This is a genomic window from Burkholderia sp. JP2-270 (assembly GCF_003233675.1).
GTDB classification, from domain to species: Bacteria; Pseudomonadota; Gammaproteobacteria; order Burkholderiales; family Burkholderiaceae; genus Burkholderia; species Burkholderia pyrrocinia_C.
Map to the genome: position 1 here is coordinate 115,343 of NZ_CP029825.1, position 113,804 is coordinate 229,146.

Consider the following 113,804-nt stretch of genomic DNA (forward strand, 5'->3'; position numbering starts at 1 on the left):
TGCTTCGATTTGAGCGCCGTGCGCATGATCATGTGCAAGCGCCCCAACGAAATAAACGTCCGTGCGTTTGGAAATGAAGTAATCCGCCCCGATGGTCACCTGATTCGCGCTGCCGACCCCGTTGTTGCGCTCTTGGAACTGGAACCCTGCTCCGAGCGAAATGTCGGGCCTGACAAAATAAGTCATGCCACCGTCATAGGTCAGCGCCCGAGCTTTGGTGCCGCTGCTCAACTGAACATCGGTCACTACACCAAATATCTGCGCTTTCCCCAGGCTGTAAGTTGCACCGCCGGCGTATTCCGTCAAATTCGCCGAATTTGTCGCGTTATGCTGTTTGAAATACGACAGCGATGCGGCGAGCCCACCTTGGGTGTAGTTCAGCAGAAAATTCATCGAGCTGTTGGTTCCCAATGAGCCGGCGACATTGCCGAAACCGTACATTGCACCGACACTGAAACCCGAAATCGTTGGCGAAAGATACTTCACCGAGTTATTGACGTTATCGCCCCACAGTCGGTTATCAAGCGTATACCCGCCAGCAGCATACGCCGGAATTCCCCACCCGAGGATACCCGCTGCCGTGTTTCCTGCGATCGAGTATGCCGGGAAAATATCGCCGATGAAGTCGTATTGCCGCCCGAGCGTCAGCGTCCCGAACCGCCCATCAAGGCCGACGAAGGCTGCGCGATTGAACAACAGTCCACTCTGCGCCAAGGCCCCGTTGGAAAGTTGAAAGCCACTTTCGAGCGTAAAGATCGCCTTGAGCCCGCCACCCAGGTCCTCTTTACCCGTCAGCCCCCAACGATCTCCCTGCGAAGACCCGGACGCAAACTGTACGAGCGCGCCATGTCCGGCGCTCGATGTCGCATTGTTCGTGTACGTAATGCCCGCATCCACCAGCCCGTACAGCGTCACTGACGACTGCGCATGTGCCACGCCGCACCCAACCGCGGCGCACACCACCATGCTTCGCTTGATGACCATATTCATATCGCTTTCCTAATTTTATAGAGTAGTTTTCGTTGACGAAAATGACTGAGGAAAACGTCCCGCTGGAAATGCATCGGAATCGTTTGGTCAATGGGCAGGCGTCTCCGGGTAATCCTCCAGCTTGCCTCGCTACAACGAACAGTCTCAGCACGTCCGCTTCCCACTGCGCGTCTACTCTATGAGCGGCGTTTTTTGAGCCCCATCGTTAGAAATGTCGACACGAACACCCTCGCCCGATCGCTCGCTCACGAAATTCGTGGGCCCCGGCGAGCGTCCCTTTTTGATCGTCAGGCATGCCACGGATCCAACTGCGGCATGAATACAACGAACAGGTAAAGGAAGCGAAGTTCGTTGCCGATCGGGATTTTTGCCCTGCTATGCTTGATGTGTAATGCGAACCGGTCTTTCCGGGCAGCCGCATATACCGTCTCCCGATTCCTCCTACCGCTGAGGCATCCTTGAAGCCACCCGTTCACGACCTCACGCTCGACGAACTCCGACTTTTCGGGGACATCATCGGACGGCTCGAAGAGCTCGGACCGATGGTGGATGTAAGGCGCGTCGTTTTGTCAGACTTGACCCGGCTGCTGCGATCCGACTTCTGCGTCTCGTACAACTGGGATGCCGGAAAAGGGACATACACCGACCCGATTGCGGTCAATGTCGACTCGGATCACGTGCGTCGCTATACAAGCTGGTACCAGCACAATGACCCGATGACGGCGCAGCTCTGCAGGATGCGCAGGGCCACGTTGGTGGAAGAAGTGATGGATCGGCCTGCACTAGAGAAAAGTGAGTTCTATAACGAGTTTCTCGCGCAGGATGGTATGCATCACGGGATCAACGTGTTTGTTTTCGACGGCGAACGCCAGCTCAGCGATCTGAGAATCTGGCGGACAAAGAATCGACCTGAATTCGAGATGCGCGACAAACTCGTGCTTGACGCGCTCGAGCCGTTCCTTTGCCGTGCCATCAAACGTCGCGCAGGTAGCGCAACCGGTCTCACGGATCGTGAGAGCGAGATCGCCCAACTTGTCGCGAAGGGTTGTACCGATCAGGATATCGGCCGTCTTCTCTGCATCAGCTTGTCGACCGTGCGTACCCATTTGCGGCGGATCATGGACAAGAAGGGATTCTCCAATCGCGCGGAGCTTGCGGCTTCCATCGCCGCGACCAGAACGACCGCGCCGTCATGAGTATTGAACGGCACGGTCGACGGTCGGGCGCGCGCGACGCGACGCGACGAATCGTTTGATACGAGAGACTAAACCGCCAATACGGCTTCGAGCTGGTCGCGCGACATATCGATCGAATCGCCCGACAGCACGATCTCTCCATGATCCAAGCCGATGAAATTGTCGGTGATCGAAGTCAGAAACGTCAGATTCTGTTCGACGACCACAAACGCCGCCCCTTCGGCGGTTCGAGACCGGATAACGGATGCCATCCGCTCCAGGTTCTCCTGCTGAACACCTTCCGATGGCTCGTCGATCAGCGTGAGGGGCGAACGCTCCGCGATGATTCTGGCGAAGGAAAGCAACTTCTTTTCACCACCGCTCAACTTCCCGGCCGGCTGCGACAACCGCTCTTTCAGACGCGGGAAAATCCGGAACAAGTCGTCGTATGCTTCCAGACTTCTGGTCTTGAATCCGAGTGTCAGGTTGTCTGCGACGCTCAAATTGTCAAAGACAACGCGCTCCTGCGGCGCGTAGCTCATCCCTAAACGTCTTCGCTGGTGCGGCGGCACTTTGCCGACGTCACCGCCGTTGACGATTACCGCACCGGACGTGGGCTGGATGACGCCCGTCAACGCGCGCATCAGCGTCGACTTGCCCACACCGTTGCGGCCGAATACACCGAGGACGTTACCCGCGGCCACCTCGCCACTGATCCCTTTGAGCACCATCGTGTCACCATAGCCGGCGACGATCGATGAAAACCTCAACATTGCTTCTCGCTGCAGTTCGCTCATTTTCTTCCTCCCGAGTAGACCGCCTTCACCTCCGCCGACATCTTGATCTGCGACAGGGATCCGACCGCGAGGCTTCTTCCCTGATGGAGGACCACCACGTTGCTGGCGATCTTTTCGAGCGCGCTCATGTCATGCTCGATCACGATGGCGGACGCCTCCAGTTCGCCGACGGTCGACGTGATCGCGTCCATCATGTGACGGGTTTCGTGTGCCGAGAGGCCGGCGCACGGCTCGTCAAGGAGCAAAAGACGCGGCTCCGTGATTGCCACCATCGCGAACTCCAGCATCTGGCGCATCCCTTGAGAAAGATCTCCCGCACGGACAGCCATGTTCGATTCGAGAAACCCGAATTTTCCCAGCGTGCGAGCTCGTTGAACTGAATTCCAATGCAGGGGCGCCGCAGTCAGCATCTCTCGAGGACGTATCCGATTCGCCCACAGGGCGATCTGAAGATTCTCGTTGACGGACAACTGGGCAAAAACAGTGGGAATCTGAAACTTGCGGCCGACTCCCAGTCGGGCGACCTGCCAGGCCTGAGAGGACGAAATCTCGGCCCCGCGAAAGTGGATTTCACCTGAACGGACTGGCAAGCGGCCCGTCATTGCATTGAATGTCGACGTCTTCCCGGCGCCGTTGGGGCCAATGAAACAATTGATGACCCCGGCTCCCACCTCAAGATCGAGCCCGTTGAGAATGTTGACGCTACCCTGGCTTACTTCCACCTTCCTGAAACTAAGCAGCATGGATTGAGCCGGTCGTATGTCAATCGTCGCGATGTCGGGCGCATCCATCCGTTTCTCAGGAATTGTGTTCGCGACGCGTAGACCCGCAACGCGGGCAAGCGCCGTGGCCGCGCCGGCCAGGCCATCGGGAAATAGCCGCACCACACCGATGAAAATCAGCGCAACCAGCACTTCCCAATAGGTGAACAGATCACGCCAGGTCGCTGCGAGCAGTCCGATCACGACGGCACCGAGTTGCGCGCCCAGCGGACTGCGCTTCCCCCCGACGGCCGCCCAGATGACAAACTGCGCCGACAACGCCACACCGACCGCCTGAGGACCGACAAGACCCTCATGAGGCGCATACAGGGCGCCACCCAAACCCGCGATTGCGCCCGAGAGGCCAAAAGCGGCAGCCTTCAGTTTGTGCGTCGCGAATCCAAAAAACTGGAGGCGATCTTCATTCTCTGAAGTGGCGGCCCAGAGCGTCCCGATCGGTCTGCGGTTCAACCAGGTGATCAGTGCCGTGACGACAACCGAAGCCGTCGCGATCACGTAATACAGATTTCCATACCTGTCGGTCATCGGCAGGTCGGGGATATCGGTTAGCCCATTGAAGCCGCCGGTTACGCTGCTCCATTGATTGGCGACCAGAAACCCCAACATGCATAACGCAAGAGTAATCAACGAAAAGAACGGCCCACTGTCGATCCGGCGCGCAAAGACGATAAGTCCGATTGCATAGGCCAGGGCCGCCGGCACGGCGATTGCAAGCGGCAGCAGAATAATCTGCCATTCGCCGCCGGATGCGGCTGCGGAGCGCAATACAAAGGCGCTGACATACGCGCCCAGGCCGAAGAACAGGCTTTGGCCCAGCGGCAAAAAACCCGAATTGCCCCAGCACAAAGCAACGCTTTGCGTTGCCATTCCATACAGCAACAGAAGCCCGATCTGGTTTGCGCTGTAGTCACCTGCCCACAGCGGCAAGCTGAGAAGAATCGCCGCCGTGACAATCTGGAGGGACGTTTCAACGGCGCGCGACGAGGCCATTTGGGCGACTCCACAAGAAATAGATGGACAGGATCAGAACCGCGGTATAGCCCGACGTTTGATCGATGAAACTCGACACGGCGACCTGCGTTCCTCCGATGACGAACGTGCCTACCGCGAGACCGAGCAGGCTGCCCAGCCCGCCGACGACGAGCACGAAAAACGAATTGAGCAGATAGTCGAGGCCCATGTACGGCTCGACCCGTACGATCGGTGCGAGAAGCACTCCCGCCAACCCGGCCAGGACTACACCCGTTATGAAAGTGCCGCTGGCCAGGCGGGTCGTATTGATGCCGGCCGCCTTGGCGAGAAGGGGATTCGCGACCATGCCTCGAATCCGTGCGCCCGTCTGGCTACGGCTGTACCATGCCGCGAGCCCGGCGAATGCCAGGCCCACCGCGAGCATCATCGCAAGCCGGAACGCCGGATACTGGGTGCAAAGGACATTTATCGATGCACCATCCGCACCCGTCACGTCCTGGTAACCCTTTCCGAACAATGCCACCACGCCTTCGCGCAGAAGGATCGAAACGCCCCAGGTTGCGAGCAAGGTATCGAATGGCCGCTGATACAAAGGACGTACCAGCAGGCGCTCGACGATCCATCCGATAGCAGCGCATACAACGATCGCCAAAGGTATCGCAAGCAAAGCGGGCAACTCGAGACGCTGCACGACGACCACCGAGTACGCACCCAGCATGATGAACTCGCCATGCGCCATGTTCAGCACGCCCAGCAGCCCGAACACGATTGCCAGACCGATCGTCGTGAGCGCGAGGGCCGCACATGCGTACCCGAGATTGAGGAGATAGGAAAGAAGCATGACTTCAACCCGCGGCCGCTCCGCTCGCACAGGTTTCGGCCGAGCCAAGTTGTGAGAACGTCTTGGCGATGTCGTATCGGACGCCTGATGCCTTGGCGAGGAAGATGTCGGCCGTCACATTGCGGGACTTCATCGTGACCACGCCGCGCGGGCCTTTGTAACTTGCCCCGTCGGAAGCCTTCGTCAGATCGCCAATCGACGCAGAGTTCGCCTTCCTGGTCATGGCGTCATACATCAGGATGCCTTCGTACGTCGACTCGCCGATGCTGCTCAAAACCGCCGAAGCACCGAACTGCTTGTGATAGCGCTCCAGAAACTGTCCGGACGTCGCGGTCGGCGTCGCGAAAAAGCCGGAAGCCGAGTAGAGGTTCTTGGAATTGGACGCACCGATGCCGATCAATGTATTTTCTTCGATCATCGTGCCGAAACGGATCATCTTGTCGCTGAGACCGAAGCTCGCGAAACTTCTGTTGAACGTGACGGCCGACCCGCCCACCAGCGTGATGAAGACCGCATCCGCCTTGCTGTCCCGGATTTTTCCGAGTACCGCGTCGAAGTTGTCGACGTCGAACGGAACGTACTCTTCGCCGACCACAGTCGCGCCGGAACCCGGAATCGCCTTTTTCGCCATCTCGTTCGATTTGCGTGGCCAGATATAGTCGTTGCCGATCAGGAACCAGCGCTTGACCTGGTGTTTGGCGGTCAGCCACGGAATGACCGGCGTCAGTTGCTGCGCGGGCGTCTCGCCAACGAAGAACGTGCCCTTCGCGCAATCGCCGCCCTCGTACATCGGGGTATAGAAGTAAGGCACCTGGCCTCGAAACAGACTTTCCAGCGCCGTGCGCACTGCACTATCGTGCGATCCGACAAAGACCTCCGCCTTGTCGCGCTTCCAGAGACGGAGTGCCGTCTGCGCCGACTCGGAAGGTGCAGCGCCGGCGTCTCCCACCAGCAACTCGAGGGGACGCCCCAAAACGCCCCCGCGCGCATTGATCTCGTCGATCGCCATTGCCGCACAGTTTTTGCAGGCTTGGCCGAAAAATGCGGCCGGCCCACTCATCGGCGCCATCAGCGCCAACTTCAGCGGCTGGTTTGCCGCACGTACCGATGCCGGAACGAGCCCCCCGACGCCCACCGCGGCACTTGCAGCACCGAGCGCAATACTTTTCAGGATATTTCGACGATTCATTTGCTTGCCTTTTTCGTTAAGCCGTTGCCGGATGGATTAAACGTGTGGGTAGAGACGCGGAAACGTCGCGGCGCACAGAACGCGCTCCATTTCCTTGCCGATCTGCAGGATTCGCTGATCCGAATACGGCGCACCGTCCAGCGCCAACCCAACCGGGAGGCCATCCTGGGTCAGACCTGCGGGAACAGTGATGCCGGGTACCCCTGCGTTGCTGCCTGGTTCGGTATTTCGTGTGTACGCGGCAAAGACATCGAGCGTTTCGGACCCGACCGCCACGGTTTCAGAACCGATGTTGCAAGCCGGAATCAGGACGGTGGGAAATAGCAGTGCGTCTGCCTCCACTTCGCGAAGACACGCCACGTAAGACGTACGTGACCGCTCTCGCGCGAGAAGCGCTTCGGCATATTCGGTCGCGGAAATCGCACCGGCCCCCAGGATGTCGCCGACGATCCGGATCACATCCGGACTTTTGATCCGGGCAACGATCTCCGGGAGCGTCACGGCCACGCCACCGGTTTCCAGATAGCGACTCACGGCACCGCCGAACTCGAAAAAAGGGATGATTGCGCTCTTCGGCGCACGGAAAAACGGATAACGTCGCAGGTCTACGTCGACCAGTTCGAAGCCTGCATCCTCGAGCTTCTGCAGGGCGCCTTCGAGTACCGGCCGGGCATCGGATGACAGCCCCTCCCACAACGTCGAGTACGGGACCGCCAGGCGAAAGTCACGTGCGCCGTCGACAACGGGAAGCGCCGAACCACTTCCAGACAGGATCTCGTCCAGCAACATCACGTCGGAGACCGTGCGGGCGATCGGGCCGACCGTATCACGCGTGGGCGATATCGGTACGACTCCCTCGGACGGATAGCGGCCATGCGTAGGACGAAAGCCGACCAATCCACACAGCGCCGCCGGAATGCGTACCGATCCGCCCGTGTCAGTGCCGAGCGCCGCCGGCACCGCACCACTTGCCACCAGTACGGCAGACCCGCCGCTGCTTCCTCCGGGAATTCTGGACGGGTCATGGGGGTTGCGGGCCGGGCCAAAAAATCCGTTGTCGTTCGTGCAGCCGAACGCAAGTTCGTGCATGTTGGCTTTGCCGGCGGCCAACGCACCCGATTCGATCACACGTGCCACGACTGGAGCGTTCGCTCGAGGTACAGCGTCGCGGAGCGCTGCCGTTCCAGCGGCTGTCGGCATGCCCGCGCAGTCAATGTTGTCCTTGATTGCCAATGGAATGCCTGCAAGTGACATCCGGCCTGTCCGGGCGGCCAGCGATTCGTCATGCGCCCGCGCCGATTGCAACAATTCCTTCGGGTCGAAATACACGAACCCGTTCAGCGACTCGGTTTTGACCTGTTGATCCACCAGCGCCTGAACGTATTCCAGACAGGAGATCTCGCGTCGATCGATCGCACCTTTTGCGTCGACGACTGAAAGCTGCGGCAGGGTTGGCATCTACGTCTCTCTTACATTTCGGTCTTCGTAGATTGCGCCTCGGCGTTTTTGTAGTGCATCGTCAGAAATGACGACGACGCAGTCAGCCCTGGCAGCGTCGCATCACCGCCCCCGATTCAGCCCCACGACCGACGTCAGCGGCCTTGATCTCGCGAGTCCGCGCAACGGATCTGAAATCCGCCTGCTCTTTGCCGGACGTTCAGGCCGCGTCGATGTTCGAGATGGAATGCTTCGACGTCACCGCGGGCACCGTTTCATCGAGAAACATCCCCACGAGAGCGCTCACCAACGACACCCCCCCGACGATCAGCATTGGATAACCCAGACCGAACGTGTCGGCGAGCCCACCTGCCACCACAGGCATCAGGACCCCACCAATGAGTTCACTGACAGCGGTTGGAACGCCTACGGCTGAGCCGGTCAGCGTCGACGGTACGGATTCGCAGGGAATCACGGCAAGAAAGAGCGGCGCGATGCCGAAGCCACAAATCCCGGCAGCAAAGAGGTTGGCGAACATGACGATCGGAGAAGCGTGACAAAGAACAAACGCCAACATCAGCACTCCATAGCAAGCCGCAGAAACGACGAGCACGATACGCCGTCCAAGACGGTCAGAGATCGCCGGAACAGCGATCATCCCGATAAACCCGCCGAAACCCCATCCGGATATGATCAGGCCAACCGTGCCAAGGCTGAGGCCTACTACTTTGGTCAGATAGAGCGCGACAAACGTCGAGAAAACGAACAGGCCAGTCTGGAAAAGCGATCCGATGACCGTGGTCAGCCAGATGTTCTTGTATCTCAACACGGTCAAGGGGCCGCCCGATGCCGATCGGGCCTGCTTATCGCGACTAGCCTCCGACTTTCGCATGGTCCTGCCGATCAGGAACGTCAGCAAAAGCCCCGGGATGCCGAGAACGAAAAACACCCACTCCCAGCGCATATGCATCACGAGTTGGGTAGCAATGATCGGTCCAAGGCCGATACCCAGAAGAGGGAAAAACGACTGATGAATGCCCAGATTCAAGCCGCGCCGGCTCGGCGTCGATATTTCGTCGATGGTCGCGACGCTGGCGCTGAAGACGCCCCCCTCTCCCACGCCAAGGAGGCCTCGCACGAGCAGCATGCTGTGGAACGACTTGGCGACGCCGGTAAAGGAAGTCATCACCGAGAAGAAGATTGAAGACCCGAGCAGAATCTTGCGACGCCCATGGCGGTCGGACAGGCTCCCGAGCAACCATGTCGAAATTGCCCACGTCAACGCTAGAACCGAGGCGATGGCGCCTGCCTGCGTGTTGTTCAGTTTGAGTTCCGGCAGAAGAACCGGAAACAGATAAACGATGACCAGGCGGTCGAGACCCACGATGCCGAACAGCACCGCAAGAAAGATGACCATCTTCCATTCGTAGCTTCTATTTTCTTTGTAGCTCATATCGATATCCTAAGTATATCGTCGTTACTGGATGACCGTTGCTTAGAAGAAAAGCCATCCAGTTTCAATCGGTATCAAGCCAACACGGCAGCGACACGAAAACCTCCGACCGGCTCGCCATGGAACGATATGGCGAGCTCGATGGTCCCGCTACCGATTTCCGCCGCTTCCCGCAAGCTCGGACGGGCAGCCGCCGTCTGATGAGGTTTGATCATCGGTGACCGTCTCCACCGGCGCTCTACCGAGAATCTCGGCGACAGCGGGGCGCGGTCGCCGGTCGATCAGCAATCGCAGAACGTCAGGCCGGGAGTAATGCCCCGCTGGATCGAAAACGCACTTCGAAAGCGATTGCATGCCGAGATCGATATTGGCGTAGAGCAGGCCTTCCGCGGTTTCGTCGATCTTGTCGAACAGCTCCGCCCCGTCGGGCCCGTATCCAACGCTATGGCCACCGCCTGCCCGCAACAGCTGACGTTTGTCCTCAGTGTCGCAAAGACTCTCGACCATCTCCTCGGTGACGACTGTCGAAGGCGCGAGGACGAAGCAACCTCCTTCGACGGCATAGGTCCGCGAAACCGCGTTGTTCACCTGGTGGCTCAATGCGCTGGCAAATTCATAGAGGGAAAAGCTCGGCCAGGCGGCAACGTGGACCTGTTCGCCTTGCGCATACATTGCGGCTTTGGTCAAAGGCTGCACGTGTTCGGCACAACAAAGCGCGCCAAGCTTTCCCAACGGACTGTCGATCACGGTCAAGCCGCTGCCCTCCCCGTCACCGAAAACCGTCCGCTCGAGGTGGGTGGGTTTGAGTTTCTGTCGTTGCAGGAGGGTTTCCCCGTCGGGGCCGATCATCCATTGGGAGATATACAACGAGTGGCCCTTGCGCTCCGAGAGACCCATCACGACCGTGATACGGTTTTTCCTCGACGCGTCCCTCAGTGCATCGGCTTCCGGACTGTCGTAGCTCAGCGAGTTGTCGAAGTAACGCTGAACATAGCCTTTACTCATATACCAGGCTGGTGTACCGAGCCAGACGTAGAACGGATAGCCCGGCAGCCACACTTCAGGGAATGCGATCAGGGCGGCGCCGGCCTGCGCCGCCTCTTCAATCAAGCGTATGGACTTTTCGATTCCGGCCTGAAGATCGAGGAACGCCGGGGCGGCCTGTACAACAGCCGCTTTATATTGGGGATGGTTGAGAGCCAAGATACTCCTCCACGACTCGCGGGACGGGACGCCCGCAACGTTGTAGACGAAGTGTCCGGGGCCAATATGGCGGACGCTTGACTCTGACAGAACAGGATTTTTGCTTATGCTGCCAGCAGGCTGGATCGCCGCGCAGCCAGCTCAGGGGCGATTCAAATAGCGTCGCGATGCTTCGCACGGTAGTCGCGCGCAGACATTCCAAAGTGACGTCGAAACGTGCGACTGAAATGCGATGCATTATTGAAACCCCATGCCATCGCAATATCGGTAATCGAGCGGTTTGCGTAGGCGCGTTGCTGAAGCCACTCGCCGCACCCGTTGAGTCTGGCTGTACAGATGATCTCGCCGATCGACTCTCCGACCTCGGCGAACAGTCGGTAAAGATAACGGCTGGAAACCCCCAGTTCATCGGCGATCTGTTCGGGTCCCAGTTCCGGTTCGTGAATACGGTCCTTGATCAATGCACGTGCCCGGAGCAGATGCATCTCTTTCACGTTGGATTTGGGCAGCGGAACCGTGTTGAAATAATCTGCCAACGCCAGTGCGACCAGGTTGGCGGACACATCGCCAAGCCTCTCACAACCGGTCATGGCGCCTTCGTCGGACGAAAGCGCTCTGTGCAGGGACGCGATATGGTCCGCGGCGATTCGGCGTATCCCGGTGGCCGCAGGAATCCTCACTGCGGTGTGCTGCCGGCCACACGGCACCAATTTCTCCAGTGCTTTGCGGGGAAAGCGGATCGTGTAATGCTGCCCGGAGAAATGCCAGACGAAATTGCGCGACGAGTCGAACAGCACCATGTCGGTAGGGGCGACGAACGCGGTGCGGGCATCCTGCTCGATCGCACCTCGTCCCTCGGTCTGTATCGACACAAGCAGGTAGTCGTCCGCCGTGCGCCGCACTTCGTCCCAGTCATGAGCCGCGACGTGATCGACCGCCGAGATCCGCGACACACACAGTCCGTCGGCGTTCACGCTGGAAATCTCGCCATGAAATCCCTGATCGGACTCGGTCCTGAAAACCATGGGGACGCAGCTGGCCCGAACCTGATCTGCCCATGCCAAAAGCCTGTCGTCGCGATGGTAATGATCCGTAGTATTCACTTTATTCATGGCACAAGGTTCCGGCGGCAAATACGCGGGATAGCTATCCCGAACAATTGCGCATCCAGAATCCGGCGTCAATGCGCAGTTGCCTATGACGGTCGCTTCGAAACATAGCTGCGATCGAGCTCACCCACCGAGCGACAACCGATGAGGGCGAGCGTCCGGTCTGTTTCCCGTTTGATCATCTCGATGACGTCGCTCACGCCGATTTCCCCTCTGGCAGCCAACCCGTATAAGGTGGCGCGCCCCAGCATCACGGCATTTGCCCCCAACGCGATCGCCTTGACGACATCAGCCCCCGTCCGTATGCCGCTGTCGAGAATGACCGTCGTTCCCGATGTGCGCTCGACAATATCCGGCAGCACGTCGGCTGTCGCGGGCAGGTCGGCGAGTTGCCTGCCGCCGTGGTTCGAAACGATGACGCCGTCCGCGCCGAGCTCGACGCACCGAACGGCATCATCGGCCGTCACGATGCCCTTGACAAGGAGTTTGCCGGGCCATTCGTCCCGCAAACGGCGCAGGTCATCCCAACTGAAGCTCGCATCCATCTGCCGGCGAAGAATCGCGGCCTGGGAGGCCGTGTCCGATGCATCGTCCGTAGCGAAATTCTTCAACTCCGGCATGCCGTTCATCAGATAAGACCAAAGCCAACGCGGGTGCGATAGTCCGTCGACAGCCGCACGTGCACTTGCCTTGAACGGCATGGCAAAGCCATTGCGAAGATCGCGTCGGCGAAAGCCGTTGACCGCGACATCGGTGGTGAGGATCAAGGTCGAATAGCGAGCCGAGCGGGCACGATTAACCAGGCTCTTCGCGAGGTTGCGATGAACGACGTACAGTTGAAACCACAGTTCTCCGTCCGCCCCTTTTGCCACCTCCTCGATGGACATGTTGGAAGCCGTCGACAGCGCAAACGGAATACCGGCCTTGCCCGCCGCACGCGCAAGTGCGAGGTCGCCCTTCGGCCAGAATGCGCCATTGAGACCCGTTGGCGCGATCACCAGCGGTAACGGGATCCGCCGGCCTAAAAGCGCCACGGACTGCTCTCGTGTGCTGACATCCGACAATCGGCGTGGCAACAACTGCAATTTGTCGAACGCCGAACGGTTATGCCTCGGTCCCGATTCATCGTCCGCCGCGCCTTCCAGATAGTCGAACACCATTCGTGGCAGCCGCCGTCTGGCTTCGTCACGATAGTCGCTGACGGAGAAAATGCCGGGAAATCCTGTTGTCATGATTTGGGTACTGTCAGAGTAAATCGTGATGCGAAAAGCACGGGACGCGCTGTACTCCAGTTTCGCGCGTCTCTCTCGATCGTTCGAACCGGAAGACGACCAAGCAACGTCGCACATGTCGAAAGCTAGACGACAACGCTCCCGACATAGTTTTCCGCCAGGGACCTCGCCGCCGTCTCGGACGTGGTCACATGTTCGAGTTCGGCAACCTGCAACTGCTGCTCGAACGGCGATGCGTCGTCGAGGCGATGCATCATACGGGTCATCCAGTAGGAGAAATGCTCCGCGCGCCAGATCCGTTTGAGCGCGAGCTGACTGTACGAAGCGAGTTGCGCTTCATCGCCGGTGCGGTAGTACGCGTCGAGTCCCCGGCTCAGGATCCGTACGTCGGAGACTGCCAGGTTGAGACCTTTTGCTCCGGTAGGAGGAACGATATGAGCGGCATCGCCGGCAAGAAACAGCCGGCCATGCTGCATCGTCGTCGAGACGAAGTTCCTCATGCCGACGATATTCTTCTGAAAGATCTTCCCGTCGACAACGCACTGACCATCGGCGGAGTCGACGCGTGCGTGCATTTCGGCCCAGATCCGGTCGTCGGACCACTTATCGACGGAATCTTTCGGGTCGCACTGGAAATACATGCGCTGAACCGTCGGCGAACGGGTACTGACCAATGCAAAGCCACGATCATGACGTGCATAGATCAGTTCGTCGGCGGAGGGCGCGCCTTCGACCAGAATGCCGAACCAGCCGAACGGATAGACGCGCTCGAAATCGCGGCGAACGCTCTCGGGAATCGCCGAACGGGACACCCCTTGCGAACCGTCGCATCCGATAACGAAATCACAGTCCAGCGTGTGCGACTGCCCTTGATGCACGAACTGTATCGACGGGGCGGATGTGTCGATGTTGCGAATCGAGACATCCGAGACACCAAACAGGATAGCGCCGCCTGCAGCAACGCGAGCCGCCACCAGATCCTTGATGACTTCGTGCTGCGCGTAGACGGTGATGGACCGACCGGTCAACGCCTTGAGGTCGATGCGTCGCCGCTTTCCGTCGAACGCAAGTTCAAAGCCGTGATGCAAGGCACCTTCCGCCTTCATCCGTTCACCGACACCCGACGCTTCAAGCAGATCCATCGTCCCCTGCTCGAGTACACCCGCCCTGATCGTCGATTCGATTTGCTCGCGCCCGCGGGTTTCGAGCACGACGGACTCGATACCCTTCAGATGCAAAAGATGAGAAAGAAGGAGGCCGGCAGGACCGGCGCCAATAATGCCTACTTGAGTGCGCATAAGATCTCCAACTAAAGGGTCTGACAGCTGCTTTCCATCATTCAATTCAACATGAGCGACGCCGTTACCTGCTCTGCGCAGAGCCCGTAGCAAACATCACGCTCGACACTGACGTCAGGCGCCATTGATGGGCGGAATATGGCGACGCACGATCATCAGGCAGATGAAAACCATCGACATCGCGGCGCCCAGCATGCCCAGGTACGCAGACGCTCCACCCTGCGTGATCACGAATGCCCCCGCGAACGCGCTGAGAATCGCGCCAAGCCGCCCAAACGCGAGCGCGGATGCGGTCCCGGTCGCGCGAATCTCGGTTGGATAGACGTACGCGCAAAGGGCATACATCGTCGACTGGACTGCGTTCACAAAGAGGCCGTGCAAACCGATTCCGAACACCAGCAACGTCGTGTGGGCAGAGACGTCAAGACCGCGCAGGAAAAGCGCGCTCGCGGATGCCATCAAGCAACATACGAGCAAAGGCCAGCGCGACCCGAACCGACCGATTGCCACCGCGCAGCCCATTGCGCCGAATACGCCGCCGAGGTTGTACGCGGTAAGACCTGAACCGGCCACCGAAGGGCTGAGCCCCTCGCCTGCAAGCATCGTCGGCAGCCAGCTGAATGCGCTGTAGACCGCGACCAGGTTCATGAAGAAAGCGACCCAGATTGCAACCGTGTCACGGCCTTGATGGTCTGCGAACAGCGCACGAAAGCCCGGACGCTGTCCCGCCTTCTGCTCCTTCTGATCGGCGAACACAGCGTCCGGCTGAATCGAGCGGGACATGCGGGTCAGCAAGTGACGCAGTTCATCCCAACGTTCGTGATGGCGGGCAAGATAACGTGGCGATTCCGGCATGACGAAATACAGCAGGAGCGCCAGTGCTACGGGAAGCGTGCCTCCAATAAGAAAGAGTCCCCGCCAGCCAAAATGAGGAAGCACAACGCTGGCGAACAGCCCGGCAAGCATGCCCCCCAGCGGTACGCAAACGATGGTTGCGGTCACTGCGAGCGTCCGCCGGCGGGCAGGTGTAAATTCCGCCGTCATGGTCGTCGCGCTCGGCAGTGCGCCACCGATACCCAGTCCCGCGAAGAAGCGCAGGATTGCAATGGTCATGACGTCCGGCGATAACGCAATCGAACTCGTCGCCAAGCCAAATACCAGCACGCTCCCGATGATTGCCCAGCGCCGACCGAACCTGTCCGCGAAAAGCCCGGCGAACGCGCTGCCTATACCCATGCCGACGAGGCCGGCAGCAACGGCGGGCGCAAATGCGTTGCGCGTGATGCCCCACTCCTTGATCAAGCTGGGAATGGCGAACCCGATGAGTTGCCCATCGAATCCATCCATCACGATGGCAAGCGCGGCGAGCAAGACGACCGTTCTCTGGAACGCCGAGAACGGTCCATCATCGAGGGTGCGGCCTATGTCTACGGTCGGCAGACGTGGATTACGATCGTTCATTTCGCTCCCCAAGCCAGACCGGTCGAGTCTGAATCGCACCCCTGGGTAATCCGTTTTCCGACGTGACGGTCAAACTCGAACCGGGTGCGATCGAGCGACAACTCGAAATTGACGACAGGCATTGCAGTCTCCTTAGGCCGATCGCTCGTCGTTCCACGAGCGAAGGCTTTCTCACCGGTTTATCGTTTTGTTTTGTTCGCGCCCACGATCCAGAGGCCCGTCTCTTCCTCCGTGAGAAAGACGCGCCTTGACCGTGGCAAGGATCAGAACGGATAGTGACGAGGCGTTGTTTGCACGGTGATCCAGCGCAAATCGGTAAATTCCGCGATCCCGGCTTTGCCACCGAAATGCCCAAAACCACTGGACTTCATCCCGCCAAACGGCATTTGCGCCTCGTCGTGAACCGTCGGCCCATTGACGTGGCAAAGCCCGGACTCGATACGCTTCGCTACCGTCAAGGCACGCGCAACATCACGGCTGAAGACTGCCGCCGACAGACCATATTCATTGTCGTTTGCGCATGCGATGGCCGCTTCGTCTCCATTGACGCGAACGATCGCCTTGACGGGCCCGAACGACTCCTCCCGGTAGATATGCATGTCCGCCGTCACGTGATCGAGCAACGTGGCCGGCATGAGCGTGGTATCGGATTTCCCTCCGCATACCAAAGTCGCACCTTTCGCCAGCGCGTCGTCGATCAGGTCGTTGCACTTCCTGACGGTCGCCATGTCTACGACGGAGCCGAGGACGGCCGGGCCCTTTCTCGGATCGCCAAGCGGCAGGCTCTTTGCCTTTTCGGCCAGTCGCGAGACGAATTCATCGGCGATCTTCATGTCGACGACGATGCGTTCGGTGGACATGCAGATCTGGCCGGAATTGGCGAACGCCCCGAATGCTGCGCCTTGAACTGCAGCGTCGAGATCGGCATCGTGAAGAACCAGAAACGGAGCCTTTCCGCCGAGTTCAAGTACCGAAGGCTTCAGATACTTCGCGCACTGGGTAGCGATGATGCGGCCGACGCGAGTCGAACCCGTGAAGTTCACACGTCTGACCGCGGGCTCGGCAATAAGCGCTTCGACAATCTCGCCTGCATTCGCCGGCGCATTCGTGACGAAGTTCACGACGCCACGCGGTAGTCCTGCGTCCTGCAATGCCTCGATGATGAGGCCGTGGGTCGCGGGGCAAATTTCGGAACCTTTGAGCACGACGGTATTGCCGCAAGCCAGCGGCAACGCGATGGCACGCACGCCAAGGATGACGGGAGCATTCCACGGTGCGATCCCGAGCACGACGCCGGCAGCCTGCCGAACCCCCAGCGCGAGACTGCCGGGCACGTCCGACGGAATCACTTCGCCCGAAATCTGCGTGATCATCGCAGCCGCTTCGCGCAACCCGTCGGCCGCAAGCTTGACGTTGAAATCTGCCCACAGGCGGGAGGCGCCCGTTTCGGTTGCCATTGCCAGCGCGAAACGGTCGCCCTTTTCTTCGAGTGCCTCTGCCGCTCGGTTCAGCAATGCGCGTCGCTCGCCTGGCCCCATCGCCGACCATGCGGGAAACGCGGCGGCCGCAGCGTGCACCGCGGCTTGTGCCTCGACGACGGTCGCGGCTGGCGCCGTCGATGCAACCGTGTTATCGAGCGGGTTACGGCGCTCGAATGTCGCCCCGTCGCGAGCCATCGTACGATCGCCATTGATTAGCATCGCTACCTGATTCATTTCCGTCTCCTCGAAATTGTTTGAAATGCCAGCCTGCCGAACCACCGACTCACGGTCAGGCCACGACGATTTCTACAAGGCGCGTTTTGCCCGAAGACAACGCGTCTTCCAGCGCGGACTTGAGCGACAGCGCGTCGCTCACTCGAACCCCTTTGCAACCCATGCTGTTGGCCAGAGAAACGAAATCCAGCCCCGGGAGGTCGGTGCCCTGTACCGGATCCGACGCGGAGAAGCCAAATACGGGCGCAAATTCCTGCAAGGCGGCGTAGCGGGCGTTATTCAGAATGACAAACGTGATCGGGAGATCGAGTTGGACCGCGCTATAGATCGCTTGCGGCGAATACATCGTCGAGCCGTCACCGATGAGGCCGATCACGCGACTGCCGGGTTTGCCCAAAGCCACGCCCACCGCGGCGGGCATGCCGTAGCCCAGACCGCCGCTTGCCATCGTGTAAAACGTTTGACTGCGCGTGAACGGCAGATAACGTTGCATGACGGGGCGCGAACTGGGCGCCTCCTCGACCACGATATCCGCTGCGTTGCGGACCTCGGACAGCGTCTGCAACGCATATGCGACTGACATGACTGCCGCGGGCTCGGCTCGCTCGACGACCTCGCGAGGAGCCGGTAGAGGCCGGCCCCGCGGCGCCGGACGGGCGAGCAGGTCCACAAGCCCCAGCCGAATGTTCGCCACCACCGACGTGCCGACCGGCGTCCACGCCGCGGTAGCCGGATCGTCGATGAGCTGGTACAACGCGGCACCGTCAGGCACATGCGGCCCACTCCCTTCGACGTGATACGCAAAAGCCGGGGCCCCGACGGCGAAGATCAGGTCATGCCCATTCAGAATCCGAACGATTTTTTCGCGCATCGCCGGAAGGAATCCGGCGAAAAGTCGATGATCTTCAGGGAAGCTGCAGCGCGACGACATCGGCGCAACATAAACCCGCGCATTGTGGCGCTCGGCCAGCTGGATTGCCTCGCTCCAGGCATCGGCACGATCGAGTTCCGCGCCGACGACGATGGCCGGCCGTTTGCAGTTGTCCAGCGCGTCACCGATCTCCGCAATCCGTACCGGATCGGGGCGGGACCGGGTGCTGACCCGTGTCACCTCGACGAAGTCGGCCGGCTGATCCCAGTCGTCGACCGGAATGGAAACGAACACCGGGCCACGCGGCTCCTGCATCGCCACGTGGTATGCACGCGCGAGCGCCAGCGGAACATCCGCGGCACGAGCCGGTTCAATGCTCCACTTCACATAGGGGCGCGGCAACTCGGTTGCTTGCGATGCCGACAGAAACGGATCGAACGGCAGAATTGAGCGGGCCTGCTGGCCGGCAGTCACGATCAGAGGCGTCCGGTTCTTGAAAGCCGTGAAGATGTTGCCCATCGCGTTGCCGACACCGGCCGCCGAATGCAGATTGACCAGCGCGGCATTGCCGGTCGCCTGGGCATACCCATCTGCCATACCGACAACGACCGCTTCCTGCAATCCCAGCACGTACCGGAAGTCTTCCGGGAAGTCGCGGAACATGGGTAGCTCGGTCGAGCCGGGATTGGCAAACACGGACGTCATTCCGAGGCGCCGCATCAAGTCCACGACGGCATCGCGAACGGTCGGCTGCCCACTTGTGTTTCGTTGCATCTCGAATCCTCTGCGGTTCGCCACTCAGGCTGGCGGTGATTGGATGAGCCGCAGTATGGGATTCGATGCCTTGTTTGAAAATTGCCAAAATGGCTCAAAGTCATTACATTCAGGCATGATCTCGCCTGGTGGCCGGACGGGCCTATTCCGCCCGGAAGCCTTACCAGTCAAGGCTGTAAGTCGTCATCACCGGTTTTCCGGCAGCCGCAGTGAGCGTACACGGTGGTCCCTTTCAGGGAAGACACCTAGCGCCGTGCAGCTCGGGATCTTGTTCGATCCCTTTAACCCCTTTCAATCTGGTTCGCCGCGATGAGTTTCAATCTGCAGCAGTTGATGATGTTCACCACGATCGTTTCCGCGGGTAGCCTGGGACGAGCCGCGACCATGCTCGACATGACCCAGCCAGCGCTGAGCAGATCGATCAAGCGACTTGAGGAGTCCGTAGGGGCGCCGCTTTTCGAGCGCCACACGAAAGGGATGCAGCTGACCGCACTTGGTGAAGCATTGATGCCGCATGCCATGTTGCTGCAAAGGGAAGCCGAACAGGCGCGGGAGGAACTGGACGCGATGCGCGGCCTCGCGAAAGGCGTCATCAAGGTTGGCGCGGTGGGCAGCATAGCGAGCCTCGTCTTGCCGATGGCCATTGCGTGCGTGCTCGAGAAATGGCCCAATCTGCGCGTCGAGGTGATCGAAGGCGTGTGGGACCGTCTCGTCGAGGGCTTGCTCGCTTACGAAATCGACCTGGCGCTTTGCACATCGGGAATCGAAACCGAGGATGTCGCTGCGCTCTCCGATTGTTCATGGACCGACAGGAGTTTCGTGGTCGCGGCGACCGATCATCCTTTACGCTCGAAGCGCAGTCTTCGACTCGATGACACGTTGACACAACGGTGGGCACTCACGCCGAAGGGAACCGGACCTTATGCCCATATGCAAGAAACCTTCGAAGCCCGAGGTCTCCCAATGCCGGCCATTGCAGTCGAGACCCGTTCGGTAACCGTGCTCAAAAGCCTTGTAGCACGATGTGGCTTTGTCTCATGGATGGCCGAACCGATGTACGACACTGAAAGCAAAGCTGGTGTCATTGACGCTCTGGATATTGAAGGCCTGGATGCGCAACGCACGTTAACCGCGTTTCGGCGCCGGCGAGGCACGCTACCCGCGCCCGCCGTCAAACTGCTGGACGAATTGCGTCAACTGACAGGGTCGTTGCGCAAAGAAAGGCAAAGCCTGTCTTGACAGCCTTGAATCACACATGTCGACGCCGACGGATCGACATCGGCCGCCGCCTACCCGAGCGGCACCACGCTCCCGAGCAGGATCCGCACGAGCGTCGCCTGGCGCGTGACGCCCGTCTTCGAGAAGATCGCTCGCAGGTGTGTGCGCGCGGTGTTCTTGCTGATCCCCGATTCCTCCGCCGCTTCCTCGAGCGTCAGCCCGTTCGTCAGCAACAGCGCGAGCGACGTCTCGGCAGGCGTCAGGTCGAACAGCTTGCGGATGATTTCCTGCGCACCCTGCGGCTTGCGATCGGGGTCGCGCAGGAACAGCGTGACGGCCGGCCGCCGCTTGTTGTCCTCCGACCAGTCGGACAGCAGCACCGTGCGCACCAGCAGCCCGAGGCGCGGCTTGTCGAAGCTGCGCGTGATCGGCATCGCCTCGACGGTCGCCGCGGCCGTGCCGTGGTGCCCCATCACCGCGTGGCGGATCAGCCGCTTCAGCGTGCGGTTCTCCTGCGCGTCGGTCGCCTCGATCGTGCCGCGCGCAATCGTCAGACCGTTGTTCTGCTTGAGGATCTCGTCGGCGACGCTGTTCAGGTCGATGATCGTGCCGTTCTCGTCGAGCGTGATCGTGCCGATCTGCATTCGGCTGATCGCGTTCGCGTAGATCGAGCGTTCGACCTCGGCCGTGTCGAGCCGAGAGTGCAGTTCGACCGCGCGCTTCAGGTGAGGCAGCAGCAGCGCGCAGATCGCCTTGTCGCGCGCGGAGAACTGCTTCGACGCATGGTTGCGGCACACGCGGAACCGGCACTCGACGCCCGACGGCGTGCGCAGGTCGGCGCCGAGGATATAGCGCACATCCTGCGGTTTCAGGAACTGCTTGTACAGCTCGCTCGACAACCAGCCCGTGTCGCCGAACACGTCGTCGACCGTGACTACGCGATCGGCCGGCAGGCCGACGAACGGGTCGAGCGAATAGTAGTAGTTGTTGTACGAAGCCTCGCCGTCGCCCGGGACGACCGGGCCGAATTCCGATGCGTGCACCGACAGCGGCGCACGACGGTCGCTCGCGGCCGCGCGCAGGATCAGCGTCACGTAGTTCGCCTGCAGCCAGCGGCGGACCAGTTCGAGCGCACCGGCCCACGGCGGTGTCTCCAGCGGCCCCTGATAGATACGGGCCATCAGCTCGCTGAAATCCGCGACGCCGATATCGGCCTCGTCGCTTGTTGCCCGGCTCTCTTGCGGAGCCCATCTCGTCTCCATCAGCACGCTCCATCCTCCATACGACATGTTTCCGGTGCGACCGAGCCGCGCCGCCATGATTAAGACGCGTCTAAATTCCGGCGTCATCGGGAGATTCACTGAATGGTGAGAATTGGCCATCCGGGTGTGCGAACCATCGTCCAATCGGATGATGTGGCGCCCTGTCCGCTGCGCTGGAATGCCCGTCAGGCCGTGCCGGCAAGCGTCCGGCCCGGACTCAGGGAAAACCGCGACACGGGTTTACCTGATCCAGACGAATCCGATTCAGACAGGAGTTCCCATGCCGCTCGACCCCCAGGCGCAGGCGCTGCTTGCCGCGTTCGCCCACGCACCCGCGATCGATTTCGCCCGGCTCACCGTTCCCGCGTACCGCGCGAGCCTCGCCGCGGGCGGTGCGTTCGCGCCCGGCGACGCCGTCGCCGCCGAAGAGGACTGGCAGATCCCCGCGTCGGGCCGTCAGTTGTCCGCGCGGTTGTATCGGCCCGATACCGACAGACCGCTGCCGCTGACGGTGTTCTTCCACGGCGGCGGCTTCGTGTCGTGCGGCATCGATTCGCACGCGAACCTGTGCCGCAGCCTCGCGAAACGCGCGGGCACGCTCGTGCTGTCGGTCGACTACCGGCTCGCGCCCGAGACGCGTTTCCCGGCGGCCGCGCACGACGCGTGCGATGCCGTGCGCTGGGCTGCCGCCAGCGCGCGCGATCTCGGCGCGCGTGCCGGCGCGGTGGCCGTGGCCGGCGACAGCGCGGGCGGCAATCTCGCGGCGGTCGCCGCGCTGCAGTTGCGCGGCTCGGGCATCGGCATCGCGCATCAGTTGCTGCTGTATCCGGTCGTCGATTGCGCGACCGAGCATCCGTCGTACGAATCGTTCCGCGACGGCTATTTCCTGACGGCGGACATGATGCGCTGGTTCAAGCACCACTATTTCGACGACGGCGCCGATCGCGCATCGCCGCTTGCGAGCCCGCTCGCCGCGCCGGACGTTGCGGGCGCGGCGCCGGCGACGATCGTCAGCGCCGAATTCGATCCGCTGCGCGACGAGGCCGAAGCGTACGCGCTGCGTCTCGCGCAGGCCGGCACGCCGGTGACGCTCGTGCGCTGGCCCGGCCAGTTGCACGGTTTCGCGAGCATGCTCGGCGCCGTCGATGCGGCCGACCGCGTGCTGACGTTCGGCGCCGACGCGCTGCGCCGCGCATTCGACGCGACGGAGGAGCAATGACGCTCGCCGGCACGCTGGAGATCGTCGACGAGCTTCGTGCGGGCCGCATGGTCCTGCTCGTCGACGAAGAGGATCGCGAGAACGAAGGCGATCTCGTGATCGCGGCCGATCACGTGACGCCCGAAGCGATCAATTTCATGGCGCGCTTCGGGCGCGGGCTGATCTGCCTGACGCTGACCGCCGAGCGCTGCGAGCAATTGCGGCTGCCGCCGATGGCCGATCGCAACGGCACGCCGTTCGGCACCGCGTTCACCGTCAGCATCGAGGCGGCCGAAGGCGTGACGACCGGCATATCGGCGGCCGATCGCGCGCATACGATCCGCGCGGCGGTCCGTGCGGGCGCGCGCCCCGACGATCTCGTGCAGCCCGGCCACGTGTTCCCGATCGCCGCGCGCCCGGGCGGCGTGCTGGTGCGCGCGGGGCACACAGAGGCTGGCTGCGATCTCGCGGCGCTCGCCGGGCTCACGCCCGCGTCGGTGATCTGCGAGGTGATGAACGACGACGGCACGATGGCGCGGCTGCCGGAGCTGAAGGCGTTCGCCGCGCATCACGGGCTGAAGATCGGCACGATCGCCGACCTGATCCACTACCGCCGCGAGCACGAATCGCTCGTCGAACGCGTCGGCGAGCGGCCGCTGCATACGCCGTGGGGACGGTTCCGCGCGATCGAGTATCGCGACGGCGTGCACGGCGCGCCGCATCTCGCGCTCGTGCGCGGCGAACCCGATCCGGCGACGCCCGTGCTGACGCGCGTGCACGAATGCCATTCGCTGCTCGACCTGCTCGACGCTGAGCCGTCCGCGCATTCGTGGCCGCTGCACGCCGCGCTGCAGCGCATCGAGGCGGCCGGCTGCGGTGTCGCGGTGCTGCTCGACTGCGACATGCGCGGCGACGCAATGCGGATACCGGCCGGCAATGCGAGGCGCGATGGGCGCGTGACGGGAATCGGGTCGCAAATCCTGCGCGACGTCGGCGTGCGGCGGCTGAACGTGCTGTCGAGCCCGTTCCGGCTGCCGGCGTTGTCCGGGCACGATCTGGAGATCATGGCGTTCATTCCGCTCGGGGACGACGATCCGGAAAGTGCGCGGGGCGCATACGCGAATCCGCTTCGGGCGGCGTGATGCGGGAAGATGCGCGGGCGTCGCGCGCGGCGCCGACCGGTAGGAGGGTTGGTCGGGTTTTCGCATAACAGGCTATCGTTTGTTTTTGCGAAATACAGTCTGGGGTTTGTATTTTTACAATACATGCCATAGACTGTATTTTCCGATTACAACCGATCGCCTGTCATCCCGCGGAGCGCCCGATGGCCTTTCCTGTTCAGACCCTGACCCAGTTGCGCCCGATACTCGTCGGCTTCAGGAAATCCGCGGGGCTCACGCAGGCACAATTGGCCGCCCGCCTGGGCGTCACGCAGCAATCCTACGCGCAGCTCGAAGCCAATCCGTCGGCGGTGAGCATCGAACGGCTTTTCAAGGTGCTGAACACGCTCGGCGTTCGTATGACGCTCGACCTGGGCGCGCGGGATGATCCGGCGGAATCCGCCCAGCCCGATGCCGATGCCCCTGCCCCTGCCGATGCCGGGCCGGCGGCTCGCAAGCCGGCCGCGAAAAAAACGCATGCCGGACCCGGCGCGCGGCGCAACGGCAGCAAAAGCCCTAACCAAAGCCACGACCGGCGCCGCGCGCAAGCGGCCGGCGACGGCAGCACCGGGCAAGCCACGGATCTCGAAACGGGAGGACTGGTGACGATGGCGCCGCGCGTGCGCCACGACCGGCTCGACCTGTGGATGAACGGCATTCCGGTCGGCTACTGGGAAATTCGGCGCGGCGTCGAGCGTCTCGTCTACCTGCCGGGCTGGCTCGATGATCCCCAAGGGCGGCCGCTGTCGCTGTCGCTGCCCTTCACGCCCGGCAACCAGCCGCACCAGGGCGCGATCGTCGCCGACTACTTCGACAACCTGCTGCCGGACAGCGAGCCGATCCGCCGCCGCATCGCGCAGCGCTACCGGCTCGGATCGACGGCGCCGTTCGAACTGCTGACGTCGATCGGCCGCGATTGCGTCGGCGCGATCCAGATGCTGCCGCCCGGCGAAATGCCCGTTGACCTCGAGGCGATCGACGGCGTGACGCTCGACGACGCAGCCGTTGCCGACGCGCTGCGCCACGCGACCGCCGCTCCGCTGCCCGGCCGCGCGGAGCCGGACGGCGACCTGCGCCTGTCGATCGCCGGCGCGCAGGAAAAGACCGCATTGCTGCGTCAGGGAAACCGCTGGCTGCGGCCGTCGGGCAGCACGCCGACGACGCACATCTTCAAGCTGCCGCTCGGGCGCGTCGGGAACATGCAGGCCGACATGCGGACGTCCGTCGAGAACGAATGGCTGTGCTCGAAGCTCGTCGCCGCTTACGGCCTGCCGGTCGCGCCGTGCGAGATCGGCCGGTTCGACGACCAGAAGGCGTTGATCGTCGAGCGCTTCGACCGGCGTCCTTCGCGCGAAGGCACATGGATCCTGCGGCTGCCGCAGGAGGACATGTGCCAGGCGACCGGCACGCCGTCCAGCGCGAAATACGAATCCGACGGCGGCCCCGGCATCGAGACGATCATGGGCATCCTCGCGAATTCGACCGACGCCGCGCACGACAGGCAGAACTTCTTCGTCGCTCAGCTCGTGTTCTGGGTGCTTGCGGCGATCGACGGCCATGCGAAGAACTTCAGCATCGCGCACCTGCCCGGCAACACGTATCGCAGCACGCCGCTGTACGACGTGCTGTCCGCGCATCCGATCATCGGCACACGCCGCAACCAGTTGCCGCCGCGCCGCGCGCGGCTCGCGATGGCCGTGTGCGGGAAGAACCGGCACTACGTGATCGGCGAGATCCAGCCGCGTCACTGGATCGCGCAGGGCAGGCGCGTCGGCCTGACCGAAGACGACGTGCACACGGCGATGGCGGCTGTCGCCGCGCGCACGGAACCCGCGATTGCCGAAGTCGCCGCGCAGATCCCGGTGGACTTTCCCGCGGATGTGGCGGACGCGATCTTCGACGGCATGCGTCGCCAGAGCCGCAAGCTTGCGGGTGGGTGATCACGCGCTATGTTTCTCCGCGGTGTGTCGGGCTTGGGGCGTGATGTGGCGCTTCAACGCGTCGAATCGATGGTTCGTTGATTCGCGCGAATTCGCGCGATTGCGCGACACGGTGCTCGCCGCTTTCGACGACGGCGAACCGCCGCATGACGATGGCGCGGACGGCAAGCGCATCGACACGTCGCACGCGCACCGGATCGGACAGTGTCGACGATTCATCCCGGCGGGCGGTGAAGCTTGCAGGCATTTCAAGCCGGTCAGATCGGCAAACTCATCCACCCGGACGATGCGCGCCCGCACCGCCGCCGCACAATGGCCGCCATGCCCATTGCCGACGCCCCCGCCCTCATGGAATCCGCCGACTTCACGACCGCGTTCAGCCCGCTGCAGATCGGCCCGCTTACGCTGCGCAACCGCCTGATCAAGTCCGCCACCAACGAAGGCATGACGCCGAACGGCGTGCCGTCGCGCGCACTCGTCGGCTTCCACGAGCGCATTGCCGAAGGCGGCGCCGCGCTGACGACCGTCGCGTACTGCGCGGTCAGCGACGACGGCCGCACGTTCGTCGACCAGGCGCGGCTCGACGCGCCGACGGTCCGGCAATTCCGCGCGCTGACCGATGCCGTCCATCGCCACGGCGCGGCCGCATCCGCGCAGATCACGCACGGCGGCTGCTTCACGTTCCTGCCGTCGCTGTCGACGAAACGCCCGTTGAGCGCGTCGGGCGGTTTCAACAAGGTCGGCGTGATGAGCGGCCGCTTCCTGAAGCAGGCGATAACGCGCGACCAGATGTCGGCAATCGCCGACGAATTCGCACAGGCGGCGCGGCATGCGCGCGACGCCGGCTTCGATGCGGTCGAGATCCACATGGGCCACGGCTATCTGCTGAGCCAGTTCCTGTCGCCGCTGTACAACCGCCGCCGGGATGCATACGGCGGCGACGCGGCGCGCCGCGCGGCGTTCCCGGTCGAGGTGCTGCGCCGCGTGCTCGATGCGGTGGGCCGCGATCTCGCTGTCGTCTGCAAGATCGGCGTGACCGAAGGCGTGCGCGGCGGCGGCACCGCCGACGACGCATGCGAGATCGCGCGGCGGCTGCAAGCCGAAGGCGCGCACCTGCTGGTGCTGAGCGGCGGGATGAACGTCGAATCGGTGTGGCAGCTGTTCGGCAGCCCGCTGCCCGGCGACGCGCGCGCGAACGCTGACAACGCGATCGTGCGTGCCGCGATGACGCTGCAGAAACTCGCCGAGCCGAAGATGGGCGCGTTTCGCGAGATGTATTTCCTCGAGCATTCGACCAAGGTGCGCGCGGCTGTCAAAATGCCGCTCGCCTATCTCGGCGGCGTGCGTTCGCGCGAGAACGTCGAACTGGCGATGCGTGAAGGGTTCGATGCGGTCGCGCTCGCCCGGGCGCTCGTGTTCGAACCGGGTTTCGTCAACGGGCTGCGCGACGGCCGACTCGCGCAGTCGGGCTGCACGTCGTGCAACCGCTGCGTCGTGTCGATGTACACGCCGGGCGGCACCGCGTGCGTGCTGCGCGAGCCGAACGCCCCCGCGCCGAACCGTGTGCCGGCAGCCGGCGCGTGAAACCTGACGCGTGACGCGGATGCGGAGGCCGCTCAGCCCGCGTCGCGCGCACGGGCGAGTGCCGCGAGGTTCCCTTCCCCGAACCCGTGGTGCCCCTTGCGCTGCACGATCTCGAAGAAGATCTCGCCGGGCCGGCGCTTGACGAAGGTCTGGAAGAACAGGCGCGGCACGCCGTCGCTGCCGATCTCGCCGTCGACCAGCACCGCGCGGCTGCGCAGCGCGTCGAGATCGACGCCGTGCCCGGGCAGCCGCGCATCGACGTCGTCGTAATAGCGTGCGGGCGGCTCGATGAATTCGACGCCGTTCGCGCGCAGCGCATCGACGCATGACAGGATGTCGTCAGTGGCCAGCGCGACGTGCTGGACGCCCTCGCCCGGATGGTCGGGCAGATACGCGTGCATCAGCTCGGTACGCCGCGTGCCTTCCTCGTAGACCGGAATCCGCACCGCGCCGCACGGCGACACCATCACGCGCGATTCCTCCGACACGTGCCAGTGCGCGTCGATTTCGTGGATCTCGCGAAAGTGCAGCAGGTCGTGGTAGAAATCCAGCCACTCCCGCATGCGCCCCGCGCCGACGGTCTGCGTGAAATGGTCGACCTGCAGCAGGCCGACACCCGCGCAATCGAGATCGGTATGCGCGGTCGCGATGTCGATCGGGCGGAAATCGATGTCGAAGATCGAGATATCGCCGACCCCGCCGCGCTGGCCGTCCCGCCCGCGCCAACGGTCGACGAAATACAGGTGCGAATCGCCGATGCCCTGGATCGCCGGGATCTTCAGCTCGCCGACGCCGACCCGCTCGCCCTCGAACGCCCACGCGCCGAGTTCGATCGCACGCTCGAACGCGCGCCGTGCACTGGCCACGCGCAGCCCGATCGCGCAGACACCCATCCCGTATTCCTCCGCATAGCGCGCGGCGAACGAATCGGGCTCGGCGTTGATCAGGAAATGCATCTGCCCTTGCCGGTACAGCGTGACGTTCTTGCTGACATGCCGCGCGATCGCCTTGAACCCGAGCTGCTCGAAGCGTTGCGCGAGCGCTTCCGGCACGGGCGCCGCGAATTCGACGAATTCGAGGCCGGCCATCCCGAGCGGATTGGCGGCCGGATCGACGACGGGCGGCGTATCGCTGGACAGGGGGTGGGAATTGCCGGGCATTCCAGTCTCCGGGGGCATGCGGTCGATGGGGATGGCGCCCGGCGCGCGCGGCATGCGCGGCCGATGTGGCGACCGGGCATCCGCCCCGAGCGGGCGAGTTTTCATGCTGCAGATTTTAACCAGATCGTTCACGGCGGCACACCCTGGCCTAACGGGATATCGTCGCGCCGCCTAGTGCAAACCCGAAAATCGTTCGATAATCGCACGATATTGAACGATAATCGCGCACTTTGTCCGATTGGCCAATTGCCGCCGTGCGGCGCGCGCCCTATTCTCCGTTCACCCATCGACTTCAATGCAGCATCGGACGCGGCGCCGCCACGATTAACGATGCGCCGTACCAGGAGACACCGCCATGACCCCAACCTTCGACACCCTCGACGTCGCCGCCGGCGCCCGCGCGCGCAACCAGGCTCGCAAGGCCGCGATCGGCAGCTTCGTCGGCGCCGTCGTCGACTGGTACGACTTCCTGCTGTACGGGATCGTCGCCGCACTGGTATTCAATTCCGAGTTCTTCCCGAAAGTCAGCCCGACGATGGGCACGCTCGCGGCGTTCGCGACGTTCGGCGTCGGCTTCCTGTTCCGGCCGCTCGGCGGCGTCGTGTTCGGCCACTACGGCGACCGGCTCGGCCGCAAGCGGATGCTCGTGCTGACGGTGATGCTGATGGGGTTGTCGACGGTCGCGATCGGCCTGCTGCCGACCTTCGCAACCATCGGCTGGTGGGCGCCGGTGCTGCTGGTGCTGATGCGTGCGATCCAGGGTTTCGCGGTCGGCGGCGAATGGGGCGGCGCGGCGCTGATGGCCGTCGAGAGCGCGCCGAAGCAAAAGAAGGCGTTCTACAGCAGCGGCGTGCAGGTCGGTTACGGCGTCGGGCTCGTGCTGGCCACGGGCATCGTGTCGATCCTGAGCCACACGCTCGGCGAGGCCGCGTTCAAGTCGTGGGGCTGGCGCCTGCCGTTCGTGTTCAGCATCGTGCTCGTGCTGGTCGGGCTGTGGGTGCGCAAGAGCATGGACGAATCGCAGGAGTTCGTCGAGAAGGTCGAGCACGGCAACCGCAAGCTGCGCCTGCCGGTGCTGGAAGCGCTGACGCGTCATCCGAAGGCGTTCCTGCTGATCATCGCGCTGCGGCTCGCCGAACTGTTCACGATGTATATCGTCACCGCGTTCGCGCTCAGCTATTCGACGACGAACCTCGGCATGTCGCGCGACCTGTTCCTGAACGTCGGCCTGCTGGTCGGCGCGGTGAGCTGCGTGACGATCCCGTGCTTCGCGTGGCTGGCCGACCGCTACGGCCTGCGCCGCATCTACCTGATCGGCGCGCTGATCGGTCTCGCGGCCGCGGTGCCGTTCTTCATCGCGCTGGAGGCGCGGTCGATCGCGTGGATCGTGATCTTCTCGATCCTGCTCGCGAACGCCGCGCACGACATGGTCGTGAGCGTCCAGCAGCCGCTGTTCACCGAGCTGTTCGGCGCCGAATACCGCTATAGCGGCGCGGGCGTCGGCTACCAGTTCGCGAGCGTCGTCGGCGGCGGGTTCACGCCGTTCATCGCGGTCGGCCTGGTCACCCTGGCCGGCGGCTCGTGGCACCTCGTCGCCGGTTATCTGGCGGTGGGCTGCCTGATCTCGCTGGTGGTTGCCGCGCGGATGCGCGCGGTGCAGTGACGAAGCGAGCGCGCGGCCGGCCCGATCCGCGGCCGGCCATTTCCCTGCGTCGGCCGCCAACCGAACGGCGGTCCCCCACCCAACGTCAAACACCGTCAATCACGCGCGCCGATCCCCCTTTTCCCTTCCGAACATTCCACGCCGCCCACCGACCAATGGCATCATATGGGCCTACGTCAGTCACCGATACGCCCCCATATCATGTCGAATCTCATCGTCCACGGCGGCACTCCGCTGCGCGGGGACATCAAGCCGTCCGCGAACAAGAACGCCGTCCTGCCGATCCTGTGCGCCACCCTGTTGACCGATCAGCCGCTGCGCCTGGTCGGCGTGCCGGACATCACCGACGTGCGCAAGATCCTCGACATCTTCCGCACGCTCGGCAGCGACGTGTCTGTCGACTTCACGACGGGCCTGCTCGAACTCCACCATCGCAACACGCAGTTCGATCCGGCCGTCCATCGGCTGCCCGAAGCGATGCGCTCGTCGATCATGCTGATTCCGCCGCTGCTCGCGCGCTTCGGCGTCGCGCGCCTCGAGAATGACGTGAAAGGCTGCACGCTCGGCGTGCGCGAGATCGATCCGCACGTCGAGGTGTTCGAGCGCTTCGGCGCGCACATCGAGCGCACGCCCGATTCGCTGATCGTTCGCACCGATGGCCCGCTGACGGCCAACGATCACTGGTTCGACTACGCGTCGGTGACGACCACCGAGAACTTCGCGCTGTGCGCGACGGCCGCGAACGGCACGTCGACACTGATGAACGCGGCGTCCGAGCCGCACGTGCAGGAGTTCTGCCAGTTCCTCGCGATGATCGGCGTCACGATCGAAGGCATCGGCACGTCGCGGCTCTGCGTGACGGGCGGCGGCAAGCTCGGCGGCGGCGAATTCCGCTTCGCCGAGGATTTCCACGAGATCGCGACGTTCCTCGCGCTCGGCGCGATCACGGGCGGCGACATCACCGTGCGCAACTCGTCGCCCGAGCATTTCCCGCTGATCGACCGCACGTTCGCGAAGTTCGGCGTCAACGTCACGCACCGCGACGGCTGGTCGCGCGCGGAACGCGACGGCCCGCTGCGCGTGCGCCGGCCGTTCACGCAGAACATCCTGACCAAGGTCGAAGCCGCGCCGTGGCCGTACCTGCCGGTCGACCTGCTGCCGATCTTCATCGCGCTCGGCGTGCGTGCGGAAGGCAGCGCGATGTTCTGGAACAAGGTCTACGACGGTGCGCTCGGCTGGTCCGGCGAACTGTCGAAGTTCGGCGCGCACGTGCTGCTGTCGGATCCGCACCGGCTGATCACGTTCGGCGGGCTGCAACTGACGCCGGCGCGCGTCGAGAGCCCGTACATCATCCGCGTCGCGATCGCGCTGCTGATGGTGGCCGCGAGCATCGAAGGCCGCTCGGAAATCATGAACGCGCTGCCGATCCGCCGCGCGCATCCGCATTTCGTCGAGAACCTGCGCTCGGTCGGCGCGAACGTCGAGTGGACGAGCAGCGAATAATGCCGCTCCGGCGGGTGCGGCTCGCGTGAAGTCCGCGCCGCATCCGTCTTCCCTCCTTCCCTGGCCGGCGTCGGCAGACTGCCCGGCAAGCGGCGCGCGTTGAAGGATCGCCGCTTCGCTTCCAGGCGTTACTCTCCCTCCCCGCACTCGACGTCGCCCGCTCCCATGTGGTCGAAGCCGTAAAGCATCACGGCGGTCGCCCCGTGCGCGGGATCGCTCGGCCGCCTGCCGAGGCTGTCGTCGGTCGGGCTCGACGGATACTGGATGCTCGTGTCCGTCAGGTTGTCCGGCTGCTTGCGCAGTTCCGCTTCGGTCAGCTTGAGCCCCTCCGCGCGCGGCAACCCGAACGCCTTGCGTACGTCCGCTTCGTTCCACGTTCCCTTCAGCGTGATGGTGACCATCTGCAGAGCGCCATGCTCCCAGTCCAGGTCGACTTTCATCGCGAGCGGATGTACGCGGGCTGCGAGCCGGCCGGGGAACGCGGGGCCCTCGTAATACGCGGTCGTGTTCTTGCACGCGTCGCCAGTATTCCTGTACTTCTTCAGCGCGCAGTTGAAGCGCTTGTCGCGGTAGCCGAATGTCGTTTCGACGTAGCAGCCGAATTTCGGCGACGTCATGCGTGGCCATGCACGCACGTCGACGGTTGGTCGAGCCAACCCCGCATCGCTTGAGGGACTGGCGCTGGCGAGCGTCGGCACGGCCGCAACGAACAAGGCTACCGAGAGTGCACGAAATTTCATGTTGGGTTCCAAAGAACGATGATCGCGTCTTCGATTTTGTGGAGCCGTGGTGCGTCTACGACGCACGATGGCGGATTGCGGCGCTGTGCTACGAGCACAAGGAAATCGACGCGCGTCGCCCGGCCTGATCGCAGCGCTCCATCAACGTGCATGTCGACATGCACGCCCGGAATTCTCGACGTTCAGGCGAACGGATTGCGCAGCACCGGACCGCCGTCCACGCGCAGGCCGTCGTGCATGTCCTCGGTGTACAGGTACTCGCAGCCCTCGAGCGACGCGGCGGCGACGATGCACGCGTCATGGAAGGACAGGCCATGCCGCTCCGCGAGCCTTCGCGCCAGGTCATGCGTATCGATCGTGACCGGTACGACATGGCACAAGCTCCTGATCGGTTCCAGAAACTGCGCCACATCGCTCCACGGCATCCGCAATTTTCGGCTGCAGACGCCGGCGACCTCGTTCAGTACCTGGACACTGACGGTAGGCCGCCGAAGGAACAGTGCCTCCGCCCGATTCGCCTTGGTTTCGTCCGCGGACAGCAGATAAAGCACGACATTGCTGTCGACGAACGATTTCGCCGGCTCAATCCCGCTCATTCGCATCGTCCCGGCTGAACTTGAAATCGGCGGGCAGCTTGCCCCTGAAACGCCGCAACCGTTGCAGAAGTTCGTCGGGTCTCGGCTTGCGGCGGACGGCAAACACGCGCGGGCTATCGACCACGATCTCGATATCGTCCCCTTCGCGGAGCTCCAGTGCATCGACCACACTGGCGGGAAGGCGGACGGCCAGGCTATTGCCCCACTTTGCGACCTGCATACGTACCTCCCTGGATATACATCGATGATTGTATATCTCTCGTATCTCGCCCGCAAAGACGACGCATAACGCATAGATATAGGAAGCCGCCGCCGTTGGAATCGCGCGATAATCGCCCGATTCCGCGCGATCACCGCGCGTCCTGATGCTCCCGACAATGAAAAAGCCCGAACTCGACCGACGCGACTGGATTGCCGGCCTCGAAAAAGGCCTGATGATCCTGGAAGCATTCGACAGCCAGCACGCGCGCATGACGCCCACGCAGGCCGCCGCGCGCACCGGCCTCACGCGCACGGCCGCACGGCGCTACCTGCTGACGCTCGAATCGCTCGGCTACGTGTACACCGACGGCAAGCTATACGGCCTGACGCCGCGCGTGCTGCGGGTCGGCTGGTCGTACTTCGATTCGGCGCGGCTGCCGCGCACGGTTCAGCCGTACCTGCAGCAACTGAGCGCGTCGTTGAACGAATCGGCTTACGTAAGCGTGCTCGACGGCTGGGAACTCGTGTTCATCGCACGCAACGGCGTGTCGCGCGTGATGACGACCGGCTTCGTGCTCGGCGCGCGCGTGCCGGCGCCGCTGACGTCGCCGGGCGTCGTGCTGCTTGCGCACCATCCCGATCGCGAGGCCGTGCGCGCGTGGCTCGACGATACCGAACTGCCGCCGTTCACGCCGCATACGATCACCAACAAGGCGCGCCTGCTCGAACAGGTCGACCACGCGCGCGACGCCGGTTTTGCGGCGATCGAGCAGCAATTGCAGGTCGGCGTGCGCGGGATCGCAGTGCCGCTGAAGAATCGTCACGGCGAAGTCGTCGCCGCGCTGAGCACGAACATGCCGATCGGCACGGAGACGACCGACGCCGCCGTGCGGCGCGTGCTGCCGCACCTGCAGGAAGCCGCGCTCGCGATGCTGAACGTGCTGTAGCGCGCCCGGGCCCTGAGTGACGCCTGCTGCACCGGTACGCGACGGATAGCGCCCCTGCGCCGCAACCGGCAGTCTGCCGGCCGGGCATCTTCCCCTTCACCCGATCCGCCACCACCGCGGCAGCAGATCGCGCACCTCCCGCCGCCGATAACGATCGTCGATCAGATGCACGACGCCTTCGTCGTGCTCGGTGCGGATCACGCGCCCGGCCGCCTGCACGACCTTCTGCAAGCCCGGATACAGGTACATGTAGTCGTAGCCGTTGCCGAAGCGCGCGTCCATCGCGCGCCGCATCTGCTCGTTGACATCGTTGACCTGCGGCAACCCGAGCGTCGCGATGAACGCACCGATCAGCCGTTCGCCGACCAGGTCCACGCCTTCCGAGAACGCACCGCCCAGCACCGCGAAGCCGACGCCGCGCCCGCCCGCGTCGAAGCGCGCGAGAAACGCGTCGCGCTCGCTTTCAGCCATGCCGGGCGCCTGAGCCCAGACCGGCACGTCCGGATGGCGCGTCTGCATCAGCGCGACCACGCGCCCCAGGTAGTCGAAGCTGCTCAGGAAGCCGAGGTAGTTGCCGGGCCTGGTCGCGTATTGCGCGGCGATCAGGTCGGCGATCGGTTCGAGCGATCGGTCGCGGTCGCGCCAGCGCGTCGACACGTGGCTCGCGACGCGCACCGTCAGTTGCTCGGCGCGGAACGGCCCGTCGACGTCGAGCCAGCCCGTATCGCCGGGCAGCCCGAGCGTGTCGCGATAGAAATGGAACGGGCTCAGCGTGCCCGAGAACAGCACGGTCGCGCGCGCGGCTTCGTAGCGCGGCGCGAGAAATCCGGCCGGGATCACGTTGCGCACGCACAGCGTCGACTGGACGCGGCGCCGGCGGCCGGCCGACGCGACGCCGTCGAGCGCCGGCTGGCGCGGCATCGGCTCGCCGTGCAGCGTCGCGTCGAAGATCGACGCGCTGTCGAAGGCTTCGGCGAGCACGCCGAACTGGATCGCCTCGAAATGAAAGCGCAGCAGCGCGTCGCCGTTCGCGCGCGGCGCGTCGGTCAGGTGTTCGCCGATCGCCGCGACGAGGTTCTGCACGGCCGATACGATCGGGCCTGGAATGTCCGGATACGCCGCATAGCGTTCGGCCTGCGCGCGATTGACCGTGCCCCATGCGCGGGCGAGCCGGTCGAACGCCTTGCGCAGCGCCGCGGGCGCGGCGTCGCGCGCGGCCGCGAACGCGAACGGATCGAGCGACGCGCTGTACATCTTGCGCGCGCGGTCGAGCAGGTTGTGCGCCTCGTCGACGAGCACGCCGACGCGCCACTGGTTCTGCTGCGCGAGCGTGTGCAGCATCGCGCTGCCGTCGTAGTAGTAGTTGTAGTCGCCGATCATCATGTCCGACCAGCGCGCGAGCTCCTGCGCGAGGTAGTACGGGCAGACGTCGCGCGCAAGCGCGGCCGCGCGCACGGTATCGCGATCGAGCAGCCCGGCGCCGATCGCCGCGTCGCGCGCGGCCGGCAGCCGGTCGTAGAAGCCTTGCGCGAGCGGGCACGACTCGCCGTGGCACGCTTTGTCCGGATGCTCGCACGCCTTGTCGCGGGCAACGAGCTCCAGCACGCGCAGCGGCAGCGTGGGCGTGCCGGCGCCGAGCGCCGCCGCCGCTTCGAGCGCGAGCGCGCGTCCGGGCGTTTTCGCGGTGAGGAAGAACACATGGTCGAGCTCGCCCTCGCCGCAGGCCTTCAGCAGCGGGAACACGGTGCCGAGCGTCTTGCCGATGCCGGTCGGCGCCTGCGCCATCAGGCAGCGCTCGTCGCGCGCTGCGCGATAGACGGCGACCGCCAGCTCGCGCTGGCCGCTGCGGAACCGCCCGTGCGGAAACGCGAGCGCGCGCAGCGCCGCATCGCGCGCCGCGCGATGGGCCGTCTCGCGCTCCGCCCAGCCGACGAAGCACGCGCACTGCTCGGCAAAGAACGCCGCTAGCGTGTGCGCGTCCAGCGTTTCCGTCAGGACGGTCTCGCGCTCGGACACGATGTCGAAATACACGAGCGCGACGTCGATCTCCGCGAGGCCGCGCGCGTCGCACATCAGGTGCGCATAGACCTTCGCCTGCGCCCAGTGCAGCGCGCGGTGGTTCGCCGGCATCGCGTCGAGACTGCCGCGATAGGTCTTGATTTCCTCGACGCGGTTCGCCACGGGATCGTAGCCGTCCGCGCGGCCGCGCACAGTAAGCGTGCCCCATGTGCCCGTCAGCGCGATCTCGGTTTCATAACGCGCGCCGCGGTTCGACGTGACCGCGCCGTGGCCGGCGATGCCTTCGAGCGCGGTCGGCGCAGGCGTGAAGCGCAGGTCGAGATCGCCGCGCCGCGCGGTGAATTCGCACATTGCCCGCACCGCGACGACGTAACTCACGCGGACAGCCTCGCCGCTTCGGCGTGCGCGCCGCCCGCGCCGGCCCATTCGACATCGACGACGCGCACCGGCATGCCGTGCGCAACGCAGTACGCGAGCCAGCGTGTCTGGTTGTCCTGCAGCCGGTCTCCCGGGCCCTTCACCTCGATCAGTTCGTAGCGGCGCTCGCCGGGCCAGAAGCGGACGAGATCGGGCAGCCCCGAGCGGTTGCTGCGGATATCCGCGAGCAGGCGCGTGAACCACAGCCGCAGGTGCTCGGGAGGCAGGCACGCGAGCGCCTCGTCGAGCAGTTCGTCCGTCAGCACGCCCCAGAACACGAATGGCGACTGCAGCCCCGCCTTCGTCGCGTAATGCCGGCGGATGGTGTCGCGATACGCGCCCGAATCGAGCTGCGCGAAACAGGCGGCGAACGCGTCCGCGCGGCGCGCGGTGAAATCGGGCGCGTGCAAGTCGGCCGGGCCGCGCTGGAACGGGTGGAAGAACGCGCCGGGCACCGCCGCGAACACAGGCTCCCAGCACAGCAGCCCGAACAGCGAATTGATCAGCGTGTTTTCGACGTAATGAACCGGCGACACCGGCTCAGCGAGATGGTCGCGCACCGCGAATTCGACGCTGACGAACGCGTCGGGGCGCGCCAGCACTAGCGTCTCGCGCGGCACGTCCGGCGCGGCGGCCGCGCGTTCGACGCGCTGGCCGACACGGCGCTGCAGGCGCGGCAGCATGCGCTCGACGCGCTGGCGCTCCTCGTCGCTCTCGAAACCGCCGCGCGCATCGAGCGCCAGTGCGAGCGCGTCGTCGTCGCGCCCGCTGCGCTCGAGCACGCGGATGCGCCGATGACGGCTGCCGGGCCATGCGCTGCGCGTGTAAGCGTCGAGCGCGGCGGCCCAGTCGGCGCGACGCTCGCAGGTCTGCCCGAGCGCGAACAGCAGCTTCGCGCGACGCGTCGCGAGCCACGGCTGCGCACAGCCCACCGCGTCGATCGCGCGCAGCAGGTCGTCGAACGGCAGATCGTCAGGCCAGGCATCGAGCGCGTCGCGGCACATCTGCAGCGCGAGATACGCGTCGACGTCGTCGCGCTGCTGGAACGCGCGCGACGACGGTGCGATCGGCACGCTTTCGTACTGCAACACGCCGAGATCGGCGAGGACGAATTCGCTCCAGTCCTGATGCAGATTGCCGAAGAACATCAGGCGCAGCCGGTCGCACAGCGCGCCGACCGTCACGCGCAGCACGCGGTCGCCGGCCTGTGCACACCACGCGTCGAGCGGCTGCGCGGCGTCGTGCGCGGGCCGCAGCCGTTCGAGCCATTCGGGCTTGCGCTCGGCAGCATGCGCGGCGAGCGACGGGAAGATGCGCAGCAGGTCGGCCTTGGTCGACAGCGCGAACAGCTCGTCGAGCGTCAGCGCGGGCGCCGGATCGACCCAGCCGAGCTCGACGAGCGGCGCGGCCGCGTCGAGCGTGCAGCCGATTTCGTCGTATACGAGCTTGCTTGCGCGGAAGTCGGACCCGCTGCGCATCAGCATCCGCACGAGCAGCGCGCGCGACGCCTGCGGCAGCGACGCGAAATCGCGAACGAACGCCTGCTCCCGATGGTCGAGCAGGTCGTCGTACCGCTCGCCGAGCCAGGCCAGCGCGCGTTCGAAATTGGTCAGGTAGTAAAACGCCGGGGGCGTCGGCGAAGCAGGCGTCACGGGAATCGATCACTGTACGTTTGTACAGGTCGGAATCATATCAAATGTGACGGGAATTGCCGCACGCCGCCGCCCGGCCAGGACGCCGGGATCAGAACTGGTAGTTCACCGACATGTCGAACACGCCGTTGGTCGACTGCTGCGTGATCGGGCTGCGCGCCGCGCGGCCGACGAGCTGCTCGATGGCGCCGTCCATCGTCACGAACCAGTGCTTGTTCACGAACCAGACCATCGTCACGCCCAGGCCAGCCGACTTGATCCCCGCGCCCGACGAATAGGCCGGCAGCCCCGAGCGCGCTGCGGCACCCTGGTTCACGCCGAACCAGCTGTTCATGTAGCGCGAGTCGGCAAACGATACGGTCGGCCCCGCGAACCAGAAGAAGTTTTCGTTGCTGCCCGGCATCGGCATGTACGCGGAGAAATCGCCGGTCCAGCCGTTCGAGCCGCCGATGCTGCGGCGGACATCCGCGCGCAGCACGAGCGGGAATTCCTTCGAGATCACGTAATCGGCCGCCAGCTTCATCACGGGCGCCGCGTTGATGTTGTCGAGGCCGTTCAGGTGGCCGAGATCGTCGGCCGAGCGCCGCCCGAGGTCATAGCCGACCGACAGGCTCACGCGCCAGTTCGGCCCGCGCAACACGTTCGCGCCAAGGCCCTCGCCCGTCGACAGGAAGAACAGGTCGCGATAGCGGATGTCGAGATTCGGGCCGCCCATCACGCGATAGCGGTCGGAGCCCGCATAGCGCGGCTGCAGCGTCATCGCGGCGCCGACGCTGACCTGCCAGGTGGAGACGGTCGGATCGAACAGTTTCTCGAGCGGCACGCCTGCCGAGTATTGCCACTCGCCGAGCGGCGAAGGTGTCTGGGCCGACGCGTCGCGGGCGCCGGCCGCGGCGAGCGCCGCGCATGCCGACAGGCCGGATACGAACCGGCGTGCGCCGGGTGACAGTAACGGGCGAGCAACGGTCATCAAGGCGGTCTCCGTCGGTTGCGCGAAACGAACCTGAGGAAAAGCGCATCGCAGCCTGTTCCGCTGCAGCGGCTGGCAGGGCAGCCTGCGGCGCGAACGTAGCGTGCGCTGAATTAACGGACATCCTACGCGACGCGCGGGCAGACGCAAAGCGCCCGCTGCGCGCGGGCACTTTGCCGCCTTCCGGAATGGATGGGCAGCGTTGCCGGATCAGAAACGCTCGACGTGATAGTCGCCGGCCAGCGCGGCCGGGCTGCGCGTCGACATCATCCGCGAGAAGCCGTCCGCGAGCCGCCCGAGGGCAAGCTGTTTCTGGCTGGCATCCCAGTGCGTATAGGTGTCGTATGCGGCATCGTCGAACGATACGGTGACGGCGACCGGGTGGCCGCTGGCGCGAAAGCCGATATGCAGTACGCCGCCGGGCAACTCCTCGATGTGATAACGCAACGAGCGCGATTCGAAATAGCGGCCCAGCACCTGAGCGATCGCGCGCTTGTCCGGCGATTGCACGTGAATGTCCATGATGGTCCTCCTTTCAGTGGTCGTGCGGCCGGTTGCGGCGCACCGCGCCCGCCCGGCATCCGCATCGGCGGCGGGTGCGACGGCGGATCGCCGTGCGGCAGTCCGTCGGGCACGGGCGGATCGACGGGATCGTCGTGTCGGGGCTGCGTCGGATCGGGGTCGACGTCGGGTGTCGGTTCGGGGCGGTGCAGCGTGAATGGCGTCTTCATGTCACTCCTGCGCGACGGCACGCATCTCGATGGCGCTGCGGCCGTGCGCAAGCGGCGTGCCCGCTCCCGCGCCGTGCACGTTGCCCGATCCGGCCGGACGCTGCCGTGCCGTCAGTCGTCGTGGGCCGCCATCACCAGCCACATCGTGCGCCCGTCCGCGATCAGCCGCACCGCGAGCGCGAACGGATCGGACGGCGAGCATTGCGCGACGAGCGCCCGCTGCGCGCGCTCGGGACCGTCGTAGACGATGTCGTTCAGCTCGCGCACTTCGTCCTTGCCGTCGAACATGCGCCGTTCGGGCCGACAGACCAGCGATTCGCGCTTCCACGCGTCGAACCGCTCGCGTACGTGGCCGAAATCGCCGCCGCATACGTTCGCGTCGTAACGTATCCTTTCCTTGGTTGCCTTCATCACGATGTCCTCTCGTCCACGCCGACGGCGCGCGGGTCATGCCCGTCGCACCGGCCGGCTTCCGCCGGCGTGCAAGCGTCGTGCCGCCGACGCCCCGCGCGGGCACGGCGCTTGCGCCTGCGTCAACGAACAAGGAGGTTCGACCATGAACGTTCACGCCCCCGGCCGCCGCGATGCCGTGTCACCGGCTGCCGGCCTGCTCAGGCTCGCCACGTCCCGCCCGCCGCCCGAAGACAAGACGGAGGAGCGCATCGACGAAGGGCTCGAGGAGACGTTCCCGGCCAGCGACCCGCCCGCCGTCGGCGGTGCGACGCGTATCGACCCCGCCAAGCCGTCCGGCAAGCACGAACGTCGTGCGCCGCACGTCCCTTCCCCGCCCCGCGATCACGGCTGACGGCGGCACCCGGCTCCGCGATGCGCTGCGGCGCATCGGCGGGCCGGCGAAATCCGGAGCGATCTGATGAAGATCCTTGAACGCCGATGGCATGAAATCAGCGGCGCCGCCGGCATCGCGACGCTGGCGGCGATCGAAAGCGCCGTGGTGCTCGCGATCGTCGTGATGACCGGCATCGGCCACTGACATCGCTTGCCGCCCGTTCGCGACTGCCGCCGTGGAAGATGTACAAGCGGGCTGGCAAATTTCTCCGTCGTCCGGCCGGCAAGGGCCGGCGTGCGCGGCGCGCGCGCGGCACGGTATCTGCTCCCGAATCGATTCGCTCACGAAGGAGGCTTCATGTATCGCGTCAACGAGATCATGTCGCGCGACGTGGTATGCGTCGCGCCGACCGATACGATTCGCCATGCGGCCGAACTGATGCAGCGCTTCGATATCGGCGTCCTGCCCGTTTGCGACGGCACCGAACTCGTCGCGATCGTGACCGATCGCGACCTCGCGGTGCGGGCGCTGTCGCACGGCCATTCGTCCGATACGCCCGTGCTGGCGGTCGCATCCGCACCCGTGCAGTGGTGCGTAGAGGACGACGGTGTCGGCGATGTCCAGCAGCGGATGGCCGACGTGCAGCTGCATCGGCTGCCGGTGCTCGACCGGAGCCTGCGGCTCGTCGGCATCGTGTCGCTCGGCGACATTGCGACGCGCGCGGGCGGCCCTGAGCGCGACGAGCTCGCCAATACGCTCGAGGACGTGTCGCTGCCGCGTCGGCGCTGACACGCACGCGCTCCCTCGTTCCGCACGACGGCCCGCTGCCCGGGTGCGACGCGCACACGCACGCGTTTCGCGCGTGCGCAAGGTTGCCGTTCCGACCAGGAGGTTTTCGATGACAACGGACAAACCGTCGCGCGACGCCGCGCGCATTGCGTCGCGCGACGCCGCGCGCATTGTCGGCGCCGGCCGCCGCCCGTCCGCGGGCGGGCCGGGGCCCGACGTGATGGCTGCCCGCACGCTCGAAGGCGATCGCGTGCTGACGGTGGACGGCGACGACATCGGCAAGGTCACCGACATCATGCTCGACGTGCGTTCCGGCCGGATCGCGTATGCGGTCGTCGCGTCGCGCGGCGTGCGCGGGAGCGGCGACAAGCTGCTCGCGGTGCCGTGGAACGCGCTGATACTCGACGTCGAGCGCAAATGCTTCGTGCTGCCCGTTGCCGCCGAGCAGGTGCGCGAAGCACCCGGCTTCGACAGGAACCGCTGGCCGGCAATGGCCGATCCGGACTGGGCCGAGGCGCTGCATGCGTACTACGGCAGCGCGCCGTACTGGCTGATCGAGGAAGGCGAAACGGCGCTCGACTCGCCGCCGTACGAAGCTTCGCCGGGCGGCCCCGAAGACGACGGCCGGCGCAAGCGTTGAAACCGGCCGGCTGCCACGCGATTCAGTGCGCGGCCGCCACCGTTTGCGCGAGCTTCCGCGCGGCGGCCAGATGCGCGTTCAGCGTCGGCAGCGCGCGGGCCGCGAATGCGCGAAGCTGCGGGTCGCGGCCGTTGCGCGCCTCGGCTTCGTAGAGCCGGATCGCCGCCTCGTGCGTGCGCGGGCCTGCCAGCGCGACATAGGCCGTGTCGAACGCGTGGCCATCCTTCGTTCGCAATGCCGTCACCGCCGGATCGACCAGCATCCGCGTCTGGACCGGTACGCCCTTTTGCGCGCCAAGGTGCCGCAATTCGCCGTCGATGCGCGTGAGATCGTCGATCATCCGGCGCGCGAATGCCTTCACGTCCGGGTTCGACGAGCGGTCGAGCGCGACCTGGCTGGCCTGCCGTTCGACCTTGCCGAGCATCGCGGCCTTGTCGACGAATTCGGCATCGATGCCGGTCGGCCGCTGCGTCATGGCGGCCTCGTCGGCGGTCGGGCCGGGGCTGACGACGCCCGGCGCGACCTGCACCGACGAAGCAGGCGGCGCCTGCGCGTGCGAAAGCGCGAACGCCAGTGCGCCGGCGGCGCCTGCCAGCGCGCGTGCCGCCGGCCGGCGTTCGTCCCGGTTCATCCGATTCGTTTTCATTCGGGGACCTCCGTATGCGAGACGGAGCGGGCCGATCGCGCGGTTTCCCGTCACACGGGACGCTCGGCCGACGCAAGGAAATCGGTCCGTGCGCCATTGCTCCACGCGCCCACTGCGTCCGCTGCTACCGGTCGCGCGCTTTCCCGTCGCAAGGATCGTCCGGCGCGACGTCGACGATCACGCTCGCCAGCGTCGGCATGTCGACCGGCTTGCACAGATACGCGTCGAAGCCGGCGGCCAGCACGCGGTGGCGGTCGGCCTTGCCGGCGTGCGCGGTGACCGCGACGACCGGCAAGTGTCCGCCGCCGCCCGGCAGATGCCGGATTCGGTCGAGCAGCCAGAAGCCGTCGCCGTCGGGCATCGCGAGATCCGACAACACGACGCTCGGCGGATGCCGTTCCACCGCGTCGAGCGCATCGTGCCCCGACTGTGCGGTCGATACCTGCGCGCCCATCGTTTCGAGTGCCGCGGCGAGGCTGGCGCGCGACGTCGCGTCGTCGTCGACCACGAGCACGCGCCGGCCGTCGAGCGCGGCCGCGGCCGGCCGGCCGGTCGTGCGCGCCGGTTGTGCGGCCGGATCGTCTGCGTCCCAGCCGGCCGGCAGCGTGACCGTCACGGTCGTCCCTTGTCCGGTGCCCGCACTCGTTGCGACGACGTCGCCGCCGTGCAGTTGCGCGATGTTGCGCACGATCGACAGGCCGAGCCCGAGGCCTCGTTTCGGCGACGCGAGCGAGCCTTCGGGCCGGTTGAACGTCTCGAACAGGTGCGGCAGGTATTCCGCCGCAATGCCTTGCCCCGTATCCGCGACCGACAGCAGCACGCGCTCGCCCGCTCGCGCCAGCGACACGGTGATGCGCCCGCCCGGCGGCGTGAACTTGATCGCGTTCGACAGCAGGTTCGACAGGATCTGGCGCACGCGCTCGCCGTCCGCCGAAATCACGCAGGTCGCCATCGTGTACTCCGTCGACAGCACGAGCCCGTTCGCCCGTGCCGTCGCGTCGAGTTCGCGCGCGGCGTCGCGCACGACCCGCACGAGATCGACCGGCACGTGTTCGAGGCGCAGCCGTCCCGTCGCGAGCGACGATGCGTCGAGCAGGTCGCCGACCATGTGCGACAGCGATCGCGCGCTGCGATCGATCGCATCGATCGCCTGTGGCGCGAAGCCCTGCCCGTCGACGTTGCGCAGCACCTCGACCCAGCCGTAGATCACGTTCACCGGAGTGCGCAGCTCGTGCGACACCGTAGCCAGCAGTTCGTCCTTCAGCCGGTTCGCCGAGTCGGCCTGCGCACGCGCGTCGCGCGCGCCGCGCAGCGAACGCAGATCGCGCCGCTCGTCGCGGCGGCGTTCGCGCGCTTCGCGCAGCGTCATCGACAGGCCCGTGCAGTTGCCCTGCGCATCGACGATCGGCGACGCGGCAAAGGTCGCACGAAAGCGGCCGCCGTCGCGGCGCACGCACAGCACGTCGAGCGGCCCGACAGGCGCATGCAGGTTCGTGAACGATGCGGGCACCGGATGCCGCCGCAACCAGCGCGGCGCGATCATCGAAGCGATGTCGCACCCGGTCGCCTGCGCCGCGTCGATCCCGAAGATTCGCCACGCGGCCGGATTCCAGCTGGTGATCCGCCGCGCGGCATCGACCCCGACGATCGCGTCGGGCGAAGCGTCGACCACACGGCGCAATTGGCTGTCGTCAGGCGCGCGCGCGGCGGGCGCGGGCTCGCGGTGCGGCGCGCGGGCATTGCCGTTGCCGTCGTCATCGATTTCGCGCAAGCGATGGTTCGCGAGCAATGGCTTCACGGCCATCACGAGCACGCACTCGACGAAGCCGATCGCGACGAACGTGCCGGCCTGCGCGAGCAACGCGGCCAGCTGCGCATCGCGCCACCACAGCATGCCGATCACGGCCACGCTTGCAACGGTCGCGGCAAGGCCGCCACCGAACGACGTCAGCCACGCGGCAGCCGCAACGGCCGCATAGAAAGGCAGCGGCGCAATTGGCGCGTGCTCGCCGGCGACGCGAATCGCCCACGCCTGCAGCGCGGACGCCAGCCCGACGGCCAGCACGACCCATGCACCCTGCCGTAACAGCTCACGGTTCAGGGTCCTCATTGCATCCTTGCATCGCGCCGGCTCCCGTCGCGCGGCATCGTGCCGCTTGTCGGCCATCCGGCATTGTCGTCGAGCGTGCCGAGCGAGCTTGGTGATATGAGCAAGCAACATGCCTGATGCGGGCCTGGGCACTGTCCGGACCGCGAATGATCGGACGGGACGTCATGCCGGCAGTCTGTTGACCTCAGCCGGTCCGGCACCGGCCGATGTCGCGGTCCGCCCGGGACGAATACGATCGCAACCGGCTTTTTCATCGGGTTTCTGTAAAAAAGCGCCGATGGACCGATCCACGGGTTCGCGGAAAGACCGATGGACGATTTCTTCCACTCATGCCGCGCGCATTGGAAATTCCTATTCAGCGGCACCTTCGCGGCCGTTTCGCTGTCGATGATAAATATTGCAATGAAGGAAACGCGTGATGCCGATTTTCAAAACTGCCCGCTAACGCCGATGGCTGAAACCGCAAACCGGTCGAAGCAGCGCGCTGACGGCCGCCGGCTGTCCGGCCGGTCCTCCGCGATGCGCACGCTGCTCGGCCGCATCGAGAAGATCGCACCGACCCGCGCTAGCGTGATGATTGCCGGCGAAAGCGGGGTCGGCAAGGATATCGTCGCGCGCCGGCTGCACGATCTCAGCGCGCAGCGGGACGGCCCGTTCGTGCCCGTGAACTGCGGCGCGATTCCGCCCGATATTGCCGAGTCGCAATTGTTCGGGCACGAGAAAGGCAGTTTTACCGGCGCGATCGCGCAGCGGGAAGGTTTTTTCGAAGCCGCACGCGGCGGCACGCTGCTGCTCGACGAGATCGCGGAAATGCCCGCGGCGCTGCAGGTGAAGCTGTTGCGGGCAATCGAGTCGAACACGATCGTGCGGGTGGGCGGCACCGAGCCGATTCCGCTCGACGTGCGGATCGTGTCGGCCACCCGCCACAATCCTGCCGATGCCGTGCGCGACGGCCGGCTGCGCGAGGACCTGTTCTACCGCCTCGCCGCGTTCGCACTGTACGTGCCGCCGCTGCGCCAGCGCGACGGCGACATCGAGACCATCGCGCTGGAATTCGTCGATACGCTGAACGCGCGGCACCGCTCGCACAAGCGGCTGACCGACGCGGCGATTGCGGCGCTGCGCGCGTATTCGTGGCCCGGCAACGTGCGCGAACTGCACAACACGCTCGAGCGCGCGTACATCCTGGCGGACGACGGCATCGACGTCGCGCTGCCGAAGCAGGCGATGCCGCCCGACCGCACGTCGGAGAGCGCAATGGCGCTACCGCTCGGCGCGACGCTGCACCACGCGCAGCAGCGCTTCATCGCGGCGACGCTGCGTCATTTCGACGGCAACAAGCCGCGCGCGGCGAAAGCGCTCGGGATCAGCCTGAAGACGCTCTACAACCGGCTCGCGCTGATGCGCGACCGAGGCAGCTCCTGAGCGGCATGGCCGCGCATCCGGCATGCCGCATCACGCGACCTTGAACTGCCCGACCGTCGTCGCCAGCGCGTTCGCCTGCGACTGCAGCGCGGTTGCGGCCGCCGTCGACTGTTCGACGAGCGCCGCGTTCTGCTGCACCATTTCGTCGAGTTGCGTGACCGCGCGATTCACTTCCTGGATGCCGCGCGTCTGCTCGTTCGCCGCGTGCGTGATCTCGGAAATGATCGTCGTCACGTTCGACACGTTGGACACGATCTCGCGCATCGTGTCGCCGGCCTGGCGCACCTGTCCGGCCCCGGCAGACACGCTCGCGACCGTCGATTCGACCAGCACCTTCACTTCGCGCGCGGCCTGTGCGCTGCGTTGCGCGAGGCTGCGCACTTCCTGCGCGACGACCGCGAAGCCGCGGCCCTGCTCGCCCGCGCGCGCCGCTTCGACGGCCGCATTCAGCGCGAGGATGTTGGTCTGGAATGCGATCCCGTCGATCACGCCGATGATGTCGCCGATCCGGCCCGACGCTTCCTCGATCTTCCCCATCGTCGCGACGACGTCCGACACGACCACGCCGCCGTGCGACGCGATCCGCGACGCGGCCGCCGCGCGTTCGTCGGCCTGGCCGGCGGCTGCCGCCGACTGGCCGACGGTGGCCGTGATTTCTTCCATCGAAGCGGCCGTTTCCTCGAGGCTCGCCGCCGCCGATTCGGTGCGCGACGACAGGTCCTGGTTGCCCGCCGCGATTTCGTTCGCAGCCGTGCGCACCGATTCGCTCGCGTCGCGGATCTGGCGCATGACGTCGTTCAGCTTGTCGATGAAGCTGTTGAACGAGCGCGCAATGTCGGCGACTTCGTCGCGGCCGTCGGCCGGCAGGCGCTGCGTCAGGTCGCCCGCGCCCGAGCCGATCGCTGCCATTGCCTGACGCACCAGCGACAGGCGGCGGAACGCGGTCGCAGTGATCGCGCCGATGATCAGCGACGCGACGCCGACGATCACGATCAGCGTGATCAGCGACGCGGTCAGCAGCGAGCGCATCCCGGCCGTCGCCTCGGTCTTGTCGAGCAGCACCAGCGCGTACCAGTCGGTGCCCGGCACGGGCCGCGCGCGCACCAGCTTCGTATCGCCGCCGACACCGACCTCGACGGGCGCGGTCGCGGCCGCGATCGACGCGGCGCTCGTCGCGCCGAGCTCGGGCGACACGTCGGCGACCGGCTTCAGCGTGAGCTTCGGGTCCGGGTGCGCGACGACGTGGCCGCTGCTGTCGATCAACATCCCGAAGCTCGCGGGCGTCGGGTGGATCGACTTCACGTTCGCGATCACGCTGTCCATTGCGACGTCCGCGGCGACCACGCCCTTCAGCGCGCCGTCGCGCAGGATCGGCACCGCGAACGTGACGACCAGGTTGCCGGTGCCGGCGTCGACGTAAGGCGGCGTGACGACCGGCTTGCCGGCCTGCGCGGCCTGCTTGTACCACGGTCGGCCGGTCGGATCGTAGTCGGGCGGGATGCCGGTCGGGTCGGAGAAGCGGAACGCCTTGTCCGCATAACCCGCGTAGACGTTCGTGAAGCCGCCGGCCGCGGCCATCTGCTTGAACACCGGCAGCGGATCGGGCGCCAGCGCGGCATCCTGCAGCGACGCGATCATCCGGCTCCGGGTGGCGACCCAGTCGGCGATCCCGACCACGTGGCCGCTCGCGACGGAGGTCAGGTTGCGGTCGATCGCGTCGTCGTTGTACGAGCGTGCGATGAAATAGTTGATCAGCGTGGTGGCGACGAGCGCGAATACGACGATGGCGACGCACGCGGCAAGGATGCGGGCGCGGATGGACGAGAACATGGCAACGACTCGGTAAGGGAGCGCAAACGCGCGGTGGACCTGTTCACCGGGTAAACGGCAATCGCGCCGCTTACTTGAGGCCGTTGTGACGATTCAGTGGAATGTACGACGAAAGATGCCGCCGGCTGTCGGTTGATTGTCAGGATGGCCGCGCCCGAAAGACGCCCCGCGCGCGGGTCACCGGTCGCGACGACGGTGCCGACAGCCTCGTGCGCGGAAATCCCCGGGCGTTTCGGGTTGGCCGGCTCGCCGTCGACTGCATGCGTGAAGGTCGAGCGGGATTTCGCCACGGCCCGGCGACGGATCGGGTAACGCCCGCGGCGTCAGCCGCCGCGAGCGCCCGTCATAGACGATGGCTTGGGCGCGGATCGGATTCAGTGGGCGGCGTATCGGCCCGTGTGTCGCTGTCGAGTTCGTCCTGCTGGCGCATCCGTTCGCGCAGGTGCCGGATCGCGAACACGTGGATGTAGTCGTGCACACGTGCGCCGGACGACAGCACGCGCACTTCGTCGTCGAGCATCGCGCGCAACTGATCTGCCCCGATCGCACGCTGTTGGGCGGCTTCCTTGAGTGAATCGAGCAAATTGTCCTTGGACATCGACGAACTCCTGACGGTCGAGGAACGAAAAGATGACAGTACTGGAAGTTTAGAGACTGGACGGCTGCGCGGCGTACGATGCGCCGGAGCGTATTTGCGCGCGATCAACGGCACGTTGCGTGCTGCCGTGCCGATCCGTGTCCGGACCGGCCGCGCCTGGTTCGCGGCGCAAACTGCCCGCGAACGAAACTGGAAGCCCTGCCACGCCACCCCGGGGCGCGGCACCGGTCGACGGGCTGACGATGGAACGCCGTGCGACGCCGATGCAGTTTGGGGAACTTAGACCGGCCGAAATCATGCGTCAAGCGACGTCTGCGGCACCCCGCTCATTCGTCGGAACGAACGCGCCGGATCACGACAGATAGGACCGCACCGGCCGATCGGCCGCCACGCGTGTCAGCGGATTCCGATACGCACCGCGCAATGCCTGACAGCGACTTCAGCGCACGCTGCTTGGCAGCGCGTTGTCGCCGCCCGATACTGATGGCATGAACAAAGCGTTCATACCCGGTCATCGCCCAGCCGGCCATCGAGCCGGCATGCGGGGTCCGGCGCAGGAGACCAACCATGACACATCGCAACTTCGCAGGCCGGGACGGCCAGCGGCACGCGCCGGGCAACGCGCGCGCCCTGCCCGCCCGGGACGGGTCGGCCGGCATCCGTCCGGCCGACGATCTCGACACCTTGCTCGCGCTCGCACGCGAAGCCGGGCTGCTCGTCACGCTCGACGGGCAGATCGGCCGCGAAAAGTACCAGAGCGTCGCGGGGTCGGTACTCGCGCTGCAACGGTTCGCCGCGGCACTCTGCGCGCGGGCCGCGGACGACGCGCCGGCTGCTTCGGAGCCGCGCCGCAAGGCGCGCCCCGGCTGGCCGCATGCGAACCGGCAGCGCAACCGCACGTGCGGCGTGTGCGCACCGCTGCATGTCGTGCGCCGACGCCCGCATGTACGCCGCGGCGCCGGCCGCCGGCACACTCTGCGGTCGACTCTTCGCACCCTCTGAGCGCATACGCAGCAGGCACGGCACGGGGCCGTGCGATGGCCTGGCGCGACAGAAACTTATACAGGCCTGCAGCGTGCCGTGCATGTACGGCGATGCCATGCTTGCCGCGAGCATCCGCCGGCCCACATCGACTGCGCGCCGTTACGTGCGATGACGTGCCGTTCCACGCGGCAGCATTCACGACAATTCCTGCGGGGAAAAGAAATCTGACGGGGCCGGCAACGCGGAAAGCGGACGGGGTGACTCGCACCCCGCCCGTCCTCCAAGGCAGCGGTCGGCTGCCTACCCTCGTGCCAGAGAGTTCCTGGTCGGACGATGCGCCATGCAATACGAGGCGCGGCTCCTGAAAAGGATGGGGCGGCGACAACGCGCCGTCGATCGATGCCCGCGTTCATGCGCGACTGCCATTACATTTGCACGAGAAACCGGCCGCGTCGGCGTATGCCTCGCAAGTATCTCACGCGATGCGCACGACGTTTCTGACGCAGGTCAACCGAAACCCGCTTCGTGCGCGACACCGTGCCAGTCACTCCGCGCCCCGCACGAGCAAGACAGGCACTTGCGCGAGGTGCGCAACGCGGCGCGCGACGCTGCCGATCAGCCAGGCGGCGATGCCGCGCCGGCCGTGCGTGCCGACCACCAGCAGTTCCGCACGCCAGTGCACGGCGTCGCGCATCAGCGCATGGGCCACGTCGTCGCTGGTCGGACGCGTTTCGACGATACCGCGCTTGGTCGGGTTGCCGGTCGCATGAAACAGCGGACCGACCTTCGCGAGTGCATCCTCGCCCTCCGCGCGGTACGCGTCCTCGAGCGCGCGCACCGGCACGATATCCGTCAGACGAACCGCGCGATCGATCACGTACGCCGCATACAGCAACGTCGTCGGCGCCGCGAAGCCGAGCCCGACGCGCACCGCGTGCAGCGACGGTTCGCTGCCGTCGACCGCGAACATCAGCCGCTGCAGCGTGCCGTCCGACGGACGTGCATAGCCGGCCGGCACGATCAGCAGCGCGCAGCGCGCGCGTGTCGTCAGCGTGTCCGACATCGCGCCTTCGACGAGCCGCAGCAACCCGTGATGCGGATTCGCGCCGACCACGAGCACGTCTGCGCGCCACGCCAGCGTGTCGTTCACCAGCGCATCGGCGACCGTGCCGCCCGTGACCGACGTATCGACGACGACCTGCTCGACCTCGATGCCGCTGTCGTCGAACAGCGCCGCGATCCGCGCGTTGGTGGCTTGCGCCTCGCGGATCATCTCCTCGCGCGCCGACGTCAGCAGCGCGTCGATGCGCGGGATGTCGGGCAATACGAGGCGCGGGTTGTCGATCGTGCAGACGATGCGCAATCGCATGCCGGGGCGCAGCAGCGTGCGCGCGTAGCGCGCGGCGGCCAGCGATTCGGGCGTCGGATCGACGGCCAGCGCGATTCGCGCGAGCGTCGGGATGGACTGGGCAGGCTGCATGACGAAGGGCTCCGTGAGTGTGCGTCGTCGCGGAACGACGACGGGAGCTTCGCGCGGAAGCGGCGTGCAGCGGCCGGGCGGCCGAACGGCTGGCGCGGTCGCGGGGATCGCCGGGTGACCGCGCGAAGCGCGGACAAGCAATGCGTTCAGCATAGGCCGTCCGACCCACGCACGCATGATCGCGATCAACGATCGCGCAGCCCATGCCCGTACCGCTTACGACTTCGTCGGCCCCGATGCCGCCGGACGGTTCGCGTAGAACAGCGCATACGCGATGCCGAGCAGCACGATCCACACCGGCCCGATCACGAGCGCGACGCGTGTGTCGGGCGTGAACGCCATCAGCACGACGACCAGCGCGCGAAACCCGAGCGCGATGTACGAACCCAGTGGATAGAACGGCACGCGGATCGGCAGGCGCGCGATCTTGACCGCACGACAGCGTGCGGCGAAAGCGCTTCTGCGCGATCAGGATCACGCACCAGGCCCGGATCGCGCCTTTCATGGAATACGCCCGTGCGGCCCGTGCGACGCGGCTGAGGGGGTGACGGGCAGCAACGGGATCAATCGCTTTCGGCGCGAACGAACGCGCGTCGAATGTGCGAGATCACGCGCACGCAATATGCAGGCGGGATTGTATGGATGATTGGAGGTTTCACGCCAACCGGTTTTCGCAAAAATCTCAATGCGCGAAACCGGTAGCGATATTCGAATGCGCGCGGCGCCGCGCGCGCATTTATTTGGACAGTGTCGCGCGCACCGTATATTCGCCTTTGAGCGCGCCGTGTTCCGGGCGTACGAAATAACGCGACGAATCGAGATCGGCCGGCAGCGGCTCGACCGGATAGCCGTGCTTCTCCCACGCATCTAGGCCGCCCTTCAGCGCCCGGATGTTGTGGATCATCTTCTTGCGCTGCATCTTCGCGATCAGGCGCTTCGCGGTCGCCTCGTTCGGGCACACGCAATAGACGACGATCGGCCGTTTCAGCATTTCCGGGTCGAGCAGGTCCGGCGAATCGAGATCGACCGGCACCGCGCCGGCGATCCGGTACGGTTCGCGCTCGCGAATCGCTTTCGGCCGCGCGTCGAAGATCAGCGGCGGCTCGTCCGACGTCATCATCTCGACGAGCTGCGGCGGCGAGATGCGCACCTGCGCGAGATAGCGGCGAAACTGCACGCGGCGCACCCAGCGGTACAGCAGGAACGTGATGAAGATCGCGAGGAACGCGTCGAGGATCGTGCCGCCGCTCGCGCGCACCCACAGCACGAACTGGACGATCTGGTCGTGAATGGCCGCGCCGCCGACGAGCCAGAACGCGGCCCACAGCGACGCGCCGGCCAGATCCCAGAACAGGAACACGCCGACGCCGATCGCGGTCGTGCCGAGCAGCGGCGCCGACACGAGGCCGAGGCCCGGCAGGAATTTGGACAGTACGAGCAGCGGCGCGCCGTATCGTTCGAATACGTTACGCGCGAAGCGCAGCGTCGTGTCGAGCGACAGCGAGAAACGCACGAGGCCGTTCAGCAGGCGCCGGCCGCGCGTGCGGCCCATGAAGAACCACAGCGAATCGGCGAGCATCGTCGCGCCGATCGCCGCCGCGAACATGCTGGCCCAGGACGCCTGCCCCATCGCCGCCATCGTGCCGCCGAGAATCAGCATCGGCACGGCCGGCACCGGCACGCCGAGCTGCGTGATCAACACGCTCGCGAACACGGCCCACGGGCCGAGCGACGATGGAATTGCAATGGGAAAGTGCCACACGGCGGCGCTCCTGGAAGACATGCGGGCCGCGCGACGGGGGCCGTCGGACCGGCTGCGCAACGGCCGCCGCGGCACGTCCGCAGCAGACCTTGTGCATCACGGGCATTCTAAACGGGTTTGGCCGGGATCGCGCGGAACACACGCCGTCGGCACAGGCTTCGGGCCGATGGTTGCACCACGTGTGACGATCACGCGTCCGGCCGCTGCGCGAGCCTTGCGACGTGCTCCGCGTAGTCGGGAAACGCGGCAGCCAGCGCGGCTGCATCGGCCAGCTCGAATTCCGCGAACTCGAACCCCGGTGCAACCGTGCAGCCGACCAGCGCGACGTGCTCCGGCGACGCGCAGCGCGCGCCGAACCAGCGCCCGGCCGGCACGACCGTCTGGAACACGGTGCCCGGATGCGTGAGCGGGTTGCCGAGCCGGTGGATCGCCAGCCCGTCGCGCTCGTCGAGCACCCACACTTCGAGCGGATCGCCGGCGTAGAAATGCCAGACCTCGTCGGAACGGATCCGGTGCCACGACGAATAGGCGCCGTCGCACAGCAGGTAGTAGATCGCGGTCGATGCGGCGCGCGGTGCGCCGTCGGCCGGACGCACGACCGAATCGGCAGCACGATAGGTTTCGCGGAAATAGCCGCCCTCGGGGTGCGGCTGCAGGTCGAACTGGCGGATCAGGTCGGTGGCGGAAATCGGCATGGCGGATGACGTCGGTAACGTGAGGAACCGGCATCCGGCTACGGCCCGGTTCGTCGCGGATGCGACCGGGTGCCGCCGGATACCGCTGCGTCGATCGCCGCGGCCATGCGCGCGGCGAAGAAGCGGACACGGTCGATGCTGCCAGAACTGCGGGTCGGGATGCAACCCGCGGGCATGGAATGGCGGGCATGCGCGCACATCCGGGGCGCCCTCGTCCGGACGACGCATGCGTCGAACGCGACAGGCGCACTCACGCGCGCTGCGCAGATCAGCGCGGCGCACGTTCCATCAGGCAGACATCCGGCAAAGGCGCACGGCAGTCTCCTGCCCGCAACCGCTGATGCGTCAGCAACGCACCGCACGCATCACGCCGCCGGCGCACCCGGCGCACCCGGCTCGCTGTGCCGCACCAGCAGCACGGGCCGGTCGGCCGTGCGCAGCAGCGATTCCGCGACGCTGCCGAGCAGCAGCCGGCGCAGCCCGTGCCGCCCGCTGGTGCCCATCACGATCAGGTCGGCGTCGGTTTCGGCCGCCGTGCGCATCAGCACCGTGGCGACATCCTCGCCGTACGCGTCGAGCGCGCGCACGGTGCCCGGCACGTGCTGCTGAGCGAGCTCGGCTTTCGCAGCGTCGAGCACCGGCGTCGCGGCAGCGGTGGCAGCCGCATCGTCGTCGCGCTCGGCCGCGAAGCCCGCGTCGACGTCGACGAGCTGCGGCCGATGCTCGACGACATACGCGCAGGTGACCTCGCCGCCGGACGCCGCCGCGATCCTGATCGCCTCGCTCAGCGCGAGACGCGCGCTCGGGCCGCCGTCGAGCCCGACGAAAATCCGCTTGTACATGGTCCGTCCCTCCGACCGGGCACGCGTCGCGCGTTGTACGACGACGGCCCGTTACCGCAAGCCAACCCGGTGCCGGCTTGCCTGCCGAACAGTCTGCCCCACGTGCCGACGCGCTCGTTGACGCGCGTCAAGCGCGGCCGGCGCGCCCGCTGCTCCACGCCGTTTGCCGCATTTTCAGCTGCCCCTATTACATAAAACGTGTAAAACGCGCACAATTTCATCTTCAAAATAGACGCTGTACGCAGCGGGTGCGAGTTTTGCCCGGTTTTGCCGCGCCGTCCGAGTGCTGCGGGCCGCCCCGACAACAGAATGGCCATCGAATGACCGCCAGTGGAACCCCAACGCGTGATTCCCGAGGGCCCGCGCGCCTCCAGAGCATGTTACGCCAGCCGCTCGCGGCTGGCATCGTCGCGCTGTGCGCCGGCGCGGTGCTGTCGCTCGGCGTCGCGCTGCTGGTGCGCGAGCAGTGGCAAGGCGCCGTCCGTACGCGCTTCGAGCGCCGCACGACGCACGTGACCGCGATGCTGCGCCACGAGCTGCAGTCCGGCGTCGCCGTGCTCGAAGGCGCGCGCGGCGCATTCAGCCTCGTCCCGGAAATGACGCCCGAACAATGGCGCCGGTATGCGGAAACGCTCGATCTCGACAGCGGCCGCTCGCCGGTCCGGCAGATCGGCTATGTGCCGCTGCCGCCCGCGACACGCAGCGCCCTCGCCGGCTCGAAACCGATGCCGGGCGGCGCGCTCGCGGCCGCGGCGCTCAGCGCGCCCCCGTCGAGTTCGCCCGTCGTGCGCTTCGGCGCGTCCGACGCGGCGCCGCTGGCGCGCGCGCTGCAGACCGGCGACATCGCGCTCGGCGTCCACCCGGCCGACGACGATACGTCCCGCGACGCGCGCACCCTCACACTGTTCCTGCCCGTGAGCACCTCGCCGCATGCGGCCGCCACGCCGTCCGGCACGCGCGAAGCCGGCGCCGACGGGATGCTGTTCGCAGCACTGAGCCCGCGGCGCCTGATCGAGCGCGCACTCGACGCGGAACGCGGGATCGACCTGTGGATGACCGCCGGCGGCGATCCGCGCGCGATCGTCAGCGCCGAAACGACGACCGACGAGGCATCGGTTTCGCCCGACCTGCTGCGGCGCACCGACGTGCTGAATTTCGGCGGCACCGTGCTGACGCTCGCCTATTCCGCTGACGGCCGCCCGAGCGCAACCGGCGCGCAGCGCGCGGCCGGCACCGTGCTTGCCGCCGGACTGATCGCGTCGTTCGCGTTCGCGGCGCTCGTCCATGCGCTGATGCGCGGCCGGTCCGGCGCCACGGCCGATTCCGGCGCAAGCAGCCGCGGCATCCTCAACGAGGCGCGGATGATGGGCATTATCCGTTCGTCGATGGAAGCGATCATCACGATCGACGAAAAGCAGACGGTCGTGATCTTCAATCCGATGGCCGAGCAGGTGTTCGGCGTGTCCGCGATGGAGGCGATCGGCGCGCCGCTGTCGCGCTTCATCCCCGAGCGGTTCCGCGCCGCGCACGCGAGGCATGTCGACCAGTTCGGCGTGACGGGCGTCTCCGAACGGCAGATGGGCCGCCAGCGCGTGCTGTTCGGGCTGCGCGCCAGCGGCGAGGAATTTCCGATCGAGGCGTCGATCTCGCAGATTCGCGACGCGTCGGGCAAGCTCTATACGGTGATGCTGCGCGACATCACCGAGCGGCTGCGCGCCGAGAATGCGCTGAAGCAATCGCGCGAGGAATTGCGCGAACTGTCGGCGAACCTGCAGAACGTGCGTGAAGAAGAAAAGACGCGCATCGCGCGCGAGCTGCACGACGACCTCGGCCAGCAGCTCACCGCGCTGAAGATGGACCTGTCGGTGGTCGAGCAGCAGTTGCGCGTACCCGGCCGCGCGCAGCCGGACGAAGGCATGCTGTCGCACCTGCAGGGCATGCGGCGGCTGATCGACGCGACGGTCGCGTCGGTGCGGCGCATCGCGGCCGACCTGCGGCCGGTGATGCTCGACGACCTCGGCCTCGTGCCCGCGATCGAATGGCTCGCGAACGATTTCACGAACCGCTACGGGATCGATGTCGAGCGTCACATCGAAACGGGCGGCCTTACGTTCACCAGCGCGGGTGCGACCACACTGTTCCGCATCGTCCAGGAAGCGCTGACGAACGTCGCGCGCCATGCGGATGCGACGCGCGTCGCGCTGCGGCTCGACATCGAGGCCGGCTTATGCGTGCTGCGCGTCGCGGACAACGGCCGCGGCGCGGCGCCCGGCGGCACGGTCCACGAGGACAAATCGTTCGGCCTGATCGGCATTCGCGAACGCGCGCACATGCTCGGTGGTACCGTGACGATCGATACCGCGCTCGCGCGCGGTTTCTCGATTACCGTCGCGTTACCGCTCAGTACCGTTCAACAGGAAACCCTCATCACATGATCAAGGTGCTCATCGCCGACGACCATACGCTCGTACGCGACGGTCTGCGGCACATCCTCCAGAACGCCAGCGGATTCGAGGTGGCTGGCGAAGCCTGTGACGGCCCGTCGACGATCGCGCTCGTGCGCTCGACGCCTGCGCAGGTGCTCGTGCTCGACCTGTCGATGCCGGGTCGCAACGGCGTCGAACTGATCAAGCAGATCAAGGACGAGAAGCCCGCGCTGCGCGTGCTCGTGCTGACGATGCACGCGGAGCAGCAATATGCTGTGCGCGCATTCCGCGCGGGTGCGTCAGGCTATCTGACGAAGGAAAGCGCGAGCGCCGAGCTGGTGGGCGCGGTCACGAAAGTGGCATCGGGCGGCGTCTACGTGAGCCTCGCGATGGCCGAGCAGTTCGCGCAGAGCCTGAACGAGCCGGCCGAGACGCTGCCGCACCAGCGGCTGTCCGATCGCGAATTCGACGTGTTCCGGCGGATCGCCGCCGGCCAGACGCTGACCGAGATCGCGCACGCGCTGTGCGTGAGCGCGAAGACGGTCAGCACCTACAAGACGCGGATCCTGGAAAAGATGCAGATGCCGCACGAAGCGGCTCTGGTGCGTTACGCGATGCGGCACAAGCTGCTCGACGAAACGGACGACGTGTAACGGACGACGTGTAGCAGCGGATGGCGGGTTTGACCGGCCGCGCGGCATGCGGCCGGTAACGGTGCGTGATTTTTACCTGGCGGGCACCGGGCACGCGAGATCGCCTTCCTCGCAGGACAGATAGGCCTTCAGCGTTTCCGTACGCGCTTTCGTCAGATCGTCGAGGCAGGTCGATACGACCATCGGATACACACTGCCGCCCTCGGCGTTCGCGCTGGAGAAACCGCATTCGGCGTCGCGGTATGCGATCCACGCGCGCTGCGCATTCACCAGTTTGTCGGCAAGCGGCCGTGCATCGCGCAGGCGCGCGGTGACGGCCTGGTAGGTCCGGTTCAAATCCCCGTCGGATTTCTTGTACGCGCGATCGGCACATGCCGTCATCGTCGCCTGATCCGTTGCGTCCGCACAATTCGCCTGTGCATGGGCGACGTTCGCCGCCAGTGCCAGCGAGCACAGCAGACCGGTCAAGACACGCATGGATGCTCCTTGTTGTTCGTTGAAGTCGTGGAAGCCGGTGCGGAGCCTGACGCCCCTGCCGCGCCTCGGCGCGCGGCGACACCGTCCGCGATGCTAGCGCACGCGCGTCCGCTTGTCAGCCGGCATCATGCTCGCGCGTCGGCTTGCATATCAGCCACGCGCACCTGCACTGAAAAAATTGATACGCCGCTTCAGGCCAGCGCTATCGCGTCCATCCCTTCCCGCTTCCGCGCATTTCGCGTTCGTGCCGCAGAGCGGGCATGACGGAAGGCACGCGCACCACGCTCGCCCCGGCTCATTCGTGCATGCAGAAACGAAAAACCCGTACACGGATACCGTGCACGGGTTTCGGGGGAACCGCAAATCGGGCGCCGTTGCCGGCGCCGGCCGGCTTAGTGGCCGAAGTACACCGACGAACGATCGGCGGCGGCCGGCACGACCACGCGTTGGCCCGACTGCGACGTCGCAGCGGCGTTCGCGCCGTAGCCCGTTGCGTCAGCCTGCGCGCCGGTGTTCTGCGCGGCGGCGATCTTTGCCTGTGCGGCCTGGATGTTTTCCGGATAGTTCACCCAGTCGTTCGGGTTGTAGCCGGCCTTTTCGAGCTGGACCAGCTCGGCGCGCACTTGTGCGCGCGTCAGCGGCTGCTGGTTCGATTGGGCGAACGAGACGACCGGTGCGGCCACCAGGGCGGCCAGTGCAACTGCCTTGATCAGCGATTTCATGATGCGTTACCTCCGGGATTGTTTTGTCAGGCGCTTCGGACTCGGGGTCGTTGCGCATGAGTAGAAGTCTAGGAGGCGCGACTATCAGGGTAAATACTTAAATCGCAAATTCACTGTTGACGGAAACCGTACAATTTCGCCGGAATATCCTCAATCATCATACGATTATCGGCATTCATGCGCCGAATGCTGCGATACGGCATCTGGCGCGCGCTACCCGCGCGTCAGCGCGATTGGTCGATGTCCGCCGACGCCATCAGCCTGTCGAACAGCAGTGCCTTGAGGCGGACCAGGTCGTCGGCGCCGGTCTCGCCGAACGCCGCGTGATGCAGCGTCAGTGCCGGCGCCGCCGGATCGGCATGCACGGCCCGCACCGTGCCGTCGAGCGCCAGCTGCTCGACGCGGCCGCCCGCCGCATACGGCAGCAGCACGCGCAGCGGCTCTCCGATTGCGGCGATCGTCCGGTCGACCGCGATCGACAGCCCGCTCAAGCTGATGTCGTGCACCATTCCGATGCCTTCCGCCCCGTCGGCTCCCCCCGTGCAGCAGGCCGCGATCCGCGCAGGCACGCGCGGCTCTGCGCGCGTACGCAGCCGGTCGACGAAACCGGGTGGCGACAGGATCATGAACGGCGCGGCGCCCGACACCTGCACCGACTCGACCGTCGCGCCGAAACGGGACACCGCCGCCCGGCCGATCGCTACCGCTTCGATGTCGTCGCCGCGCGCGAAGTCGAACACTGCCGCCGGCTGCGGCTCGACGAACAGCGCGCCCGACGCGGCGACGCCGATCAGCCGGAAGCGCTGCAGCGCGCGTGTCGTGCCGACCCGGCGGCGGATACCGATCGCGGCGCCGGCCGACAGCCCCATGCGCGTGGCGGGCGGCACCGCGCCAAGCTCGTGCGGCTCGGCATCGGCGTCATCGCGCACGCGCACACGCACGGGCCGGAAATGGTCGAACAGGAAAGCATGCTGCGCGGCATCGCCCAGTGTCGTGCCGGCCGGCAGCAGCGCGGCGCCGTCCACATCGTAGAGATCGAAACCGAGCGGAACGCCAACGGAGAGGTCGTCGCGTGCTAGCGCGACGTAGTCGGTGGGAAGTCGCATCGGAGAAGCGCGGAACAACCGCGCGAGCTGTCGTGACAACATGATTACGGCAGCGTCGCGCGAAATCTGAACGGCTTCGTTACTGCGAGGCGCCCGTCGCGTCGGGAGCGACCGGCGCGGGCGGCTGGGTCGGCGTGGCAGAAGGTGCGACGGCCGGCGCCGCACCGATGCCCGCGCCGCCGTCGCTCGTCGTACTTGCGCCCACTGCCGGCGGCTGCGCTGTCTGCGGCTGCGATGCGCCCGACGACAACGCGGCGGCCGATGCGGCCACTTCGGACGCTGGCATCCATTCCTCGACGATGCCGCCGGACGCCGCTTCGGGCGCCGATGCCGCCGACGCGCCCGATGCCGCGCCTTCGTCGGCCTCCGATGGAGGCTCCGTGCGCTGCGTCCTGACTGGCGCGGGCGCCTTCGTCGGCTCGGGCCTGAACCACGTGTCGAACAGATCCGTCGCACGCTCGCGCAGCGACGCGAACCAGCCGGGCGACGGCTCCGTATCGAATTTCGCCTTCGTGTCGACGATCCGGGCGCGCTGCGCGCGCTGGAAGAAATCGCCGACGATCGGCAGCGCACTGTGCGCGCCCTGCCCCCAGTAATCGCTGCGCAGCGTCACGCGGCCGTCGTCGAACCCGACCCACGCACCGGCGACGAGGCCCGGCTGCATCAGGATGAACCAGCCGTCCGCGTTGTCCTGCGTCGTGCCCGTCTTGCCGGCTACATCGCCGCGAACGCCAAAGCGCGTGCGGATGCTGCCGCCCGTGCCGCGCGTCACGACATCGCGCATCACGTCGAGCAGCGTCTTGTCGGTTTCGGCGTCGAGCGCGCGCTCGGGCGGCGCCGGCGCGTACTCGGCGAGCACGTCGCCCTGGCGGTTCTCGATGCGCGTCACCATTTGCGGTTCGACATACAGCCCGCCGTTCGCGATCGTCGCGTACGACGCGACCATCTCCTTCAGCGTGACCGGGCTCGTGCCGAGCGCGAGCGACGGCACGCGTTCGAGCGGGCTTTCGCGCACGCCCATGTCGCGCGCGAGCCGTGCGACCGCCGTGGGCCCGACCTTCTCCATCACCTGCGCGGTGATCCGGTTGCGCGACAGCGCGACCGCGTCGCGCAGCGTCATCGGTTTGCCCGTAGGCGGCACGTCGTCGTTCGGCCGCCAGATCTCGCCGCCCTTCAGCGGGATCTCGACCGGCTGGTCGATGAACGTGTCGTCCGGCTTCATCCCGCCCGCGAACGCGGCGCCATAGACGAACGGCTTGAACGTCGAGCCCGGCTGGCGCCGTGCCTGCGCGACGTGATCGAACGGCTCGTTGGTGAAGTCGCGGCTGCCGACCCATGCGCGGATCTGCCCGTCGCGCGGATCGATCGCGAGGAAGCCGGCCTGCACGTCGGTCTTCGTCTTGCAGAGCGCACGCATGAAGCCGCGGTCGGCCGCGAGCATCTTCATCGCGGCCGCGTCGTCCTTGCCCGCGTCCTGCGCGGCCTTGTACTCGGGCGACTCGCGCATGAAGGTGCGGAACACCTCGTTGTCGGTGCCGCAGCCGTCGCGGCCGCTCCACGCGTTGTTCGCGATGCCCTGCAACTGGTTGCCCTGCAGCGTGAGCGCCTGCGTCGCCATCTGCTGCAGCCGCGAGTCGATCGTCGTGCGCACGATCAATCCGTCCGAGTAGATGTTGTAGTCGTTGCGGTCGGCCCACGCGATCAGCCATTTGCGCAACTGCTGCGCGAAATGCGGCGCCGGCCCCGGCGGCTCCTTCTGGCGCTCGAAATCGATGCGCAGCGGCCGGCGCTGCAACTGTGCGAACTGCGCCGCCGACAGCTTGCCGTACTTCACCATCTGGCCGAGCACCGTGTTGCGCCGCTGCAGCGCACGCTCGGGATTCAGCACCGGGTTGTAATAGCTGTTGCCCTTCAGCATCCCGACGAGCGTCGCGCTGTCGAGCACGTCGAGCTCGTCGGCCGACTTGTCGAAATAGGTACGCGCGGCCATCTCGACGCCGTACGCGTTGTACAGGAACGGCACCGTGTTCAGGTAGGTTTCGAGGATCTGGTCCTTGCTGTAGACGGCCTCGATCTTCAGCGCGGTGATCGCCTCCTTGATCTTGCGCGTAAGCGTCGGCGCGCGGCCGATCTCGTCCGGATACAGGTTGCGTGCGAGCTGCTGCGTGATCGTCGAGCCGCCCTGGCGGCTGCCCGAGAACGTGTGGAGCGCGGCCGACGCGGTGCGTTTCCAGTCGAGGCCGTGATGCTCGTAGAAGCGATGATCCTCGGTCGCGATCAGCGCGTCGACCATGTGCGGCGAGATCTGCTTGAGCGGCACCCACTCGCGGTTCGACGGCTTGAATTCGGCCAGCAGCTTGCCGTCGGCGGACAGCACCTGCGCCGGTTGGTCGACGCGCGCCTTGCGGATGTCGCCGATGCCCGGCGTGAACGGGATCAGCGCGATCACGTACAGCACGAACAGCACCGGCACGGCGGCGGCCGTGAGCAGTACGCCGCGGCGCGTGGGACGACGGAGGTGCTGCCATGCGGCGGCGGCGAGAGGCTTGACCCTCGCGACGGCGGCAGCCGCGACGGGTTGGGCGCGCGCGACCCAGCTGGCACAGAAGTCACGCACTGACGACACGTTTCGGCGATTCACGCGGGTGGAGCTCGGCTGAAAAGGGTGCATCGTACCAAAACTCGCGCGGCCCGCCGGCCGTGGCGGCCTTGCGCCGGCGCGCACCGCACGGCTTCGCGACCGGCTGCACGCAAAAAAGGCGCGTGCTCCCGCAACGGGAACGACGCGCCAGGCCTGGTACGACAACCGGGCAGCCGCGCGACGGCGGCCGATCTGCGCCGCGACTCAGCGCACGAGAAAACCGTAGGTCAGAGGATCGCGTTCGTCGACGATCCAGTTCGCGAAACCGCAGATATACGCGCTGCCTTCCACTTCCGGGATCACGGCCGGGATGTCGCCGACCGTCGTCTCGCGCAGCACGCGCCCCTTGAAGATGGTGCCGACGATCGATTCGTTGACGAGCGTGTCGCCGGCCGCGAGCAGCCCGCGCTGGTACAACTGCGCGACGCGCCCGCCGGTGCCGGAACCGGTCGGCGAGCGGTCGACCTCGCGATCCGCGAACACGCAGCAGTTCGCCTGCGTCGAACCCGGATGGCGCGGCGCGTTCGCGATGATCGTGCCGTAGATATGGTTGATTTCCGGAATCTCCGGATGCACGACCGGGTACTTCGCATTCGCGGCAGCCTTCACTTCCGCGCCGAAGCGAATCAGCTTTTCCACCGCCGCCTCGCGCACCGGCAGGTCGAACGGTGCGCCGTCGACGTAGAAGTAGAACGCGCCGCCATACGCGATGTCGCCGGTCACGGTGCCGAACGACGGCGTATCGACCGACACGTCGCGCCGCCAGATGAACGACGGCACGTTGACGAAGCGCACGGGCCCCGCATGCTCGCCGTCCCACTTGACGAAGGCCTCGATGAAGCCGCACGGCGCGTCGATGCCGACCCGCGTTTCCGGCACCGTGCGCTGCACCCAGCCGAGTTCGACCGCGGCGGTCGACAGCGCGATCACGCCGTGCCCGCAATGGTCGCTGTAGCCTTCGTTGTGCACGAAGATCACGCCGAAATCGGCGTTCGGCGACACGGGCTCGGTCAGATAGCCGCCGTACATGTCGGCGTGGCCGCGCGGTTCGAACATCAGCGCGCGGCGGATCTCGTCGGCGTTCTCCTTGAGCCATGCGCGGCGCTGGACGATCGTGTCGCCAGGCAGGCGCGGCAGCCCGCTCGTGACGATGCGGAACGCTTCGCCGCCCGTATGGACTTCGACGGTGGAAAGGGATCGGGAAATTTTCATGGTCGATCGAATGCGTTGAAACGAAGGACGGCGGCCGGGCCGCCGTCCGATGGCAGGCTGGCCGGTTATTTCGCGTACGGCTCGGGCAGGCCGTTGCGGATCACGTAGACGGACGTGGGCGCGCCCTTCAGGTCGCCGTTCGCGTCGAACGAATAGGTGCCCGCGACGCCCGCATAGTTCGACTTCGCGAGCTGCGCGATCAGCTTCGCCTTGTCGGTGGTCGTGCCGGCCTTGACCATCGCGTCGGCGAGCAGCTTCACGCCGTCGTAGTAGTTGACGCCGTAGACCTGCGTATCCATGTGATAGGCGTCGTGGTACTTCTTCAGGAATTCGCGCCCGGCCGGCGTCTTCTCGAGCGCGACGCCGCCCTGCGCGCAGTAGACGATCGCTGCCGCATCGCCCGCCACCTTGCCCATGTCGGCCGAGCAGATGCCGTCGCCGCCGAGCAGCTTCGCGCGCAGCCCGCGCTGCTTCATCTGCTTGGCCATCGGCGCGCCCTGCGCCGCATAGCCGCCGAAGAAGATCACGTCGGGGTTGCCGGCCTTGATCTTGGTGAGGATGCCGAGGAAATCGGTGGCCGACGAACTCGTGTATTCCTGGTCGACGATCCTGATCCCGTTCGCCTTCGCGACGTTCATGAACTGCTCGGCGACGCCCTGCCCGTATGCGGTGCGATCGTCGACGACGGCCGCGGTTTTCGCGTTCAGCGTCTTCGCGGCGAACGTGGCCATCGTGCCGCCGAGCTGCTCGTCGCTCGCGCCGATCCGGAAGATGTTCTTGAAGCCCTGCCGTGTGAGCGCCGGATTCGACGCAACCGGCAGGATCGGCACGCCCGCATTCGAATACACGCGCGATGCCGGGATCGCGACGCCCGAGTTGTACGGCCCGAGCACCGCGACGACGCCCTTGTCGACGAGGTTCTGCGCGACCTGCACGCCGGCCTTCGGGTCGGCCTGGTCGTCGTCGGACACCAGCTTGAACGTGACGGCCTTGCCGGCCACCTTCACGCCGGCCTTGTTGAGTTCGTCGACGGCAAGGCGCGCGCCGTTTTCGTTGTCCTTGCCGTTCGCGGCCTGCGGGCCCGTCAATGGCGCCGAATGGCCGATCATCACGACTTCCTGCGCGTGCGCGGAAGTCAGCGCGCCGGCGGCAATAGCCACCGACAGCGCGGTAACGAGGTGTCGCATGATGTCTCCTGATTGGTTTTGTGTGAAACCAATGTAGGACACGCGTGGTCACATCGCAAGCAATTTAAAAATAACTTTCACGATTCTGGTCATATTTCAGACCAGAACGAAGCCGTGCGCATCACTTCGGCGCGATGTCGCGCCGCACGCGGCGGATATGCTGCTCGACATAGAACGCGGCCGCATCGGCATCGCCGGACACGATCGCCTCGTAGATCAGCCGGTGTTCGGACACGTAGAGCCGGATCCGGCCGGCGTCGTAGATGCCGTCGTCCTTCAGCCGCTTCCACAGCGGCTGGTCCATCGTCTTCGCGACCTCGTCCGCGATCTTCACGATCAGCGGGTCGCCGGTCATCAGCGCGAGCTGCCGGTGGAACAGCCGGTCGCTCTCGTTCCACAGCGCGCGCTGATGCGGATCGTCGACGTCGGTGATGGTTTCCATCTGCGCGAGATAGCGCTCGGCGCCCGGATCGGCGCGGCCATGCGAGGCCGCGAGGCGCGCGATCGCGGGTTCCAGGATCAGCCGCACGTCGAGCGTCGATGTCGGGCTGAAATCGGCCTCGGACGCCGCACGCGTGTCGCCGCGTTCCGCCAGCACGTCGAGCGGCGACGCGACGACGTAGGTGCCCGAATTGCGCTTCGTGAACACCAGCCCTTCGTTCTGCAGCGCGCCGAGCGCCTCGCGCACGGCCGGCCTTCCAACCTGGAACAGCACCGCGAGCTCGCGCTCGGACGGCAGCCGCGAATCGGCCGCGTAGCGCCCCGCGCGAATCTCGTCGCGGATCTTCTCGGCGACCTGCTCGTAGATCTGCAGCGGCCTGAAACCGCCTTCGAGTGATTCGGGACGCGCGGACATCATCGTTTGGCTCCTGCCCGGTCGCGGGCGTGGACTTGGAATGGGTTCGCACTATACCGGAGCGGCGCCGGCATCGAGACCACGGCGACCCTTCTGGACAGATATTAGAACCAAAACCGGCGCTTCGCTTTATTTTCAGGGTTGCCGGCACGACGGAAAGTGGTATAGATTCGATCCACGCTGCCTCCGTGTCACGGCATCCGGCAGCCCCCTGGCGGGCGCGTCATGCGCCCGCCGCCCACGCTCACCGACACCTGCGACGTACACGATGACCGCCCTTTCCCGGATTCCCGTTTTCGATGCGACCGACACGGCCGCGCTGCTCGATTACCCGGCGCTGCTCGCCACGCTCAGGCAGGCCGTCGCCGAGTACGCGGCGGGCGAGATCGTCAGCCCCGAACGCCTGGTCGTGCCCCTGCAGGCAGGCGGCGTGATGTTGTCGATGCCGTCGAGCGCGCGCGACCTTGCCACCCACAAGCTCGTGAACGTGTGCCCCGGCAACGGCGCGCGCGGGCTGCCGACGATCCTCGGCCAGGTGACCGCGTACGATGCGACCACCGGCGAGATGCGCTTCGCGCTCGACGGCCCGACGGTCACCGGGCGCCGCACGGCGGCCGTCACCGTGCTCGGCATCGACGCGCTGCATGGCGCCGCGCCGCGCGACATCCTGCTGATCGGCACCGGCAAGCAGGCGGCCAATCACGCGGAAGCGCTCGCAGCGATCTTTCCCGATGCGCGCCTTCACGTGCGCGGCACCAGCGCCGCCAGCGCGGCCGCCTTCTGCGCCGCGCACCGCGCGCAAGCGCCGCGGCTCGCACCGCTCGACGGCGACGCGATTCCCGATGCGATCGACGTCGTCGTCACGCTGACGACGAGCCGCACGCCCGTCTACCGCGAGGCCGCGCGCGAAGGCCGGCTCGTGGTCGGCGTCGGCGCGTTCACCGCGGATGCGGCCGAGATCGACGCGAACACGGTGCGCGGCAGCCGGCTCGTCGTCGACGATCCGGCCGGCGCGCGCCACGAGGCCGGCGACCTGATCGTCGCGCAGGTCGACTGGCAGCACGTCGCGTCGCTCGCCGACGTGCTGGGCGGCGCGTTCGCCGTCGGCGGACCGCTGCTGTTCAAGAGCGTCGGCTGCGCCGCGTGGGATCTCGCCGCGTGCCGCACCGCACGCAATGCGCTGGACGCGCGCCAGGCCGGCTGACCCGGCAGCAAAACCCGCCGGCCGCGTGCGCGGCGTCGGTGCGGCATCGCAATATCCGGCGTGCCCGGCATTTCCCGTACGCGCTGTAGGAAATGCCCTACAACGCGTCGAAGCGGCCTACACGAACTTCCAATTCGGCCGATTTCATTTTTTGCGGCACAACACGATACTGCCGGCATGAATGCCAGCCTGTCCCCCGCCGCGCTCAGGGTGTTTCTCGTCGATCACGCCGTCGCCGTCCGGCAGCGAATCGCGCTGCTCGTCGGCGCGATTCGCGGCGTCGCCGTCGTGGGCGAAGCGGAAGACGGCCAGCACGCGTGGACGCAGATCCGCGGCAGCCGGGCGGACGTCGTGATCGTGGACCTGCGGCTCGCGGACGGCAGCGGCCTCGACCTGATCGGGATGCTGTCGAAGGCCGCGCCGCGCATCGTCACGATCGTGCTGACGAATCATTCGGCGCCGGCATTCAGAGAGGCATGCGCGTCGGCCGGAGCCGACTACTTCTTCGACAAGACCGTCGAATTCGACGCCGCGTGCCGTGTCATCGAATCCCTGGTGCACGCTCGCGTGCACCAACCCTGACAAGCCGGAGCGACGACTCATGCCCACCGCCACCGCCTGCGCCGCCGACGTCCCCGTCGCGCCCCGACCGACGACTCCGCCTCGTGCGGTCACGCGCGCCGACGCCGCCAAACATCCCGCCGCACGCTGCTCGGCCTGCGCGATGCGCTCGATGTGCCTGCCGCCGCAACTGACGGCCGCCGAATACGGCCGTCTCGACGCGATCATTTGCACGACCCGGCAGGTTCGCCAGGGCGACGCGCTGTTCCGCACCGACGATCCGTTCCAGAGCATCTATGCGGTGCGCGCGGGTTCGGTCAAGACGGTGATGATGCATCGCGACGGCCGCGAGCACGTGACGGGCTTCCAGATCGCCGGCGAAACGCTCGGGATGGACGGCATCGGCAGCGGCCAGCACTGCTGCGACGCGATCGCACTCGAAGACAGCGTCGTGTGCGTCATCCCGTTCGGTGCGCTCGAAGCGGCGTGCCGCGAGATCAAGCCGATGCAGCACTTCCTCTATCAGATGCTGAGCAGCGAGATCGTGCGGAAATCGAGCCAGATGCTGCTGCTCGGCACGATGTCGGCCGAACAGCGCGTCGCGCATTTCCTGCTGAACCTGTCGTCGCGCTTCGAGGCGCGCGGCTATTCGGCGACCGAATTCAACCTGCGGATGACGCGCGAGGAAATCGGTTGTTATCTCGGGATGAAGCTGGAAACGGTCAGCCGGATGTTCTCGCGGTTCCATCGCGAAGCACTGGTCGAAACCCGCGGCAAGCGCGTGCGCATCATCGACGCGCAAGCGCTCGCGCGGGTCTGACTCGGGCCAGACGTACGCGCCGGCATCGTCCTCGTCCGCGCGGCATGGCACGCCGTGCGTCACGGAGCCGTGCCATCGGTCGCCGCGTCGCGCAGCATCACCCTGCCACCGCCCGCCTGCCACGCGACCAGCGTCTGTTCGGCCTGGGCGAACGCGCGGTGCAGCGCATCGTCCACGTCCTCGCCGCTGCACGGCGGCAGCGACCCGAGCGCCTCGTCGTGAAACACCAGGTCGAGCCGCACGTCGTATTTGCGCGCCCCGTCGGCCGCCACCCGCGATTCGATTGCGAGGTGACAGCCGTCGATCAGCGCGCGAAACCGTTCGAGCCGCACCAACTGCGCGCCGGCTTCGGCTTCGATCGCGGCCGAACCGGTGAATCCGAGGCAGGCGATCTGCATGCCCACGCCCATGTCGTTTCTCCTGACGGGGCCGCCCGCTCGTCGACCGCCTTGCATGCACCGCCCGAGCCGAAAGGCGGCGGTGCGTATTTCCCGTGGCGTGGCGCGGATTCTTCGATCGCTGGCCTGCCGATAAGTCTGTCCGCACCTCTGTCGGCGCGGCACCGTTCATACGTTGAATACCTGCGACGTCTTCATCTCGATCCACGTCATTCCGGCCCGCAGCCCTTCGATCATCGCCTCGCGCTCGGTCGGATACGCATGGCTGTGCTCGAACGTATGATGAAAGCGCGCGGCGCCGCTGCCGTGCTCGACCGACACGCGGCAGCGGAATTCGCCCGATTCGCACGGGCGCGTCTCGACCTCGACCGACCAGTCGCGTTCGTGAATGTTGCCCTGCAGAGTCATGTGCCCTCCTGCGGTGTCAATCGCCGAGCCGGAAGTGGCCGCTGTGCAGCAGCACCGGCCGGCCGCCGATTTCCTCGAGCATCCGTCGTGCCATCGCTTCGATCGCCGGCCGGTGCCCGTCGAACGCGGCCAGCAGGTCGCGTTCGAGCAGCGACGGCGCGCCGAAATGGTCTTCCAGTGCCTCGGCCGTGACCGCGCACTGCACGCAACGTCCGTCGACCAGCGCCGAAAACGCGACGACCAGATCGCGCGCGCAATATTCGGCCGGCTCGGGCGGGAAGGTAATCTGCATCTGTCCGCCTGTCATTGTCGTGATGACTCCATGACGAGAGCATAGTGGCGCGCGCGGCCGCCCGCTTGACCCACGTCAACCGGTTCGCTGCACCGCACGATCGCGGTGCGGTATCGTGCCGCCGATTCAGTCCGCGTCGGGCTCGATCGCCGCGCCGCGCTGCGCGAGCAGCTCGCGCAGCACGCTGCGGTGGCAATGGCGCTCGTCGTCGCAGTAGCAGCCGATCGAGAACGCGGTGGTCGCCGACAGCGCCGCCAGCAGGTCCAGCACCTTTGCCGGATCGCCATGCGCCATCTCCGCGCGGAAGTGGCGCTTGAACGCGTTCCATTCGGCATCGGTTTCGGCGGCCTGCGCCTGCGCGACGAGCTCGGGGCTCGGCGACAGCGTCGGCAGCCATACATCATAGTAGTTGCGCGACGCAAATTCCGCCTTCGGTACGCCGCGCGGCGGCCGCCGCACCGTCCCGATCCGCAGGCCCTCGCCGGCCGCGCGCGGCGTGCCGAGCTGGATGATCCGGATGCCCATGTCGCTCCTCTGTCCTGTGTCCGATTCCTTGATCGTACCGCCGCGCCTGGGCACGCGTCAGCCGGGTAGCACGCATCGCGGCCGCGCAACAAAAAACCGGCTGCCTCCGCGACGGGAGACAGCCGGTTCGGCCAGCAGCGTTGCGCGCCGGACGCGCGACGATCAGACGCCGCTCTTCAGCACCTTGCCGATTGCGTCGGCAACGATGCCGACGTTCGAGTCGTTCAGGCCCGCCACGCACATCCGGCCGGAACGCAAGATGTACACGCCGTGCACTTCGCGCAGCGCGTCGACCTGCGATTCGGTCAGCCCCGTGTACGTGAACATCCCGCGCTGCTTCACGTAGCGCGTGAGCGCTTCGCCGCTGACGTGGTCGCGCAGGCCGTCATGGATCGACTGGCGCATCCGCGCGATGCGGCGGCACATCGCCGAGAGTTCCTCTTCCCACTGCTTGCGCAGCGCGGGCGTGTTGAGCACGGCCGCGACGACCTTCGCGCCGTAGGTTTGCGGGTTGCTGTAATTCGAGCGCACGGCGCCGGCCAGCTGGCCGAGCACGCGCTCGGCCGCGGCCGCATCCTCGCAGACGACGCTCAGGCCGCCCACGCGCTCGCCGTACAGCGAGAAGTTCTTCGAGAACGAGTTCGCGACCAGCGCCGGCACGCCGCGGCGGGCCAGCTCGCGCACCGCGAACGCATCCGCGTCGAGACCCGCGCCGAAGCCCTGGTATGCCATGTCGACGAACGGCAGCAGGCCGCGCGCCTCGATCACGTCGATCAGCTTTTCCCACTGGCCTTCGTCGAGGTCTACGCCGGTCGGGTTATGGCAGCACGCATGCAGCAGCACGATGCTGCGCGCCGGCAGCGCGTCGAACGCCGCGAGCATCGCTTCGAACTTCAGGCCGCCCGTCGCCTCGTCATAGTACGGATACGTGTTTACCGTGAAGCCGGCGCGCTCGAAGATGAAGCGATGGTTTTCCCAGCTCGGATCGCTGAGCCACACCTGCGCGTCCGGGAAGTAGCGCTTCAGGAAATCGGCGCCCACCTTCAGCGCCCCCGAGCCGCCGAGCGTCTGCAGGGTCGCGATGCGGCCGGCCGCGCGGGCCGGGTGATCGGCGCCGAACACGAGCGCCTGCACGGCGTCGCGATACGCGGCCAGGCCGACCATCGGCAGATACGGCTTCGGGCCGCTCTCGCGCTGCAGCGCGGTTTCAGCTTCGCGCACGGCGCCCATCACCGGAATCCGGCCTTCGGCATCGAAGTAGATGCCGATGCTCAGGTTGACCTTCTGGTCGCGCGGATCTTTCTGGAAGTTCTCGTTGAGCGTCAGGATCGGGTCGCCCGGGTACGCGTCGATGTGTTCGAACATGGCTTGAGTCGGTCTCGTTTGGAAGAATGGTCGGTGGTGGCCTGCTTCAGCCTGCGGACGCACTGTCGCGCACCGCATAGCCAGCATTCTTCTGACGGAAGCGATACCCGATCGCGAGCACCGCGAGCCAGACCGGGATCAGGTACACCGACAGGCGGAGATCCGGCGTCAGGTACATCACGACGAGAATGCCGGCCATGAATGCCAGGCACAGGTAATTCGTGAAAGGATAGCCCAGACTGCGGAAGGAAGTCTTCTCCCCGGCTGCGCGCTTGGCCTGGCGGAACTTCAGGTGGATCAGGCTGATCATCGCCCAGTTGATGATCAGCGCCGACACGACGAGGCCCATCAGCACCTCGAACGCCTTGCCCGGCATGAAGTAGTTGACCAGCACGCACGCGCCGGTGGCGAGCGCCGACGCGCCAAGCGCGGCGAGCGGAATGCCGCGCTTGTTCACCGAGCACAGCACCTTCGGCGCGTTGCCCTGCTGCGCGAGGCCGAACAGCATCCGGCTGTTGCAGTACACGCCGCTGTTGTAGACCGACAGCGCGGCGGTCAGCACGACCACGTTCAGCACGTTCGCGACCAGGTTGCTGCTCAGCGCGTGGAAGATCAGCACGAACGGGCTGCCGCCGCTGACGACCTTCTCCCACGGATACAGCGACAGCAGCACGGCGAGCGCACCGATGTAGAAAATCAGGATGCGGTAGATGACCTGGTTGGTCGCGCGCGGGATGCTGTGCTTCGGATCGTCGGCCTCGGCCGCCGTGATGCCGACGAGTTCGAGCCCGCCGAACGAGAACATGATCGCGGCCATCGACATCACGAGGCCCGACACGCCGTTCGGGAAGAAGCCGCCGTGCTGCCACAGGTTCCTGACGCTGGCCTCCGGCCCGGCATTGCCGCTCGCGAGCAGCCAGCCGCCGAAACCGATCATCCCGACGATCGCCGCGACCTTGATGATCGAGAACCAGAATTCCGTCTCGCCGTACGACTTCACGCTGGTCAGGTTGATCAGGTTGATGACGACGAAGAACACGAGCGCCGACACCCAGGTCGGCACGCCCGGCCACCAGTACTGCACGTAGATCCCGACGGCCGACAGTTCGGCCATGCTGACGAGGATGTACAGCACCCAGTAGTTCCAGCCGGACAGGAAGCCCGTGAAGTGGCCGAAATACTTGTTGGCGAAATAGCTGAACGAACCTGCGACGGGCTCGTCGACGACCATCTCGCCGAGCTGGCGCATGATGAAGAACGCAACGATGCCGGCCACCGCATAGCCGAGCAGCACGGACGGGCCGGCCATCTTGATCGTCTGCGCGATGCCGAGGAACAGCCCCGTGCCGAGCGCGCCGCCGAGCGCAATCAGCTGGATGTGCCGGTTCTTCAGCCCGCGCTTCAGGCCGTCGCTCTCGTTTCCAGAAACCATGTCTTCTCCACTCTGTCCGCCTCCGCCTGAAGCGGGGCGGCGCGCCTCGGTGTGCCGGGCGCTGTTTTTGCTGTGCCGGCGGCGTTCGTGGAGCCGCCGGGTTGGGGACTGCAATCTTCGCGTGGCGGCGCCCGATTCGCGTCGGCGTGCCCGCCAGACCGGCCACCGACTTGTCGCCCACGCCGCATTGCTGCGGCCACACACGAAAATCCGGCGTCAGTTTAGCGTCGCGACGGCGAAATCGGGTTTCGTAACCCGTTCATGCAAACCCTACATTATGAGATAAGATTGCATCCAGGAGACAAATGAGGAAATAAAAATGCCTGAACCGGTTCTCGACCGCATCGATCGCCACTTGCTTTCGATCCTGCAGGAGAACGGCCGTGCGTCGAACCTCGATCTGGCGAAGGCCGTCGGGCTGTCGCCCGCACAGACATTGCGGCGCCACCGGCGGCTGGAAGAGATCGGCGCGATCCGCCGCTACGAAACCCGGCTCTGCCCCGACACGCTCGGCTTCGGCGTCACCGCGTTCGTGCACGTGACGATGGAGCGCGGGCATATCCGCGATCTGTCGAAGTTCCAGAAACTGGTGTCCGATCTCGCGCAGATCCAGGAGTGCTTCTCGGTGACGGGCGACATCGACTATGTGCTGAAGGTCGTCGCGCACGACCTGAAGGGGCTGTCGCAGTTCCTGCTCGAAACGCTGATGCGGATTCCCGGCGTGAGCGGCGTGCATTCAAGCGTGTGCCTCGACGAGATCAAGTGCACGAGCGCGATGCCGGTGGAAAGCTGATTTACCAGGGCGAACGCCCTGCACGTTCGGCAGCCACCTTCACCGCACCGCCTCGAACGCACTGATCAGCAACGCCCCCGCCGCAATCACCGCACATCCCGCAGCGCGGCGCGGCGTCAGCCGCTCGCCGAGATACACGCGTGCGATCAGCGCCGCGAACACCACGCTGGTTTCGCGCAGCGCCGACACGGGGCCCATCGGCGCGCGATCCATCGCCCAGATCACGATGCCGTACGCGAGCGCCGCGAACACGCCGCCGCATGCAGCCTTCGCCGTCTCGCCGACATCCTGCGTCAGCCGCAGCGGCCCCGCGCGCAGCCGGTAGTACGCGGCCATCATCGCCCCCGTCAGCACGAACATCCACGCGGTATAGCCCACCGTGCTGCCGCTTTCCCGCACGCCGATCCCGTCGACCACGCTATAGGCCGCGATCGACACGCCGGTCGCGAACGCGGTCGGCAGCACTTGCGTCATCCGGTGCTTCGCGCCGCGCCCGCCCTCCAGCCCGATCGCCATGATGCCCGCGCAGATCAGCACGAGCCCGCCTTGCGCGCCGGCGTTCAGGTGCTCGCCCGCGAACGCCGCCGCGCCGAGCGTGACGAGCAGCGGCGCAGTGCCGCGCGCGACCGGGTAGGCAACGGTCAGGTCACCGTGCTCGTATGCGCGCACCAGCAGCAACGTGTAGACGACGTGGATCACGGCCGATGCGACGACGCAGAGCCAGCCCATGGGCGTGATCGGCGCGGCGGCAGGCAGGAACAGCAGCGCGAACAGCCCGATCGCGATCTGCAGCACCGTGGCCGACCGCAGCCGGTCGCCGCTGCTGCGGACGAGCGCGTTCCATGACGCATGCAGGAACGCAGCACACAGAACGGCAAACAGAACGGGGATCGGCACGATGAATACTCGGTAACGGTCGGCAACATGAAATCGTCGTCGCAGGGCATCCATCGTATGAATACGTCACACGATTGTCAAAAACGCGGTATCCACGGCATGACGCGCGAACCGGCCGACGGCACCGTCTCGCCCGCCCCGCGCGGCATTCACGGCAGCGGCCCCGCGCGCCGCGAAATGTGTCGTCGAGGTTGCGCGCGGTCTGCCCCTTTCCGTTCTCTTTCGTTCCGCGTTGCGCCGTAATGGAATCGATACCACGGCGCAACCATCGCGAAATCACTCCGTCCCCATATCTTCATACGCGACTGTTTCAATGCGCGTGCTCTCTCGCGAGTTCCGCGCCGAACCGACACGGCGACGGGGCCGCTCTCCACCATCGAAGGCCTTACCTGGAGTTTCCCGATGTTCCGTCAAGCCTTGCTCGTCACCGCCTGCGCAGCCGCGACGCTTGCGCTGTTCGCCTGCGGCGGCAGCGACGATCCGACGTCGACGCCCGCGGTGTCGTCGCAGGATGCGCTGCAGACCGCCACGCCGATCAAGCACGTCGTCGTGATCTACGGTGAAAACATCTCGTTCGACCATTACTTCGGCACCTACCCGAACGCGACGAACCCGTCGGGCGAGCCGGCGTTCACCGCGAAGCCCGGCACGCCGACGCCGAATGGCCTGACGGGCACGCTGCTCACTGCGAACCCGAACTTCACGAACACGGCCAACGGCACCGACGCGGCGAACCCGTTCCGCCTCGACCGCACGCAGGCCGCGACCGCTGACCAGAACCACGCGTACACGGCCGAACAGCTGGCCGAGGACAACGGCCTCGCCGACCTGTTCCCGAAATACACCGGCAAGGGCTCGTCCGGCGGCGCCGGCGCGTTCGGCACGAAGGGCCAGGTGATGGGCTACTTCGACGGCAACACCGTGACCGCGCTGTGGAACTACGCGCAGCGCTTCGCGATGAGCGACAACGCATACACGACGGTCTATGGCCCGTCGACGCCGGGCGCGCTGAACGTCGTGTCGGGGCAGACCAACGGGATGCAGATCGTCAAGACGTCGAAGCAGCCCTCGACGCTCGCAGCCACCTCGTACTACATCAACGACGGCCAGGGCGGCTTCACGATGATCAACGACGTCGACCCCGGCTTCGACGTGTGCTCGAGCACGACCGACCAGGCGATGATGACCGGCAAGAACATCGGCGACCTGCTGAACGGCGCGAAGATCACGTGGGGCGGCTTCATGGGCGGCTTCAACCTGTCGACGACCAACGGCAACGGCACGACGGGCTGCAGCCGCAGCACGGTCGCCACCGCCGTGAACGCCGCGACGGCCGACTACATCCCGCACCACAACTGGTTCCAGTACTACGCGTCGACGTCGAACCCGCAGCACACGCGCCCGAGCTCGATCGCGGCGATCGGTTCGAGCGTCCAGACCGACGGCAAGACGGCGGAACCCGCGAACCACCAGTACGACAGCGACGACTTCTTCGCGGCCGTGAAGGCCGGCAACTTCCCGTCGGTCAGCTTCCTGAAGGCGCCGGCCGCGCAGGATGCACACGCGGGCTATTCTGATCCGCTCGACGAGCAGGCATTCGTGACGAAGGTCGTCAACTTCCTGCAGCAGCAGCCGGACTGGCAGAACACGGCCGTGATCGTCACCTATGACGACTCGGACGGCTGGTACGACCACGTGTACACGGCGCCGACCCGTTCGTCGTCCGACGCCGTCGACCAGGTCAACGGCAACGGCAAGTGCGGCACGGGCGGCACCACCGGCGTGAACGGCGGCACCGTGAACGGCCGCTGCGGCCCGGGCGTGCGCATTCCGCTGATCGTGATCTCGCCGTACGCGAAGCAGAACTACGTCGACCACACGATGATCGACCAGGCATCGGTCGTGCGTTTCATCGAGGACAACTGGCTCGGCGGCCAGCGCATCGGCGGCGGCTCGTTCGATGCGACGGCGGGCGACCTGCGCGGGCTGTTCGACTTCACGTCGAAGCCGAACACGACGCCGCTGTACCTCGATCCGACGCTCGGCACGGCATTGAGCGCGGCACCGGCGATCTGACCGGCATCCATCGATCGCAGGCCGGCGCATCACGCGCCGGCCGTTTCCATTTAACGCGCCGCTTCGTGCGGCGCCCGAATTCCGACCGACAGCATGACAGCTCGCCCCGCGTTCCCGTCTCCCGACGCTTCCGCCCCCCCCGCGCCGCATTCCCCTTCCCGCCTGCTGCACCGCACGGCGTTCGTGCTCGGCGCGGCCGTGCTCGGCTATGGGGCGTTCGCGATCGCGTTCCCCGCGCGGGTGCCCGCGGCGATCGGCACCGTCGTCGCCGACTGGACGGGCGCGAATCCGCATCCGGTCGTGCTGCAGCGGCCCGCCGCGCAGCCGCTGTCGGCGGTCGCGCAGCTCGGGCGGGCGCTGTTCGTCGATCCGTCGCTGTCCGCGTCGGGCAGGCAGTCGTGTGCGTCGTGTCACAGCCCCGATCATGCATACGGCCCGCCGAACGCGCTCGACGTGCAGCCGGGCGGCCTCGCGATGACGCAGCACGGGTATCGCCCGCCGCCGTCGCTGATGTATCTGTACCGGCAGCCGAACTTCAGCATCGGCCCCGATGCCGGTGAAAACGACGCTGCGCCGAGTGTCGCGCAGCAGGCCGCGGCGGCGGCCGGCGTCGTCAAGGCGCAGAAGGTGGCCGGCACGTCGGCCGCGCCGCAGCTCGTGCCGCAAGGCGGGATGTTCTGGGACGGCCGCGCCGATACGCTGCAGCAGCAGGCGTTCGGCCCGCTGCTGAATCCGGTCGAGATGGCGAACGCGAGCATCGGCGACGTCGCGCGCAAGCTCGCGCAGTCGTCGCACCGCGCGCAGTTCGAGCAGCTGTTCGGGGTGCGCGTGTTCGACAGCCCGCAGCTCGCGGTGTCGGAAGCGATGTTCGCGATCGCGCGGTATCAGGTCGAGGATCCGTCGTTCCATCCGTACAACAGCAAGTACGACCGCTGGCTCGAAGGCCGTGCGCGCCTGTCGCAGGCCGAGCTGCGCGGGCTGCGCCTGTTCAACGATCCGGACAAGGCGAATTGCGCGGGCTGCCACCTGTCGAAGCCCGGCAAGGACGGGCTGCCGCCGATGTTTACCGACTACCAGTACGAGGCGCTCGGCGTGCCGCGCAACCAGCAGCTTGCGCAGAACCGCAACGCGGCGTTCTACGATCTCGGCGTGTGCGGGCCGTTCCGCGACGACCTGAAGGACCAGACGCAGTACTGCGGGATGTTCCTCACGCCGACGCTGCGCAACTCGGCGACGCGCCAGGTGTTCTTCCACAACGGCGTGTTCCACACGCTCGACCAGGTGATGGCGTTCTACAACGAGCGCAGCATCTCGCCGCAGAAGTTTTATTCGCGCGGCGCGGACGGCAAGATCGACGAGTACGACGACATCCCGCCGAAGTACCGCGCGAACGTCGACGTGACCGATGCGCCGTTCGATCGCAAGCCGGGCGACAAACCCGCGATGACGGCGCAGGACATCAAGGATATCGAAGCGTTTCTCGGCACGCTGAACGACGAGCCGGTGCGGCACTGAGCCGGTTGACCGCCGCGCCGCGTCAGCGGCGCGCGCGGATGCACAGGAAGGCCGGTGCCAGCGACAGCTCCGCATGAAGCCGTTCGGACGCGGCCTTCATCTCCGGCAGCGGCTTCGGTTCGACGAACCGATCGAGCCGCCAGCCGCTGTCGGCTACCGCGTTCAGGATGTCGGCGAGCGGCCGCCGCCAGGCTTCGACATACGGCTTCGGTTCGCCGAAGCCCGACCAGTGAAAGCCGAAGCGGGACGTGTCGAAATACGTGCCCTCGCCGCGCGTGCGTTCGTCCATCCAGTCGCGCATCGGATGCGCCATCGAGAACACGAGCGTCGCTCCCGGCCGCGCGACGCGCCGGAATTCGCGCAGTGGCGCTTCGAGGTCGCGCACGTAGTCGAGCGCCAGCGAACACAGCACCTTGTCGAAGCGGCCGTCGGGCAGCCAGTCAAGCGGCACCGACAGGTCGCCTTCGGCCACCTCGACTGCAAGACCCGCGCAACGCGTGCGGGCAAGCGCGACCATCTCCGGCGTGACGTCGAATGCGTGCACGGTCGCGCCGTGGCGCGCGAGGTGCTCGCTGCAGATGCCGGGCCCGCAGCCGGCGTCGAGCACCGTCAGGCCATCGACGTCGCCGAGCAGCGCCATCGTCGCCGGACGCTCGTAGAGCGCGTTGTGCGCCTTGGTCGGCGCGATGTCCGCATAGCGTTGCGCGAAGCTCGAGTACGCGCGGCGGCCGGGCGGTTCGTTCGGATCGGTCATGCGGCATCCGTCGGCAGAAACTGGGAGTGTCGATTCTGCCCGATCGGACGACAGATGGCGACCCGCGTCCGCGCCCCGTCAGGACAGGCTGTCGAGCAGACGATACCAGGCCACCCCGGCCGCGATGTAGAAGCGCTGCAGCCCGTGAAACGGAATCGGCCGGATCGGTGTGGCCCGGAACGGCAGCGGCAGTTGCGCATCGCCCGACAGGTGCGCGGCCAGATGCTTGCCGAGCGTCGTCGCCATCGCGATGCCGCGGCCGTTGTAGCCGAGCGCGATCGTCACGCCCGGCGCGGGCTCGTGCACGTGCGGCATGAAATCCGCGGTGATCGCGACGCGCCCCGCCCAGCGGTATTCGAACCGGACGCCCTTCAGTTGCGGATACAGCAGCGTCGTCGCGCGCTCGAGATGGCGCCAGTCGCTCATCGCGCGCGGCTCCGCGAACGGGCCGCGGCCGCCCATCAGCAGGCGGCCGGCCGAGTCGCGGCGGAAGTACAGCAGCAGGCGCCGCGCATCCGATGCGACCTCGCCGCCGGCGAGAATGTCGCGACCGAGATCCGGTGCGAGCGGCTGCGTCGCGACGATGAAACTGTTCGCGGCGATCACCGACTGGCGCAAGCCGGGCCATAGCCCGTCCGTGTAGCCGTTGGTCGCGATCACGACGCGATCCGCCGACAGCGTCGCGCCGCCGGCCGTCGCGATCCGCCAGCGGCCGTCGGCACGCGTCAGCCCGACGGCGCGCGTCAGCCCGTGCACGACCGCCCCGCTCGCCTGCGCGGCGCGCACGAGGCCGCGCGTATAGCTGAGCGGCTGCACGCTGCCTGCGCGGCGATCGATCCAGCCGCCCGCATAGGCGTGCGTGCCGAGCCGCCGCGCGACGTCGTCGCGGCCGAGCACTTCGACCGGTGCGCCGCGCGCGGCCCACTGCTGCGCGCGGCGCGCGACCGTATCGAGCATCGCGGCGGTCGGCGCCGGCTGGATCCAGCCGTGGCGACGCGCATCGCAGTCGATCGCGTGCCGCGCGATCAGGTCGAACACCGTGTCGGCCGCGCCGCCGACAACGCCGGCAAGCTGCTCGCCGGCCTCGTCGCCGAATCGGCGAATCAGTTCGTCGGGGTCGTATTTCAGCCCGGGGATCACTTGCCCGCCGTTGCGGCCCGACGCACCCCAGCCCGGCTGGGCGCCGTCGATCACGCGCACGTTCGCGCCGCGTTCGGCCAGGTGGAGCGCGGTCGACAGACCCGTGAAGCCGGCGCCGACGATCGCCACGTCGCACGACGCGGACGCATCGAGCGCGGGGGTATCAGGCGCCGGCGCGGCCGTCGCCGCCCACAGCGAATCCGGCCACGGGGAATCGGGCCATGCGGGTGCCGGTTTCCTTTCGCTCATGTTCGATCCGGGTGGGCGGCGCCGTCCGACGCCAGCAGGCGGCGCAGGAATTCCTGCGTGCGGGGATGCGTCGGCTGCGTGAGCACGTCGCGCGCGGGCCCGCTTTCGCAGATGGTGCCGTCGTGCAGGAAGCACACGCGATCGGCCACCTCGCGCGCGAACCCCATCTCGTGCGTGACGACCACCATGGTCATTCCGTCGCGCGCGAGCCCGCGCATCACGCCGAGCACTTCGCCGACGAGTTCGGGGTCGAGCGCGGACGTCGGCTCGTCGAACAGGATCGCCTGCGGCTCCATCGCGAGCGCGCGTGCAATCGCGACGCGCTGCTGCTGGCCGCCCGACAGCTCGGACGGGTACGCATTCATCCGGTGCGCGAGCCCGACCTTGTCGAGCAGCGCGCGGGCCTGCTCGCGCGCTTGCGCGGCCGGCACCCGCCGCACATGCACGGGGCCTTCCATCACGTTCTCGAGCGCCGTGCGGTGCGCGAACAGGTTGAAGCGCTGGAACACCATGCCAACCCGCATCCGCAGCTCATGGATTCGCTTCGAATGCGCATCGACCTTCACGCCGTCGATCGTGATCGAGCCTTCGTCGTAGGTCTCGAAGCCGTTGATACAGCGCAGCACGGTCGATTTGCCCGAGCCGGACGGCCCGATCAGGCATACGACCTCGCCCTGCCGCACGTCGAGACTCACGCCCTTCAGCACCGCATGCTGCTGGAAGCGCTTGTGTATCGAATCGATCCGGATCATGCGCCTCTCCTCAGCGCGAGCCGCTTGCCGAGCCGGTTCACGCCGAACATCAGCGGCAGGCCGAGCGCGAGATACAGCAGCGCGACGAGCGTATAGACGCTCATGTTCTGGAACGTCGACGACGCGATCAACTGGCCGGCCCGTGTGATCTCCGCGACCGTGATCGTCGACGCGACCGATGAGTCCTTCAGCAGCATCACGAGCGTGTTGCCGTACGGCGGCAACGCAATGCGAAACGCCTGCGGCAGCACCACGCGCCGCATGATCATCGGCCCGCGCATGCCGATCGCGTGCGCGGCCTCGATCTGGCCGCGGTCGATCGCCTCGATGCCGGCGCGGAAGTTTTCCGCCTGGTAGGCCGAGTACGCGATGCCGAGGCCGAGCACGCCGGCCTGGAACGCCGACAGTTGCACGCCGAGATCGGGCAGCACGAAGTACATGTAGAACAGCTGCACGATGATCGGCAGCCCGCGGATCACGTTGACGATCGTGCTGCCGGCCGTCGACACGGCGCGGTTGCGCGACACCTTCAGCAGCGCGAGGACCAGCCCGAGCACCGAGCTGAGCACGAACGCGCATGCCGTGATCTCGATCGTGACCACCGCCCCCTTCAACAGGATCGGCAGGAAATCGATCGCGTTCTGAAAAAACATGAGGTCTCCTATACGATGGCCTATCGGGCCGCCGCGACAGGTGCCCGCGAGACGCGGGCGATACCGGCGTGGAGCCGGGGGCCGGCGCTCAGCTCATGTGCCACTTCTGCAGGATCTGCTGCAGCGTGCCGTCGCCCTTCATCTTGCGGATCGCGCCGTTGAGCTGCTCGAGCGTCGCGGTATCGCCCTTGCGCACGATGAAGCAGACCTGCCCCTTCACGACGCTCTGGTATTCGGGTACGAGCCGCACCTGGCGGTTGACGCCGTGTTCGATCTGGTACGCGACGATCGGCTGGTCGGCGAAGCCGGCCTTGATGCGCCCGAGCGCGACGTCACGCATGATGTCGGCGATCGAGTCGTAGGTCCGGACTTCCTTGAAGATGCCCTTCTTGTTGAGCGCGTCGACGAACGCCGTGCCGACCTGCGCACCGACCACCTGCCCCTTGAAATCGTCCATCGACGTATAGCGGCCCGGGTCGTCCGCCTTCACGATCAGGCCTTCGCCGAACGAATAGACCGTGTCGGAGAAATCGACGACCTGCTGGCGCGCCGACGTCTTCAGCATCGCGGCCGAGATGATGTCGATCTTCTGCGTGGTGAGCGACGGAATGAGCGCCGAGAACACGGTCTGCTGCACGTCGACGCGAAACCCGGCCGATTTCCCGGCCGCGGTGATCGCGTCGACCATCATCCCCTGGATCGAATTGCTCTTGACGTCGAGAAACGTGAACGGCACGCCGGTGGCCGTCGCACCGACCTTCAGCGTCGGCTCGGCCGCGGCGGCGCCTGCCGATGCCGCGGAGATTGCGATACAGGTGGCGAAACCGGCGGCCAGTGCGCCGAACTGCTTGATGAACGAAACCATGATGTCCCCTTCTCGAATATTCCGGTGCGCCGGCCAGTCGCCGATCGACGTTGCGACGATGACCCGATCTTAAAACGAATCAAAAACATCGCAAACAGATTTTTGCGTATCGATATTCGATACAGTATGATTCGATATCGAATCAAACATGCCCCTTGCTCATGGAAACATCGCCCGACCAGTCGAACGACCTGCTGTTCAACCAGTCGCTGGAGAAAGGGCTGAACGTGCTGCGCGCGTTCACCGCGAAGCGGCGCACGATGACGCTTGCGGAAGTGGCCGACGCGGCGGGGATGACGAAGAGCTCGGCACAGCGGATGGTCTATACGCTCGAGAAGCTCGGCTATATCCGCAAGCATCCGGTCACGCGGCGTTACCAGCTCACGCCGCACGTGATGCGGATCGGCTTCAACTACCTCGCGGCCGATACGCTGATCGACGTCGCGAATCCGTTCCTGTCCGAGCTCACGAACCTGACCGGCGAAACCACCAACCTCACCGAGCCGGACGAGGACGAGATGGTGTACGTCGCGCGTTTCGTGTCGACAAAGTTCGTGCCGATCCACATGCCGATCGGCAGCCGCATCCCGATGTATTGCACCGGCAGCGGCCGCGCGTTCCTGAGCGCGCTGCCGCCCGACGATGCGCGCGCGCGGCTCGACGGCATGGCGCGCACGCCGCACACGCCGCGCACGGTCACGGCGCTCGACGCACTCGTCGCGCTGCTCGACAGCGCACGGCACGAAGGCTACGCCACCAATCAGGAAGAACTGTTCATCGGCGACATGTCGATCGCGGCGCCCGTGCTCGGTAGCCAGGGGCAGCCCGTCGCGGCCGTGCATGTGGTCGCGCCGACGAGCCGCTGGACGTTCGACGACGCGCGCCGCAAGCTCGCGCCGGCCGTGATCGACTGCGCGCGCGGCATCAGCAATTCGATCCGGACGCTCGAATAGCGCCGGCGATACGGTAAACGGCAAGCCGCTGCATTGCGCAACGGCGCTCGATCAATGCTGCGGCTTCCGCGGGTTCCCGGTCCGATAGGTACTGGTCGGGCGCAATACGATTGCTTCGCCGCGGCGTCGAGTTCCTTGCCGTGATACAGGTCGACGCACTTCAGGAAGTCGAATTTCACACCCTCACTTCCGCTTCGACGACCGGATTCGGGTAATCGCGCGCGAGATACTTCGCCACCAGCGAATGAATGACGTCCGGCGCGCGCGCCATGTCGTAGCAGGTCCAGTCGCGCAACGCGCTGGTGCTGCTGCCGATATCCTTGCTCGCGCCGGGCTCCTGCTTGCAAGCGGTCGCGAGACACTCCGCGAGCACCATGTCCTTGAAGCTCTGGAGGTAAGTGCTCCACCCCGAGACTTCGAACAGGATGATGCCCTGCCGACCCGCCAATGGGCCTCCGCCGCCGCCTGATGAAGAAGAAAGGCGATTGCAAGACGAATGCGCAACGCCACGGATCGGCTTGCCGCATCGCACCCCCTCGTTTTCCCCGATCCCGTTCACCTTGACTCCGCTTGCCCGATCGTCAACACTTCGCACATCGCAAGTGTGATCACAGATCGCAGATCAAACCCTGGAGAACCCCGTCTTGGCGCCTCGTATCGTCCCGCCCGCACTGAAAGCCATCGAACAGGAAACGATGGCCGACAAGGTCTATCAGCAACTGCGCGAAGCGCTGATGAGCGGCCGTTTCGCGCCCGGCCAGGCATTGAGCCTGCGCAGCGTCGCCGAAGCAGTCGGCTCGTCGACGATGCCCGTGCGTGCCGCGCTCACGCGGCTGCGCGCCGAACGCGCGCTGGTCGACGGCCCGAACCGCGCGCTCGTCGTGCCGCCGATGACGCTCGACATGCTCGACGAATTGCGCGACGTGCGGATCGCGCTCGAAGGTTGCATCGCCGAGCGCGCTTGCGCGCGGATGACCGGCACGCAGATCGCCGCCGTGCGCAAGACCTGCGAGACGATGCAGGCACACGTCGAGGCCGGTCGTTCACGCGCCTACCTGCAAAGCAATTTCGCATTCCACAGCTCGATCTACGCGCACGGCGCGAGCGAAAGCACGCTCGCAATCGTCGAAAACCTGTGGATGCGCGTCGGGCCGTTTCTCAACATGGTCGCGCTCGACATCCCGCACATGCGGCGCTCGATGGACGCGCACCGCGCGATCGTCGATGCGCTCGAACGACGCGACGGCGCGGGCGTGCGGGCCGGCATCGCGCTCGACATCGGCGGCGCCGCGCACGATCTCGCCGAGACGCTGCGGGCCGAACAGACCCCGCGGACCGTGAACGCGAAGCCGTAGCGGCCGCTATTCGCGGCGCCCGATCCGGAGCGGCCGCATCCGACAACACCAACGATGGAGACAACCCGGCATGACAGCTTCCGACCTGCTGAAACCCTATGACGGCCTGCGCGTCCTCGTGACGGGCGGCGCATCGGGCATCGGCCTCGAGATCGCCGATGCGTTCGCGGAGTGCGGCGCGCGCGTGCATGTATGCGACGCGTCGCAAACCGCGATCGCGGCGCTCGCCGACCGACCGTCGCGCGCCGCAACCGGCGCGATCAGCGCGACACTGGCCGACGTATCCGATCCGGTTGCGGTCGAGCGCGTGTTCACCGACGTAGCGGCCACGCTGGGCGGCCTCGACGTGCTGGTCAACAACGCGGGCATCGCGGGCCCGACCGGCGCCATCGACGAGATCGACCCCGTGCAGTGGGAGCAAACCGTCGCGATCAACCTGAACGCGCAATTCCAGTTCGCGCGCCGCGCGGTACCGCTGCTGCGCGACTCGAAACACGGCGGCGCGATCATCGCGCTGTCGTCGGTCGCAGGCCGGCTCGGCTACGCGTTCCGCACGCCGTACGCGGCGACCAAGTGGGCCGTGGTCGGCCTCGTGAAGAGCCTGGCGATCGAGCTCGGGCCGCTCGGCATCCGCGTGAACGCAATCCAGCCCGGCATCGTGCGCGGCCCGCGGATGCGCCGCGTGATCGATGCGCGTGCGCAGCAGCTCGGCATCGGCTACGAAGAAATGGAAAAGCGCTATCTCGAGAAGATCTCGCTGCGGCGCATGACCGATCCGGCCGAGATCGCCGCGACCGCGCTGTTCCTGTGCTCGCCGGGCGGGCACGGGATCACCGGGCAGGCGATTTCCGTCTGCGGCAACGTCGAAGTGCTCTGACGCCTCCTGCATCGCTCACCGAAAGGAATCCCTCCGTGGCAAACGTTCGTAAAGTCATCATCACCTGCGCGCCGACCGGCGCGATCCATACGCCGTCGATGTCGCCGTACCTGCCCGTGACGCCGCACGAGATCGAAACGGCCGCCGTCGCGGCCGCGCAGGCCGGCGCGGCGATCCTGCACCTGCACGCACGCAACCCGTCCGACGGCAAGCCGACGCAGGATCCGGCCGTGTTCGCCGAATTCCTGCCGCGCATCAAGGCGCAGACCGACGCGGTGATCAACCTCACGTCGGGCGGCAGCCCGCACATGACGGTCGACGAGCGGCTGCAGCCCGCGCTGCATTTCCAGCCGGAGGTCGCGTCGCTGAACATGGGCTCGATGAACTTCGGGCTGTACCCGATGCTCGAGCGCTTTCGCGAGCTGAAGCATCCATGGGAGCGCGAACATCTCGAGAAGAGCCGCGACCTCGTGTTCAAGAACACGTTCGCCGACATCGAGACGATCCTCACGCGCTGCGGCGCGAACGGCACGCGTTTCGAATTCGAGTGCTACGACATCTCTCACCTGTACAACCTCGCGCATTTCGTCGATCGCGGGCTCGCGAAGCCGCCGTTCTTCGTGCAAAGCGTGTTCGGCCTGCTCGGCGGGATCGGCGCGCACCCGGAGGACCTGATGCACATGCGCCGCACGGCCGACCGCCTGTTCGGCAACGACTACGTGTGGTCGATCCTCGGCGCCGGCCGCAACCAGATTCCGCTTGCGACCATCGGTGCCGCGCAGGGCGCGAACGTGCGCGTCGGGCTCGAGGATTCGCTGTGGATCGCGCCCGGCAAGCTCGCGGAATCGAGCGCCGCGCAGGTACTGAAGATGCGCCAGGTACTCGAAGGCCTGTCGCTGGAGATCGCGACGCCGGCCGACGCGCGCGCGATGCTCGCACTCAAGGGCGGCGACGCGGTGAATTTCTGATCGCCGGGTAGCGCCCCAACACCAGGACCCGCAAGCGCAGTGACAAGGCGCCGGCCCGAGCCGGCCGGCGCCAGGACGCCCATCATCGCCCCGCTCCGTTCGAGCGCCGCCGGCGCGGCTCCGTCGTCTGCCCATCCGCTGCATGCACGCAGCGGCATCTGCCGAACGCGGCGCGCCGTGCTTGCCGTGCGCGCCGGTTCGCCCTTACCGGAGTCGTCCGCATGTCCACTCATCACGCCCATGCCCTGCCTTCCGCCGCCGGCGACGCGAGCGCGTCGCTGAACCGGCTGCTGTTCCGCAAACTCATGCCTCTGCTGATCGCCGCGTACGTGATCAGCTTCCTCGACCGCACCAACATCGCGTTCGCCAAACACTCGATGGGAGTCGATCTCGGCATTTCATCCGCTGCGTACGGGCTCGGCGCGGGCCTGTTTTTCCTGACCTACGCGCTATTCGAAATCCCGAGCAATCTGATCATGCATCGCGTCGGCGCACGCTTCTGGATCACGCGGATCATGATCACGTGGGGTGCGCTGTCGGTCGCGATGGCGTTCGTCAGCGGCGAAACCTCGTTCTACGTGATGCGCCTGCTGCTCGGCGCCGCCGAAGCCGGACTGTTTCCCGGCGTGATGCTGTACCTGACGTACTGGTTCGGCCGCGAAGAGCGTGCGCGTGCAACCGGCTATTTCCTGCTCGGCGTGTGCATTGCCAACATCGTCGGCGGGCCGCTGGCCGGCGCGCTGATCGAACTCGACGGCACGCTCGGCTTCCACGGCTGGCAATGGCTGTTCGTCGTCGAAGGCATTCCGGCGATCCTGCTTGCGTTCGTCGTGTGGATGCGGTTGCCGGATCGCCCGAGCACCGCACCGTGGCTCTCGCCGGAAACCGGCCGCGCGCTCGAGCGCACGCTGGCCGCCGAACAGGACGAAAGCGTCGCCACGCACGGCGGCCACGCATTCGGCGCCGCGCTGCGCGATCCGCAGATCTGGCTCGCGATCTTCGTGTACTTCTGCCACCAACTGACGATCTACACGGTGATTTTCTTCCTGCCGGGCATCATCGGTGCGTCTGGGCGCTTCTCGCCGTTCGCGGTCGGCTTGCTGACCGCGCTGCCCTGGCTTGCCGCCGCGGTCGGGGCCGCGACGCTGCCGCGCTTCGCGCGCGAGTCGCGTCATTCGCGCCGGATGCTGTGTGCGGGGCTGGTCGTGATGGCGGCCGGGATGGTCGGCGCCGCGCATGTGTCGCCTGTCGCGGGCCTTGCCTGCGTGTGCGTGGCCGCGTCGATGTTCTTCGTCGTGCAGTCGATCGTGTTCACGTTTCCCGCATCGCGGCTCGCCGGCAGCGCACTGGCCGGCGGGCTCGGGCTCGTGAATACGTGCGGGCTGCTCGGCGGCTTCGTCGGGCCGACCGTCGTCGGCGCGATCGAACAGGCAACCGGCAATGCGAAGAACGGGCTGACGCTGCTTGCGGCCGCGCTCGTCGTCGCGGCGTTCGCGAGCCTCGCATTGCGTCACGGGCACGAGCGGCCCGATGCGCGATCGCGCGGTTGACGGCCGGTGTAACTCGAGCCGGCGCGATGCGGGCTGGAATTCGTGGCGGAAGGCGCGCGCGCAAAAGCGCCCGCCCGGGTGCAAACCAGGCGTGCATTTTTGCTCTTTATGAGGCATCCGGCCAGGAACGTGCGCACGCGGACGAAAAGAAGCCCGCCGAGCCATCTGGCACAAGCGGGCTATTCGCTGCGACGGCATGCATCGAAATCAACACAAACCGCCAAGTCGGCTAACGCGTCGCCACCGCCCGCTCGTGTACCATCTCGACCGCCTTCGCCCGCCGTTCGGCCAGCCGCTGCGCAAACCGGTACGCAACAAGCGCCCCGGCCACCGCCAGCAGCATCGGCACGAGGCTGTCGTGATTCGCGCGCGTGAATTCGAGCAGCAGCACGACCGCCGTGATCGGCATCTGCATCGACGCAGCGAGAAACGCCGTCGCGCCGATCAGCGCACACCCGCCGATCGACGCGCCCGGCCACACGAGGCTCCACAGCCCGCCGAGCACGACGCCGAGCAGCGCGCCGTTCGCGAGGCCCGGCGTCAGCAGGCCGCCTTCCGCGCCCGCGCGCAGGCTGCCGGCCTCGATCAGCACCTTCAGCACGAGCAGCGTCGCCGCGAGGCCGATCGTCAGCGTACCGTCGAAGCCGAGCGACGCCGGCCCCTTGCCGTTGCCGAGCAGTTGCGGAAACCGCATCGCGAGCACGCCGATCACCGCGAAATTGACCAGCGCAAGCACCGGCAGCCGCCCGTCTTTCGGCGCGTTCGCTCGCGCGCGGGCCGTAAGCCGCACGAAGCCGTACGCAGCGAAGCCGAACAGCGGCCCGCAGACGATCGACCAGGCGACGAGCGGCGCGCTCAGCGCGAACGCAGGCACCGTGTACTGGTGTTCGTTGCCGAGGCCGATCCACGCGACGGCCGCCGCGATCGCCGACGTCACGACCGCGACGATCAGCGCACGCAGTTCGAACGTGCCGAGCAGCACTTCGAGCACGAAGATCGCGCCGCCGAGCGGCACGTTGTAGACGGCGGCGAGGCCCGCGCCCGCGCCGCACGCGACCATCAGCCGGCAGTCGTCGGGCGTGAGCCCCGCGCGATGCGCGAGCCGCCCGGCAAGCAGCGAACCGATCTCGCGCGGTGCGACTTCGCGGCCGAGCGGCGAACCGAGCGCGACGGTGACGATCTGCAGCAACGCGTGAATCGTCGTGCTGACGAACGGCATCCGCGGATCGGCTGCACGCACCGCGCGGCGGATGCTGACGAGCGGCCGGCCGTACCGGTAAAGCGCCCACCAGCCGCCGCCGGCGACGATTCCGCAGAAGACGAGCACCTCGAACCGGCGCAGCGGATCGGCATCGGTCACGCCGGTGAGGAAGCTCTCGGTGCCGATCACGTGCGCGACGCTGTAGCCATACGCGACGTGCTGGATCGCATGCAGCAGCAGCGCGAGCAGCATGCCGCCGAGGCCCGCGCCGACGCCGGTCAGGACCGTGACGGCGGCCACGCGCGCGAACGGGCTGGCGGGCGGGGAAGCGGATGCGGGAGCGGACGGGAGATCGAGGCGCATGAGGTCGGCGAACGGGGATCGAAAGAACGGCGCTCAACACGCGCGCCGTCGTCAGGACCGCATCGTAGGCTCGCGCCTCTCATGCGACAAACGTATTTTTCGAATCGACTCATGCATTTTATGAATACATAAGCGCGGACGGCTTGTAAGCACGTTCCGCATCACCCCGGTCGATCCGAAAAAGTGATGCGCCCCGGTTCACCGCGCATCCATGGATGCAAAGCATCGATGCGCATACGCGCCGCACATCAGGACCAGCCTTCGAACGTCAGGCCTGTTTCGGCGGCCGCCTGCTCGGGCGTCACGTCGCGCACGTGCTGGCCGAACGTCCACACGTGCTGTTCCGGATCGCGCGCGCGATACGTGCGGTCGCCATAGAACTGGTCGGCCGGTTCCTGCACGATTTCCGCGCCGGCCTGCCGCGCGTGTTCGCAATGCGCGTCGAGGCCGTCGGCAAGCTGCACGTGCACGCTTTGCGTATTCCTCCCGCCGATCTCTTGCGGGCTCGCGACGAAATCGGCCCAGTGGCCGCCGATCATCACGACGCCGCCGCGATGCGTGAGCTCCGCATGCGTGACCTCGCCTTCAGGCGTACGGACGACGATGCCGCGCGCGAAGCCGAACGCGCGCTCCAGCCATTCGAGCGCGGCGCCCGGATCGCGGTAGTACACGGCGGCGCTGATCGGCGGATGGCGGTCGGGCTGGGGCATCGTGTGTCTCCGGTCGTGGGCACGAGCGGCTCATTTTCCGCGCGTCGGCCGTGCGGATCAACCGCCGCCGCGCCCCGGCGCATGTTGCAACGGCGCGACAGGCGGCCCGCCTCAAACGGATGCTGCCCGCGCGCGATAACGCAAAAACGGCCGACCTCGGGTGCGCGCGGCGCGTCGTGTCAGTTTTGTGAAGGACTCTTGCAGGATCCGGAAAAGTGCGCTCGCCGCGCCGGCGGCCTTGCGCGCGCCGTGCATTCCTATACTTGCGCCGAACTTTCGTTTCCAGTCCCACACGCAGGAGCCTCACCATGAAAAAAACCCTCATCGCCGGCGCTTGCGCGGCCGCGCTGTTCGCCCCGCTCGCCCACGCGCAAAGCTCGGTCACGCTGTACGGCCTGATCGACGCCGGCATCGCGTATACCAACAACGCCGGCGGCGCATCGCTGTGGCGCCTGACCACCGGCACCATCAACGGGACCCGCTTCGGTCTGCGCGGCACCGAGGATCTCGGCGGCGGCGTGAAGGCACTGTTCGTGCTGGAGAACGGCTTCAACGCGAACAACGGCGCACTCGGCCAGGACGGCAAGCTGTTCGGCCGCCACGCGTATGTCGGCCTGAGCGGTAACGGCTACGGCACGCTGACGCTCGGCCGCCAGTACGACACGATGGTCGACTTCGTCGCGCCGCTGTCCGCGACGGCCGGCGACTTCGGCGATACGGGCTTCGCGCATCCGTTCGACAACGACAACCTGAACCACTCGCTGCGCATCAACAACGCGGTCAAGTACACGAGCGATACGGTCGCGGGCTTCAAGGTCGGCGCAATGTACGCGTTCTCCAACTCGACGAACTTCAGCGCGAACCGCGCGTACAGCGTCGCGGCAAGCTACACGAACGGCCCGTTGAAGCTGGCCGGCGCGTACCTGCAGATGAACGGCACGAAGGGCTCGACGAGCGCCAGCCCCGGCGCGACCGATTCGGCCGAGGCGAAGAGCGTGAACCAGGGCGGCTGGTCGATCGGCTCGGACCGCATGCGCTCGTACGGCGGCGGCGTCAGCTACGTGTTCGGCCCGGCGACCGTCGGCTTCGTCTATACGCGCTCGCAGTACGACAACACGGGCTCGTTCGGCTCCACCGGCCAGGTCGCGTTCAACAACTACGACGTGAACGTGCGCTATGCGGTGACGCCGGCGGTCAGCCTCGGTGCGGCTTACGTATACACGGATGCCAGCGTGTCGAACCCGGACAGCAAGCACGGTACCGATCCGAAGTGGCACCAGGTCGACCTGCAGGCCGTGTACAAGCTGTCGCGCCGCACCGACCTGTATGCGGAAGCGATGTACCAGCATGCGTCGGGACGCGGCTACCAGGCGTTCATCAACGGTTCGGGCGGCGCGTCGAGCACGCCGAACCAGATCGTCGGCGCGATCGGCATGCGCACGCGGTTCTGACCGATGTGATGCAACGTCGCCCGCCGGCCACGAACCCGCGTTCGCACGCGGGTTCGGTCGCTGCGGGCGACGCGAGCCAATGTTGTTCCATCTGGAAGGCAGCCTGCCTGGAATCGGGGTTTTTGCGCGCACAAGCGCTGCGTAGACTCGTATTGAAGGTCCGGAGCGCGCATCGCGCGTCGAACCGAACCTCTACCCGCCACCCAGGAGAACCTCGTGAAATCGCTCGTCGTTACCGCCGCCGCTGCCGTCCTGCTTGCCGCACCGGCCCTGTCGTTCGCCCAGTCGGAGAAGTCGCCCGTCACGCGCGCGCAGGTGCTGCAGGAACTGGTCGATCTCGAGTCGGTCGGCTACAACCCCGCGCGCGGTGAAGCCGGCAACTATCCGGAAGACATCATGGCGGCGCAGGAGCGGCTGCAGGCGAAGCGTCTCGCGCAACGGAAGGCTGCGCAGGCCGCATACGGCCCGGCCGGCGAGCCGGCAACCGAATCAGGCACGGCGGCGAAGCCCGCGCTGTGACGATGTGATGAAGCGCCCCGCCCGCATGAATCGTGTGCTGCGGGCGGCGCGCATGTCGCGTCTGCATGAAGAAGCGTGTCGCGCAATCACCGGCCGACGCAACGTATCGACGTACCGCTGCGCGCCCGGCGCTCAGGCGGCCTGCGGTTCGCGGTCGATCGCGTTCAGCATCTCGACGTCGCGCGCGATCATCCCCGGCACCTGCGCGCGCAGCATCTCGACCCAGGTCCGCACCTTCGCGTCGACGAAACGGCGCGACGGATACAGCGCATACACGTTCATCTTCTGCAGGATATGCGCGGGCAGCACGCGCACGAGCGTGCCGTCGCGCAGCGCGTCGATCGCCGAGTACAGCGGCAGCATGCCGATCCCGATGCCGTCCCGGATCGCGAGTGCGAGCGATTCGGCCGTATTGGTCTGCACCGGCCCGGCGACGTGGATCTGCTCGACGCCTTCGGGCCCTTCTAGCACCCATTCGTGCGTCGGGAACGCGGGCGTGCACAGCGTCAGGCACGCGTGCGCGGCGAGATCCTGCGGACGGGCCGGCGCGCCGTGCCGTTTCAAGTAGTCGGGCGACGCGCACAGGATGCTGAACGTCGAGCCGAGCAGGTGCGACACCAGTTCCGAATCGGGCAGCGACGACGCGGTCACGACGGCCATGTCGCTCGTGCCGTCGAACAGGTCGGGCATGCGCTGCGACAGCGACAGTTCGATCGACACGCCCGGGAACTGCGCGTGATAGCGCGTCAGCGCGGGCAATACATAGTGATGGCCGACACTCGCGAAGCTGTGCATGCGCAGCACGCCGGCCGGCCGTTCGTGCGCGCAGCTCGCCTCTTCTTCCGCGCGGTCGACGTCGGCGAGGATCTGGCGGCAGCGCCGCAGATAGCTTTCGCCGGCCGACGTCAGCGCGAGGCGGCGCGTCGAACGATTCATCAGACGGGTGCGCAGGCGCGCCTCGAGCTCCGACACCGCGCGCGACATCGCGCCCGTCGTCGAATTCAGCGATTGCGCGGCGGCGGTGAAGCTGCCGGTCTCGACGACGCGCGAAAACACCCGCATGTTTTGTAGGGTATCCATTCCTGTGAGCAACCTGTAGCGGAGCCGCTATTTTCCTCCACTGGATGCGACAGATTGTTACTCCGGCTGCAACTATCGTTTCCCCACAGCTGCGTTAATGCGCGGGCGCCGCACTCCTACAATCGGCGCCTCATCAGTCGAACGGCCCCGTTTCGACAGGCCGCGGCACCTTGCCCGGCCCCGCACGGGCCCCCTCTTTTCATGAAGCCACAACCTGCGATCGAGCGACCTTCCATCGAACCGGCACGATGGCGATCATGGCTCGATCCGCTCGGCGACGCGTCACGCGACTGGGCCGTCAGCGACGGACTGATCTGGCTGCACCTCGCGAAGACCGTGTTCGCGGCGCTCCTTGCGATGGGCATTGCGATGCGTCTCGAGATGTCGCAGCCGCGCACGGCGATGACGACCGTGTTCGTGCTGATGCAGCCGCTGTCGGGGATGGTGTTCGCGAAGAGTTTCTACCGCGTGCTCGGCACGGCGGCCGGCCTCGTCGGCGCGCTCGCACTCGGCGGGCTGTTCGCGCAGCAGCCGGAACTGTACATGGCCGGCATCACGCTGTGGATCGGCGGCTGCATCGCGCTGGCGGTTCGCAACCGCCATTTCCGCTGGTACGGCTTCGTGCTCGCCGGCTATACGGCCGCGCTGATCGGCCTGCCGGCGGTGATGACGCCGCAGACGCTGTTCCAGTCCGCGCTCACGCGCGCCGCCGAAGTCGCGCTCGGCATCGCATGCTCGGGCGCGGTCAGCGCGTTGATCCTGCCGCTCAGTTCCGCGAAAGCGCTGATGCGCTCGCTGAGCACACGTCACGCGACGTTCGCGGCGTTCACGGCCGGCGCGCTCGCGGGCGACGTCGCACGCGGCGATTTCGAGCGGCGCTTCGCCGATTTCGTCGACGACATCGTCGGCTTCGAAGCGAACCGCGCATTCGCGTCGTTCGAGGATCCGCACATTCGCGCACGCAGCCGGCGGCTCGCACGGCTGAACAGCGAGTTCATGAACGCATGCACGCGGCTGCATGCGCTGCACCAGCTCGTCAAGCGCCTGCGCGCGAACGGCTCGGACGCGGTGCTCGACGCGCTGGCGCCGCACATCGACGCGCTCGCGCAGCGGTTCGCCGCGTTGCGCGACGAGCGGCAACGCGGCATCGCACCGGCCACCGGCGCGATGCTCGAACTGCGCCGCTTCCACGGCGCGTTGCCGAAGGCCGCGCGCGCGTCGCGCCGGACCATCGAGGAACACGCGGCCGGCGGCCTGCTCGACTTCGATACCGCGATCGAACTGCTGTACCGCTTCATCGGCGAATACCTCGGCTACGCCGATACCTACGCATCGCTCGACCAGGACGATCACGCATTCGAGCGGTCGGTCACGCATTACGCGGTGAAGACCAATTCGTTCTTCGTCGGCTTCGCGTTCCTGCGCACGATCATCGCCGTCGGCGCGATGAGCGCGTTCTGGATCGCGTCGGAATGGCCGAGCGGCTCGCTCGCGGTAATCGCCACCGCGATCGCGTGCGCGCTCAGCTCGACGTCGCCGCGCGCACCGAAGTTCGTCGCGCAGATGAGCGTCGGCGCGGCGTTCGCGACCGCCGTCGGTTACCTGTTCCTGTGCTACGTGTATCCGAACATCGACGGCTTCCCGCTGCTGTGCGCGACGCTCGCGCCGGTGCTCGGCCTCGGCGCGTTTCTCGCGATGCGGCCGGGGCTGTCCGGCTACGGGATCGGCTTCGCGGTGTTCTTCTGCCTGCTCGCGGGCCCCGACAACGCGATCGCGTATACGCCCGAGGTGCTGATCAACAACGGGCTGGCCGTCGTCGTCGCGATGCTCGCGTGCTCGCTCGTGTTCGCTGTCGTGTTCCCCACCCACATGCCGTGGCTCACAGGCCGCATCGCGCACGATCTGCGCCGCCAGGTCACGTTTGCGTGCGAAGGCGCGCCGGACGGCCTCGCGCAGCGCTTCCAGTCGAGCACGCACGACCTGATGGCGCAGTTGCGCACGCTGCTCGTGCGACGCACACGGCAGCACCGCGACGCGCTGCGCTGGATGCTGTCGACGCTCGAAGTCGGCCATGCGGTGATCGACCTGCGCGACGAACTGCGCGCATTCTGCGAAGCGAAACCGCCGCAGACGCTGCGCTGGACCGGTTCGATCGACGCGATGCTGCACGAGCTGCCGCGCTTCTTCGACGATCCGACGCCCGCCCACCATGCGCGCACACTGAAATCGGTGAATCTCGCGATCCGCGCCGCGCAGCACACGCTGCAGGCGTGGTACGCAGTGCCCGACGAGCGACGCCGCATGCAGCGGATCGTCGGCTGCCTGCATTTCATGCGCAGCGCGCTGCTCGACAAGGACGCGCCGTTCAACCGGCACCGCCATTGAACATCGATGCGCGCACAACGTGATCCTTGTTCCGAATGGAAATAAGCTCTACAGGTGCGGTGATTAATCTTTAAGCAGTGCGAGCCTATAGTTTCCTCACTGCCAGCGAGACTGGCACTCACCCAGGAGAAACAAAATGAAGCCGCTGCACCTCGCCCTCGTTGCCCTGTCGCTGACCGCTGCTGTCGCCCACGCACAGCCGGCGCCGGCCGACGCCGCACCGCAACAGGCGAACCGCACCGAAGCCGTCAAGGCCGCAGGCCGCGTCGATCGTTCGCAGTCGAAGCAGGAAGACCCGAACGCCTGTGTCGGCCCCGTCAGCTTCTGCAACATCTACTTCGGCAGCTGAGCATGACGCCGCGTCGTCACGGCCAGGCCCGCATCGCCCGCATCGAATCCGCGGGCGGGCGGCGCACCGGCCGATCGCTGCACCGCCCCGCTCCACGCCGCTTCAATTGAAGCGGCGCATGCCGTTTCAGGCCCCGCGCCCCGGCCGCCACCCGACTTCGCGCAACGCATCCAGCAAGCGCGCCTGCCCGAGCCCCTCGACCCGCGCACCGCGCGATTCGACGTCGCCGCCCGCGACAAGCGCATTCACGATCGCTTCCTCCACCGCCTCTGCCGCCGCGACGAACAGCGCGGAAATATGGTCGTTGTTGACCATCTTCACGCCCGTGGTCGACGCACCCTTGCTGCCGTAGTTCGCCGCCGGCAGCCCGTCGTTGCCCGTTGCAAACGCAAGGAAGATGTCGCCGCTCGAATCCTCGGTGCCGCCGCCGGCGCGTGCGAGCCCGACGCTCGCGCGCTGCGCGACGCGCGTGCATTGATGGGGCAGCAGCGGCGCGTCGGTCGCGATCGTCACGACGATCGAGCCCATGCCGGCCTCGCCTTTCGCGTCGGGCGCGCGGAACGGCGAATGCACGTGCCGCAGCACTTCGCCGACCGGATAACCGGCCACGCGCAGCATCTCGCGCACGCCGTAGTTCGCCTGCACGAGCGCGCCGACGGTCCAGCCGCCCGCATCGGCCGCGAGCACGCGGGACGCGGTGCCGATGCCGCCCTTGAACTCGTGGCAGATCATGCCCGTACCGCCGCCCACGCCGCCTTCGGCGACCGGCCCCGACTGCGCGGCGGCCAGCGCGCGCTGCACATGTGCGGCGCTCACGTGCTGCCCCCAGATGTCGTTCAGCAGCCCGTCGTAGGTTTCCATCACGACCGGCATGCACCAGTACACGCGGCCGGCCGCCGCTTCCCGCTCGTTCGCGACGAGCGCGTCGCGCACCGCGCCGACGCTGTGCGTGTTCGTATAGGCGATCGGCGTCGTCAGCAGACCGGCCTCGCGGATCCATTCGAGCCCCGTTGCGTCGCCGTTGCCGTTAAGCACGTGCACGCCCGCGAAACAGGGCGAGTCATGCGCGGCGCCTGCGCGCGGCTCGATGACGGTGACGCCGGTGCGGATCGATGCGTCGCCGTTCTCGACGTTCAGCGTGCAGTGTCCGACCCGCACGCCCGGAACGTCCGTGATCGCGTTGAAGCGGCCCGGCGTGCCGAGTCCGATGCGGATGCCTAGATCCCTCGTGCGCATGATGCAATTCCTCCAGTCTTTCAATGGTTCGGTGCTTCGGTGTTGCAAGGCGACGATCCGGCGGTCAGAGCGCGCGGAATGCTTCGCTGTGGCGCGCCCAGACGACGTACATCACGAGTGCGGCAACCAGCAGCCCCGCGATGATGATCAGGTCGGTCGGCTTCGTCGCCGTCGCGAGCGTCGTGTAGAGCGTGTATGCGGCGCCCGCCACCGCGACGAGCGGCGTCACGGGCCACAGCGGCATACGGTAGTGATGTTCGACGTCGCGGCGCACGAACCGGCTCGCGAGCGCAGCCAGCCCGACGACCAGATAGATCAGCAGCAGCAGGTCGACCGTGAACGCGGTCAGCTCGTCGAGGCTCGACACGAACACGAGCCCCGCCGACGGCACCGCGAGCGCGATCGTCGCGAGCCACGGCGATTCCAGGCGCGGATGGATCGTCGAGAACGCCCGGTTGCAGGTACGCGACCAAAGCGCGTGCCGGCCGCTGCTGTACAGCAGCCGGCCCATCGCGATCACGATCGCGATGATCGCGTTGAACACCGACAGGAAGATCCCGGCGCTGACCACGCGCGACACGGCCGGGTTGCTCAGCGAACGCACGACATAGCCGATCGGGTCGGCACTTTTCGTCAGTTCCGTCAGCGACGGCGCGCCGAGCACGATCGCGGTGAGCGGAGCCAGTTCGACGACGAGGATCACGAGCAGCGAATAGATCACGGCCTTCGCGACATTGCGGTTGCCGCCGCGTAGGTCTTCGGCGAGGTATGCAGCGGAGCCGAAGCCGTTGTAGCAGAAGATCGCCGTGCCGATCGCTGGCACGATGGCCGCAAGCGTCGCCGGCACGAGCGCGTTGCCGCTCGCGACGACCGGCGCGACCAGCACGTCGGCGCCACGATGCAGCGAGCCGAAGCCCAGCCCCGCGATCAGCATCAGCACGCCGATCTCGACGACGAGGAACGCGCCGGTGATCCACGCATTCGTCTTGATGTTCAGCATGCCGAGCAGGTAGCTGAGCAGCACGATCGTCAGCGCGACGGACTGGTTGCCGAAGTGCGTGCCGAGCGCGTTGTTCAGGTACGGCGCGGCGCCGCTCGCGAGCACGGCCGGGATGAACACGCTGACGGACAGCACCGTGATGAAGGTCAGGTAGCCGGGCAGCGTGCCGAACACGCGCTTGGCCATCACGTATTCGCCGCCCGCGCTGCGATGCGCGGCGCTGAGCTCCGCATAACAGAGCGCGAATGCGAGCGCGAGCACGCCGCCGAGCACGAACGACAGCACGGCGCCGCTGCCGGCCTGCTGGATCGCGAACGGCGCGATCACGAAGATCGAGCTTGCGGGGGTCACGCCCGACACGGTGATCATCACGGCATCGCGCACGCTGAGCGTCTGCGACAGCGCGCGCGGCGCGTCTTCCGTTGCAGGCGCCGCTTGCAGCGTGCCCGTCGATTCCGACATCATCGCCATTTCGTTCTCCTGTGCTGCACTTTTTTGAACGCCCATACTCGGGCCCGATTGATTGCGTGGCAGTCTAGGAAGCCAATTTCAGGACCGCTATTCCCCCTTCGTGTTACGCCCTTCCGGTGGTGGTATGGATCGTCTATTCTCCGAAATCGCGATGCACCAGGCGCTTGGCCGCGCAATCGATCATCTCGGTCAGCCGCGCTTCTGGCGCTTCCTGGTGCTGCTGCTCAATGAAATGGCGCCGTTCGACAACGCGCTCGCGACCGCGATCGGCCGCGACGGCGTGCCGCTCGTGCTCGACGAGTACGACACCGGCGGCACCGACGCCGCGTCGCCGGTGCCGCTTTACCTGAATGGGTTATATCTGCTCGACCCGTTCCTGCAGGCCGCGCACGACGGGCTCGCCGACGGCTGCTACCGGCTCGAGGAAGTCGCGCCCGACCTGTTCCGGCAAAGCGAGTATTTCCTGAGCTACTTCCGCGATGCGGTCGGGGACGACGAGATCCAGATCCTGGTGCGGCCGAACGCCGACACGCTGCTGTCGCTGTCGCTCGGTGCAGCCGCGCGCTTCGACGTCGAGCCGCTCGGCAAGCTGACGGCCGCGATGCCGTGGGTGCTCGCGACGATCCGGCAGCACTGGCGGCTGGTCGGCGACGCCGCGCGTACGGCGCCCGACGCCGATCTCGGTGCGCGCGTCGAGCAGGCGCTCGCGCGCTTCGGCGCGGGCGTGCTGACCGATCGCGAGATGTCGATCGCGAGAATGGTGCTGCGCGGCAATTCGTCCAAGGCGATTGCCGAGCGTCTGGCGATTTCACCGGAAACGGTGAAGGTGCATCGGCGGCATCTTTACGCGAAGCTCGGAATCTCGTCGCAGCCCGAGCTGTTTTCGCGGTTCATCCAGGCGCTAGGGGAAGACGCAGCAGGATGAACACATCGATAAAGGCCGATGGCAACGGACGCGGAACCGTGCAATATCCGTGAATTGCCGCATTCCGCGGTCATCCGGTGAAGCACATACGGATGTTCCGTCGACAACCAGGCTGCCCGGAAACAGGAATCCCGATCCATGTCGCTCATTCCGCTCGTCGGACTCGGCTGGTTGTTTCTGTGTGCGATCAGCGCCGCATCGATCGTGCTCCTGCCGCCGCTGCTGCTGATCGCGTGCCTGATGGGGAAGGATGTCTGGTCGATCCTGACCCGCGGCCGGCTGCAGTTCGCGTTCCTGGCCTACCTGGGTTCCGCGCCGGTGCCGGCGGTCTTCACGTTCCTGCTGGAAGCCGGCGCGGCGGCCGGGAGTGCGGGCGGCGTTGCTCCCGACAGCCTGTACAGATGGAACGAACGGTGTTTTTTTCACTTTCCTGGGCGCGGCTGCGCTGAGCGGCCTGCTGTTGCTGCTGCGGCCGAAAGACAGGCAAGCAGCAAACGTCGAGCCGTCACAGTCTGCGCAATAGCCGGCACGCGAACGCCGCGCCATGCCGCCCGCCCCGTTTTCGGGCAGGGGCACGGTCATGCGCAGCGTCCTGCTACCTCCACTTCGCGCCGAGTTGCGCGAGCCCGGCGTTCCGGAGATCGTCCGGCAGCATCACCACGCGAAACTCGCAGTCTGCATTCAACATCAGGAACCACGGCTCCGCGAGCGCCGGGATCTGCGACGGGTCATCCAGATTGACGATCACGACCGCCCCGCGCCCGCCGTTCTGCTCAGTGAAATACACGGCCTCCGGCCTGACCGCTTCGAGTATTCGCGAGATCACGTCGCCGACGCTGCCGTCGCGCACCAGCGTGTTGAACGGCTCGTGAGGGATTCGTATGTTGAGAAGCATGCGCATGACCATCCTCCTTGGGCTCCGCCCGGCCTGGGCCCTTCAAGCATAGGTGTTACGCGACGCCGCGCCAGTGGCGCCGCAAGCAGTTGCCGGCACGCATTCACAATCCGACGATTCGATGACACCGCGTCGCGCAAACGGCAATCGCCCGCGCGATGCAGGCCGGGTCGAGCGGCTCGCGCTGCAAGCGCGCGAATGGCGAGGCACGCACAGCCCGCGCCAGGTCGAACGGCGCATCAAGTCCTACAGCGGCCGATCGCTGCGCGAATGGCAGGCGCTCGTCAGGACGGAAAGCGCATTCTTCGCGGCGCGCGACCGGTTCGAAGCCGGCGCCGCGTTCAACTGGGCCACGCTGGCGCTGGAAGAAGGATTCGCCGACCAGGCGCACCTGAGCCGCGAGGTCAAGCGCATCACGGGATTCTCGCCGAGCGAATTCACGCAACGCTTCATCGACGACGAATCGTTCTGGATGTATCGGCTCTGGGTGTGACGCGGCGGCGGCCGATCCCGCCCGGTCATCCGTTTCGCAATGAACGGCCCGCTCGCGTCCTCCACTCAAGCGTGCGGTTCGACGAAGCCCCCGTCGGGCGCATCGTGCGGCACGTTCCAGCCGAAATACACTTCCGCCTCGACGATCTGCCCGCCCCGGACGTGCAACCGCTCAGCATTCCGAAACCGTCTTCCGTCGGCCGTTTCGGCCTCGTACACGACGAATGCGTGCTCGCCGTGAACGGCGACGTCGACGAAATCGAAGCGCGCCAGCGTCACGCTGTTCGGCCAGCAGCGCCGGAAATACGTGTCGCGGTCGAGCCGGTTGTCGAGCGGGCTCGTGAAATGGAAATCCGGCGCGATCAGCGCTTCGATCGCGTCGCGGTCCTTGTCGGCATACGCGCGATAGCTGGCGCGCGCAACGTCGTCCGGGTTCTGAAGCATCGTCGTGCCCTCCTGGAAGAATCGGCGTGAGCCCCGCCCGCACCGGTGCAGATGTTTCGGCGGAACGCGTCCGGTGCCATCCATGCGAAGCCGCATCGGCGCGGCAGCCCGCACTTTCCATCGTAAGCCGGCAATGCCGCGGTTGCCCGATTCGGCAGGCACGGGCATGATGTCCGCGAACCCGCCGGCCGCTTTTTCCGCTGGTTCTCGCCGACCTCGCCGCACCGGTGCGGCGTGTCACGCGAACGCTGTCGCCGTCATGCGAGCAATCCGCATGCCGGCCCCGTCGCCCACGTTACTTCGCCCATGTCACTACGCGCATTCAGAACGCTGGTCGCCATCGCCCGATACCGGACCTTCGCACGCGCCGGCGAAGCCATCGGGCTCACGCAGTCGGCGGTGAGCCTGCAGATCAAGGCACTGGAAAGCGCATACAACGTGCAGTTGTTCGACCGTTCGCGCCGGCAGCCGGTGCTCACCGAAGCCGGCAACATCCTGCTCGCGCAGGCCGAGCAGGTGCTCGCGATGGTCGACCGGATTCCCGATGCGCTCAGCGACGAGAAGAAGCTTGTCGGCCGCCTGCGGATCGGCGCGATCCAGACCGCGTTGTCCGGCCCGCTGCCCGACGCGCTGCTCGCGCTGCGCGCGGCGCACCCGTCGCTGCGCGTGCACGTGTCGGCCGGTATGTCGGCCGAGCTGGCGAATCGCGTCGCGGCCGGCGAACTCGATGCGGCGATCACGACGCGCCCCGTGCGCCCGCATCCGGCGGAACTGACGTGGACCACGCTGTACGAGGATCGCTTCTGGCTGCTCGCGCCGCCGGACCATGCGGAACGCGACGCGGGCACGCTGCTCGACGCGCTGCCGTTCATCCGCTTCGACGCGCAGGCCTGGGCCGGCCGCATGATCGCCGCCGAGCTGCGCCGCATCGGCGTGCGCGTGCGAGAAGAGATGGTGCTGGACAGCGCGGAAACGATCGCACGCATGGTGGCACGAGGGCTCGGCGCGGCGATCGTCGCGCTCCCCGATGCGACGCTCGCGCGCCTGCCGCCCGTCACGCGCTTGCCGTTCGGTCAGCCGCAGATGGGGCGTGCGGTCGTGCTGCTCGAACATCAGTCGCGGCCGGCCGAGCGTTTCGCACGCGCGCTGGCCGCCGAAGTGACCGCGTCATCGATGAGAGTTTCTCATTGAACACCCGATAATTAACAATTATTCCTGTTGCTTGTGCGTGTTAACTTGGCGGCATCGTCACTCTTTCGATTGCGCGTCGCCATGTTGCCCGCCATGTGGATTCCCGCGTCGTTCCGCCGCTCCGACAACCAGCCGCTCCGCACGGCCGGCGTGAAGGCGCGCCGATGATCGGCCCGATCCTGCTCGCGCTGGCGCCGGTCGCGCTGCTGGTCGCGTTCGGCCACGGCCTGCGGCGCACGGGTTTCATCGCCGAAGCGTTCTGGCCGCAGGCCGAGCGCCTTTGCTACTACGTGCTGCTGCCGGCGCTGTTCGCGGACGGCCTCGCGAACGCGCGACTGCAAGCGCTGCCCGTTTTGCCGCTCGCGGCCGCGCTGGTCGGTTCGACCGCCGTCGCCGCGGCGCTTCTTCTGCTGGTCCGTCGGTTCGTCCGGGTCGACGGCGCCGGCTTCACGTCGGTGTTCCAGGGCGCGGTGCGCTTCAACAACTATGTCGGCACCGCACTCGCCGCCGGGCTGTTCGGCGCACAAGGCATCGCGCTCGCGGCCGTATGCGTCGCGGCGATCGTCCCGACCGTCAACCTGATGTGCGTGCTGGTCTTCGCGCGGTATGGCGACACGCGGCTCGGCGCGTGCGCGCTCGTGCGGCAGATCCTGTCGAATCCGCTCGTCGTCGCGTGCGCGCTCGGAATCGCGATGCAGGCCGGCGGCGTCGCGTTCCCGGCCGCCGTCGAGCCGGCCGTGCGCGCGCTCGGCACCGCGTCGATGCCGCTCGGCCTGCTGTGCGTGGGCGCGGCGCTGAAATTCGACGCGGCCCGTGCGTGGCTGCAGCCGGTGTGCATCGCGTCGGCGTTCAAGTTCATGGCGGTGCCGCTGATCACGCTCGCGGCCGGCCGCCTGTGCGGGCTCGGCGATGCGGCGCTGACGGTCGCGCTGCTGTTCCAGGCGCTGCCGACGTCGTCGGCGTCGTACATCATGGCGCGCCAGCTCGGCGGCGACGCGCCGCTGATGGCCGGCATCACCGCGTTCCAGACGATCGCCGCGGCGCTCGCGATGCCGGTCGTGTTGACGGCACTCGCGTCGGTACCGGCGTTTCGCTGACGGCGCGGCACCCACCCGATACCCGCTGAATCAGCCTGCAGGCCAGTCGTCGCACGGTTCGACATCGTCGGCCGCGCGCGGTCATGCACGCATTGCCTCGCCCCCTTCGAGATGCCACGACACATGAACGCTCCCGCCCCACCCGCCGGCATCGTCGCCACCCGGCCGAATGCGGCCATCTACGTGAAGCTCACGCTCGTCGCGCTGGGCCGGCATCGCCGTCGCGCTGTGCGGCGCGCGGGTCGTGATCAGCCGCGGCGAATTGCTGCGCGTGCTGACCGATCTCGGCAACACGTTCGGCGCGGGCGAACGATACATGCTGTGCGCGGTGCTGAGCTGGGCCGCCTACACGGTGATCGGCCGGCGCGCGCTCGACGGGCCGTCGCCGCTCGCGGCCACGACGTACGCAACGCTGTGGGGCCTCGCGCTGCTGGTCGTCGCGCATCTGTTCGGCCCGGGCGAGAGCGGCGGCATGCCGCTGACGTGGCAGGCCGTCGTGTCGATGATCTATCTCGGCGCGATCGGCACCGTGGTCGCGTTCGTCTGGTATTCGCAGGGCATCCGCGAGCTTGGGCCGGCCCGCGCGGCCGTGTTCACCAACCTGGTGCCGGTATTCGGCGTGCTGCTGTCGGTCGCGATGCTCGGCGAACCGCTGTCGCAATCGATGCTGGCCGGCGGTGCGCTCGTGATTGCGGGCGTCACGCTGACCAATCGCGCACGGCGCTGACGCTTCAGCGCACACGCCATGCAGGCTCGGGGACGGATCCCGAATACCGGATTGCGACGGCACTCGCAGCACCGTTGCGCGACGCCTACGGGCCGCCAATACGCGCCCCGACTTTCTCGCAGCCCTGCCAAAAACCGCCTATCGTGAATGAAGCGCCCCGTTCGCTGCCATCCGACCCTGAGTCGCTCGCACCGGCGGCAACGGCACCGCGTTCCGGCACCATTCATCGCGATCGTCGCGCCAGCTCGCCCGTGCGCATGATCGCGGCCGCCCACCGGATTACAGGAGGCATTCATGAAAGCCGCGCTGCTCGTCAGCTCCGCCCTGCTCGCCATTGCGTCCGCTTCGGCCTCGGCCCAAGGCTCGATCACGAAAGTCGAAAACGGCGCGCTCGTCGCCGCGAACGGGATGACCGTCTACACCTTCGACAAGGACAAGCCCAACGCCGGCACCAGCGCATGCACGGGCCAGTGCGAAACCTTCTGGCCGCCATACAAGGCCAGCGCGACCGACGTTCCGGTCGGGCCCTACACGATCGTCAAGCGCGAAGACGGCAGCCCGCAATGGGCGTACAAGGGCAAGCCGCTGTACTTCTTCTCGAAGGACATGAAACAGGGCGACCGCAACGGCGACAACTTCAAGGACATGTGGCACGTGGTCGCGCCGTAAGCGTTGTTGCGCCGCCGTCCGCGCAATCGGCGCGGACGTAAAAAAGCCCGCCCGGATCGTCGTCGACCGGGGCAGACCCTCACATCTTCACGTTGGCCGCCTTGCATCGCCAGCCGACAGGCCGGCAACGCATGCAGCCGAAATGCGCGTCAGCGGTTCGACGGGAAGCTGAATACCGTCCCTTCGCGCACGCCGGCCGACGGCCAGCGCTGCGTGATCGTCTTGCGCTTCGTATAGAACCGCACGGCGTCCGGGCCGTAAGCGTGCAGGTCGCCGAACAGCGAACGCTTCCAGCCGCCGAACGAGTGGTACGCGACGGGCACCGGCAGCGGCACGTTGATGCCGACCATGCCGATCTGGATGTTGTCGCTGAAGTAGCGCGCGGCCTCGCCGTCGCGCGTGAACAGGCACGTGCCGTTGCCGTATTCGTGCGCGTCGATCAGCGCCATCGCCTCGTCGAGCGACTTCAGGCGGATCACGCCGAGCACCGGCCCGAAGATCTCGTGCTGGTAGATCGGCATGCCGGGCTTCACGTTGTCGAACAGGCACGGGCCGAGGTAATAGCCGCCGTCGTGGCCGTCGACCTTCACGCCGCGGCCGTCGACGACGAGCGTCGCGCCCGCTGCCACGCCCGCTTCGACGAAGCCCGTCACCTTCTCGAAATGCTGCTGCGTGACGAGCGGGCCCATGTCGACGCCGGCGCCGTTGCCCGGGCCGACCTTCATCTTGTCGATTTCTGCCTTCAGGCCTGCGACCACCTGGTCACCCGTCTCGTCGCCGATCGCGACGACCAGCGGGATCGCCATGCAGCGCTCGCCGCACGAGCCGTACGCGGCACCCATCAGCGCGTTCACCGCGTTGCCGATGTCGGCGTCGGGCATCACGACCGCGAAGTTCTTCGCGCCGCCGAGCGCCTGCACGCGCTTGCCGTGCGCGCAGCCGGTCGAGTAGATGTATTCGGCGATCGGCGTCGAGCCGACGAAGCTCACGGCCTTCACGCGCGGATCGGTCAGGATCGTGTCGACCGCCTCCTTGTCGCCGTTCACGACGTTCAGCACGCCCGGCGGCAGGCCGGCCTCGAGCGCGAGCTCGGCCATGCGCAGCGTCGACGACGGCGTGCGCTCGGACGGCTTCAGCACGAACGTGTTGCCGCATGCGACGGCCATCGGCCACATCCACAGCGGCACCATCACCGGGAAGTTGAACGGCGTGATGCCGGCCGCCACGCCGAGCGCCTGGAACTCGCTCCACGAATCGATCGCGGGGCCGACGTTCTTGCTGTGCTCGCCCTTCAGCAGCTCGGGCACGTAGCTCGCGTATTCGACGTTCTCGATCCCGCGCTGCAGTTCGCCCATCGCGTCGGCCAGCACCTTGCCGTGCTCGGCCGTGATCAGCGCGCACAGCTCGTCGGCGTGCTCCTCGAGCAGCGTCTTGAAGCGGCTCATCACGCGCGCGCGCTTCAGCGGCGGCGTGTTGCGCCACGCCGGGAACGCGGCCTGCGCGGACGCGATGGCGGCTTCGACGGTCGCCTTGTCGGCAAGCGCGACGCTCTTGTGCGATTCGCCGGTGGCCGGGTCGAACACCGGCTGGACGCGGCTGCCGCCGTCGACGCGCTTGCCGTCGATCAGATGGCCGAGGGTGGAAGTCACATTGCTGTCGTGTTTCATCGTTCGGGCTCTTTCGTGAATTCGGTTGTCGCTCAGGGGCGGGCCGCCGCTCAGTCCACTTCGTTCAGCGCGTCGGACAGCGCGTTGACCAGGTTGTCGATCTCGCGCTTCTCCGAGATGAACGGCGGCGCGAGCTGGATCGTGTCGCCGCCGTAGCGCACGTAGAAGCCCTTCGCCCAGCAGCGCATCGCGATCTCGTACGGGCGCCGTGCCGGTTCGCCCGGCAGCGCCGCGATCGTCAGGCCGGCCGCGAGGCCGTAGTTGCGGATGTCCGCGATGTGACGCTGGCCCTTCAGCCCGTGCACGGCCGCCTCGAAATGCGGCGCGAGATCGCGCACGCGGGCCACCGCGTCTTCCTTCACGAGCAGGTCGAGCGCCGCAACGCCGGCCGCACACGCGACCGGATGCGCCGAGTACGTGTAGCCGTGCGGGAACTCGAGCATGTACTCGGGGCCGCCTGCCGCCATGAACGTGTCGTAGATTTCCTTCGTCGCGATCACGCCGCCGAGCGGCTGCACGCCGTTCGTCACCTGCTTCGCGAAGTTCATGATGTCCGGCGTCACGCCGAATGCGTCGGCGCCCGTCATCGCGCCGGCACGGCCGAAGCCCGTGATGACCTCGTCGAAAATCAGCAGGATGTCGTGCGCGGTACAGATGTCGCGCAGGCGCTTCAGATAACCCTTCGGCGGCACGACCACGCCCGCCGAACCGGAGAACGGCTCGACGATCACGGCCGCGATGTTCGATGCGTCATGCAGCGCGATCAGGTCGAGCAGGCGGTCGGCCAGCTCGGCGCCGTGTTCGGGCATCCCGCGCGAGAACTTGTTTTCGGCGAGTTGCGTGTGCGGCAGGAAATCGGCGTCGAGGCCCTGGCCGAACAGCTTGCGGTTCGGCCCGATCCCGCCGACCGAGATGCCGCCGAAGTTCACGCCGTGGTAGCCCTTCTCGCGGCCGATCAGGCGCGTCTTCGTGCCCTTGCCCTTCGCGCGCCAGTACGCGCGGGCCAGCTTCAGCGACGTGTCGGCCGCTTCCGAGCCCGAACCCGTGAAGAACACGTAGTCGAGGCCGGCCGGCGTCAGGTCCTTGATCTTGTTCGCGAGCTCGAACGACTTCGGATGGCCGAACTGGAACGCCGGCGCGTAGTCGAGCTGCGCGACCTGGCGGCTGACGGCTTCGACGATTTCCGTACGGCCGTGACCGAGGCCCGTGCACCAGAGGCCCGACAGGCCGTCGAAGATCTTGCGGCCTTCGGCGTCCGTGTAATACGCGCCCTGGCCCGACACGATCATGCGCGGATCGGCCTTGAACTGGCGATTGGCCGTAAACGGCATCCAGTGCGCGTCGAGCCACGCGGCATCGGTGCGGATAGTCGTGTCGTCCTGCTGCGCGGCGGTGGTGATGTCGGTCATGTCGGTCGGCGCGGCGCGCCCCTCCTTCTGGTGATGATGTTGCGCATTGTCGGGAGGCCAATTAGTCTCTTCAATATCGCAATATCAATGTTCACTTGCGCAACTATGCAAGCAACGAAACCGAAGAGCCGCGCGCTGCTCGGGCAGCTCAGCGACATGGACCTCCGCCTGCTGCGGGTCTTCAAGGGCGTCGTGCAGTGCGGCGGGATGGCGGCGGCCGAACTGGAACTGAATATCGGCATCTCGACGATCAGCCGGCACGTGAAGGATCTCGAAACGCGCGTCGGCCTCGTGCTGTGCCGGCGCGGCCGCGCCGGCTTCACGCTGACGCCCGAGGGGCAGACCGTGTACGAGGAGACGCTGCGGCTGCTCGCGTCGATGGAGGCCTTTCGCAGCAGGATAGACGGTATTCACGACCGGATGGGCGGAGAATTGCACGTCGCGGTGTTCGACAAGACGGCCACCAACCCGAACGCGCGGCTCGGCGACGCGATCCGCCGGTTCGCGGACGAGGCGCCCGACGTCGCACTGAACCTGCATGTGGCGTCGATCAACGAGGTCGAACGCGGGATCATCGACGGCAGCTACCAGGTCGGGATCATTCCCGCGCACCGCAACTCGGGCAGCCTCGTGTATGCGGAACTGTTCGACGAACGGATGCTGCTGTACTGCGGCCGCCAGCATCCGCTCTACGATGCGCCGCACGGCAAGCTCACGTGGACGACGATCCGCAACCATGCGTTCGCCGGGCTCGGCTTCCATTCGCCGAACATGGAACTGAGCCATCGCGCGAAGCTCACGCGCAGCGCGACCGCGTCGGACCAGGAATCGATCGCGACGCTGATCCTGTCCGGCCGCTATCTCGGCTTCCTGCCCGACCATTACGCGGAAAGCTTCGAAAACAAGGGGCTGATGCAGCCGATCGCGCCGCACCGGTTCAACTACCGGTGCCGGTTCGTGAGCCTGCTGCGGCGCTCGCCGCGGCCGTCGCGGGCGGCGCTGCTGTTCCAGTCGTGTCTGGAAGCCGCGCACGACGTGAAAGCGCGGCCGGGCGGCGACGACGCGTAGCCGGCGCGACGGTCCGCCCCGCGTCGGGCCGCACGGGAACGGCGGCGCGGGCATCGCGTTCAGCGCCGTGCGCCGCACGCGAACCGCCGCCGTTCGGCCGCGCGGTCCGGCTCTGCGATAATGCGGGCTCCCTATTCCGCTCCGCCTCCCGCCATGACGCAGCCGCCCGCCCCGCTCTCCACCGACCTGCCGCCGATCTCGTGCCTGCCCGGCGACGCGCTGCCGTGGCTGCCGATGAGCGCCGACCTGCCGGGGCTCGCGATCAAGTATCTGCACATCAATGCGGTCGAGGACACGCTGACCGCGCTGCTGAAGATGCCGGCCGGAGGCACGCTGCCGCGCCATCGCCACGACGGCGCGGTGTTCGTCCATACGCTGCAGGGCGCGTGGCGCTACCTGGAGTACGACTGGATCGCGCAGGCCGGCTCGACGGTGCTCGAACCGGCCGGCTCGGTGCACACGCCGGAAACGCTCGGCGCGCCGGGCGAGAATGTGATCACGCTCAACGTGATGCGCGGCGATCTCGTGCTGCTCGACGACGACGGCCGCGAGACCGCGCGCGAGAATTGCCGCGTCGCGCTGCTGCGCCAGCGCAAGCATGCGCGTACGGCGCCGGACGATGCTGCGCCGTTTGTCACACGGTAAGACAGCCGGCATCGTCGCGTCACGATCCGCATGGTGCCGGCTCTCGCTAATGCGCGGATGGCCGCCTGCGCACTTCGCCAGCTTCCCCGGCCTACCCGCGCATTACCGAAAACGCCGGAAAAATCGCCGAATATCGTTGGCCAGCAGATCCGGCTCTTCCATCGCAGCAAAATGGCCGCCGCTCGGCATGTCGGTCCACTGCACGACGTCGAACGCCCGTTCGAGCCAGCTGCGCGGCGGGTGGCTGATTTCCTTCGGAAAACGCGCAAACGCGACGGGCACCGCCACGCGCTGCCCGGCCGCGAAGCGCATAGGCTGCAGCCGGTTTTCCCAATACATCTGCATTGACGAGCCGATGCAGCCGGTGAACCAGTAGAGCGAGATTCCGGTCAGCAGCATGTCGTGCGAAAACCGCCGTGCGACGTCGCCGTCGCAATCGCTCCACGTGCGGAATTTCTCGGCGATCCACGCGGCCAGCCCGGCCGGCGAATCGTTGAGCGCGACGGCCAGCGTCTGCGGCTTCGTCATATGCATATGCGCGTATCCGCCTTCCAGCGCGGCCCACTCGCCGCGCTGCGTCACGAAGGCCTGTTCGTCCTCGGTCAGCGGCGAAGCCGCGTCGGTCGGAGGCTCGTAGCTGCCGGGCAGGTAGTTCAGATGGATGCCGTCCACCACCTCGGCATGTCGCGCGCCGAGCGCAATCGACACGCCTGCGCCGAGATCACCGCCTTGCGCGCCGAAGCGTCGATATCCGAGACCGGACATCAACGCCGCCCAGCGGTCGGCGACCTGAAATGCCGACATGCCGGGTGCCGCGGGCGCCGGCGAGAACAGGAAGCCCGGCAGTGACGGCACGACGACGTCGAACGCATCGTCCGGATCGCCGCCGAACGCCGCCGGGTCGCAAAGGCGATCGATCAGCGCGTCGAATTCGAATACGGAGCCCGGCCAGCCGTGCGTGACGACGAGCGGATATGGCCTCGGCCCGACGCCGCGTCGATGGATGAAATGCACGCGCTGCCCGCCTGCGTCTGCGACGAACTGCGGCAGCCGGTTCAGCGCACGCTCCACCGCACGCCAGTCGAAGCGTTCGGCCCAGTACGCGGTCAGTTCGCGCAGCCACGCGCCGTCGACACCCTGCTGCCACGGCCCGGCGGGTGTCAGCATCGGTGCGCGCGTGTCGCGCAGGCGCCGGCGCAGGTCATCAAGCGCGTGATCGGGAATCGCAATGTTGAACGGGGCGGCGTACATCGTGTCTCCTCGCGAAGAATATCGACGAGATTCTGCGCCATTTTTCCGGCCCGCGACGAACGGCTCGCGCCCACGCGTCAGCCTGTTTCCCGCTCGTCCGCCCGCGCATCGCGCCGCATCGCCTGCGGCGGCACGCCGAACCCGCGCACGAACGCCTCGCGCATGTGCCGGCGGTCGCGAAACCCATTCTCCTTCGCGATCACATCGAGCGGATGCCGGCTCTGTTCGATCATCAACCTTGCGGCTTCGAGCCGCAGCCGCTCGATCGCCTTCGCGGGCGACTGCCCCGTTTCGAGCGTGAACACGCGGCTGAACTGCCGCGGGCTCAGGTGGACGGCATCGGCCAGATCCTCGACGCTCAGCGCGCGGCCGAGGTTCTGCCGCGCGTAGTTCAGCGCGTTCTGGATCCGGTCGGATTTCGGCGCGAGATCGAGCATTTCCGAATGCTGCGACTGGCCGCCGGCCCGGCGCTGGTGCATCACGAGCTTGTGCGCGACCGAGCGCGCGGCATCGGCGCCGAGATCCTTTTCCACCATCGCGAGCGCGAGGTCGAGGCCGGCCGTCATCCCGGCCGACGTCCAGATCGGCCCGTCGACGATGTAGATTCGGTCTTCCTCGACGCGAATCTCCGGGTAATGCCGCTGCATGTCGCGGCCGAACGCCCAGTGCGTCGTCGCGCGGCGCTGCGCAAGCAGCCCGGCCTCGGCCAGCACGAACGCGCCCGTGCAGATGCCGGCGATCCGCCGTGCGCGCGCGTTCGTGCGGCGCAGGAACGCGACCACGCCGGCCGGCGACGGCGCGGCAAGCGGATCGTTGACGCCCGCGACGATCCACGTATCGACGGCGATCCGCCCGCGCAGCGCGCGCGTGGCGACCGACAGCCCGAGCGACGAGCGCACGTCGCCGCCGTCGACCGAATAGTTGTCCATCACGTAGAACGGCTCGCCAGCACCCATGTTCGCGTACTCGAACACCGACTGCGCGGCGAGCGCCATGATCTGGAAGCCGTCGCTGATCAGAAAACCGATTCGGCGCATGCGTGCTCTCCAGTCCGGGGGGCGTTTGGCCCGATGTCCTGAATCATACCCATCTACGTCATTTGTGTCGCAGCGATTCGAAGCCAGAATGCATTCACGCCATTCGGCCACCTTCATCGACACGGAGCGACATCATGACTCAAGCACATCGCGGTACCGCACTCATTACCGGCGCCTCGTCGGGCATCGGCGCGATCTACGCGGACCGGCTCGCGCGCCGCGGCTACGACCTGATCCTGGTCGCGCGCAACCGCGACCGGCTGGCCGCCCTCGCCGAGCGCATCACGAACGACACGCGGCGCAGCGTCGAGATTGTCGACGCGGACCTCAACGACCGCGCGGCACTCGCCGCCGTCGAAACGAAGCTGAAGCAGGACGCGAGCATCACGCTGCTCGTGAACAACGCGGGTGTCGGCACGCACGCCCCGCTGCTCGACAGCGACGTCGACGCGATGACGCGAATGATCGACCTGAACGTGACCGCGCTCACGCGCCTCACCTATGCCGCCGTGCCCGGCTTCGTCGCCCGCGGCCGCGGCGCGGTGATCAACATTTCGTCGATCGTCGCGATCTCGCCGGAAACGCTGAACGGCGTGTACGGCGGCAGCAAGGCGTTCGTGCTCGCGTTCAGCCAGTCGCTGCACCACGAGCTCGCCGGCAAGGGCGTGCAGGTGCAGGCCGTGCTGCCCGGCGCGACGGCCACCGATTTCTGGCAGACGGGCGGCCTGCAGCTCGAGCACCTGCCGAAGGAAATCGTGATGCCGGCGCCCGACCTGGTCGACGCGGCGCTGGTCGGCTTCGATCGCGGCGAACTCGTGACGATTCCGTCGCTGCACGCGGCCGACGAATGGGATGCGTACGAGGCCGCGCGCCAGACGATGGCGCCGCACCTGTCGACCGATACGCCGGCGCCGCGCTATGCGGCGGCGCGCTGATTCCCGTTTCCGCTTCTCCCCGATCCGATCAGACAAATGGAGCACGCATCATGAAAC

102 protein-coding genes and 5 pseudogenes (2 of these 107 running past the window's edge) are annotated in these 113,804 nt (G+C 66.6%); 42 read left to right on the forward strand and 65 right to left on the reverse strand.

Translation table 11 applies throughout. From position 1 onward, the window contains the following. Positions 1–990, reverse strand: partial view of a porin gene (locus DM992_RS18175; protein WP_239511407.1) — the 5' portion only. Its footprint begins 69 nt before the window's first position; 990 of the gene's 1,059 nt are visible here — the first part of the coding sequence; it begins with the start codon at positions 988–990; its stop codon lies off the left edge, out of view. Positions 991–1,448: 458 nt separating this feature from the next. Here DM992_RS18175 and DM992_RS18180 point away from each other — a divergent pair, with 458 nt between their 5' ends. Continuing rightward, entirely contained in the window at positions 1,449–2,186 is a 738-nt protein-coding gene (locus DM992_RS18180) for a helix-turn-helix transcriptional regulator (protein ID WP_239511408.1), read from the forward strand. Between the two features lie 68 nt (positions 2,187–2,254). On the opposite strand, the gene DM992_RS18185 is transcribed toward DM992_RS18180, so the two are convergent. The 13 genes from DM992_RS18185 to mdlC form a co-directional block, all read right to left on the reverse strand. Beyond that, a complete protein-coding gene (locus tag DM992_RS18185) occupies positions 2,255–2,962 on the reverse strand; it encodes an ATP-binding cassette domain-containing protein (protein WP_239511409.1) in 708 nt (235 codons plus the stop codon). Continuing rightward, positions 2,959–4,734, reverse strand: a complete 1,776-nt coding sequence (locus DM992_RS18190) for an ATP-binding cassette domain-containing protein (RefSeq protein WP_111018042.1) — start codon at positions 4,732–4,734, stop codon at positions 2,959–2,961. Before DM992_RS18190 ends, DM992_RS18185 begins: the two co-directional genes overlap by 4 nt. After that, the gene (locus DM992_RS18195; protein WP_111020278.1) at positions 4,712–5,557 is read right to left on the reverse strand and encodes a branched-chain amino acid ABC transporter permease; all 846 of its coding nucleotides are present in this window, start codon (positions 5,555–5,557) and stop codon (positions 4,712–4,714) included. The genes DM992_RS18190 and DM992_RS18195 overlap by 23 nt, the downstream gene beginning before the upstream one ends. A gap of 4 nt (positions 5,558–5,561) precedes the next feature. Further along, positions 5,562–6,746 carry a substrate-binding domain-containing protein gene (locus tag DM992_RS18200; protein ID WP_111018043.1) on the reverse strand — a complete coding sequence of 395 codons (1,185 nt, stop codon included), beginning with the start codon at positions 6,744–6,746 and terminating at the stop codon, positions 5,562–5,564. 36 nt (positions 6,747–6,782) lie between these two features. Then, positions 6,783–8,204, reverse strand: coding sequence for an indoleacetamide hydrolase (gene iaaH / locus DM992_RS18205; RefSeq protein ID WP_111018044.1), 1,422 nt, complete (start codon positions 8,202–8,204; stop codon positions 6,783–6,785). Positions 8,205–8,403: 199 nt separating this feature from the next. Further along, positions 8,404–9,636 (reverse strand): MFS transporter, encoded by a 1,233-nt coding sequence (locus tag DM992_RS18210; RefSeq protein WP_204356154.1) that lies wholly within the window; start codon positions 9,634–9,636, stop codon positions 8,404–8,406. Between the two features lie 150 nt (positions 9,637–9,786). Further along, positions 9,787–10,839 carry a carbon-nitrogen hydrolase family protein gene (locus tag DM992_RS18215; protein WP_111018045.1) on the reverse strand — a complete coding sequence of 351 codons (1,053 nt, stop codon included), beginning with the start codon at positions 10,837–10,839 and terminating at the stop codon, positions 9,787–9,789. A gap of 152 nt (positions 10,840–10,991) precedes the next feature. Beyond that, positions 10,992–11,951: a helix-turn-helix domain-containing protein gene (locus DM992_RS18220; RefSeq protein ID WP_111018046.1), complete on the reverse strand. Its 960-nt coding sequence runs from the start codon at positions 11,949–11,951 to the stop codon at positions 10,992–10,994. Between the two features lie 83 nt (positions 11,952–12,034). After that, positions 12,035–13,180: an alpha-hydroxy-acid oxidizing protein gene (locus tag DM992_RS18225; protein ID WP_111018047.1), complete on the reverse strand. Its 1,146-nt coding sequence runs from the start codon at positions 13,178–13,180 to the stop codon at positions 12,035–12,037. Positions 13,181–13,305: 125 nt separating this feature from the next. Beyond that, positions 13,306–14,478, reverse strand: coding sequence for a 4-hydroxybenzoate 3-monooxygenase (locus DM992_RS18230; protein WP_111018048.1), 1,173 nt, complete (start codon positions 14,476–14,478; stop codon positions 13,306–13,308). A gap of 114 nt (positions 14,479–14,592) precedes the next feature. Beyond that, positions 14,593–15,939 (reverse strand): MFS transporter, encoded by a 1,347-nt coding sequence (locus tag DM992_RS18235; RefSeq protein ID WP_111018049.1) that lies wholly within the window; start codon positions 15,937–15,939, stop codon positions 14,593–14,595. A gap of 263 nt (positions 15,940–16,202) precedes the next feature. After that, complete coding sequence (locus DM992_RS18240) at positions 16,203–17,654, reverse strand: aldehyde dehydrogenase (RefSeq protein WP_111018050.1); 1,452 nt, start codon at positions 17,652–17,654, stop codon at positions 16,203–16,205. Positions 17,655–17,709: 55 nt separating this feature from the next. After that, positions 17,710–19,299: a benzoylformate decarboxylase gene (gene mdlC, locus DM992_RS18245; RefSeq protein WP_111018051.1), complete on the reverse strand. Its 1,590-nt coding sequence runs from the start codon at positions 19,297–19,299 to the stop codon at positions 17,710–17,712. A 309-nt stretch (positions 19,300–19,608) separates the two neighbouring features. On the opposite strand from mdlC, the gene DM992_RS18250 reads away from it, so the two are divergent. Then, positions 19,609–20,538 (forward strand): LysR family transcriptional regulator, encoded by a 930-nt coding sequence (locus DM992_RS18250; protein ID WP_111018052.1) that lies wholly within the window; start codon positions 19,609–19,611, stop codon positions 20,536–20,538. 50 nt (positions 20,539–20,588) lie between these two features. Here DM992_RS18250 and DM992_RS18255 read toward each other — a convergent pair whose 3' ends face one another. Continuing rightward, positions 20,589–21,779 carry a LuxR family transcriptional regulator gene (locus tag DM992_RS18255; RefSeq protein ID WP_111020280.1) on the reverse strand — a complete coding sequence of 397 codons (1,191 nt, stop codon included), beginning with the start codon at positions 21,777–21,779 and terminating at the stop codon, positions 20,589–20,591. Positions 21,780–22,059: 280 nt separating this feature from the next. Here DM992_RS18255 and DM992_RS18260 point away from each other — a divergent pair, with 280 nt between their 5' ends. From DM992_RS18260 to DM992_RS18285, 5 genes and pseudogenes are all read left to right on the forward strand, one after another. Further along, positions 22,060–22,998 (forward strand): alpha/beta hydrolase, encoded by a 939-nt coding sequence (locus DM992_RS18260; RefSeq protein WP_111018053.1) that lies wholly within the window; start codon positions 22,060–22,062, stop codon positions 22,996–22,998. Continuing rightward, positions 22,995–24,119, forward strand: coding sequence for a bifunctional 3,4-dihydroxy-2-butanone-4-phosphate synthase/GTP cyclohydrolase II (gene ribBA / locus DM992_RS18265; protein ID WP_111018054.1), 1,125 nt, complete (start codon positions 22,995–22,997; stop codon positions 24,117–24,119). The genes DM992_RS18260 and ribBA overlap by 4 nt, the downstream gene beginning before the upstream one ends. 182 nt (positions 24,120–24,301) lie before the next feature. Further along, positions 24,302–24,743 (forward strand): annotated as a pseudogene (locus DM992_RS18270) (helix-turn-helix transcriptional regulator). Positions 24,744–24,745: 2 nt separating this feature from the next. Continuing rightward, positions 24,746–26,077, forward strand: coding sequence for a type II toxin-antitoxin system HipA family toxin (locus DM992_RS18275; protein ID WP_111018055.1), 1,332 nt, complete (start codon positions 24,746–24,748; stop codon positions 26,075–26,077). 348 nt (positions 26,078–26,425) lie between these two features. After that, positions 26,426–27,661 carry an NADH:flavin oxidoreductase gene (locus DM992_RS18285; protein WP_111018056.1) on the forward strand — a complete coding sequence of 412 codons (1,236 nt, stop codon included), beginning with the start codon at positions 26,426–26,428 and terminating at the stop codon, positions 27,659–27,661. A gap of 32 nt (positions 27,662–27,693) precedes the next feature. Here DM992_RS18285 and DM992_RS18290 read toward each other — a convergent pair whose 3' ends face one another. Further along, complete coding sequence (locus DM992_RS18290) at positions 27,694–28,821, reverse strand: VOC family protein (protein WP_111018057.1); 1,128 nt, start codon at positions 28,819–28,821, stop codon at positions 27,694–27,696. A gap of 355 nt (positions 28,822–29,176) precedes the next feature. Here DM992_RS18290 and shiA point away from each other — a divergent pair, with 355 nt between their 5' ends. Continuing rightward, on the forward strand, positions 29,177–30,484 hold the full coding sequence (gene shiA, locus DM992_RS18300) for a shikimate transporter (protein ID WP_111018058.1): 1,308 nt from the start codon (positions 29,177–29,179) through the stop codon (positions 30,482–30,484). A 201-nt stretch (positions 30,485–30,685) separates the two neighbouring features. Next, the gene (locus DM992_RS18305) at positions 30,686–31,987 is read left to right on the forward strand and encodes a UDP-N-acetylglucosamine 1-carboxyvinyltransferase (protein WP_111018059.1); all 1,302 of its coding nucleotides are present in this window, start codon (positions 30,686–30,688) and stop codon (positions 31,985–31,987) included. Positions 31,988–32,115: 128 nt separating this feature from the next. Here the strand turns inward: DM992_RS18305 and DM992_RS18310 are convergent, their stop codons facing one another. The 3 genes from DM992_RS18310 to DM992_RS18320 all read right to left on the reverse strand — a co-directional run bounded on the left by DM992_RS18310 (position 32,116) and on the right by DM992_RS18320 (position 33,543). Further along, positions 32,116–32,727 (reverse strand): hypothetical protein, encoded by a 612-nt coding sequence (locus DM992_RS18310; RefSeq protein WP_111018060.1) that lies wholly within the window; start codon positions 32,725–32,727, stop codon positions 32,116–32,118. A 182-nt stretch (positions 32,728–32,909) separates the two neighbouring features. Next, positions 32,910–33,323, reverse strand: coding sequence for a PIN domain-containing protein (locus DM992_RS18315; protein WP_111018061.1), 414 nt, complete (start codon positions 33,321–33,323; stop codon positions 32,910–32,912). Continuing rightward, entirely contained in the window at positions 33,310–33,543 is a 234-nt protein-coding gene (locus DM992_RS18320) for an AbrB/MazE/SpoVT family DNA-binding domain-containing protein (protein ID WP_044843105.1), read from the reverse strand. Before DM992_RS18320 ends, DM992_RS18315 begins: the two co-directional genes overlap by 14 nt. Before the next feature lie 157 nt (positions 33,544–33,700). Here DM992_RS18320 and DM992_RS18325 point away from each other — a divergent pair, with 157 nt between their 5' ends. Beyond that, positions 33,701–34,471 carry an IclR family transcriptional regulator C-terminal domain-containing protein gene (locus DM992_RS18325; RefSeq protein WP_072436791.1) on the forward strand — a complete coding sequence of 257 codons (771 nt, stop codon included), beginning with the start codon at positions 33,701–33,703 and terminating at the stop codon, positions 34,469–34,471. 96 nt (positions 34,472–34,567) lie between these two features. Here the strand turns inward: DM992_RS18325 and DM992_RS18330 are convergent, their stop codons facing one another. The 5 genes from DM992_RS18330 to DM992_RS18350 all read right to left on the reverse strand — a co-directional run bounded on the left by DM992_RS18330 (position 34,568) and on the right by DM992_RS18350 (position 40,671). Further along, the gene (locus DM992_RS18330; RefSeq protein ID WP_111020281.1) at positions 34,568–36,868 is read right to left on the reverse strand and encodes an ATP-dependent DNA helicase; all 2,301 of its coding nucleotides are present in this window, start codon (positions 36,866–36,868) and stop codon (positions 34,568–34,570) included. Continuing rightward, positions 36,865–38,559, reverse strand: coding sequence for a VRR-NUC domain-containing protein (locus DM992_RS18335; RefSeq protein ID WP_111018062.1), 1,695 nt, complete (start codon positions 38,557–38,559; stop codon positions 36,865–36,867). Before DM992_RS18335 ends, DM992_RS18330 begins: the two co-directional genes overlap by 4 nt. A 91-nt stretch (positions 38,560–38,650) precedes the next feature. After that, positions 38,651–39,529 (reverse strand): MipA/OmpV family protein, encoded by an 879-nt coding sequence (locus DM992_RS18340; RefSeq protein WP_111018063.1) that lies wholly within the window; start codon positions 39,527–39,529, stop codon positions 38,651–38,653. Positions 39,530–39,739: 210 nt separating this feature from the next. After that, positions 39,740–40,051, reverse strand: a complete 312-nt coding sequence (locus DM992_RS18345; protein ID WP_111018064.1) for a hypothetical protein — start codon at positions 40,049–40,051, stop codon at positions 39,740–39,742. Between the two features lie 320 nt (positions 40,052–40,371). Continuing rightward, positions 40,372–40,671: a hypothetical protein gene (locus DM992_RS18350; protein ID WP_111018065.1), complete on the reverse strand. Its 300-nt coding sequence runs from the start codon at positions 40,669–40,671 to the stop codon at positions 40,372–40,374. 145 nt (positions 40,672–40,816) lie between these two features. On the opposite strand from DM992_RS18350, the gene DM992_RS18355 reads away from it, so the two are divergent. The 3 genes from DM992_RS18355 (at position 40,817) to DM992_RS18365 (ending at position 42,476) form a co-directional block, all read left to right on the forward strand. After that, the gene (locus DM992_RS18355; protein ID WP_072436784.1) at positions 40,817–41,065 is read left to right on the forward strand and encodes a hypothetical protein; all 249 of its coding nucleotides are present in this window, start codon (positions 40,817–40,819) and stop codon (positions 41,063–41,065) included. Positions 41,066–41,404: 339 nt separating this feature from the next. Then, the gene (locus DM992_RS18360) at positions 41,405–41,836 is read left to right on the forward strand and encodes a CBS domain-containing protein (RefSeq protein WP_034179547.1); all 432 of its coding nucleotides are present in this window, start codon (positions 41,405–41,407) and stop codon (positions 41,834–41,836) included. 109 nt (positions 41,837–41,945) lie between these two features. Beyond that, entirely contained in the window at positions 41,946–42,476 is a 531-nt protein-coding gene (locus DM992_RS18365) for a PRC-barrel domain-containing protein (RefSeq protein WP_111018066.1), read from the forward strand. Between the two features lie 22 nt (positions 42,477–42,498). Here the strand turns inward: DM992_RS18365 and DM992_RS18370 are convergent, their stop codons facing one another. Next, on the reverse strand, positions 42,499–43,122 hold the full coding sequence (locus tag DM992_RS18370; RefSeq protein WP_111018067.1) for a DUF4142 domain-containing protein: 624 nt from the start codon (positions 43,120–43,122) through the stop codon (positions 42,499–42,501). 124 nt (positions 43,123–43,246) lie between these two features. Then, a complete protein-coding gene (locus tag DM992_RS18375) occupies positions 43,247–45,232 on the reverse strand; it encodes an ATP-binding protein (protein ID WP_111020282.1) in 1,986 nt (661 codons plus the stop codon). 387 nt (positions 45,233–45,619) lie between these two features. On the opposite strand from DM992_RS18375, the gene DM992_RS18380 reads away from it, so the two are divergent. Next, entirely contained in the window at positions 45,620–46,657 is a 1,038-nt protein-coding gene (locus DM992_RS18380) for a sigma-54 dependent transcriptional regulator (protein WP_111020283.1), read from the forward strand. A gap of 30 nt (positions 46,658–46,687) precedes the next feature. Here the strand turns inward: DM992_RS18380 and DM992_RS18385 are convergent, their stop codons facing one another. Both DM992_RS18385 and DM992_RS18390 read right to left on the reverse strand, forming a co-directional pair. Beyond that, positions 46,688–48,487, reverse strand: a complete 1,800-nt coding sequence (locus tag DM992_RS18385) for a methyl-accepting chemotaxis protein (RefSeq protein WP_111018068.1) — start codon at positions 48,485–48,487, stop codon at positions 46,688–46,690. A gap of 343 nt (positions 48,488–48,830) precedes the next feature. After that, positions 48,831–49,085 carry a DUF3562 domain-containing protein gene (locus DM992_RS18390; RefSeq protein WP_111018069.1) on the reverse strand — a complete coding sequence of 85 codons (255 nt, stop codon included), beginning with the start codon at positions 49,083–49,085 and terminating at the stop codon, positions 48,831–48,833. A 567-nt stretch (positions 49,086–49,652) separates the two neighbouring features. Between DM992_RS18390 and DM992_RS18395 the strand changes: the two genes are divergently transcribed. Continuing rightward, entirely contained in the window at positions 49,653–50,087 is a 435-nt protein-coding gene (locus DM992_RS18395; RefSeq protein WP_111018070.1) for a hypothetical protein, read from the forward strand. Positions 50,088–50,613: 526 nt separating this feature from the next. On the opposite strand, the gene DM992_RS18400 is transcribed toward DM992_RS18395, so the two are convergent. The 5 genes and pseudogenes from DM992_RS18400 to DM992_RS18420 all read right to left on the reverse strand — a co-directional run bounded on the left by DM992_RS18400 (position 50,614) and on the right by DM992_RS18420 (position 54,848). Then, entirely contained in the window at positions 50,614–51,549 is a 936-nt protein-coding gene (locus tag DM992_RS18400) for a universal stress protein (RefSeq protein WP_111018071.1), read from the reverse strand. 216 nt (positions 51,550–51,765) lie between these two features. Continuing rightward, positions 51,766–52,048, reverse strand: a pseudogene (locus tag DM992_RS18405) (amino acid permease); the annotation flags it as partial. Between the two features lie 237 nt (positions 52,049–52,285). After that, the gene (locus DM992_RS18410; RefSeq protein ID WP_111018072.1) at positions 52,286–53,311 is read right to left on the reverse strand and encodes a DedA family protein/thiosulfate sulfurtransferase GlpE; all 1,026 of its coding nucleotides are present in this window, start codon (positions 53,309–53,311) and stop codon (positions 52,286–52,288) included. A gap of 188 nt (positions 53,312–53,499) precedes the next feature. Continuing rightward, positions 53,500–54,006, reverse strand: coding sequence for a cupin domain-containing protein (locus DM992_RS18415; RefSeq protein WP_111018073.1), 507 nt, complete (start codon positions 54,004–54,006; stop codon positions 53,500–53,502). Between the two features lie 365 nt (positions 54,007–54,371). Next, positions 54,372–54,848 carry a universal stress protein gene (locus DM992_RS18420; protein ID WP_111018074.1) on the reverse strand — a complete coding sequence of 159 codons (477 nt, stop codon included), beginning with the start codon at positions 54,846–54,848 and terminating at the stop codon, positions 54,372–54,374. Positions 54,849–55,168: 320 nt separating this feature from the next. Here DM992_RS18420 and DM992_RS18425 point away from each other — a divergent pair, with 320 nt between their 5' ends. Together DM992_RS18425 and DM992_RS18430 are read left to right on the forward strand one after the other, a co-directional pair. After that, the gene (locus tag DM992_RS18425) at positions 55,169–57,283 is read left to right on the forward strand and encodes a PAS domain S-box protein (protein WP_111018075.1); all 2,115 of its coding nucleotides are present in this window, start codon (positions 55,169–55,171) and stop codon (positions 57,281–57,283) included. Further along, positions 57,280–57,927, forward strand: a complete 648-nt coding sequence (locus DM992_RS18430) for a response regulator transcription factor (RefSeq protein ID WP_034179559.1) — start codon at positions 57,280–57,282, stop codon at positions 57,925–57,927. Before DM992_RS18425 ends, DM992_RS18430 begins: the two co-directional genes overlap by 4 nt. 72 nt (positions 57,928–57,999) lie before the next feature. Here the strand turns inward: DM992_RS18430 and DM992_RS18435 are convergent, their stop codons facing one another. The 7 genes from DM992_RS18435 to DM992_RS18465 form a co-directional block, all read right to left on the reverse strand. Further along, a complete protein-coding gene (locus DM992_RS18435) occupies positions 58,000–58,404 on the reverse strand; it encodes a lysozyme inhibitor LprI family protein (RefSeq protein WP_034179560.1) in 405 nt (134 codons plus the stop codon). A 392-nt stretch (positions 58,405–58,796) separates the two neighbouring features. After that, positions 58,797–59,126 (reverse strand): DUF4148 domain-containing protein, encoded by a 330-nt coding sequence (locus DM992_RS18440; protein WP_034179562.1) that lies wholly within the window; start codon positions 59,124–59,126, stop codon positions 58,797–58,799. A 224-nt stretch (positions 59,127–59,350) separates the two neighbouring features. After that, positions 59,351–60,232, reverse strand: coding sequence for a PilZ domain-containing protein (locus DM992_RS18445; RefSeq protein WP_111018076.1), 882 nt, complete (start codon positions 60,230–60,232; stop codon positions 59,351–59,353). A gap of 79 nt (positions 60,233–60,311) precedes the next feature. Further along, positions 60,312–62,903 (reverse strand): transglycosylase domain-containing protein, encoded by a 2,592-nt coding sequence (locus DM992_RS18450; RefSeq protein ID WP_111018077.1) that lies wholly within the window; start codon positions 62,901–62,903, stop codon positions 60,312–60,314. Between the two features lie 174 nt (positions 62,904–63,077). Then, a complete protein-coding gene (gene lhpH / locus DM992_RS18455; RefSeq protein ID WP_111018078.1) occupies positions 63,078–64,085 on the reverse strand; it encodes a trans-3-hydroxy-L-proline dehydratase in 1,008 nt (335 codons plus the stop codon). 65 nt (positions 64,086–64,150) lie between these two features. Further along, positions 64,151–65,272 (reverse strand): branched-chain amino acid ABC transporter substrate-binding protein, encoded by a 1,122-nt coding sequence (locus tag DM992_RS18460; RefSeq protein ID WP_111018079.1) that lies wholly within the window; start codon positions 65,270–65,272, stop codon positions 64,151–64,153. A 121-nt stretch (positions 65,273–65,393) separates the two neighbouring features. After that, on the reverse strand, positions 65,394–66,131 hold the full coding sequence (locus DM992_RS18465) for a GntR family transcriptional regulator (protein WP_111018080.1): 738 nt from the start codon (positions 66,129–66,131) through the stop codon (positions 65,394–65,396). A 265-nt stretch (positions 66,132–66,396) separates the two neighbouring features. Between DM992_RS18465 and lhpI the strand changes: the two genes are divergently transcribed. The 3 genes from lhpI to DM992_RS18480 all read left to right on the forward strand — a co-directional run bounded on the left by lhpI (position 66,397) and on the right by DM992_RS18480 (position 68,713). Then, positions 66,397–67,332, forward strand: a complete 936-nt coding sequence (gene lhpI / locus DM992_RS18470; protein WP_111018081.1) for a bifunctional Delta(1)-pyrroline-2-carboxylate/Delta(1)-piperideine-2-carboxylate reductase — start codon at positions 66,397–66,399, stop codon at positions 67,330–67,332. Positions 67,333–67,509: 177 nt separating this feature from the next. Beyond that, a complete protein-coding gene (locus tag DM992_RS18475; protein WP_111018082.1) occupies positions 67,510–67,914 on the forward strand; it encodes a response regulator transcription factor in 405 nt (134 codons plus the stop codon). 19 nt (positions 67,915–67,933) lie between these two features. Further along, a complete protein-coding gene (locus tag DM992_RS18480) occupies positions 67,934–68,713 on the forward strand; it encodes a helix-turn-helix domain-containing protein (RefSeq protein WP_111018083.1) in 780 nt (259 codons plus the stop codon). A gap of 59 nt (positions 68,714–68,772) precedes the next feature. Here the strand turns inward: DM992_RS18480 and DM992_RS18485 are convergent, their stop codons facing one another. The 6 genes from DM992_RS18485 to DM992_RS18510 form a co-directional block, all read right to left on the reverse strand. After that, positions 68,773–69,123, reverse strand: a complete 351-nt coding sequence (locus tag DM992_RS18485) for a metal ABC transporter ATPase (protein WP_111018084.1) — start codon at positions 69,121–69,123, stop codon at positions 68,773–68,775. Positions 69,124–69,279: 156 nt separating this feature from the next. Beyond that, positions 69,280–69,519, reverse strand: a complete 240-nt coding sequence (locus DM992_RS18490; RefSeq protein WP_034179571.1) for a hypothetical protein — start codon at positions 69,517–69,519, stop codon at positions 69,280–69,282. A 16-nt stretch (positions 69,520–69,535) separates the two neighbouring features. Next, entirely contained in the window at positions 69,536–69,826 is a 291-nt protein-coding gene (locus DM992_RS18495; RefSeq protein WP_111018085.1) for a DUF1488 domain-containing protein, read from the reverse strand. 111 nt (positions 69,827–69,937) lie between these two features. Next, positions 69,938–70,336 carry a DUF488 family protein gene (locus tag DM992_RS18500; protein ID WP_111018086.1) on the reverse strand — a complete coding sequence of 133 codons (399 nt, stop codon included), beginning with the start codon at positions 70,334–70,336 and terminating at the stop codon, positions 69,938–69,940. A 162-nt stretch (positions 70,337–70,498) separates the two neighbouring features. Next, positions 70,499–71,701 (reverse strand): amino acid aminotransferase, encoded by a 1,203-nt coding sequence (locus DM992_RS18505; protein WP_111018087.1) that lies wholly within the window; start codon positions 71,699–71,701, stop codon positions 70,499–70,501. Positions 71,702–71,747: 46 nt separating this feature from the next. Continuing rightward, on the reverse strand, positions 71,748–73,133 hold the full coding sequence (locus DM992_RS18510) for an amino acid permease (RefSeq protein WP_034179575.1): 1,386 nt from the start codon (positions 73,131–73,133) through the stop codon (positions 71,748–71,750). Positions 73,134–73,452: 319 nt separating this feature from the next. Here DM992_RS18510 and DM992_RS18515 point away from each other — a divergent pair, with 319 nt between their 5' ends. Next, positions 73,453–73,926 carry an Lrp/AsnC family transcriptional regulator gene (locus DM992_RS18515; protein ID WP_065502096.1) on the forward strand — a complete coding sequence of 158 codons (474 nt, stop codon included), beginning with the start codon at positions 73,453–73,455 and terminating at the stop codon, positions 73,924–73,926. Positions 73,927–73,965: 39 nt separating this feature from the next. On the opposite strand, the gene DM992_RS18520 is transcribed toward DM992_RS18515, so the two are convergent. Continuing rightward, a complete protein-coding gene (locus DM992_RS18520) occupies positions 73,966–74,823 on the reverse strand; it encodes an EamA family transporter (RefSeq protein ID WP_111018088.1) in 858 nt (285 codons plus the stop codon). A 402-nt stretch (positions 74,824–75,225) separates the two neighbouring features. On the opposite strand from DM992_RS18520, the gene DM992_RS18525 reads away from it, so the two are divergent. Next, entirely contained in the window at positions 75,226–76,899 is a 1,674-nt protein-coding gene (locus DM992_RS18525; RefSeq protein WP_111018089.1) for an alkaline phosphatase family protein, read from the forward strand. A gap of 93 nt (positions 76,900–76,992) precedes the next feature. Beyond that, the gene (locus DM992_RS18530) at positions 76,993–78,414 is read left to right on the forward strand and encodes a cytochrome c peroxidase (RefSeq protein ID WP_111018090.1); all 1,422 of its coding nucleotides are present in this window, start codon (positions 76,993–76,995) and stop codon (positions 78,412–78,414) included. 22 nt (positions 78,415–78,436) lie between these two features. Here the strand turns inward: DM992_RS18530 and DM992_RS18535 are convergent, their stop codons facing one another. The 5 genes from DM992_RS18535 to DM992_RS18555 form a co-directional block, all read right to left on the reverse strand. After that, on the reverse strand, positions 78,437–79,168 hold the full coding sequence (locus DM992_RS18535; protein ID WP_111018091.1) for a class I SAM-dependent methyltransferase: 732 nt from the start codon (positions 79,166–79,168) through the stop codon (positions 78,437–78,439). A 78-nt stretch (positions 79,169–79,246) separates the two neighbouring features. Further along, complete coding sequence (locus tag DM992_RS18540) at positions 79,247–80,557, reverse strand: FAD-binding oxidoreductase (protein ID WP_111018092.1); 1,311 nt, start codon at positions 80,555–80,557, stop codon at positions 79,247–79,249. Then, a complete protein-coding gene (locus DM992_RS18545) occupies positions 80,554–81,309 on the reverse strand; it encodes an amino acid ABC transporter ATP-binding protein (RefSeq protein ID WP_111018093.1) in 756 nt (251 codons plus the stop codon). Before DM992_RS18545 ends, DM992_RS18540 begins: the two co-directional genes overlap by 4 nt. Next, the gene (locus DM992_RS18550; protein WP_111018094.1) at positions 81,306–81,962 is read right to left on the reverse strand and encodes an amino acid ABC transporter permease; all 657 of its coding nucleotides are present in this window, start codon (positions 81,960–81,962) and stop codon (positions 81,306–81,308) included. Before DM992_RS18550 ends, DM992_RS18545 begins: the two co-directional genes overlap by 4 nt. An 88-nt stretch (positions 81,963–82,050) precedes the next feature. Then, positions 82,051–82,827: an ABC transporter substrate-binding protein gene (locus DM992_RS18555; RefSeq protein WP_111018095.1), complete on the reverse strand. Its 777-nt coding sequence runs from the start codon at positions 82,825–82,827 to the stop codon at positions 82,051–82,053. Between the two features lie 161 nt (positions 82,828–82,988). Between DM992_RS18555 and DM992_RS18560 the strand changes: the two genes are divergently transcribed. Next, positions 82,989–83,780, forward strand: a complete 792-nt coding sequence (locus tag DM992_RS18560; RefSeq protein WP_111018096.1) for an IclR family transcriptional regulator — start codon at positions 82,989–82,991, stop codon at positions 83,778–83,780. Between the two features lie 51 nt (positions 83,781–83,831). Here DM992_RS18560 and DM992_RS18565 read toward each other — a convergent pair. Next, positions 83,832–84,180 (reverse strand): annotated as a pseudogene (locus DM992_RS18565) (type VI secretion system amidase immunity protein Tai4); the annotation flags it as partial. Between the two features lie 244 nt (positions 84,181–84,424). On the opposite strand from DM992_RS18565, the gene DM992_RS18570 reads away from it, so the two are divergent. The 4 genes from DM992_RS18570 (at position 84,425) to DM992_RS18585 (ending at position 88,530) form a co-directional block, all read left to right on the forward strand. Next, entirely contained in the window at positions 84,425–85,135 is a 711-nt protein-coding gene (locus DM992_RS18570; protein ID WP_111018097.1) for a GntR family transcriptional regulator, read from the forward strand. A gap of 70 nt (positions 85,136–85,205) precedes the next feature. Then, positions 85,206–86,012: an SDR family oxidoreductase gene (locus tag DM992_RS18575; protein ID WP_111018098.1), complete on the forward strand. Its 807-nt coding sequence runs from the start codon at positions 85,206–85,208 to the stop codon at positions 86,010–86,012. 35 nt (positions 86,013–86,047) lie between these two features. Beyond that, complete coding sequence (locus DM992_RS18580; protein ID WP_111018099.1) at positions 86,048–86,980, forward strand: 3-keto-5-aminohexanoate cleavage protein; 933 nt, start codon at positions 86,048–86,050, stop codon at positions 86,978–86,980. A 221-nt stretch (positions 86,981–87,201) separates the two neighbouring features. Then, on the forward strand, positions 87,202–88,530 hold the full coding sequence (locus DM992_RS18585) for an MFS transporter (protein WP_111018100.1): 1,329 nt from the start codon (positions 87,202–87,204) through the stop codon (positions 88,528–88,530). 229 nt (positions 88,531–88,759) lie between these two features. Here the strand turns inward: DM992_RS18585 and DM992_RS18590 are convergent, their stop codons facing one another. Together DM992_RS18590 and DM992_RS18595 are read right to left on the reverse strand one after the other, a co-directional pair. Then, positions 88,760–90,094, reverse strand: a complete 1,335-nt coding sequence (locus DM992_RS18590) for a chloride channel protein (RefSeq protein ID WP_111018101.1) — start codon at positions 90,092–90,094, stop codon at positions 88,760–88,762. A 248-nt stretch (positions 90,095–90,342) separates the two neighbouring features. Continuing rightward, the gene (locus DM992_RS18595) at positions 90,343–90,804 is read right to left on the reverse strand and encodes a VOC family protein (protein ID WP_111018102.1); all 462 of its coding nucleotides are present in this window, start codon (positions 90,802–90,804) and stop codon (positions 90,343–90,345) included. Between the two features lie 308 nt (positions 90,805–91,112). Here DM992_RS18595 and DM992_RS18600 point away from each other — a divergent pair, with 308 nt between their 5' ends. Further along, a complete protein-coding gene (locus DM992_RS18600) occupies positions 91,113–92,255 on the forward strand; it encodes a porin (RefSeq protein WP_111018103.1) in 1,143 nt (380 codons plus the stop codon). Between the two features lie 216 nt (positions 92,256–92,471). Next, positions 92,472–92,774: a DUF4148 domain-containing protein gene (locus DM992_RS18605; protein WP_111018104.1), complete on the forward strand. Its 303-nt coding sequence runs from the start codon at positions 92,472–92,474 to the stop codon at positions 92,772–92,774. Positions 92,775–92,906: 132 nt separating this feature from the next. Here DM992_RS18605 and DM992_RS18610 read toward each other — a convergent pair whose 3' ends face one another. Beyond that, a complete protein-coding gene (locus tag DM992_RS18610) occupies positions 92,907–93,854 on the reverse strand; it encodes a LysR family transcriptional regulator (protein WP_111018105.1) in 948 nt (315 codons plus the stop codon). Between the two features lie 201 nt (positions 93,855–94,055). Here DM992_RS18610 and DM992_RS18615 point away from each other — a divergent pair, with 201 nt between their 5' ends. Next, entirely contained in the window at positions 94,056–96,239 is a 2,184-nt protein-coding gene (locus DM992_RS18615; protein ID WP_111018106.1) for an FUSC family protein, read from the forward strand. 136 nt (positions 96,240–96,375) lie between these two features. Continuing rightward, complete coding sequence (locus tag DM992_RS18620) at positions 96,376–96,588, forward strand: hypothetical protein (RefSeq protein WP_034179600.1); 213 nt, start codon at positions 96,376–96,378, stop codon at positions 96,586–96,588. Positions 96,589–96,714: 126 nt separating this feature from the next. On the opposite strand, the gene DM992_RS18625 is transcribed toward DM992_RS18620, so the two are convergent. After that, on the reverse strand, positions 96,715–97,824 hold the full coding sequence (locus DM992_RS18625; protein WP_111018107.1) for a P1 family peptidase: 1,110 nt from the start codon (positions 97,822–97,824) through the stop codon (positions 96,715–96,717). Between the two features lie 64 nt (positions 97,825–97,888). Further along, positions 97,889–99,295 carry an APC family permease gene (locus DM992_RS18630; protein WP_111018108.1) on the reverse strand — a complete coding sequence of 469 codons (1,407 nt, stop codon included), beginning with the start codon at positions 99,293–99,295 and terminating at the stop codon, positions 97,889–97,891. Between the two features lie 124 nt (positions 99,296–99,419). On the opposite strand from DM992_RS18630, the gene DM992_RS18635 reads away from it, so the two are divergent. Continuing rightward, complete coding sequence (locus DM992_RS18635) at positions 99,420–100,220, forward strand: LuxR C-terminal-related transcriptional regulator (RefSeq protein ID WP_111018109.1); 801 nt, start codon at positions 99,420–99,422, stop codon at positions 100,218–100,220. Here DM992_RS18635 and DM992_RS41705 read toward each other — a convergent pair. Next, a complete protein-coding gene (locus DM992_RS41705) occupies positions 100,197–100,802 on the reverse strand; it encodes a hypothetical protein (RefSeq protein ID WP_162631688.1) in 606 nt (201 codons plus the stop codon). The two genes, DM992_RS18635 and DM992_RS41705, sit on opposite strands and share 24 nt — an antisense overlap. Positions 100,803–100,815: 13 nt before the next feature. After that, positions 100,816–101,121: a panthothenate synthetase gene (locus DM992_RS18645; RefSeq protein ID WP_111020284.1), complete on the reverse strand. Its 306-nt coding sequence runs from the start codon at positions 101,119–101,121 to the stop codon at positions 100,816–100,818. A gap of 148 nt (positions 101,122–101,269) precedes the next feature. On the opposite strand from DM992_RS18645, the pseudogene DM992_RS18650 reads away from it, so the two are divergent. Beyond that, a pseudogene (locus DM992_RS18650) lies at positions 101,270–101,608 on the forward strand (helix-turn-helix domain-containing protein); the annotation flags it as partial. 65 nt (positions 101,609–101,673) lie between these two features. On the opposite strand, the gene DM992_RS18655 reads toward DM992_RS18650, so the two are convergent. Then, complete coding sequence (locus DM992_RS18655) at positions 101,674–102,051, reverse strand: nuclear transport factor 2 family protein (RefSeq protein ID WP_111018110.1); 378 nt, start codon at positions 102,049–102,051, stop codon at positions 101,674–101,676. 306 nt (positions 102,052–102,357) lie between these two features. Here DM992_RS18655 and DM992_RS18660 point away from each other — a divergent pair, with 306 nt between their 5' ends. The 4 genes and pseudogenes from DM992_RS18660 (at position 102,358) to DM992_RS18675 (ending at position 105,735) form a co-directional block, all read left to right on the forward strand. After that, positions 102,358–103,242, forward strand: coding sequence for a LysR substrate-binding domain-containing protein (locus tag DM992_RS18660; RefSeq protein WP_111018111.1), 885 nt, complete (start codon positions 102,358–102,360; stop codon positions 103,240–103,242). A 164-nt stretch (positions 103,243–103,406) separates the two neighbouring features. Beyond that, positions 103,407–104,339 carry an AEC family transporter gene (locus DM992_RS18665; RefSeq protein ID WP_204356155.1) on the forward strand — a complete coding sequence of 311 codons (933 nt, stop codon included), beginning with the start codon at positions 103,407–103,409 and terminating at the stop codon, positions 104,337–104,339. Positions 104,340–104,538: 199 nt separating this feature from the next. Next, positions 104,539–105,066: pseudogene (locus DM992_RS18670) on the forward strand (DMT family transporter); the annotation flags it as partial. 294 nt (positions 105,067–105,360) lie between these two features. Further along, a complete protein-coding gene (locus DM992_RS18675; RefSeq protein ID WP_111018113.1) occupies positions 105,361–105,735 on the forward strand; it encodes a hypothetical protein in 375 nt (124 codons plus the stop codon). A gap of 149 nt (positions 105,736–105,884) precedes the next feature. Here DM992_RS18675 and DM992_RS18680 read toward each other — a convergent pair whose 3' ends face one another. Both DM992_RS18680 and DM992_RS18685 read right to left on the reverse strand, forming a co-directional pair. Then, positions 105,885–107,402 carry a CoA-acylating methylmalonate-semialdehyde dehydrogenase gene (locus tag DM992_RS18680; protein ID WP_111018114.1) on the reverse strand — a complete coding sequence of 506 codons (1,518 nt, stop codon included), beginning with the start codon at positions 107,400–107,402 and terminating at the stop codon, positions 105,885–105,887. Positions 107,403–107,452: 50 nt separating this feature from the next. Next, entirely contained in the window at positions 107,453–108,811 is a 1,359-nt protein-coding gene (locus DM992_RS18685; protein ID WP_111018115.1) for an aspartate aminotransferase family protein, read from the reverse strand. A 105-nt stretch (positions 108,812–108,916) separates the two neighbouring features. On the opposite strand from DM992_RS18685, the gene DM992_RS18690 reads away from it, so the two are divergent. Together DM992_RS18690 and DM992_RS18695 are read left to right on the forward strand one after the other, a co-directional pair. Next, positions 108,917–109,879, forward strand: coding sequence for a LysR family transcriptional regulator (locus DM992_RS18690; RefSeq protein ID WP_111018116.1), 963 nt, complete (start codon positions 108,917–108,919; stop codon positions 109,877–109,879). A 153-nt stretch (positions 109,880–110,032) separates the two neighbouring features. After that, positions 110,033–110,524 (forward strand): 2,4'-dihydroxyacetophenone dioxygenase family protein, encoded by a 492-nt coding sequence (locus DM992_RS18695; RefSeq protein ID WP_111018117.1) that lies wholly within the window; start codon positions 110,033–110,035, stop codon positions 110,522–110,524. A 102-nt stretch (positions 110,525–110,626) separates the two neighbouring features. Here the strand turns inward: DM992_RS18695 and DM992_RS18700 are convergent, their stop codons facing one another. Then, complete coding sequence (locus tag DM992_RS18700) at positions 110,627–111,775, reverse strand: epoxide hydrolase family protein (RefSeq protein ID WP_111018118.1); 1,149 nt, start codon at positions 111,773–111,775, stop codon at positions 110,627–110,629. Between the two features lie 77 nt (positions 111,776–111,852). Then, positions 111,853–112,812 carry a GlxA family transcriptional regulator gene (locus tag DM992_RS18705; RefSeq protein ID WP_111018119.1) on the reverse strand — a complete coding sequence of 320 codons (960 nt, stop codon included), beginning with the start codon at positions 112,810–112,812 and terminating at the stop codon, positions 111,853–111,855. A gap of 134 nt (positions 112,813–112,946) precedes the next feature. Between DM992_RS18705 and DM992_RS18710 the strand changes: the two genes are divergently transcribed. Together DM992_RS18710 and DM992_RS18715 are read left to right on the forward strand one after the other, a co-directional pair. Next, positions 112,947–113,747 (forward strand): SDR family oxidoreductase, encoded by an 801-nt coding sequence (locus DM992_RS18710; RefSeq protein WP_111018120.1) that lies wholly within the window; start codon positions 112,947–112,949, stop codon positions 113,745–113,747. Between the two features lie 50 nt (positions 113,748–113,797). Next, positions 113,798–113,804, forward strand: the 5' end (the start) of a protein-coding gene (locus DM992_RS18715; RefSeq protein ID WP_111018121.1) for an SDR family NAD(P)-dependent oxidoreductase. The gene runs 755 nt beyond the window's last position; 7 of the gene's 762 nt are visible here — the first part of the coding sequence; the start codon lies at positions 113,798–113,800; the stop codon falls past the right edge of the window.

Bases quoted from the DNA above. Each gene is read 5' to 3' on its own strand.
- DM992_RS18505 (WP_111018087.1), bottom strand. From the start codon at position 71,701: ATGTTCGAACACATCGACGCGTACCCGGGCGACCCGATCCTGACGCTC.
- DM992_RS18345 (WP_111018064.1), bottom strand. From the start codon at position 40,051: ATGGACATTCACGTGCAATCGCCGGACAAGCGCGCGATCGCTCAGGTG.
- shiA (WP_111018058.1), top strand. From the start codon at position 29,177: ATGACCCCAACCTTCGACACCCTCGACGTCGCCGCCGGCGCCCGCGCG.
- DM992_RS18465 (WP_111018080.1), bottom strand. From the start codon at position 66,131: ATGATGTCCGCGCGTCCCGAATCACTCGAAGGCGGTTTCAGGCCGCTG.
- DM992_RS18560 (WP_111018096.1), top strand. From the start codon at position 82,989: ATGGAAACATCGCCCGACCAGTCGAACGACCTGCTGTTCAACCAGTCG.
- DM992_RS18500 (WP_111018086.1), bottom strand. From the start codon at position 70,336: ATGGGCATCCGGATCATCCAGCTCGGCACGCCGCGCGCGGCCGGCGAG.
- DM992_RS18350 (WP_111018065.1), bottom strand. From the start codon at position 40,671: ATGAAGGCAACCAAGGAAAGGATACGTTACGACGCGAACGTATGCGGC.
- DM992_RS18220 (WP_111018046.1), bottom strand. From the start codon at position 11,951: ATGAATAAAGTGAATACTACGGATCATTACCATCGCGACGACAGGCTT.
- DM992_RS18450 (WP_111018077.1), bottom strand. From the start codon at position 62,903: ATGCACCCTTTTCAGCCGAGCTCCACCCGCGTGAATCGCCGAAACGTG.
- DM992_RS18250 (WP_111018052.1), top strand. From the start codon at position 19,609: ATGAGTTTCAATCTGCAGCAGTTGATGATGTTCACCACGATCGTTTCC.
- DM992_RS18655 (WP_111018110.1), bottom strand. From the start codon at position 102,051: ATGCTTCAGAACCCGGACGACGTTGCGCGCGCCAGCTATCGCGCGTAT.
- DM992_RS18515 (WP_065502096.1), top strand. From the start codon at position 73,453: ATGCCTGAACCGGTTCTCGACCGCATCGATCGCCACTTGCTTTCGATC.
- DM992_RS18380 (WP_111020283.1), top strand. From the start codon at position 45,620: ATGATAAATATTGCAATGAAGGAAACGCGTGATGCCGATTTTCAAAAC.
- DM992_RS18630 (WP_111018108.1), bottom strand. From the start codon at position 99,295: ATGGCGATGATGTCGGAATCGACGGGCACGCTGCAAGCGGCGCCTGCA.
- DM992_RS18445 (WP_111018076.1), bottom strand. From the start codon at position 60,232: ATGCGACTTCCCACCGACTACGTCGCGCTAGCACGCGACGACCTCTCC.
- DM992_RS18540 (WP_111018092.1), bottom strand. From the start codon at position 80,557: ATGAGCGAAAGGAAACCGGCACCCGCATGGCCCGATTCCCCGTGGCCG.
- DM992_RS18210 (WP_204356154.1), bottom strand. From the start codon at position 9,636: ATGAGCTACAAAGAAAATAGAAGCTACGAATGGAAGATGGTCATCTTT.
- DM992_RS18235 (WP_111018049.1), bottom strand. From the start codon at position 15,939: ATGAACGATCGTAATCCACGTCTGCCGACCGTAGACATAGGCCGCACC.
- DM992_RS18460 (WP_111018079.1), bottom strand. From the start codon at position 65,272: ATGCGACACCTCGTTACCGCGCTGTCGGTGGCTATTGCCGCCGGCGCG.
- DM992_RS18430 (WP_034179559.1), top strand. From the start codon at position 57,280: ATGATCAAGGTGCTCATCGCCGACGACCATACGCTCGTACGCGACGGT.
- DM992_RS18290 (WP_111018057.1), bottom strand. From the start codon at position 28,821: ATGCCCGGCAATTCCCACCCCCTGTCCAGCGATACGCCGCCCGTCGTC.
- DM992_RS18360 (WP_034179547.1), top strand. From the start codon at position 41,405: ATGTATCGCGTCAACGAGATCATGTCGCGCGACGTGGTATGCGTCGCG.
- DM992_RS18685 (WP_111018115.1), bottom strand. From the start codon at position 108,811: ATGACCGACATCACCACCGCCGCGCAGCAGGACGACACGACTATCCGC.
- DM992_RS18440 (WP_034179562.1), bottom strand. From the start codon at position 59,126: ATGAAATCGCTGATCAAGGCAGTTGCACTGGCCGCCCTGGTGGCCGCA.
- DM992_RS18375 (WP_111020282.1), bottom strand. From the start codon at position 45,232: ATGAGGACCCTGAACCGTGAGCTGTTACGGCAGGGTGCATGGGTCGTG.
- DM992_RS18475 (WP_111018082.1), top strand. From the start codon at position 67,510: ATGAATGCCAGCCTGTCCCCCGCCGCGCTCAGGGTGTTTCTCGTCGAT.
- DM992_RS18415 (WP_111018073.1), bottom strand. From the start codon at position 54,006: ATGCCGATTTCCGCCACCGACCTGATCCGCCAGTTCGACCTGCAGCCG.
- DM992_RS18425 (WP_111018075.1), top strand. From the start codon at position 55,169: ATGACCGCCAGTGGAACCCCAACGCGTGATTCCCGAGGGCCCGCGCGC.
- DM992_RS18325 (WP_072436791.1), top strand. From the start codon at position 33,701: ATGAAAAAGCCCGAACTCGACCGACGCGACTGGATTGCCGGCCTCGAA.
- DM992_RS18195 (WP_111020278.1), bottom strand. From the start codon at position 5,557: ATGCTTCTTTCCTATCTCCTCAATCTCGGGTACGCATGTGCGGCCCTC.
- DM992_RS18385 (WP_111018068.1), bottom strand. From the start codon at position 48,487: ATGTTCTCGTCCATCCGCGCCCGCATCCTTGCCGCGTGCGTCGCCATC.
- DM992_RS18590 (WP_111018101.1), bottom strand. From the start codon at position 90,094: ATGCGCCTCGATCTCCCGTCCGCTCCCGCATCCGCTTCCCCGCCCGCC.
- DM992_RS18400 (WP_111018071.1), bottom strand. From the start codon at position 51,549: ATGCAGCCTGCCCAGTCCATCCCGACGCTCGCGCGAATCGCGCTGGCC.
- DM992_RS18600 (WP_111018103.1), top strand. From the start codon at position 91,113: ATGAAAAAAACCCTCATCGCCGGCGCTTGCGCGGCCGCGCTGTTCGCC.
- DM992_RS18705 (WP_111018119.1), bottom strand. From the start codon at position 112,812: ATGCGCCGAATCGGTTTTCTGATCAGCGACGGCTTCCAGATCATGGCG.
- DM992_RS18530 (WP_111018090.1), top strand. From the start codon at position 76,993: ATGACAGCTCGCCCCGCGTTCCCGTCTCCCGACGCTTCCGCCCCCCCC.
- DM992_RS18420 (WP_111018074.1), bottom strand. From the start codon at position 54,848: ATGTACAAGCGGATTTTCGTCGGGCTCGACGGCGGCCCGAGCGCGCGT.
- DM992_RS18370 (WP_111018067.1), bottom strand. From the start codon at position 43,122: ATGAAAACGAATCGGATGAACCGGGACGAACGCCGGCCGGCGGCACGC.
- lhpI (WP_111018081.1), top strand. From the start codon at position 66,397: ATGACCGCCCTTTCCCGGATTCCCGTTTTCGATGCGACCGACACGGCC.
- DM992_RS18435 (WP_034179560.1), bottom strand. From the start codon at position 58,404: ATGCGTGTCTTGACCGGTCTGCTGTGCTCGCTGGCACTGGCGGCGAAC.
- DM992_RS18260 (WP_111018053.1), top strand. From the start codon at position 22,060: ATGCCGCTCGACCCCCAGGCGCAGGCGCTGCTTGCCGCGTTCGCCCAC.
- DM992_RS18585 (WP_111018100.1), top strand. From the start codon at position 87,202: ATGTCCACTCATCACGCCCATGCCCTGCCTTCCGCCGCCGGCGACGCG.
- DM992_RS18675 (WP_111018113.1), top strand. From the start codon at position 105,361: ATGAAAGCCGCGCTGCTCGTCAGCTCCGCCCTGCTCGCCATTGCGTCC.
- DM992_RS18390 (WP_111018069.1), bottom strand. From the start codon at position 49,085: ATGTCCAAGGACAATTTGCTCGATTCACTCAAGGAAGCCGCCCAACAG.
- DM992_RS18490 (WP_034179571.1), bottom strand. From the start codon at position 69,519: ATGACTCTGCAGGGCAACATTCACGAACGCGACTGGTCGGTCGAGGTC.
- DM992_RS18480 (WP_111018083.1), top strand. From the start codon at position 67,934: ATGCCCACCGCCACCGCCTGCGCCGCCGACGTCCCCGTCGCGCCCCGA.
- DM992_RS18200 (WP_111018043.1), bottom strand. From the start codon at position 6,746: ATGAATCGTCGAAATATCCTGAAAAGTATTGCGCTCGGTGCTGCAAGT.
- DM992_RS18635 (WP_111018109.1), top strand. From the start codon at position 99,420: ATGGATCGTCTATTCTCCGAAATCGCGATGCACCAGGCGCTTGGCCGC.
- DM992_RS18610 (WP_111018105.1), bottom strand. From the start codon at position 93,854: ATGGATACCCTACAAAACATGCGGGTGTTTTCGCGCGTCGTCGAGACC.
- DM992_RS18285 (WP_111018056.1), top strand. From the start codon at position 26,426: ATGGAATCCGCCGACTTCACGACCGCGTTCAGCCCGCTGCAGATCGGC.
- iaaH (WP_111018044.1), bottom strand. From the start codon at position 8,204: ATGCCAACCCTGCCGCAGCTTTCAGTCGTCGACGCAAAAGGTGCGATC.
- DM992_RS18485 (WP_111018084.1), bottom strand. From the start codon at position 69,123: ATGGGCGTGGGCATGCAGATCGCCTGCCTCGGATTCACCGGTTCGGCC.
- ribBA (WP_111018054.1), top strand. From the start codon at position 22,995: ATGACGCTCGCCGGCACGCTGGAGATCGTCGACGAGCTTCGTGCGGGC.
- DM992_RS18615 (WP_111018106.1), top strand. From the start codon at position 94,056: ATGAAGCCACAACCTGCGATCGAGCGACCTTCCATCGAACCGGCACGA.
- DM992_RS18240 (WP_111018050.1), bottom strand. From the start codon at position 17,654: ATGAATCAGGTAGCGATGCTAATCAATGGCGATCGTACGATGGCTCGC.
- DM992_RS18355 (WP_072436784.1), top strand. From the start codon at position 40,817: ATGAACGTTCACGCCCCCGGCCGCCGCGATGCCGTGTCACCGGCTGCC.
- DM992_RS18690 (WP_111018116.1), top strand. From the start codon at position 108,917: ATGCAAGCAACGAAACCGAAGAGCCGCGCGCTGCTCGGGCAGCTCAGC.
- DM992_RS18575 (WP_111018098.1), top strand. From the start codon at position 85,206: ATGACAGCTTCCGACCTGCTGAAACCCTATGACGGCCTGCGCGTCCTC.
- DM992_RS18310 (WP_111018060.1), bottom strand. From the start codon at position 32,727: ATGAAATTTCGTGCACTCTCGGTAGCCTTGTTCGTTGCGGCCGTGCCG.
- DM992_RS18695 (WP_111018117.1), top strand. From the start codon at position 110,033: ATGACGCAGCCGCCCGCCCCGCTCTCCACCGACCTGCCGCCGATCTCG.
- DM992_RS18665 (WP_204356155.1), top strand. From the start codon at position 103,407: ATGATCGGCCCGATCCTGCTCGCGCTGGCGCCGGTCGCGCTGCTGGTC.
- DM992_RS18495 (WP_111018085.1), bottom strand. From the start codon at position 69,826: ATGACAGGCGGACAGATGCAGATTACCTTCCCGCCCGAGCCGGCCGAA.
- mdlC (WP_111018051.1), bottom strand. From the start codon at position 19,299: ATGCAACGAAACACAAGTGGGCAGCCGACCGTTCGCGATGCCGTCGTG.
- DM992_RS18710 (WP_111018120.1), top strand. From the start codon at position 112,947: ATGACTCAAGCACATCGCGGTACCGCACTCATTACCGGCGCCTCGTCG.
- DM992_RS18660 (WP_111018111.1), top strand. From the start codon at position 102,358: ATGTCACTACGCGCATTCAGAACGCTGGTCGCCATCGCCCGATACCGG.
- DM992_RS18190 (WP_111018042.1), bottom strand. From the start codon at position 4,734: ATGGCCTCGTCGCGCGCCGTTGAAACGTCCCTCCAGATTGTCACGGCG.
- DM992_RS18620 (WP_034179600.1), top strand. From the start codon at position 96,376: ATGAAGCCGCTGCACCTCGCCCTCGTTGCCCTGTCGCTGACCGCTGCT.
- DM992_RS18315 (WP_111018061.1), bottom strand. From the start codon at position 33,323: ATGAGCGGGATTGAGCCGGCGAAATCGTTCGTCGACAGCAATGTCGTG.
- DM992_RS18550 (WP_111018094.1), bottom strand. From the start codon at position 81,962: ATGTTTTTTCAGAACGCGATCGATTTCCTGCCGATCCTGTTGAAGGGG.
- lhpH (WP_111018078.1), bottom strand. From the start codon at position 64,085: ATGAAAATTTCCCGATCCCTTTCCACCGTCGAAGTCCATACGGGCGGC.
- DM992_RS18645 (WP_111020284.1), bottom strand. From the start codon at position 101,121: ATGCGCATGCTTCTCAACATACGAATCCCTCACGAGCCGTTCAACACG.
- DM992_RS18230 (WP_111018048.1), bottom strand. From the start codon at position 14,478: ATGCGCACTCAAGTAGGCATTATTGGCGCCGGTCCTGCCGGCCTCCTT.
- DM992_RS18255 (WP_111020280.1), bottom strand. From the start codon at position 21,779: ATGGAGACGAGATGGGCTCCGCAAGAGAGCCGGGCAACAAGCGACGAG.
- DM992_RS18535 (WP_111018091.1), bottom strand. From the start codon at position 79,168: ATGACCGATCCGAACGAACCGCCCGGCCGCCGCGCGTACTCGAGCTTC.
- DM992_RS18700 (WP_111018118.1), bottom strand. From the start codon at position 111,775: ATGTACGCCGCCCCGTTCAACATTGCGATTCCCGATCACGCGCTTGAT.
- DM992_RS18340 (WP_111018063.1), bottom strand. From the start codon at position 39,529: ATGACCGTTGCTCGCCCGTTACTGTCACCCGGCGCACGCCGGTTCGTA.
- DM992_RS18305 (WP_111018059.1), top strand. From the start codon at position 30,686: ATGTCGAATCTCATCGTCCACGGCGGCACTCCGCTGCGCGGGGACATC.
- DM992_RS18555 (WP_111018095.1), bottom strand. From the start codon at position 82,827: ATGGTTTCGTTCATCAAGCAGTTCGGCGCACTGGCCGCCGGTTTCGCC.
- DM992_RS18545 (WP_111018093.1), bottom strand. From the start codon at position 81,309: ATGATCCGGATCGATTCGATACACAAGCGCTTCCAGCAGCATGCGGTG.
- DM992_RS18225 (WP_111018047.1), bottom strand. From the start codon at position 13,180: ATGACAACAGGATTTCCCGGCATTTTCTCCGTCAGCGACTATCGTGAC.
- DM992_RS18525 (WP_111018089.1), top strand. From the start codon at position 75,226: ATGTTCCGTCAAGCCTTGCTCGTCACCGCCTGCGCAGCCGCGACGCTT.
- DM992_RS18680 (WP_111018114.1), bottom strand. From the start codon at position 107,402: ATGAAACACGACAGCAATGTGACTTCCACCCTCGGCCATCTGATCGAC.
- DM992_RS18395 (WP_111018070.1), top strand. From the start codon at position 49,653: ATGACACATCGCAACTTCGCAGGCCGGGACGGCCAGCGGCACGCGCCG.
- DM992_RS41705 (WP_162631688.1), bottom strand. From the start codon at position 100,802: ATGACCGTGCCCCTGCCCGAAAACGGGGCGGGCGGCATGGCGCGGCGT.
- DM992_RS18595 (WP_111018102.1), bottom strand. From the start codon at position 90,804: ATGCCCCAGCCCGACCGCCATCCGCCGATCAGCGCCGCCGTGTACTAC.
- DM992_RS18510 (WP_034179575.1), bottom strand. From the start codon at position 73,133: ATGGTTTCTGGAAACGAGAGCGACGGCCTGAAGCGCGGGCTGAAGAAC.
- DM992_RS18185 (WP_239511409.1), bottom strand. From the start codon at position 2,962: ATGAGCGAACTGCAGCGAGAAGCAATGTTGAGGTTTTCATCGATCGTC.
- DM992_RS18365 (WP_111018066.1), top strand. From the start codon at position 41,946: ATGACAACGGACAAACCGTCGCGCGACGCCGCGCGCATTGCGTCGCGC.
- DM992_RS18625 (WP_111018107.1), bottom strand. From the start codon at position 97,824: ATGCGCACGAGGGATCTAGGCATCCGCATCGGACTCGGCACGCCGGGC.
- DM992_RS18320 (WP_044843105.1), bottom strand. From the start codon at position 33,543: ATGCAGGTCGCAAAGTGGGGCAATAGCCTGGCCGTCCGCCTTCCCGCC.
- DM992_RS18275 (WP_111018055.1), top strand. From the start codon at position 24,746: ATGGCGCCGCGCGTGCGCCACGACCGGCTCGACCTGTGGATGAACGGC.